At 69.4% G+C, this 115,343-nt stretch carries 94 protein-coding genes and 1 pseudogene (1 of these 95 running past the window's edge); 52 read left to right on the top strand and 43 right to left on the bottom strand.

Annotated elements, in window-relative coordinates:
• From OC550_RS00475 to OC550_RS00460, 4 genes are all read right to left on the bottom strand, one after another.
• On the bottom strand, positions 1-812 hold the 5' portion of the coding sequence (locus tag OC550_RS00475; protein ID WP_262103353.1) for a caspase family protein. 367 nt of this gene lie to the left of the window's left edge; 812 of the gene's 1,179 nt are visible here — the first part of the coding sequence; its start codon is at positions 810-812; its stop codon lies off the left edge, out of view.
• The gene (locus OC550_RS00470) at positions 791-1,837 is read right to left on the bottom strand and encodes a DUF2235 domain-containing protein (protein WP_262103352.1); all 1,047 of its coding nucleotides are present in this window, start codon (positions 1,835-1,837) and stop codon (positions 791-793) included. Before OC550_RS00470 ends, OC550_RS00475 begins: the two co-directional genes overlap by 22 nt.
• A 191-nt stretch (positions 1,838-2,028) precedes the next feature.
• Positions 2,029-3,642 (bottom strand): ATP-dependent DNA helicase RecQ, encoded by a 1,614-nt coding sequence (locus OC550_RS00465; RefSeq protein ID WP_262106210.1) that lies wholly within the window; start codon positions 3,640-3,642, stop codon positions 2,029-2,031.
• A gap of 289 nt (positions 3,643-3,931) precedes the next feature.
• On the bottom strand, positions 3,932-5,470 hold the full coding sequence (locus OC550_RS00460) for a sensor histidine kinase (RefSeq protein ID WP_262103351.1): 1,539 nt from the start codon (positions 5,468-5,470) through the stop codon (positions 3,932-3,934).
• Positions 5,471-5,962: 492 nt separating this feature from the next.
• On the opposite strand from OC550_RS00460, the gene OC550_RS00455 reads away from it, so the two are divergent.
• On the top strand, positions 5,963-6,361 hold the full coding sequence (locus OC550_RS00455) for a hypothetical protein (RefSeq protein WP_262103350.1): 399 nt from the start codon (positions 5,963-5,965) through the stop codon (positions 6,359-6,361).
• Positions 6,362-6,395: 34 nt separating this feature from the next.
• On the top strand, positions 6,396-7,454 hold the full coding sequence (locus tag OC550_RS00450) for a zinc-dependent alcohol dehydrogenase family protein (protein WP_262106209.1): 1,059 nt from the start codon (positions 6,396-6,398) through the stop codon (positions 7,452-7,454).
• On the opposite strand, the gene OC550_RS00445 is transcribed toward OC550_RS00450, so the two are convergent.
• The 4 genes from OC550_RS00445 to OC550_RS00430 all read right to left on the bottom strand — a co-directional run bounded on the left by OC550_RS00445 (position 7,441) and on the right by OC550_RS00430 (position 9,915).
• Positions 7,441-8,088 carry an SDR family oxidoreductase gene (locus OC550_RS00445; protein ID WP_262103349.1) on the bottom strand — a complete coding sequence of 216 codons (648 nt, stop codon included), beginning with the start codon at positions 8,086-8,088 and terminating at the stop codon, positions 7,441-7,443. The genes OC550_RS00450 and OC550_RS00445 overlap by 14 nt on opposite strands.
• 81 nt (positions 8,089-8,169) lie before the next feature.
• A complete protein-coding gene (locus OC550_RS00440) occupies positions 8,170-8,586 on the bottom strand; it encodes a hypothetical protein (RefSeq protein ID WP_262103348.1) in 417 nt (138 codons plus the stop codon).
• A 202-nt stretch (positions 8,587-8,788) separates the two neighbouring features.
• Entirely contained in the window at positions 8,789-9,097 is a 309-nt protein-coding gene (locus OC550_RS00435; RefSeq protein ID WP_262103347.1) for a hypothetical protein, read from the bottom strand.
• Between the two features lie 185 nt (positions 9,098-9,282).
• Complete coding sequence (locus OC550_RS00430) at positions 9,283-9,915, bottom strand: cation transporter (protein WP_262103346.1); 633 nt, start codon at positions 9,913-9,915, stop codon at positions 9,283-9,285.
• 203 nt (positions 9,916-10,118) lie between these two features.
• Between OC550_RS00430 and OC550_RS00425 the strand changes: the two genes are divergently transcribed.
• Both OC550_RS00425 and OC550_RS00420 read left to right on the top strand, forming a co-directional pair.
• Positions 10,119-10,688, top strand: a complete 570-nt coding sequence (locus OC550_RS00425) for a flavodoxin domain-containing protein (RefSeq protein WP_262103345.1) — start codon at positions 10,119-10,121, stop codon at positions 10,686-10,688.
• Positions 10,685-12,574 carry a heavy metal translocating P-type ATPase gene (locus tag OC550_RS00420; RefSeq protein ID WP_262103344.1) on the top strand — a complete coding sequence of 630 codons (1,890 nt, stop codon included), beginning with the start codon at positions 10,685-10,687 and terminating at the stop codon, positions 12,572-12,574. The genes OC550_RS00425 and OC550_RS00420 overlap by 4 nt, the downstream gene beginning before the upstream one ends.
• Before the next feature lie 57 nt (positions 12,575-12,631).
• Here OC550_RS00420 and OC550_RS00415 read toward each other — a convergent pair whose 3' ends face one another.
• A complete protein-coding gene (locus OC550_RS00415; RefSeq protein WP_262103343.1) occupies positions 12,632-13,660 on the bottom strand; it encodes a zinc-dependent alcohol dehydrogenase family protein in 1,029 nt (342 codons plus the stop codon).
• 205 nt (positions 13,661-13,865) lie between these two features.
• Here OC550_RS00415 and OC550_RS00410 point away from each other — a divergent pair, with 205 nt between their 5' ends.
• From OC550_RS00410 to OC550_RS00390, 5 genes are all read left to right on the top strand, one after another.
• Positions 13,866-14,210: a hypothetical protein gene (locus tag OC550_RS00410; protein ID WP_262103342.1), complete on the top strand. Its 345-nt coding sequence runs from the start codon at positions 13,866-13,868 to the stop codon at positions 14,208-14,210.
• Between the two features lie 181 nt (positions 14,211-14,391).
• A complete protein-coding gene (locus OC550_RS00405; RefSeq protein ID WP_262103341.1) occupies positions 14,392-14,826 on the top strand; it encodes a four-helix bundle copper-binding protein in 435 nt (144 codons plus the stop codon).
• Between the two features lie 13 nt (positions 14,827-14,839).
• Positions 14,840-17,260, top strand: coding sequence for a phosphoenolpyruvate synthase (gene ppsA / locus OC550_RS00400; protein WP_262103340.1), 2,421 nt, complete (start codon positions 14,840-14,842; stop codon positions 17,258-17,260).
• Positions 17,257-17,703 (top strand): universal stress protein, encoded by a 447-nt coding sequence (locus tag OC550_RS00395; RefSeq protein ID WP_262103339.1) that lies wholly within the window; start codon positions 17,257-17,259, stop codon positions 17,701-17,703. The genes ppsA and OC550_RS00395 overlap by 4 nt, the downstream gene beginning before the upstream one ends.
• Before the next feature lie 153 nt (positions 17,704-17,856).
• Positions 17,857-19,179 (top strand): S8 family serine peptidase, encoded by a 1,323-nt coding sequence (locus tag OC550_RS00390; RefSeq protein ID WP_262103338.1) that lies wholly within the window; start codon positions 17,857-17,859, stop codon positions 19,177-19,179.
• 177 nt (positions 19,180-19,356) lie between these two features.
• On the opposite strand, the gene OC550_RS00385 is transcribed toward OC550_RS00390, so the two are convergent.
• The gene (locus tag OC550_RS00385) at positions 19,357-20,118 is read right to left on the bottom strand and encodes a hypothetical protein (RefSeq protein WP_262103337.1); all 762 of its coding nucleotides are present in this window, start codon (positions 20,116-20,118) and stop codon (positions 19,357-19,359) included.
• Between the two features lie 363 nt (positions 20,119-20,481).
• Between OC550_RS00385 and OC550_RS00380 the strand changes: the two genes are divergently transcribed.
• The 4 genes from OC550_RS00380 to OC550_RS00365 are packed head-to-tail and all read left to right on the top strand — an operon-like array spanning position 20,482 to position 26,930.
• Complete coding sequence (locus OC550_RS00380) at positions 20,482-24,444, top strand: Pls/PosA family non-ribosomal peptide synthetase (RefSeq protein WP_262103336.1); 3,963 nt, start codon at positions 20,482-20,484, stop codon at positions 24,442-24,444.
• A gap of 49 nt (positions 24,445-24,493) precedes the next feature.
• Positions 24,494-25,447, top strand: a complete 954-nt coding sequence (gene dapA / locus OC550_RS00375) for a 4-hydroxy-tetrahydrodipicolinate synthase (protein ID WP_262103335.1) — start codon at positions 24,494-24,496, stop codon at positions 25,445-25,447.
• 44 nt (positions 25,448-25,491) lie between these two features.
• Positions 25,492-26,751 carry a DUF1624 domain-containing protein gene (locus tag OC550_RS00370; protein WP_262103334.1) on the top strand — a complete coding sequence of 420 codons (1,260 nt, stop codon included), beginning with the start codon at positions 25,492-25,494 and terminating at the stop codon, positions 26,749-26,751.
• A gap of 32 nt (positions 26,752-26,783) precedes the next feature.
• Positions 26,784-26,930 carry a hypothetical protein gene (locus OC550_RS00365; protein WP_262103333.1) on the top strand — a complete coding sequence of 49 codons (147 nt, stop codon included), beginning with the start codon at positions 26,784-26,786 and terminating at the stop codon, positions 26,928-26,930.
• Positions 26,931-26,990: 60 nt separating this feature from the next.
• Here OC550_RS00365 and OC550_RS00360 read toward each other — a convergent pair whose 3' ends face one another.
• The 3 genes from OC550_RS00360 to OC550_RS00350 are packed head-to-tail and all read right to left on the bottom strand — an operon-like array spanning position 26,991 to position 29,474.
• A complete protein-coding gene (locus OC550_RS00360) occupies positions 26,991-27,212 on the bottom strand; it encodes an SCO4848 family membrane protein (protein ID WP_262103332.1) in 222 nt (73 codons plus the stop codon).
• A 19-nt stretch (positions 27,213-27,231) separates the two neighbouring features.
• Positions 27,232-27,732 carry a DUF2505 domain-containing protein gene (locus OC550_RS00355; protein ID WP_262103331.1) on the bottom strand — a complete coding sequence of 167 codons (501 nt, stop codon included), beginning with the start codon at positions 27,730-27,732 and terminating at the stop codon, positions 27,232-27,234.
• A 47-nt stretch (positions 27,733-27,779) separates the two neighbouring features.
• A complete protein-coding gene (locus OC550_RS00350; protein ID WP_262103330.1) occupies positions 27,780-29,474 on the bottom strand; it encodes a cell wall metabolism sensor histidine kinase WalK in 1,695 nt (564 codons plus the stop codon).
• An 84-nt stretch (positions 29,475-29,558) separates the two neighbouring features.
• Between OC550_RS00350 and OC550_RS00345 the strand changes: the two genes are divergently transcribed.
• The 4 genes from OC550_RS00345 to OC550_RS00330 are packed head-to-tail and all read left to right on the top strand — an operon-like array spanning position 29,559 to position 33,366.
• Positions 29,559-30,674, top strand: coding sequence for a PP2C family protein-serine/threonine phosphatase (locus OC550_RS00345; protein ID WP_262103329.1), 1,116 nt, complete (start codon positions 29,559-29,561; stop codon positions 30,672-30,674).
• A complete protein-coding gene (locus OC550_RS00340) occupies positions 30,671-32,626 on the top strand; it encodes a glycosyltransferase (RefSeq protein WP_262103328.1) in 1,956 nt (651 codons plus the stop codon). Before OC550_RS00345 ends, OC550_RS00340 begins: the two co-directional genes overlap by 4 nt.
• Positions 32,610-32,942, top strand: a complete 333-nt coding sequence (locus tag OC550_RS00335) for an STAS domain-containing protein (RefSeq protein ID WP_262103327.1) — start codon at positions 32,610-32,612, stop codon at positions 32,940-32,942. The genes OC550_RS00340 and OC550_RS00335 overlap by 17 nt, the downstream gene beginning before the upstream one ends.
• The gene (locus tag OC550_RS00330; protein ID WP_262103326.1) at positions 32,935-33,366 is read left to right on the top strand and encodes an ATP-binding protein; all 432 of its coding nucleotides are present in this window, start codon (positions 32,935-32,937) and stop codon (positions 33,364-33,366) included. Before OC550_RS00335 ends, OC550_RS00330 begins: the two co-directional genes overlap by 8 nt.
• Positions 33,367-33,385: 19 nt before the next feature.
• Here the strand turns inward: OC550_RS00330 and OC550_RS00325 are convergent, their stop codons facing one another.
• On the bottom strand, positions 33,386-33,595 hold the full coding sequence (locus OC550_RS00325; RefSeq protein ID WP_262103325.1) for a helix-turn-helix domain-containing protein: 210 nt from the start codon (positions 33,593-33,595) through the stop codon (positions 33,386-33,388).
• Between the two features lie 83 nt (positions 33,596-33,678).
• A complete protein-coding gene (locus OC550_RS00320; RefSeq protein ID WP_262103324.1) occupies positions 33,679-35,823 on the bottom strand; it encodes a M1 family aminopeptidase in 2,145 nt (714 codons plus the stop codon).
• Between the two features lie 285 nt (positions 35,824-36,108).
• On the opposite strand from OC550_RS00320, the gene OC550_RS00315 reads away from it, so the two are divergent.
• A complete protein-coding gene (locus OC550_RS00315; protein WP_262103323.1) occupies positions 36,109-36,390 on the top strand; it encodes an SHOCT domain-containing protein in 282 nt (93 codons plus the stop codon).
• 168 nt (positions 36,391-36,558) lie between these two features.
• Here the strand turns inward: OC550_RS00315 and OC550_RS00310 are convergent, their stop codons facing one another.
• Positions 36,559-37,872 (bottom strand): UDP-glucose/GDP-mannose dehydrogenase family protein, encoded by a 1,314-nt coding sequence (locus OC550_RS00310; RefSeq protein ID WP_262103322.1) that lies wholly within the window; start codon positions 37,870-37,872, stop codon positions 36,559-36,561.
• A gap of 334 nt (positions 37,873-38,206) precedes the next feature.
• Between OC550_RS00310 and OC550_RS00305 the strand changes: the two genes are divergently transcribed.
• A complete protein-coding gene (locus OC550_RS00305; RefSeq protein ID WP_262103321.1) occupies positions 38,207-39,049 on the top strand; it encodes a hypothetical protein in 843 nt (280 codons plus the stop codon).
• Between the two features lie 267 nt (positions 39,050-39,316).
• Positions 39,317-40,855: a M28 family metallopeptidase gene (locus tag OC550_RS00300; protein ID WP_262103320.1), complete on the top strand. Its 1,539-nt coding sequence runs from the start codon at positions 39,317-39,319 to the stop codon at positions 40,853-40,855.
• A 32-nt stretch (positions 40,856-40,887) separates the two neighbouring features.
• Here OC550_RS00300 and OC550_RS00295 read toward each other — a convergent pair whose 3' ends face one another.
• Both OC550_RS00295 and OC550_RS00290 read right to left on the bottom strand, forming a co-directional pair.
• Complete coding sequence (locus OC550_RS00295) at positions 40,888-41,361, bottom strand: VanZ family protein (protein WP_262103319.1); 474 nt, start codon at positions 41,359-41,361, stop codon at positions 40,888-40,890.
• On the bottom strand, positions 41,358-43,073 hold the full coding sequence (locus tag OC550_RS00290; RefSeq protein ID WP_262103318.1) for a cell wall metabolism sensor histidine kinase WalK: 1,716 nt from the start codon (positions 43,071-43,073) through the stop codon (positions 41,358-41,360). Before OC550_RS00290 ends, OC550_RS00295 begins: the two co-directional genes overlap by 4 nt.
• A 196-nt stretch (positions 43,074-43,269) precedes the next feature.
• Here OC550_RS00290 and OC550_RS00285 point away from each other — a divergent pair, with 196 nt between their 5' ends.
• Entirely contained in the window at positions 43,270-44,124 is an 855-nt protein-coding gene (locus OC550_RS00285) for a response regulator transcription factor (protein WP_262103317.1), read from the top strand.
• A 24-nt stretch (positions 44,125-44,148) separates the two neighbouring features.
• On the opposite strand, the gene OC550_RS00280 is transcribed toward OC550_RS00285, so the two are convergent.
• Positions 44,149-44,538 carry an Hpt domain-containing protein gene (locus OC550_RS00280; protein ID WP_262103316.1) on the bottom strand — a complete coding sequence of 130 codons (390 nt, stop codon included), beginning with the start codon at positions 44,536-44,538 and terminating at the stop codon, positions 44,149-44,151.
• Positions 44,539-44,763: 225 nt separating this feature from the next.
• On the opposite strand from OC550_RS00280, the gene OC550_RS00275 reads away from it, so the two are divergent.
• From OC550_RS00275 to OC550_RS00260, 4 genes are all read left to right on the top strand, one after another.
• Complete coding sequence (locus tag OC550_RS00275) at positions 44,764-45,285, top strand: alternate-type signal peptide domain-containing protein (RefSeq protein WP_262103315.1); 522 nt, start codon at positions 44,764-44,766, stop codon at positions 45,283-45,285.
• Between the two features lie 75 nt (positions 45,286-45,360).
• Positions 45,361-45,915: a hypothetical protein gene (locus OC550_RS00270; protein WP_262103314.1), complete on the top strand. Its 555-nt coding sequence runs from the start codon at positions 45,361-45,363 to the stop codon at positions 45,913-45,915.
• Positions 45,806-46,501, top strand: a complete 696-nt coding sequence (locus tag OC550_RS00265; protein WP_306556895.1) for a signal peptidase I — start codon at positions 45,806-45,808, stop codon at positions 46,499-46,501. The genes OC550_RS00270 and OC550_RS00265 overlap by 110 nt, the downstream gene beginning before the upstream one ends.
• Complete coding sequence (locus tag OC550_RS00260) at positions 46,498-46,968, top strand: hypothetical protein (RefSeq protein ID WP_262103312.1); 471 nt, start codon at positions 46,498-46,500, stop codon at positions 46,966-46,968. The genes OC550_RS00265 and OC550_RS00260 overlap by 4 nt, the downstream gene beginning before the upstream one ends.
• A 35-nt stretch (positions 46,969-47,003) precedes the next feature.
• Here OC550_RS00260 and nhaA read toward each other — a convergent pair whose 3' ends face one another.
• From nhaA to deoC, 3 genes are all read right to left on the bottom strand, one after another.
• Entirely contained in the window at positions 47,004-48,347 is a 1,344-nt protein-coding gene (gene nhaA, locus OC550_RS00255; RefSeq protein WP_262103311.1) for a Na+/H+ antiporter NhaA, read from the bottom strand.
• Positions 48,348-48,638: 291 nt separating this feature from the next.
• Positions 48,639-48,872 carry a hypothetical protein gene (locus OC550_RS00250; RefSeq protein ID WP_262103310.1) on the bottom strand — a complete coding sequence of 78 codons (234 nt, stop codon included), beginning with the start codon at positions 48,870-48,872 and terminating at the stop codon, positions 48,639-48,641.
• 42 nt (positions 48,873-48,914) lie between these two features.
• Positions 48,915-49,586: a deoxyribose-phosphate aldolase gene (deoC, locus tag OC550_RS00245; protein WP_262103309.1), complete on the bottom strand. Its 672-nt coding sequence runs from the start codon at positions 49,584-49,586 to the stop codon at positions 48,915-48,917.
• 212 nt (positions 49,587-49,798) lie between these two features.
• On the opposite strand from deoC, the gene OC550_RS00240 reads away from it, so the two are divergent.
• The 3 genes from OC550_RS00240 to OC550_RS00230 are packed head-to-tail and all read left to right on the top strand — an operon-like array spanning position 49,799 to position 53,799.
• Positions 49,799-51,463, top strand: a complete 1,665-nt coding sequence (locus OC550_RS00240; protein WP_262103308.1) for an ATP-binding protein — start codon at positions 49,799-49,801, stop codon at positions 51,461-51,463.
• Positions 51,460-52,995 (top strand): EAL domain-containing protein, encoded by a 1,536-nt coding sequence (locus OC550_RS00235; RefSeq protein ID WP_262103307.1) that lies wholly within the window; start codon positions 51,460-51,462, stop codon positions 52,993-52,995. Before OC550_RS00240 ends, OC550_RS00235 begins: the two co-directional genes overlap by 4 nt.
• Positions 52,996-53,004: 9 nt before the next feature.
• On the top strand, positions 53,005-53,799 hold the full coding sequence (locus OC550_RS00230; RefSeq protein WP_262103306.1) for a class I SAM-dependent methyltransferase: 795 nt from the start codon (positions 53,005-53,007) through the stop codon (positions 53,797-53,799).
• Between the two features lie 36 nt (positions 53,800-53,835).
• Here OC550_RS00230 and OC550_RS00225 read toward each other — a convergent pair whose 3' ends face one another.
• Both OC550_RS00225 and OC550_RS00220 read right to left on the bottom strand, forming a co-directional pair.
• Positions 53,836-53,994: a hypothetical protein gene (locus tag OC550_RS00225; protein WP_262103305.1), complete on the bottom strand. Its 159-nt coding sequence runs from the start codon at positions 53,992-53,994 to the stop codon at positions 53,836-53,838.
• 62 nt (positions 53,995-54,056) lie between these two features.
• On the bottom strand, positions 54,057-54,887 hold the full coding sequence (locus tag OC550_RS00220; protein ID WP_262103304.1) for a hypothetical protein: 831 nt from the start codon (positions 54,885-54,887) through the stop codon (positions 54,057-54,059).
• A 347-nt stretch (positions 54,888-55,234) separates the two neighbouring features.
• Between OC550_RS00220 and OC550_RS00215 the strand changes: the two genes are divergently transcribed.
• From OC550_RS00215 to OC550_RS00205, 3 genes are all read left to right on the top strand, one after another.
• Positions 55,235-56,698 carry an aldehyde dehydrogenase family protein gene (locus tag OC550_RS00215; RefSeq protein WP_262103303.1) on the top strand — a complete coding sequence of 488 codons (1,464 nt, stop codon included), beginning with the start codon at positions 55,235-55,237 and terminating at the stop codon, positions 56,696-56,698.
• Between the two features lie 154 nt (positions 56,699-56,852).
• Entirely contained in the window at positions 56,853-57,170 is a 318-nt protein-coding gene (locus tag OC550_RS00210) for a hypothetical protein (RefSeq protein WP_262103302.1), read from the top strand.
• Between the two features lie 85 nt (positions 57,171-57,255).
• Positions 57,256-57,612, top strand: a complete 357-nt coding sequence (locus OC550_RS00205) for a hypothetical protein (RefSeq protein ID WP_262103301.1) — start codon at positions 57,256-57,258, stop codon at positions 57,610-57,612.
• A 40-nt stretch (positions 57,613-57,652) separates the two neighbouring features.
• Here the strand turns inward: OC550_RS00205 and OC550_RS00200 are convergent, their stop codons facing one another.
• The 3 genes from OC550_RS00200 to nirB are packed head-to-tail and all read right to left on the bottom strand — an operon-like array spanning position 57,653 to position 62,624.
• A complete protein-coding gene (locus OC550_RS00200; RefSeq protein ID WP_262103300.1) occupies positions 57,653-58,834 on the bottom strand; it encodes a uroporphyrinogen-III synthase in 1,182 nt (393 codons plus the stop codon).
• Positions 58,835-59,860, bottom strand: a complete 1,026-nt coding sequence (gene cobA / locus OC550_RS00195) for a uroporphyrinogen-III C-methyltransferase (protein ID WP_262103299.1) — start codon at positions 59,858-59,860, stop codon at positions 58,835-58,837.
• Position 59,861: 1 nt separating this feature from the next.
• A complete protein-coding gene (gene nirB, locus OC550_RS00190; protein ID WP_262103298.1) occupies positions 59,862-62,624 on the bottom strand; it encodes a nitrite reductase large subunit NirB in 2,763 nt (920 codons plus the stop codon).
• A gap of 357 nt (positions 62,625-62,981) precedes the next feature.
• Between nirB and nirD the strand changes: the two genes are divergently transcribed.
• Both nirD and OC550_RS00180 read left to right on the top strand, forming a co-directional pair.
• The gene (nirD, locus tag OC550_RS00185) at positions 62,982-63,377 is read left to right on the top strand and encodes a nitrite reductase small subunit NirD (protein ID WP_262103297.1); all 396 of its coding nucleotides are present in this window, start codon (positions 62,982-62,984) and stop codon (positions 63,375-63,377) included.
• Positions 63,374-64,204, top strand: coding sequence for a sirohydrochlorin chelatase (locus OC550_RS00180; protein WP_262103296.1), 831 nt, complete (start codon positions 63,374-63,376; stop codon positions 64,202-64,204). Before nirD ends, OC550_RS00180 begins: the two co-directional genes overlap by 4 nt.
• A 6-nt stretch (positions 64,205-64,210) precedes the next feature.
• Here OC550_RS00180 and OC550_RS00175 read toward each other — a convergent pair whose 3' ends face one another.
• From OC550_RS00175 to OC550_RS00160, 4 genes are all read right to left on the bottom strand, one after another.
• Positions 64,211-64,432: a hypothetical protein gene (locus tag OC550_RS00175; protein WP_262103295.1), complete on the bottom strand. Its 222-nt coding sequence runs from the start codon at positions 64,430-64,432 to the stop codon at positions 64,211-64,213.
• On the bottom strand, positions 64,429-64,722 hold the full coding sequence (locus tag OC550_RS00170; protein WP_262103294.1) for a cyclopropane-fatty-acyl-phospholipid synthase family protein: 294 nt from the start codon (positions 64,720-64,722) through the stop codon (positions 64,429-64,431). Before OC550_RS00170 ends, OC550_RS00175 begins: the two co-directional genes overlap by 4 nt.
• A gap of 22 nt (positions 64,723-64,744) precedes the next feature.
• The gene (locus OC550_RS00165; RefSeq protein WP_262106208.1) at positions 64,745-66,505 is read right to left on the bottom strand and encodes a phospho-sugar mutase; all 1,761 of its coding nucleotides are present in this window, start codon (positions 66,503-66,505) and stop codon (positions 64,745-64,747) included.
• 102 nt (positions 66,506-66,607) lie between these two features.
• Complete coding sequence (locus tag OC550_RS00160; protein WP_262103293.1) at positions 66,608-67,408, bottom strand: purine-nucleoside phosphorylase; 801 nt, start codon at positions 67,406-67,408, stop codon at positions 66,608-66,610.
• A 197-nt stretch (positions 67,409-67,605) separates the two neighbouring features.
• On the opposite strand from OC550_RS00160, the gene OC550_RS00155 reads away from it, so the two are divergent.
• Both OC550_RS00155 and OC550_RS00150 read left to right on the top strand, forming a co-directional pair.
• A complete protein-coding gene (locus tag OC550_RS00155) occupies positions 67,606-69,009 on the top strand; it encodes an NAD(P)H-quinone dehydrogenase (RefSeq protein WP_262103292.1) in 1,404 nt (467 codons plus the stop codon).
• A gap of 64 nt (positions 69,010-69,073) precedes the next feature.
• Positions 69,074-69,859 carry an SGNH/GDSL hydrolase family protein gene (locus OC550_RS00150; RefSeq protein ID WP_262103291.1) on the top strand — a complete coding sequence of 262 codons (786 nt, stop codon included), beginning with the start codon at positions 69,074-69,076 and terminating at the stop codon, positions 69,857-69,859.
• Between the two features lie 47 nt (positions 69,860-69,906).
• On the opposite strand, the gene OC550_RS00145 is transcribed toward OC550_RS00150, so the two are convergent.
• The 3 genes from OC550_RS00145 to OC550_RS00135 all read right to left on the bottom strand — a co-directional run bounded on the left by OC550_RS00145 (position 69,907) and on the right by OC550_RS00135 (position 73,626).
• The gene (locus tag OC550_RS00145; protein ID WP_262103290.1) at positions 69,907-70,575 is read right to left on the bottom strand and encodes a DUF3060 domain-containing protein; all 669 of its coding nucleotides are present in this window, start codon (positions 70,573-70,575) and stop codon (positions 69,907-69,909) included.
• Between the two features lie 169 nt (positions 70,576-70,744).
• Positions 70,745-73,270, bottom strand: coding sequence for a Tex family protein (locus OC550_RS00140; protein WP_306556894.1), 2,526 nt, complete (start codon positions 73,268-73,270; stop codon positions 70,745-70,747).
• 5 nt (positions 73,271-73,275) lie between these two features.
• Positions 73,276-73,626 carry a hypothetical protein gene (locus OC550_RS00135; RefSeq protein ID WP_262103289.1) on the bottom strand — a complete coding sequence of 117 codons (351 nt, stop codon included), beginning with the start codon at positions 73,624-73,626 and terminating at the stop codon, positions 73,276-73,278.
• Between the two features lie 201 nt (positions 73,627-73,827).
• Here OC550_RS00135 and OC550_RS00130 point away from each other — a divergent pair, with 201 nt between their 5' ends.
• Positions 73,828-75,231 carry an MFS transporter gene (locus OC550_RS00130; protein ID WP_262103288.1) on the top strand — a complete coding sequence of 468 codons (1,404 nt, stop codon included), beginning with the start codon at positions 73,828-73,830 and terminating at the stop codon, positions 75,229-75,231.
• Positions 75,232-75,342: 111 nt separating this feature from the next.
• Here OC550_RS00130 and OC550_RS00125 read toward each other — a convergent pair whose 3' ends face one another.
• The 8 genes from OC550_RS00125 to OC550_RS00090 all read right to left on the bottom strand — a co-directional run bounded on the left by OC550_RS00125 (position 75,343) and on the right by OC550_RS00090 (position 84,934).
• A complete protein-coding gene (locus tag OC550_RS00125) occupies positions 75,343-75,606 on the bottom strand; it encodes a GlsB/YeaQ/YmgE family stress response membrane protein (protein WP_005275018.1) in 264 nt (87 codons plus the stop codon).
• A gap of 320 nt (positions 75,607-75,926) precedes the next feature.
• A complete protein-coding gene (locus tag OC550_RS00120; protein WP_262103287.1) occupies positions 75,927-77,699 on the bottom strand; it encodes a biotin carboxylase N-terminal domain-containing protein in 1,773 nt (590 codons plus the stop codon).
• A gap of 109 nt (positions 77,700-77,808) precedes the next feature.
• On the bottom strand, positions 77,809-78,498 hold the full coding sequence (locus OC550_RS00115) for a nucleoside triphosphate pyrophosphatase (protein ID WP_262103286.1): 690 nt from the start codon (positions 78,496-78,498) through the stop codon (positions 77,809-77,811).
• A gap of 333 nt (positions 78,499-78,831) precedes the next feature.
• Positions 78,832-80,259: a dicarboxylate/amino acid:cation symporter gene (locus tag OC550_RS00110; RefSeq protein ID WP_262103285.1), complete on the bottom strand. Its 1,428-nt coding sequence runs from the start codon at positions 80,257-80,259 to the stop codon at positions 78,832-78,834.
• Between the two features lie 278 nt (positions 80,260-80,537).
• Complete coding sequence (locus tag OC550_RS00105) at positions 80,538-82,265, bottom strand: DUF885 domain-containing protein (protein ID WP_262103284.1); 1,728 nt, start codon at positions 82,263-82,265, stop codon at positions 80,538-80,540.
• 70 nt (positions 82,266-82,335) lie between these two features.
• Positions 82,336-82,839: a MarR family winged helix-turn-helix transcriptional regulator gene (locus tag OC550_RS00100; RefSeq protein WP_262103283.1), complete on the bottom strand. Its 504-nt coding sequence runs from the start codon at positions 82,837-82,839 to the stop codon at positions 82,336-82,338.
• A 254-nt stretch (positions 82,840-83,093) separates the two neighbouring features.
• A complete protein-coding gene (locus OC550_RS00095) occupies positions 83,094-83,342 on the bottom strand; it encodes an acyl-CoA carboxylase subunit epsilon (RefSeq protein ID WP_262103282.1) in 249 nt (82 codons plus the stop codon).
• Positions 83,339-84,934: an acyl-CoA carboxylase subunit beta gene (locus tag OC550_RS00090; protein WP_262103281.1), complete on the bottom strand. Its 1,596-nt coding sequence runs from the start codon at positions 84,932-84,934 to the stop codon at positions 83,339-83,341. Before OC550_RS00090 ends, OC550_RS00095 begins: the two co-directional genes overlap by 4 nt.
• A gap of 250 nt (positions 84,935-85,184) precedes the next feature.
• Here OC550_RS00090 and OC550_RS00085 point away from each other — a divergent pair, with 250 nt between their 5' ends.
• The 11 genes and pseudogenes from OC550_RS00085 (at position 85,185) to OC550_RS00035 (ending at position 107,877) form a co-directional block, all read left to right on the top strand.
• Positions 85,185-86,072 (top strand): biotin--[acetyl-CoA-carboxylase] ligase, encoded by an 888-nt coding sequence (locus tag OC550_RS00085; protein ID WP_262103280.1) that lies wholly within the window; start codon positions 85,185-85,187, stop codon positions 86,070-86,072.
• A gap of 36 nt (positions 86,073-86,108) precedes the next feature.
• Positions 86,109-86,690, top strand: coding sequence for a PH domain-containing protein (locus OC550_RS00080; protein WP_262103279.1), 582 nt, complete (start codon positions 86,109-86,111; stop codon positions 86,688-86,690).
• Positions 86,687-87,829, top strand: coding sequence for an adenylate/guanylate cyclase domain-containing protein (locus tag OC550_RS00075; RefSeq protein WP_262103278.1), 1,143 nt, complete (start codon positions 86,687-86,689; stop codon positions 87,827-87,829). The genes OC550_RS00080 and OC550_RS00075 overlap by 4 nt, the downstream gene beginning before the upstream one ends.
• Positions 87,830-88,016: 187 nt before the next feature.
• Positions 88,017-94,175: an Ig-like domain-containing protein gene (locus tag OC550_RS00070; RefSeq protein WP_262103277.1), complete on the top strand. Its 6,159-nt coding sequence runs from the start codon at positions 88,017-88,019 to the stop codon at positions 94,173-94,175.
• Between the two features lie 445 nt (positions 94,176-94,620).
• Complete coding sequence (locus tag OC550_RS00065) at positions 94,621-100,674, top strand: Ig-like domain-containing protein (RefSeq protein WP_262103276.1); 6,054 nt, start codon at positions 94,621-94,623, stop codon at positions 100,672-100,674.
• Between the two features lie 235 nt (positions 100,675-100,909).
• Positions 100,910-101,884, top strand: coding sequence for a MoxR family ATPase (locus OC550_RS00060; protein WP_262103275.1), 975 nt, complete (start codon positions 100,910-100,912; stop codon positions 101,882-101,884).
• Between the two features lie 20 nt (positions 101,885-101,904).
• Complete coding sequence (locus OC550_RS00055; protein WP_262103274.1) at positions 101,905-103,275, top strand: DUF58 domain-containing protein; 1,371 nt, start codon at positions 101,905-101,907, stop codon at positions 103,273-103,275.
• On the top strand, positions 103,272-105,812 hold the full coding sequence (locus OC550_RS00050; RefSeq protein WP_262103273.1) for a transglutaminase family protein: 2,541 nt from the start codon (positions 103,272-103,274) through the stop codon (positions 105,810-105,812). The genes OC550_RS00055 and OC550_RS00050 overlap by 4 nt, the downstream gene beginning before the upstream one ends.
• Positions 105,797-106,243: pseudogene (locus OC550_RS00045) on the top strand (RDD family protein); the annotation flags it as partial. The gene OC550_RS00050 and the pseudogene OC550_RS00045, both read left to right, overlap by 16 nt.
• A gap of 282 nt (positions 106,244-106,525) precedes the next feature.
• Positions 106,526-107,011: an FHA domain-containing protein gene (locus OC550_RS22275; RefSeq protein WP_306556926.1), complete on the top strand. Its 486-nt coding sequence runs from the start codon at positions 106,526-106,528 to the stop codon at positions 107,009-107,011.
• Positions 107,008-107,877, top strand: coding sequence for a PP2C family serine/threonine-protein phosphatase (locus OC550_RS00035; RefSeq protein ID WP_262103272.1), 870 nt, complete (start codon positions 107,008-107,010; stop codon positions 107,875-107,877). Before OC550_RS22275 ends, OC550_RS00035 begins: the two co-directional genes overlap by 4 nt.
• On the opposite strand, the gene OC550_RS00030 is transcribed toward OC550_RS00035, so the two are convergent.
• Positions 107,874-108,701 carry a hypothetical protein gene (locus OC550_RS00030; protein WP_262103271.1) on the bottom strand — a complete coding sequence of 276 codons (828 nt, stop codon included), beginning with the start codon at positions 108,699-108,701 and terminating at the stop codon, positions 107,874-107,876. The genes OC550_RS00035 and OC550_RS00030 overlap by 4 nt on opposite strands.
• A gap of 91 nt (positions 108,702-108,792) precedes the next feature.
• Here OC550_RS00030 and OC550_RS00025 point away from each other — a divergent pair, with 91 nt between their 5' ends.
• The 5 genes from OC550_RS00025 (at position 108,793) to OC550_RS00005 (ending at position 114,914) form a co-directional block, all read left to right on the top strand.
• Complete coding sequence (locus OC550_RS00025; protein WP_262103270.1) at positions 108,793-109,713, top strand: FHA domain-containing protein; 921 nt, start codon at positions 108,793-108,795, stop codon at positions 109,711-109,713.
• Complete coding sequence (locus OC550_RS00020; RefSeq protein ID WP_262103269.1) at positions 109,710-111,287, top strand: serine/threonine-protein kinase; 1,578 nt, start codon at positions 109,710-109,712, stop codon at positions 111,285-111,287. The genes OC550_RS00025 and OC550_RS00020 overlap by 4 nt, the downstream gene beginning before the upstream one ends.
• Positions 111,288-111,365: 78 nt before the next feature.
• On the top strand, positions 111,366-112,082 hold the full coding sequence (locus OC550_RS00015) for a hypothetical protein (RefSeq protein WP_262103268.1): 717 nt from the start codon (positions 111,366-111,368) through the stop codon (positions 112,080-112,082).
• A 65-nt stretch (positions 112,083-112,147) separates the two neighbouring features.
• Positions 112,148-114,382 carry an NAD-dependent DNA ligase LigA gene (gene ligA, locus OC550_RS00010; protein WP_262103267.1) on the top strand — a complete coding sequence of 745 codons (2,235 nt, stop codon included), beginning with the start codon at positions 112,148-112,150 and terminating at the stop codon, positions 114,380-114,382.
• 13 nt (positions 114,383-114,395) lie between these two features.
• A complete protein-coding gene (locus tag OC550_RS00005; protein ID WP_262103266.1) occupies positions 114,396-114,914 on the top strand; it encodes a DUF2087 domain-containing protein in 519 nt (172 codons plus the stop codon).
• Positions 114,915-115,343: the final 429 nt, after the last annotated feature.

Genomic DNA, 115,343 nt, shown 5'->3' with positions numbered 1-115,343 from the left:
ATCGCCGTCGACAGCGTCGTTGTGCTGACGCGCCAGTCGCCCTCGGGGTTGTCGCTGCCCGCTCCGCGCAGTGCGCGCAGCAGGGCCTGGGTGAAAAGGCTGACCTGCCCGGGGCGGCCGTAAGCCCGCTCGCCGGCGAGTGAGGCGTAGTAGGGGACCGAGAGGACGCGCGGCAACTCCGGCGGGCGGCGGACGCCCAGCAGCGGGACACGTCCGGCGAACCTCGCGTCCGTCTGGCTGATCAAAAAGTTCGACGCGGCCCGGCAGGCGTCGACGAAGAACAGTTGCTCGCTGGCCTGGCAGGTCTTCAGGCCGCGGCGCAGTTGCTCGAAGTCCAGCGCCCGGTCCAGCGGGTTGTCCTCGTCGTCGGGCGAGAAGTCCGAGGCGAGCAGGGCCATGTCATTGCCTTCGGAGATGCCGTGCCCGCAAAAGTAGAAGACGAGCCGGTTCTCCGGGGAGCTGTTGCCCCGCTTCTTCCATGCCTTGGCCGCCGCTTCGATATTGTCGGCGGTGGCCTCCGGGACGGCATGCGGGTTTCCCGTCCGCGGGTTGAGGAAGGGAACCGGTTCCTGCTCGCTCAGCAGGAGCGACAGGCTGGCCAGGGGCTTGGCGTCGAAGCGGTAGTCCGCCAGCAGCCACGTGGCCACGGCACGGGCCGACAGCGACGGCGAGGTCAGCTGTCCCATGCCCGCCGCGTTCCTTGCCGGGTCGGGGCCGCCCAGCAGGTGGGGATACCTGCCCACGCCGACCACCAGCGCGTGCGTGCCGGCACCGGCGGTCCCGGCCAGGATCAGATCCGGGGAGTCAGCCATTGGGCGTCCTCCCAGACGGCGCCGGCAGGCAGCCCGCGGCTGTAGCGGCCGTCTACGGCGATGCGGTCCCGGACGCTCGCATGCACCCGGGCGCCGGCAGGCACGCTGCGCTGCCGGAGGACCAAGGTATGCCACGGAAGCCCGGCCCGGTGGATCTTCCCGGCTGCATGGCCCTTCTCCAGGGCGCAGGTCTTGCGGTAGGAGTCAGGCCGGACCCGCACGCCCGCGGTGATGGCGCCGTCCACCATCCATTTCAGTGCCACGTCCGCGAGTCTCCACTCGTCCCGGAAGGTGCCTCCGACGTCGGAATGGACACCGGCGAACCAGACCTCGTTGAGATTCGTGCCGGCGGGGCCGGGCTCGACCAGGTACTCGCGGAAGGGGCGGCGCCGCTCGTCGAGCGAGACCGCATGCCAGATCCGGTGGGCATTTGGCAGCTGGCGCGTGTAGGGCCATTTCAGGTCGCGCCGCAGCACGCCGGCCGCCTTGACGGTGTCCCAGATGCCCAGGAACTCGACCGGCACGGCCAGCGACTTTCCGTGCCGCACGGAGAAGGCCCGGGCGAAGCGGTCGATCTGGTCCCAGTCCTCCTCGCTCCAGCGGCGCTTGTTCCGCGCATAGGCGTTAATGGCGTATTGCACCAGGTTTTCGCTGCCGGGCCGCAGAACTCCGACTCGGTACAACAGCCCGGTCAAGGCCCGGGCGGTGTAGGCGCCGCGGCTGAAACCGAACAGATAGAGCCGGTCCTCCGGATGCCAGTTCTGCAGCAGGAAGGTGTAGGCCTCGGCCAGGTTTTCGCGCATGCCGATTCCGGTGGCGAGGCCCAGTAGCTTCGCGGCGCGCCTGGGGGCCGTCGTCCAGGCTTCGTAGGAACTGAAGGTGCCCACGCCCGGGTCGTAGTAGGCGATCTGCTCGTTCCGGTCGCCAAGATCCAGCATCTCGAACAAACGGACGACGTTGCTGCTGCCGGACGCATGGACCTGGCCGCCGGTTCCGTCAAGGCAGACGACGATATTCCTTCCCAATTCCCACCACCGTCGAGTCAGGCGCCGGATCTTGCCGTCGATAATGTCGCATTGGGCTACGGCCGCGTGCGGCGTCCCCTGCCGTAGATATCCGGGCTGCCCCTGACGCCGCGGAGGAACGTTGAACCGATCTATCAGAATTGGTGTTATTGCCGCGTTACGGCTGCGTCACCAGCCTGCAGGCGCAGGCTTCACCCGCTGGTGAGCAGGCCTTCCTCCGCCTCGATGGCCTTCAGCGCGATGTCCTTGTAGCCGACCGACTCGAACAGGACGGTGATGCGGTCGGGCTGCGTGCCCATGACGATGCCGGCGCCCCACTCGCGGTGCGAGACGGGCTGCTGGATCTCGTAGCCTTCCGGCATGGCCGCCTCGTGTGCCATCGCCTCCGCACGAGAGCCGGCCTCGCAGTTGTCGCAGTTCCCGCAGTAGCCGTCCGTCTCCTCGCCGAAGTAGTTCAGCAGCCAGTCGCGGCGGCAGGTGTCCGTTTCGGCGTAGCCGCGGGCCATCTCGATCCGGGACTGGTCGATCTTGCGGCGGGACTCGGCCTCGGCCAGCGCCTTCTCCACGGCGTCCTCCGCGGAGACGCCGCCGCGGGCGCGGTAGCCCTGTCGGTTGGCGGCGATGCTGCCGCTGTGCTCGAGCAGGTTGAGCACGCGGGCCTGCCGTCGGGTGCCGAGCCCGGTCTGCCCGCTGAGCTTGGCCGGGCGCAGCGGGCCGTGCTCCTGCAGGGCGCTGAAGACGGCCTTCAGGTCCTCGGGATCAGGCGCGCCGCCGACGAAGAACTGCTGCAGGCCGAGGTCCTCGGACCGGTAGTGCAGGACGGCGCGGGCCGGTTCGCCGTCCCGCCCGGCACGGCCGATCTCCTGGTAGTAGCTGTCCAGCGAGTCGGTGATGTTTGCGTGTACCACGAACCGCACATCCGGTTTGTCGATCCCCATGCCGAAAGCGGTGGTGGCCACGACAACGTCCACCTCGTTGGCGTGGAAGCGCTCGTGGATGGCTTCGCGCTCCGACGCCTTCCGGCCGGCGTGGTAAGCATCCGTGCGCAGGCCGCGCTCGGCCAGCTCGGCGGCGTACCACTCGGTGTCCTTGCGCGTGCCGGCGTAGAGCAGCCCCGGCCCGCCCAGCTCCGCGACCTGGTCCAGCACGGCGTGCCGCTTGTCCTCGTCCCGGTGGTGGCGCACCACGGACAGGTTCAGGTTGGGCCGGTCGAAGCTGTGCACAATCAGGAACGGTTCCCGCATGCCGAGCCGGTCCTCGATCTCCGCCCGGGTGTGCGGCGACGCCGTGGCCGTCAGGGCGATGACCGGCGGATGGCCGAGCCGCTTCACCACGGCGGTCAGCGTCAGGTAATCGGGGCGGAAATCGTGGCCCCACGAGGAAATGCAGTGCGACTCGTCCACCACGAACAGCGAGACCTGCCGCGCCGCCAGCCGCTCCAGGGTCTCCTCCCGCGCCAGCTGCTCCGGCGCCAGGAAGATGAACTTGGCCGCGCCGCTCTCCACGGCTTCCCACGCGGCCCTTTCGGCCTTCGCCCCCACGTGCGAGTTGATGGCGAACGCGCGCTCCTCGCCGAGGTCCTCGTTGATCGCCTCCAGCTGGTCGAACTGCAGGGCAATGAGCGGGGAAACAACGACGGCGGTGCCGGGCAGGGCGAGTCCGGGGACCTGGTAGATCGCGGACTTTCCGTGCCCCGTCGGCATGACCGCCAGCACGTCGCGCCCGGCCGCCGCTGCTTCCATCGCCTCGAGCTGCCCCTCGCGGAGGGTCTTCAGGCCGAAGGACTCCTCAGCGATGCGGCGCAGCTCGCCGGCGCCGGGCCGGGTGGCCGCGGATTCGCCAGCGCCGGACGGGGCAGCCTCCTGCCGGTCAGGGGCTGACGGCGCCGGCTGGATCCGGGCGGCGGGACGGTCGGACTTCTGCTGCTTCGGCACGCTGGCTCCTTCGGGTCTGGGCCCATCGTAGTCCCGCGGGCCGGACACCGGTTCAGGGGACCGGATTCCGGGCGGACGTGATCTTCGGCGCAATGCCCAAGGCGAGGGCAAGTATGAGCTCGGCGATCCCGAAGGCGAAGTAGAAGCCCATCAGGCTCCGTTAGGGCGTGCCGGCGTTGCCGGACGGTTCGGATTGGGGGAGCGGCACGGTCCAGCTGAGGCGCGTGCCGCGGCCGGGAGCGCTGCGGATCTCGAAAGTCCCGTGCAGGGCCTCGGCGCGCTGTTCCAGGTTGGCCAGGCCGCTGCGCCGCGCGGGGGCCGCGAAACCGCGGCCGTCGTCCTCGACGACCAGACGGACGGTGCCCTCCTCCACGGCGACGGAGACGTCGATCGTGCCTGCCCCCGAGTGCCGCACGGCGTTACTGACTCCCTCCGTGGCCACGGCGACCAGATGGTCGGCGATGGGCTCCGGGACGGCGGCGTCGACCGGGCCTCTGATTTCCAGACGGGGCGTGGCCGTGTGCGAGTTGGTGCCGTCCTGGACCGTGCGGACCAACCTGCTGCTCAGCTCCTCTTCGGTTTCCGCCTGGAGGGAGTAGATGGTGTCCCGGAGCTCCCGTATGGCTTCGTCCAGCTCCAGCGTTATGCCCGCGATCCGCTGGTGGGCGGCTTCGTCCTCCGTGTAGCGCCTGAGGGTCTGGATGCTCAGCCCGGCGGCGAACAGACGCTGGATGACGACGTCGTGCAGGTCCCGTGCAATGCGGTCCCGGTCCGCGAAGAGCATGAGTTGCTCGCGCAGCCGCTGGCCCTGTGCCAGCTCCATGGCGAGCCCCGCATGCGTGCAGAAGACGCCGGCCATCTCCAGATCAAGCGGCCGGAAGGCGCCGGCGCCGCGTTCCCGGCAGAGGATCAACAGGCTCGGTTCCCCGCCGCGGGGCGTCAGCGGAGCGAGCAGCGCTTCTCCCAGACCGTCGGCGGAGTCCTTGCCCACCAGGTCCGCCGTCAGGCAGACCTGCGGCCGCCCCGTCGCCAGGACGTCGGCGGCCACTGTACCGGCCAGCGGGAGGGTTTTGCGCAGGACCTTGTCCGCGCGGCTTCCGGCGGCGGCTTCGCAGCGGGCGAAGCTTCGGTCCGAGGTGGGCGACATCACGGCTGCCAGAGCCGCGGCGGAGGGGAGAAGCGCCTGGTTCACAATGAGCCCGCGTACGTCCTGCGACTTCGGCGGCAGCTGCGTGCTGAGGGCGACCGAGGCACGCAGCCAGCGGCGCATGGAATCGAACTGCAGGGAGTTTGCGACGGCTACACTGCCGGCCGAGACGAGGCAGACCACCACGGCCCGGTCCTCGTCGGTGAACTCTCCGCCGCCGGCCTTGCCGGTGACATGCAGGCGGCCGTATTCATGGCCACGCACCAGCAGTTGGGCGAACAGGGTCGGCACGCTGTCTCCTAGGGCCGATGCTTCTGCTCCGCCTGGACGGGAGGCGGGAACGCCGTCGTCGTCCGTCGTCACTACCGGCTCGGGGGAAGCCTCGGTAGCCCTGATGGTGCGGCCGCCGCCACCCATGTTCTCGAGCCGCAGTTCCACGGACTCCGCCTGCGTCAGGCTGCGCGCCGATCGGACCAGCCGGCGCATCGATTCATCGATGCCGAGATCGGCGGCTATTTCCATGGCTGCCAGGAGCATGTCTTGGGTCACCATTGTGCGGCTCGTCCCGACTTGAGACTCATGCTTCCCCCAAATGCGCCCGGCCGATGCAGCGCGGCAGGCGGATTACGGCCTGGTCCGGCACCCCCATCGGGCCGAATCGTGTTGTTGCTCGGGCGTGCGGTTCCCCCCGATCGCACACATGCCACTAAAGGGCATGCGTTGGGGACATGTCAAGGATGTGTCGGACGGGCGGCGGGAAGCGCCCGCTCACGGTTCCGCGCCCTCAGGGTCCCGCGCCGCAATGTGAGCCGGGTCATGGAATGCGGGACTTTGGACCCTGCCGCCCATGCGCGGCAGACGTGATGCTGTAAGCGGCGCATTTTCGGGGGCCGGTGGGGGAAACCGGTGGCGCTTGAGACAGACCCGAAAGTCCGCAGGGACGGAAGAAGTGGTGCCCTTCCAGTCCCAGCTGCGGAGAAACCGTGGGTCGTCCGCTGCGGACGGCCCACGGTGTTGTACGGCATCCGGCGCAGGGGGCGCCGAATGAACAGAACTGAAATGGGGGTCTTCATGACCATGGTGAAGGACAAAGTCTCCGGCGGCATCGCCCGCTGGCCCGGATCCGACCGGGCAGCCTTCGAGGCCGCATCGGGCCGCAAGATCAGGGTGCTGGTCCGGCTCGACACCGATCTGGAGTCGGCACGGATCCAGGTCGGCGGAACGTTGACTTCCGAAAACCTGCGCGCGCTCTACGCGGTGGCGCGGCGAACCAACGCGTTGGCTCCGGGGATCGAGATCCTGGTGGACCTCTCCGGGGCCCGGGTGACGGGGAACGCACTGGACGATCTTAAGAGCGTGGAGCGGCAGAAGCACCTGCCGGAAGCTTCGGATCCGCTGCATCTGGCGTGCCGGCTTCGCGTCTTGGACGCGATAGCGGCCTAAGCATAGCGGCATGGCAGCCTAGGAGGGCATGGCGATGAAAGCACTCGTGTACGGCGGGCCGGGCAAGAAGGCCTGGACGGAGGTGCCGGATCCGCAGCTGCTGGAGCCGACCGACGCGATCGTCAGGATCGACACGACGACGATCTGCGGAACGGACCTGCACATCCTCAAGGGCGACGTCCCCGCCGTCGAAAACGGCCGGATCCTGGGCCACGAGGGGGTCGGCACCGTCACCGAGGTGGGCTCCGCCGTGACGGGCCTAGCCGCCGGCGACCGGGTGATCATCTCCTGCATCAAGTCGTGCGGTCAGTGTCCCAATTGCAAGACGGGACTGTATTCGCACTGCCTCGGCAGCGAGGGGGCCTCCGGGATCGGCTGGATCTTCGGGCACCTGATCAACGGCACCCAGGCCGAGTACGTGCGAGTGCCGTACGCAGCCAACTCGCTCTACAAGCTGCCCGAAGGCGTCAGCGACGAGCAGGCGGTCATGCTCTCGGACATCCTGCCCACTGGCTTCGAAATCGGCGTGCAGTACGGCCGGGTTAAGCCGGGCGATACCGTCGCCGTCATCGGGGCGGGGCCGGTCGGGCTGGCCGTGGTTGCCACCGCCGGACTGTACGGGGCGGCGGCGGTGGTCGCCGTCGACCTGGACGAAAACCGGCTGGAGCGCGCCCGCGAGTTCGGCGCCACGCATACGGTCGCCTCGTCGGCGGCAGACTGGAAGGACCAGGTGCTGGCCGTGACGGACGGCGCCGGCGTAGACGTCGCCGTGGAAGCCGTGGGCATCCCGGAGACTTTCCAGATGGCGGTGGACCTGGTCCGGCCCGGCGGCAACGTCGCCAACGTCGGCGTGCACGGCAGGCCGGTGGAACTGCACCTGGAAGACCTGTGGATCCGGAACATCAACATCAGCATGGGACTGGTGAACGCCAACACCACGCCGATGCTGCTGCGCCTGGTCGAGCAGCAGAAGATTGCGGCCGAGATGTTCGCGACCCACCACTTCACCCTCGACAACATCCTCGAGGCCTACGACACGTTCGGCCGCGCGGCCGAAACCAAGGCGCTCAAAGTGGTGATTACGCGGGAGTAAGTGCGTCCTCGATCGGCGTGCTCCCGTTGTTGAACGCGATGAACCGGCCCGCCGTCTCCGGGCGTTCCAGCACGGCGGCGGCTACGCGGGCCACGTCCTCGCGGCTGACGTCGCCCTTTTCCGCAGCTTCGCCGACCTCGATCCGTCCGGTGCCCGGTTCCAGGGTGAGTCGGCCGGGCCCGAGGATGGTCCAGTCCAGCGAGGTGCCGCGAAGGTGCTCGTCCGCTGCGGCCTTGGCCTCGGCGTAGGGGCGGAAGGGGTTGTCTTCCGGAACGTTGTCCGTGCCCGAGGTGAAGTAGGAAACCATGACGTACCGCCCGACGCCGGCCTGCGCGGCGGCGTCCATGGACCGGATGGCGGCGTCCCGGTCCACGGCGTAGGTGCGCGCCGGGTTGCCGCCGCCGGCCCCGGCGGACCAGACCACGGCGTCATGGCCGCGGAGCGCCTCGCTGAGTTCCTCGGTGGTGAGATGTTCGACGTCGGCAAGCACCGCCGACGCGCCAGTCGCCTCAACGTCCGCCCGGTCTTCCGGCTTCCGGATCAGTGAGCTGACCTCGTGGCCTTGGGCGGCGAGGATGCGGGCGAGGTGCAGGGCGACTTTTCCGTGTCCTCCGATGATGGCGATCCGTGGCATGCTTGCGGCTCCTAGGGTAGCTGGGACGGTGTCACAGCCACCCTAGGCCGGGCGGCGCCCGGAAGGCCAGCTCAGTGCGGGTCACTCGGTGAGGTCGAATTCGCCGGCCTCGATGATCTGCTCGCAGGTCTGGGTGTCGCAGGAAATCAGGACGACCCGGATGGCTGCGGTGCCCTCCTCGAAGGCCACGTAGTCGCCCGCGGCGAGGAAGGTCACGTCCAGGGAGTCCTCCCCGCCGTTGCAGTCGGCGGTGCTGGAGAAACCGTTGCCCGTGGCGACACGGTTGTCGTCGACGGTCTGGGCGGCGTCCACAAAGATGTTGATCGTCGAGCCGCTACTGCACTCGAAACTGACGGAGACTGTGGCTCCGGCGCCGTCGGCCAGGAGCGTGCCTTCATCGGGAACAGTGACGCTGGCGGCATGGGCCGCGGCGGTTCCGGCGAACGCAAGCAGGGCGGCAAAGCCCACGGCCGAACAGGTACGTGACAGGGTTTTCATGATGGGTCCCAAGAAATGAGCGGTGGAAAGAATCCGGTGCCTCGAAAGGCGTGCCGCGCCGGCCAGCCTGGAGCCCGCCGTCGCGGGTGCTCGCCACGATATGGACACCCACATCATAGACCCGGGCCTTCCCGCGCCAACACGGCCGAAAGGGCCAAATCCTGCCCCCGATCCTTGGCGCCGGACGCGGCTGCCGGCCGGGTCAGAAGCCCAGCAGGAGCCAGGTCAGCAGGCCGGCAACGACGACGGCCACCGCCCCGGCGGTCAGCCAGGTTCCGCCGCGCCGCCGCTGAGGCTGGTCCTTGGCGACGGCTTTCTGCGCTGCCTCCCCGGGGATGGGGACGACCTGGATCATGCCGGTCCGCAGTTCCTTCCGCGTCGGCATGGGGTCCCCGACGGGCGTCTCGACGATCGGTACGACCGGGATCATGCCGGTCGGCGGAACCGGGTCGGCCGCGCCGGTGCGGATGTCGCGGCGGCGCGGGTAAGGGTCGGTGTCGCCCGTGTTCATGAACTCAACTTTCGGCCGGCAGCCAGGGCCGGACCAAGCAGGGGATGGTTATCAGGATCCGGCGCGGCACGGATGGTGGCGTCAGGTCCTCGGTCATTTTAGGTCCGGATGAAGCGATTCACCTGGAGCTGCGGCCGAAGAGCAGTGAGATTCCTGCCACGCCGGCTGCCGGACCGCAATGGCGGTCAGTCGATCTCCTCGCCGGCCAGGGCCCTGGCCGCCAGGCGCTCTTCTTCGGCGGTCTCCCAGACCTCCTTGGCGGCACCCACGTTGAGGATGACGATGACCAGGCCGAGGACGATGTCCGGCCAGCCGGAGCCGAACCAGGCGGTCAGCAGCGCCATCGCGATGATGGCAACGTTGACGAGCACGTCGTTCCGGGCGGAAAGGAACGCCGCGGCGGACAGCGAACCGCCGTGGTGGCGGAACCGGGCGAGGATCAGCGAGCAGGCCAGGTTGACCACGGCGGCCCCGCCGGCGGTCAGCACCAGGGAGAGCGGATCCGGCGGCTCGGGGGAGGCCACTTTTGCAAAGGCCTGCCAGGCGGCGGCGAGGGCGGGCAGGAGGATGATCAGGGCCATCGCCTTGCCGGCCAGGGCCCGGCGGTGCAGCGTCCAGCCGAGGGCGGCGAAGATCAGCAGGTTGATGGCGGTGTCTTCAAGGAAATCGACGCTGTCCGCGAAGAGCGAGACGGAGCCGATGGCAAGGGCGACGGTGAACTCCACGAAGAAGTAAGCCAGGTTCAGCCCCGCCACCCACAGCACGGCCCGCCGCAGCCTGCGTTCGAGTTCGTGCCCCGCTGCTGCCGGTGTCTCCACGTGCGGCTGACCTCCCGCGGGCCGCGCAAACCCCGGACCCCTTGGCTGTGCTTACCCCTGCAGGATACCGGGACGCGGGACGCTGGCGCCGCCGTCGTCCCCGCCGGATGGCTGCCTGATTGGCGGCCTACGGCACTGGGCAGACGCGGTGGGCCCGGCTACGCTGATGCTGCCGGGCGGTGCGGGTGCTTGGGAGGCGCTTCATGCGGATATTGGTGGCTTTTGCCAGCAGGAACGGGTCGACGGGGGAGATCGCCGGGCGGGTGGCCGGCCGGCTGCGGGGAGCGGGCCGGAACGTCGACGTGGCGGAGATGGGGGACGGGCCGGAGGTTTCCGGGTACGACGCCGTGGTGCTGGGGAGCGCTGTGCATAACCAGGCCTGGCTGCCGGAGGCCTCGGACTTCGTCTCGCGGCACGTGTCGGCGCTGTCCGGCCTGCCCCTGTGGCTGTTCAGCGTGGGGATGCCCGATGGGTTGCCCAGGCTGCTGCGGGCGAAGGCGAAGGAACTGCAGGAGAAGCGGATCCTGGGGCTGCTCGGGGCCGATGTCCTGGAGCCGCGCGGGCACCGGCTGTTCTCCGGGGTCTACCTCGAGGGCCAGCTGAAAGGCGCGGCGCATTTCTCGTTCAGGCTGATCGGCGGGCGTTTCGGGGACTTCCGGGACTGGGCCGCGATCGAGTCCTGGGCGGACGGTATCTCGCAGGAGCTGGCGGCGCGTTCCGGCACGCTGCCCAGCCAGGACCAGGCCGGGGGGAGCGGGCGGGAGGACGTTTGACGCTGATCAGCCGATACCCGCTGGTAGCGGCCACGCTGCTCTGTGCCGCGGCCGTGGCCGGGCTGCTGCTGTTCGGCTATCCGGAAGCGGCGCAGTGGACGGCCAGCCTGTACGCGCTGCTGGTGGCTGCGCGGCTGACCTGGGACATGGTGCGCCAGCTGCTGCGCGGGCACTGGGGCATCGACCTGCTGGCCGTGACCGCGGTGGTGAGCACCGTCGTCGTCGGCGAATACGTTGCGTCGCTGATCATTGTGCTGATGCTCGCCGGCGGGCGGGCGCTCGAGGACTTCGCCCAGGGCCGGGCGCAGCGCGAGCTGAGCGCGCTGCTGGAGCGGGCGCCGATGATGGCGCACCGGGAGCGGGAGGGCGAGCCGCCGGAGGAGATCAGCGTGGACGAGGTCCGCCTTGGTGACGTACTGCTGGTGCGCCCGGCGGAGGTGCTGCCGGTCGACGGGACGCTGCTGTCCGGCTTCGGCTCCTTTGACGAGTCGGCACTGACCGGCGAGAGCCTCCCGGTGGAGCGCACGGCCGGGCAGGACGTGATGAGCGGCGCGCTCAACGGGCAGGCGGCGGTGCGGATCCGGGCCACGGCGACGGCGGAGGACTCGCAGTACAGCCGGATCGTGGCGCTGGTCCGTGAGGCGTCCGCCAGCCGTGCGCCGGTGGTCAGGCTGGCCGACCGGTACGCGGTGCCGTTCACCGCGTTCGCCTTCCTGCTGGCCGGAACGGCGTGGCTGGTCAGCGGCGACCCGGCGCGGTTTGCCGAGGTGCTGGTGGTGGCGACGCCGTGCCCGCTGCTGATCGCGGCGCCGGTGGCCTTTGTCAGCGGCATGGGGCGGGCGGCGAAGGCCGGGATCATCATCAAGAACGGCGGCACGCTGGAGAAGCTGAGCCGGGTCAAGGTTGCGGCGTTCGACAAGACGGGCACGCTGACCGGCGGCCGTCCGGTGCTGCTGGCGGTTCGGCCGGCCGGTGACGCGGGGCGGCGGCTGGGACCGGACGGGCTGCTGCGGCTGGCTGCGTCGGCCGAGCAGTACTCCTCCCATGTGCTGGCGGCGTCGGTGATGGAGGCCGCGTCGGACCGCGGGCTGGAGCTGCAGGCGGCCTCCGACGCGGAGGAGGCCGCCACCCACGGCGTCGCTGCCCAGATCGGCGGGCTCGCCGTCGTCGTGGGCAAACCGGCCTTCGTGGCCGAGCGGTCGCGCGGTCTGGAGCGGACTCCGCTGGCCAGCGGCGAGATGGCCGTGTATGTGGCGGTGGACGGGGACTTCGCCGGGACGCTGGTGATGAGCGACGCCGTGCGGCCGAACGCCGCCTCGGTGCTGGAACAGCTGCGTGCGCTCGGGGTGGCGGAGACCCTGATGCTCACCGGCGACGCCCGCGAGACGGCCGGGCACATCGCCGCCGAGGTCGGGCTGACCCGGGTGCAGGCGGAGCGCCTGCCCGCGGACAAGGTGGAGACGGTGCGGGCCCTGCGACAGCGGCCCGTCATGATGGTCGGCGACGGCGTCAATGACGCGCCCGTGCTGGCGGCGGCCGACGTGGGCGTGGCCATGGGCGCGAAGGGGTCCACCGCGGCGAGCGAGTCCGCCGACGTGGTGATCATGCTCGACGATCTTTCCAAGGTGGCGCAGGCCGTGGAGATCGGCCGCCGCAGCGTCAAGATCGCGCTGCAGAGCATCTGGATCGGAATCGCGCTGAGCATCGGGCTGATGATCCTCGCGGCACTGGGCTTCATGCCTGCGGTGGCCGGAGCGCTGTCGCAGGAACTGGTGGACCTGGCCACGATCCTCAACGCCCTGCGGGCACTGGGACCGGGGCGTACGACGACGGCGGCTGCGGTCCCGGCGGAGCGGGAACCGCGCTATTCGGGTTCCGTCCGGTAGCGCCATGGAAGCCATGCTCGGCCTGAGCACGGACCCCGCCGGGCCGCCCGGACAGGTTCACGGGGCCGAGCCGGCGGAGACCCGAAGGACCGCCGCGCCGGTGATCCGGTCGGCGGCCAGGTCCCGCAGCGCCTGTCCCGCCTGTTCCAGGGGATAGCTGACCGTGGTGGGGCGCAGCGGAATCCGGGCGGCCAGCTCCAGCAGTTCCTCGCCGTCCCGCCGGGTGTTGGCGGTGACGCTGCGCAGCTGCCGTTCCTGGAAGAGCTCGGCCGTGTAGTCCAGCGGCGGAATGGCGCTGAGGTAGATGCCCGCAACGGCCAGGGTTCCGCCGCGGTCCAGCGCACGCAGCGCCGCCGGCACCAGGTTGCCGGCCGGCGCGAAGAGGATCGCGGCGTCCAGCAGCTCGGGCGGTTCGTCCTCGGCGCCGCCCACGAAGGCGGCGCCCAGCCGGGCGGCCAGGTCCTGCGCCGTCCCGGAACGGGTCATCACGTAGACCTCGGCACCCTCGTACATCGCCACCTGCGCGGCCAGGTGGGCCGAGGCGCCGAAACCGTAGATGCCCAGCCGGCCGCCGGGACGCAGCGCGGAGCGGCGCAACGCCCGGTAGCCGATGATGCCGGCGCAGAGCAGGGGTGCGGCCTGTTCGTCGGTGAACTCGTCCGGAATGCGGTACGCGAAATCCTCCGGGACGGTCGCCCGCTCGGCATACCCGCCGTCGTCGTCCCAACCGGTAAACCGCGGCGCCAGGCACAGGTTCTCCGCGCCTCGCCGGCAGAACCGGCAGCTGCCGCAGGTGCTGCGCAGCCACGCGATGCCCACGCGCTCGCCGACCCGGAACCGCGTGCAGCCCCCGCCGGCCTCCAGCACGGTGCCGACCACCTCGTGCCCGGGCACGGCGTGCCGGCGGTGCGGCGGCAGGTCTCCCTCGGCCAGATGCAGATCCGTGCGGCAGACGCCGCAGACCCGCACCTGCACCAGCAGCTCGCCGGCACCGGGAACCGGATCGGGAAGATGGCCGAAGCGCAGCGGACCGTGGCGGACCGGGCCCGTCAGCGGGGCAGTATGGTCGATCCACCAGGCCTTCATGACCCCTCGACTCCCTGGGCGGATGGGGATTCCTCCAGTATCCCTGCGCCGGGCGGCTTTGGGCAGGGGCTTGGGCCGTGGGGAGGGGCTCCCACCGGACTAAAATCAGGTGTTTCCCATGTTTTGCCGGTGGACGACGGTAGCTCTTCGCCCACCCCGCACCATCTCTGGGACGACACGATACGGAACTACACCTGGAGAGCATTTGGAGCACGAGGGCAAGGCACTGGCCGCCGACGAAACCGACACCTACCATCACCGCAGCCCCGGCGTCGCCTCGGTCCACGTCCGGGCGATCCTCACATGGTGCGCGATTTTCCCGATGGTCGCGGTCGGAATGACCGTCATGGGGCCGTTCACCGAGGGGTGGCATCCCGTCCTGCGCGCACTCGCCCTCACGCTGGTGGTGGTCCCGATAGCGGTCTACGTGGCGGTTCCCCGACTGCTGCTCCTGCACAGCCGCCTGGGCAACGCCGCGCACCAGCGAACGGTTCGGCGCAAAGAACGCCGGTCCGCCCGCGCGGCCAGGCGCCGCACGTCCCGTCCCTAGCGGCGAAGCCAGCGGCGACGTATCCGGGCCGCAGGGACAGGGCGCGGCCACCGGCGGAATACCTGCCGAATGGCAGGTGCGGCTTCGCGCGAACAGGCGTAGCCTCGCATCCATATCGCCGCGGAAGCCGCCGGCCTTCGAAAGCTGCGTCGCGGCCCGCGCCCGACGGCAGGGAGACCCGATGAGCAGTACGCAGCACGTGCTGGCCGTGCACCCGACGGCCCCGGAAACCGCCCCCGAGCACCGCCTGGCCCGCGGAGTGTGCATCGATGCCTGCTTCGACTGCGCCCAGGCCTGCCGCTCCGGTGCGGACGCCTGGCTGGACGAACAGGGCGCGGCGAACATCCGCACCTGCCAGCGCGCGCAGGACAACTGCGCGGACATGTGCCTGGCGGCCGTCTCGATCCTGCCGCGGCTCGGATCGCCCGGGACGGACAGCGGGAAGGCCTTCATGGGGGCGCTGCTCCAGGCCTGCATGTCCGCGTGCCGGGCCTGCCAGGAACAGTGCGAACCGCATCTGGCATTCCCGCACTGCCGTCTCTGCCGGGAGGCCTGCGCCCGCTGCGAGCAGGCCTGCGCCGACCTGCTGGACTCGCTGCGCCTGACCAGGCCGTGACGGGAGCAGCACCGTGGAGCAGCAGATCCCGGCCGACAAGTCCTACATCGTGTGGTTCGAAGACACGGGGATGGCCGACGTGCCGCTGGTGGGCGGCAAGAACGCGTCGCTCGGCGAGATGGTCCGGACGCTGGCCGGTGCGGGCGTCCGCGTGCCGGAAGGTTTTGCGGTAACGGCCGAGGGCTACCGGGAGTTCGTGCGGGCCAATGGCATGGAGCCGGGCATGCGCGGCTGGCTGGAGCGCTACCGCTCCGGCGACGTGGCGCTGTCCGAGGCCGGGCACGCGGTGCGGGAGCTGTTCCTGGCGGCGCAGTTTCCGCCGCACCTGGCCGCGGCCATCCTGCAGGCGTACCGGCAGCTCTCGGAGCGTTCGGGTCTGCCAGCGGCCGCGGCGGCGGTGGCCGTGCGCAGCAGCGCGACGGCGGAGGACCTGCCGGACGCAAGCTTCGCCGGCCAGCAGGAGACGTTCCTGAACGTCGCCGGAGACCAGGTCCTGCTGGAGTCCTGCCGGCGCTGTTTCGCCTCGCTCTTCACGGACCGCGCGATCAGCTACCGGGCCATCAAAGGCTTCGACGACCTGCAGGTGGCCCTGTCCGTCGGCGTGCAGCGGATGGTCCGGTCCGACGTGGGTGCCGCCGGAGTGATGTTCACGCTCGACACGGAGACGGGCTTCCCGGACGCCGTGGTGATCAGCGCGGCGTGGGGACTGGGCGAGACGGTGGTGCAGGGCAGCATCAACCCGGACAAGTACCTGGTCTACAAGCCGCTGCTGGGCCGCGACGGCTTCGCCCCCATCATCGAGCGCACGCGCGGCGAAAAGGAACGCAAGATGGTGTACGGCCGGGGCGGCAGCGTGCGCACGCGGCTGGTCGACACCAGCGAGCGGGAACGCAAAGCCCTGGTGCTTACCGACGGCGAGGTCCTGCAGCTGGCGCGCTGGGCCGTCGCCATCGAAGACCACTACCGCACGCCGATGGACATGGAGTGGGCCAAGGACGGCACCACGGGCGAGCTGTTCCTGGTCCAGGCCCGACCCGAGACGGTCCAGACCGGGCGCAGCGGCAGCCGCTTCAGCGTCCACCGTCTGCTCGGCGAAGGGCGGCTGCTGGCGAAGGGCGCCGCCATCGGGGACTCCATCGCGGTGGGCGAGGCCTGCGTCATCCGCAGCGCCGCGGATATCGACCGCTTCCGCGACGGTGCCGTGCTGGTCACTGAGATGACGGACCCCGACTGGGTTCCGGTGATGCAGCGGGCCGCCGGCATCATCACCGAACACGGCGGCACCACCAGCCATGCGGCGATCGTGAGCCGCGAACTCGGCGTTCCCGCCGTCGTCGGCACCGGCAACGCGACCGACGCGATCGGCGACGGCGACCAGATCACGCTCTCCTGCGCCGAGGGCGACGAGGGCCACGTCTACGCCGGCGCGCTGGAGTTCGAGACCGAGGAGATCGACCTCGCCGAGCTGCCGCAGACTGCTACCGGGGTCATGGTCAACGTGGCCAGCCCGGCCGCCGCATTCAGCTGGTGGCGGCTGCCGGCGGCCGGGGTGGGGCTGGCCCGGATGGAGTTCATCATCAACGACGTCATCCGGATCCACCCGATGGCCCTGGTGCATCCGGAGCGCGTGGCGGATCCGCAGGAGGCCACGCGGATCCGCGAGCTCACCGCCGGCTTCGCGGACCCGGGGGAGTACTTCGTCCAGACGCTCGCCACCGGCCTCGGCAAGCTCAGCGCACCGTACTTCCCCCGCCCGGTGATCGTGCGGCTCAGCGACTTCAAGACCAACGAATACGCCCACCTGCTCGGCGGCAGCGCCTTCGAACCGGCCGAAGAGAACCCGATGCTCGGCTTCCGGGGTGCGTCGCGCTATTACGACGAGCGCTACCGCGAGGGCTTCGCGCTCGAATGCCGGGCGCTGAAGCGGGTGCGCGAAGAGCTCGGCTTCGGCAACGTCGTCGTCATGGTCCCCTTCTGCCGCACGCCCGCGGAGGCGGACCGCGTGCTGGAGGTGATGGCGGCGAACGGGCTGGTCCGCGGGGAGAACGGGCTGCAGGTCTACATGATGTGCGAGATCCCCTCCAACGTGGTCCTCGCCGCCGAGTTCGCCATGCGCTTCGACGGCTTCTCCATCGGATCCAACGACCTGACCCAGCTGGTGCTCGGCGTGGACCGGGATTCGGAGCTGCTCGCACCGCTGTTCGACGAGCGGGACGAGGCCGTGAAGCGGATGATCAGCCAGGTCATCGTCGCCGCGCACGCGGCCGGCATCAAGATCGGCATCTGCGGGCAGGGCCCCAGCAACCACGCGGACTTCGCCGCCTTCCTGGTGGACGAGGGCATCGACACGATCTCGCTGAATCCGGACACGTTCGTGCGGACCGTGCCCCGGATCGCCGAGGCGGAACGGCGGCGCACGGAGAGGAAGCCATGAATAACGACGACGGCGCCCGCCGCCCGCTGGTCCTGGTGGGCGTGGACGGATCCCCGCACGCGCACCACGCCCTGCGGGAAGCCCGGCGCTTCGCCGGCCTGCTCGGCTGCGACATCGAGGTGCTCACGGCCTGGCAGTACCCCCTGATGGTCGAGCCGACCGCGGCCTACCAATGGAATCCGGCGGACGACGCCCGCGAGCTGCTGCAGGCCAGCGTTCGCGACGTGTTCGGCTCCGAAGAGCCCACCGGGGTGGCGCGGACGATCCAGCAGGGACAGGCTGCGCACCTGTTGATCGAGGCCAGCCGGCATGCGGAACTGCTGGTCGTCGGCTGCCGCGGGCACGGGGGATTCGCCGGCCTGCTGCTGGGGTCGGTCAGCTCGGCGGTGGCCGCGCACGCGCACTGTTCGGTGCTGATCACGCATATCGAGCATGTGTCGTAGCGAAGCCGGAACATAACGAAATGGTTTCAAACTGCCCTAGACGGGAACTGGCGGCAGCGCCATACTAATTCCAACCGCGCGCTTGGGGGCGGGTGTGACGGACGGCAAGGCAATCGGGGGATTGGCATCTAGGTCCGTACTTGGGAGGACATCATGGGAAGAAAGCGCTCGGGGGCCGGCCGGCTCCTGGCTATGGGAGCCGCGCTGGGAATGGCGGCAGGCGGCTGGAGTTTGGCCCCGGCTTCGGCGGCGCAGCCGCTGGACGAATACATCGTGGTCCTGAAGGACAACGTGGACGCCGAAGCCGTTGCGGACGTGCACGACAACCAGTACTCGATGACCGAAACCGGCACCTACAGCCACGCCGGGCCTGCCTATTCAGCGGAGATGACCGCGGCGGAAGCCGGGGACGTGGCGGCCGACCCGAGCGTCGCCTATGTGGCGCCGAACCGGACCTTCTCGCTTGCGGAACAGACCGTCCCGCGCAGCGTGACCCGCACCGGCGCGGACGAGTCGAGCGCCAAGGCCGGTGACGGCAGCGGCACGGTGGGCGTCAACATCGCCATCATCGATACCGGCATCGACGGCAGCCATCCGGACCTGAATGTCCAGGCCGGCGTGGACTGCAGCAGCGGCAGCGCCACGGACGAGTCTCCGGTGATCGATGTCTACGGGCACGGCACCGCGGTGGCCGGCGTCGCCGCGGCCAGTGACAACGACACGGGCGTGGTCGGCATGGCGCCCGGCGCCCCGCTGTGGTCCGTCCGGGTGATGGACAGTGCAGGGGCGATCTCCGAGGCCGCCCTGCTGTGCGCCTTCGACTGGGTGACGGCGACCCGCACGGACGATGATCCGGACAACGACATCGCGGTGGCCAACGTCAGCATCGGCGGCGGCGGCACGGACGACGGCGACTGCGGCAGCAGCGGCGACCCGATGCATGCGGCGATCTGCCGCTCGGTCGAGGCCGGCGTGACCTACGCCGTCGCCGCGGGCAACAGCGGCATCGACTTCGCCACCACCGTCCCGGCTGCCTACGACGAGGTCCTCACGGCCACGGCCATCGGCGACTTCGACGGCAAGTCCGGCGGCGCCGGATCTTCGGTCTGCGACGGCGAAGACCTGGCCCGGTACGCCCAGGATGACGGCCCGGCGTCGTTCTCCAATTACGCCACCGGCTCCGGCGACCAAGGCCACACCGTGGCCGGACCCGGCGTCTGCGTCCAGTCCACCATCCCGGGCGGCTACGGGAACAACCACGGCACCAGCTTCGCCAGCCCGGCGGTCGCCGGCACCGTGGCGCTCTGCCTGAGCAGCGGCACCTGCAGCGGCGATCCCGCGTCCGTGATGGAGAGCTTCCTGAACGCCACCGCCGAGTACAACGAGTCCAACCCTGACCAGGGCTTCACCGGCGACGCCTCCAGCGGGGACGGCTCGCGCTACTTCGGTTACCTGATCCGGGGCTCCATCTTCTAGCCCGCTCCCGCGCCCACGGCGCCTGACATATAGAGGACAACGACGGCGGCGCCCGCCGCGGCAGGAACCCTCCGGAGCCTTCGGGCCCGGAGGGTTCTCCCGCGGGAGGGCTCTCCGGCACCACCGGGAACTGTTCGACTCCGGCGACTCGCTGGAGATGTACGTCCGGGCCCCTGATCACCCCCGCGCTGGTCCTGGCGCGGCGAAGACCGCATCCTCGACGCCCATGATGATCCGGTCGCCCGGAACCGCCGTCCGCAGGAAGGCCGTGACCGTGGCCAGGTCGGTGGAGATGCAGCCCCAGGATTCCTCCATCCCCGCGTGGAGGAAGATCGCGTGCGAGAGGCCGGGCCGCGGTTCCATGTCCGGCGGCCGGTTGTAGTTGATGACCGCGGCCTGCTCGTAGAGCCCGTCCTCCATGAGCTCCCAGAGGTTCTCGTCCGGCCATGCCCCTGTGCCCTCGAAGTATTGCTGGTAGTGGTCTCCCGGACGGGCGCCCCATCGCGAGGACGGGCTGAGTTCGTGGTATTCGAGCGCGGTGCCCGGGTTTTCGCGGCCGAAGGCCTCGGTGACGGTGTAGGAGCCCGATGGCGTCAGCAAAGAGTTCACCCGCACCGGTCCGGGTTTGCCGAATCCCTCGCTGCCGGTGAAGCCGACGGCCTCCCATTCTTCGGCGTAGCCGCCGGGGACCCGGACGCAGGCGGTCAGCTTCACCTCCGTTTTGCCGTAGGCCTCCCCGATGGCGAAGGTGACGTGGTCGGCGCCGCCGGCTTCGAAGGCGACCCGCCCCTCGGCCAGCAGCCGGCACGGTCCCTCGGCGGCTGGCGACGGGGCAGGGCTCGCCGCCGGGCCGGCGGAACCGGACACCGGCGCGGAGCACCCGGTGGCGGCGGCGAAGGCCAGCGCGAGGGCGGCGGCGCGGTGCTTGGCTGGTGTCATCGGCAACATCCTGCCAGCCGCGGGCGGTTTCGTGGGACGCCGACCACCGCTTTCGAGTAGTGCGATCGGCAGGACCGGTAGTTGAAACGGTCAATTGCGTAGTTGCTTAGGGCAACTCCCGTAGGCGCTACGCATCACAGCTCCGGCTTCGGCTTCGTAGGGTTCAGGTGTGGGGGAAACGGCGGGACGCACTGTCCGCCGACCTAACGTTCTCTAACCAGCTTTACGAGACCTAGCTTTACGGCGCAGCCGGCAGCCCAAGGCCGCCGGCGGTGCCGCGTTGCCCTGCCATGCCTCGGTGTCACTCGCACCATCCGGACGGCAGGGATGATCCGGACTTCTGTGGGGGAAATTTTGGAATCGTTGAAGAGTGTTGCACTGCCGCACGCCGTGGCGGCGGCCGGCCTGCTGGAGAAACCAGTCTGCCCGGATGAGGCGCCGCTCGCGGGGCCCGCGCTGTATCCCAGCCGGCCGCCGGCGGAGGAACGGACGCTGGTGGACATCATCCGGCAAACCATCGCCGGCTATCCGGAGGCTCCGGCCATCGACGACGGCGCCACCTGCCTGAGCTACCGCGACCTGGGCGCGCGCATCGACGAAATGGCACACCGATTGTGGGCCTCGGACATCGGGGCCGGGGACAGGGTCGGCATCCGGGTGCCTTCGGGATCGGTGGACCTGTACGTGGCGATCCTGGGCGTATTGGTAGCCGGCGCGGCCTACGTCCCGGTGGACGCCGACGAGCCGGACGAACGGGCGGAGACCGTCTGGGCCGAGGCACAGGTCTGCGCGGTGATCGGCGAAGGGCTGGTGGTGGCGACGATTCCCGGCGTCCAGCGGCTGGGACACAGCCCGCAGCCGCACCCCGACGACGATGCTTGGATCATCTTCACCTCGGGCTCGACCGGAAAGCCCAAGGGCGTGGCCATCCGGCACCGTTCCGCGGCGGCGTGGGCGGATGCAGAGGCGGAGATGTTCCTGCAGGATCATCCGCTCACCCGCGGCGACCGGGTACTGGCCGGGCTATCCGTCGCCTTCGACGCATCCTGCGAGGAGATGTGGCTGGCCTGGCGCAACGGGGCCTGCCTGGTGCCCGCGCCCAGGTCACTGGTGCGATCAGGCGCGGACCTCGGCCCGTGGCTGGCCGAGCGCAGCGTCACCGTGGTCTCCACCGTCCCCACATTGGCCGCGCTCTGGCCCAAGGAGGCGCTGGCGGACATCCGGCTGCTGATCTTCGGCGGCGAGGCCTGCCCCGCCGAACTGGTGGCCAGGCTCGCCGGACCGGAGCGCGAAGTCTGGAACACGTACGGGCCCACGGAGGCGACGGTGATCGCGTGCGGCGCGGCCCTCGACGGTTCCGGGCCGGTGCGGATCGGGCTCCCGCTGCGCGGCTGGGACCTGGCCGTGGTGGATCCTGAAGGCCATCCCGTCGCCTGGGGCGAGGAAGGCGAACTCATCATCGGCGGCGTGGGCCTGGGCCGCTACCTGGATCCGGCCAAGGACGCGGAGAAGTACGCGCCGATGCCCACCCTGGGCTGGGAGCGCGCCTACCGCAGCGGCGATCTGGTCCGCGCGGATCCGGAGGGCCTGCTCTTCGTCGGCCGCGCCGACGAGCAGGTCAAGCTCGGCGGCCGGCGGGTGGAGCTGGGCGAAATCGACGAGGCGCTGGCACGGCTGGACGGCGTGGCCGCGGCCGCGGCGGCGGTGCAGACCACGCCCAGCGGGAACAAGGTGCTGGCCGGCTACCTGGTCGCCGACGACGGCGCCGAACTGGACCTGGCGTCCTGCCGGAAGCGGCTCGCCGAAGTCCTGCCCGCGCAGCTGGTGCCGGCCCTCGGCGTGGTGCCGGAGCTGCCGGTGAAGACCTCGGGCAAGGTGGACCGCAAGGCGCTGCCCTGGCCGCTCGCGGCCGCGGACGGCGCGGGCCATCGGCTGACCGGGACCGAGGGCTGGCTGGCCGACAAGTGGACGGATTTGCTGGGACCGGTCCCGTTGGACGGCGACAGCGACTTCTTCGCCCTGGGCGGGGCCAGCGTGGCAGCCGCACAGCTGGTGGCCAAGCTGAGGACCCGCCACCCCGCGGTTTCCATCGCCGACCTCTATGCCCGCCCGATGCTCGGCGACCTGGCAGCGTACCTGGACGGACTCGCCACCACCACCGGGGAGCAGCGCGAGGTCCGGCCCACGCCCTGGTGGACAGGGCTGGTGCAGGCGCCGCTGATTGCCGGTCTGTACGGCGTCTCCGGACTGCGGTACGTGACCGGCATGGCGATCGTCTGCCTGCTGCTCTTCAATTTCACGGATACGCCGTGGGTGCCCAATCCTCCGCTGCTGCCGACCCTTGCGGCCTGGATGGTGCTCTTCAGCCTGCCGTCCCGGGCGATCTTCGCTGTGCTCTCGGCGCGGGTGCTGCTCTGGCGCCTCAGGCCCGGCGTGTATCCGCGGGGCGGTTCTACGCACCTGCGGCTGTGGGCCGCGGAACGCATCGCCACCTTCGGCAAGCTGGAGCCGTTGATGGGAACGCCGATGGCCGCCTGGTATGCCCGGGCCCTCGGCTGCAGGATTGGCAGGGACGTGCACCTCGACGCCTTGCCGCCGGTCACTGGTCTGGCGGAGATCGGCGACGGCGCGACCATCGAATACGAAGTGGACCTGGCGGGCCACTGGCTGGAAGGGGACCGGCTCCATGTCGGCCGGGTCCGGATCGGCAGGAACGCCCGCGTGGGCACCCGCTCCATCGTGATGAACGAGGCGCGCATCGGGGCCGGGGCGGAAGTGGAGCCGGGCAGCTGCGTGAACGGCATCGTCCCCGACGGCGAACGCTGGGCCGGCTCGCAGCTGGAGCGGGTCGGCATGGCGGGCGACGAATGGCCGGCCGAAACCGGCGCGGCGCCGCGCCGGCGGCCGATCGCCCTGCTGTACCCGCTGGGAACGCTGCTGCTGACACTGATGCCCATGGTCGCCGTCGTACCCGGTGCCCTGCTGGTGCTCGCGGTGACCCGCGGGATCACCGACCTGGCGGCGGCGCTGCTGACGCTGGCGGTGTGGAGCCCGGTGTTCCTGGCGATGACCGTGGTGCTTTACCTGGCGGTGACCGCCGGGCTGGTGCGGCTGCTGGCCCTGCTGATCGTGCCGGGCTTCCACAGCGTGCATTCGGCGGCGGCGTGGGCCGCCTGGCTCTCCAACCTGCTGCTGGCGAAGTCCCTGGTGTCCGCCTACCCGATCTACGCCAGCCTGCTCACCCCGCTGTGGTTCCGGCTGCTAGGTGCCCGGGTCGGCAAGCACGTGGAGCTCTCGACGATGGAGACCATCCCGCATCTGAGTAGCTTCGGGGACCGGTCCTTCATGGCGGACCACTCGCTGGCGACCGCGCCGCGCGCCCGCGCCGGGTGGCTGCACATCGGCACGGCCAGCGTCGGCGGGAAGTCCTTCGTGGGCAATTCCGGGATCGTCGGCGCGGACAACAAGGTGCCGGACAACTCGCTGATCGCCGTGCTCTCCTCGGCGCCGCAGGACATGCCGGCGTCCTCGAACTGGTTCGGTCGCCCGGCGGTGGAATTGCCCCGCCCGGTGGACCAGTCGGACTCGGCGCGCACCTACAACCCGCCGCGCCGCCTGCTGGTAGCGCGCGCCGCCGTCGAAAGCTGCCGTTTCCTGCCCGTGGTGATCACCGCCTGGCTGGCGCTGGCGACCGTGTGGATTCTGGCCCAGATCTACCTGCAGGCCGGGCTCCTGGCGGCCGCGCTGCTCGCCGGACCGGTGCTGCTGGCCAGCGGTTTCGCCGCCTGCCTGGTGGCGCTGACGGCGAAGTGGGTGCTGGTGGGCAGGTTCCGCCCGTCGCAGCATCCGCTCTGGACCTCCTTCATCTGGCGCAACGAGCTGGCCGATGTCTTTTCCGAGTCGCTCGCCGTGCCGGGCCTGGTCCGGATGAGCCTGGGCACGCCGATGTTCAACTTCTGGCTGAGGCTGCTGGGGGCGAAGATCGGCCGCAGGGTCTGGTGCGAGACGTGGTGGCTGCCGGAGTTCGACCTGATCAGTATCGGCGACGGCGTGAGCATCAACCGCGGAACCGTGCTGCAGACGCATCTCTTCCACGACCGCATCATGCGGATGGAGCAGGTCGATTTGGAGGATTACTCCACGCTGGGGCCGAACAGCATCGTGCTGCCGGGCAGCCGGCTCCAGGCCCACACCATCGTGGGGCCCGGCTCGCTGGTCATGCGTTCGGAATCCGTTCCGGCGGCCAGCCACTGGGCCGGCAACCCGATCCGCAGCTGGTCGCCGGGGGTCCGCCGCCAGCAGCAGCTCGCCGAAAGCACCGACTGACCGCACTGCAACCTGACCGCACCGCAACATTTTCCGGGGGGAACCGACCATGACAACCATCCACGGCCTTGAAATAGCGACGACGGCGGCCACCACGTTCGGGAACGTGCTCACCGCCATGGTCACGCCTTTCGACCAGTGCGACCGCGTGGACCTGCCCGCCGCGGAGCGGCTCGCAGCCTGGCTGACCCGCGACGGCTGGAACGACGGCATGGTCGTGAACGGCACCACGGGCGAGTCCATCGCCACCACCGACCACGAAAAGTCCAAGATGGTCGGCGCCGCCCGGCGCGCGGTCGCCGGCAGCGGCAAGCGCGTCATCGCCGGCGTGGGAGCGGGCGACACCAGGCACAGCATCCGGCTGGCCCAGGCGGCGGAGCAGTGGGGAGCGGACGGGCTGCTGCTCGTGGCGCCCTACTATTCCCGGCCGTCGCAGCGCGGGCTGCTGCGCCACTTCCTCGCCGTGGCGGACAGCACCTCCCTGCCGGTGATGCTCTACGACATCCCGCAGCGCACCGGCGTCGCCATCGAACCGGAGACGTTCGCGGCGGCGGCCAAGCACCCGGGCATCGTCGCGGTCAAGGATGCGAAGGGCGATCTGGAGAGCAGTTCCTGGGTCATGCGCGAGACCGGGCTGGAGTACTACTCGGGCGACGACGCCCTGAACCTTCCGCTGCTGGCGATCGGCGCCGTCGGCTTCGTCTCCGTGGTCGGCCATGTCGTGGGGGACAGGTTGGCGGAACTGTTCCACCTCTACTCGCAGGGCCGGGTGGACCAGGCGCTCGCGGTGCACCGGGAACTGCTGCCGGTCTACCGGGGAATGTTCCGCGCTCCGGCCGCCGCGTCGGTCAAGGCCGCGCTCGCCGCGCTGGGAATGCCGGCGGGCAGCCTGCGCGCGCCGCTGGCCGAACTAAGCGCCGAGGAACACTCCGCGCTGCTGGCCGACCTGGCCGGCCTGACCGGCGTGGCCGCCTCCGGCGCCGGCGTCTCCCAGCCCGTCTGATAGCCGACCGACCTGCCGACCGACCCGTGAAGGAACCACACACCATGAGCAGAACCACCGTCTCGGCCGGCCCGGCCAAGGCACGCATCGCCGCCCTCGATGCCGCCCGGGGGATGGCACTGATCGCCATGATGGCCATCCATGTCCTGCCGGGCTGGAACGCGGATTTCGAACCGACGACGACCTGGCAGCTGCTCTCGGGAACCTCGGCGGCGCTGTTCGCGTTCCTGGCCGGGATATCGCTCTCGCTCTCGGCGGCCAAGGCGCAGGCCGTTGGGGGCCGGGCCTTGACCGCCGCGAAGAGTGCGCTGGCCGTCCGGGCGGCGCTCATCCTGGCCCTGGGTTTCCTGATCGCCCTGCTGGATCCGCCCGCGGCCATCATCCTGGCCTATTACGGGGCGATGTTCCTGCTGGCGATTCCGCTGCTGGGCCTCAGCGCCCGCGCCCTGGGCATCGCCGCGGTGTGCTTCGCGGTGCTCGGGCCGCTCCTGATGCAGGGGCTGCGCCCGGATCTGCACGGCCTCGGCGGCTACGATCCCTCGCTGAGCATGCTCTTCGACGATCCGGGCGCGGTCGTCGGGGCGCTCCTGCTGACCGGTTCGTATCCGGCCCTGCCCTGGATGACCTACATCTGCGCGGGCATGGCCGTGGGCCAGCTGGACCTGGCCAGCCGGGACATCCAGGTCCGGCTAGTGGTCTCGGGGGCCATTGTCGGCGCGGCGACCTGGCTGTTCGCCCTGGTCATGACGGGCCCGCTCGGCGGGCGGGAACAGCTGATCGCCAACAGCCCGCGGCTGGGCGCGGAGGGAGTGGACGACATCCTCACCTGGGGCCCGACGGACGGCCTGCCGACCTCCACCGGGTGGTGGCTGACGGTGCTTTCGCCCTATTCCTCCACGCCGGTGGAACTGCTGAACACCCTGGGGATCGCCGCCGTCGTGCTTGGCGTGGTCCTCTTCGCAGGCACCGCGCTCCGTTCGCTGCTGTCCCCGCTGGCCATGGCCGGCACGATGAGCCTGACGCTGTACTCGGCCCACCTGGTCCTGCTCGCGACCGGCTTCCTCAGCGGGCGGCCGCACCTGGCGTTCGTCCTGCACGTCCTCGCCGCGGTGCTGTTCGCGGTGCTCTGGCACAACGTCACCTGCAAGCGGCAGGGTCCGCTGGAGCGGATGGTCTCCGCCGCGGCGGGATGGACCAAGGAGCGGGTGCTGGCCGGGGGGAACGGCGCCGACAGCCCAGGGAGCGCAGGAAGCACAGCGGGCACAGCGGCCACAGAGACGGATCATGACGCCGGAAGGTTTTAGTAATAGGCCCCGCATGGGCGATACTCGGAGGCGTGGGAGCAAGCGACCGGGATGCAGCCGGCAAGGCGCTGTATGAAGAGCGCATGGAACTGCTGGACGGCCTGGGGATGCCGGACGCCCCGCCGTGGGAAGACCTGGCGGAGGACGTCAAGGAACGCTGGCGGACCTATACGGACTGAGCGGTCCGGGCCGGGGCAAATGCCGCCGGCCCGGACCGTTAACTGGGGTTTGGCAGGGATTCAGCCGACCAGGCCGCGTACCCCGATGACCGCCGTGGCCAGGCCCAGGATCATCGACGTGGACGCAAGCATGAACCGGTTGGTGAAGTAGCGCGTTAGGGCGCCGTTCTCGTCCTTGGCGCGCGGGTCCTTCCACGCGGCCAGGAGGATCGGCGCCCAGGCAATCAGCGACCAGAGGCCGGCGAAGACCAGGATCCAGGCCAGCGCTGCGGGCATCGTCATGAGCTGCGTTCCTCCGGCGTCAGGCGCGGCCGGCGATCCAGGCTTCGGCCTGCGTCGCCTGGATCTTCAGCGCCTTGCCCAGCATCGGCTCGGCCGCGGAGGCAACCTTGCCGCCGAGGAACGGGATGCTGGAGGAGACCGTGCCCTCGAGATCCACGCGGGTGGTGCCGCCGACGGCCACGAGCTTCTGCACCGCGTCCACGTCCACCGGGGCTCCGGCGATCTTGACGTCGATGTTCACGGTCCGGGAGCCGTCCGCCTCGGGGGCCTGCCAGTTCTCGGTCTGCGTCACGGACAGGTACTCGCCCAGCATCTTGCGGGCGATGTCCGGCAGGCGCGTGGTCGGGATGTTGCGCACCACCTTGAGGGTGAACGCCCCGGCCGTCTCGCCGTCCTGTTCGACGGAGACCAGGCTGCCGCCGACCATCTCGCTGATGTGGCGCAGGAAGTCTTCGTTGGTGAAGGTCTCGATGACCTCGGTGACGGGGTGGGACAGGGCGGTGGAGGCAGAGAGTGCCATGGAAAAAAACTCCCGGGGAATCGGTTCGGATCGGACCAGAGTCCATCCTACTGGTTTCCGCCGGCCGTCCCTCCGGGCATCCCGCCGTCGGTCCGGCGGGGCAGCGTGAAAGTGAAGACGCTGCCTGCGCCCGGGGCGCTGGTGCACCAGATGCTGCCGCCGTGCCGTTCCACAATGTCCTTGGACAGCGGCAGGCCCAGCCCCACGCCGGGGATGGAGCTCCTCCGGGCCGTCGAGGTGCGGAAGAACTTCGTGAAGATCGAGCCGGAATCTTCCGTAGCCATCCCCATGCCCGTGTCCGCGACCTCCCCGTACACCACGCCGTCCCGCACGCCCCCGCGCACGGTGACCGTGCCGCCGTCGGGGGAGTACTTGACCGCGTTGGAGAGCAGGTTGTCCAGCACCTGCCGGATGCGTGCCGGATCGCACTCGACCATCAGCGGTTCCGGAGCATCCAGGGAAAGGACGACGCCGGAGGCTGCGGCCCGCGGTTCCGCCGCGGTGGCTGCCTGCTTCAGGAGGTCCGCGAGGTCGGCCTCGACCGGCTGCAGATCAGCGAATCCGGTGGCCGTCCCGAGCAGGTCGGTGACCAGCTTGAACAGCTGGTCGGCGTTGCGGTCGATGACGGTCAGGCCGGCGGTCACCTGGGGCGGCAGGTTCGTGTCCAGCAGGAGCAGCTCCGTATAGCCGCGGATGGAGGTCAGGGGAGTGCGCAGCTCGTGGGAAACACTGGAGAGGAAGTCGTCCTTCGCGCTGAGTGCCTCTGCCAGTTCGGTGACGTCGCTGAAGGCCAGGACCGAGCCCTCGCGCTTCCCCTCGTTGTCCTTCATGGTCCGGGCCGAGGTGGAGAGCACGCGCTGCTGGCCGGTCCGGCCGGCCCTGACGAGGTACTCGGAGAAGGTCTCGCCGCGGGCGGCACGGGCGATGGGAAGGTCCGGTTCGGCGATCGGCGTGACGCCGTCCATGCGGTAGAGGAGCAGGTCCTTCAGCGGCGCCTTGTCCACGCGTTCCGGGGTGGCGACCCGGCGCATCTGTTCCAGCGGCCGGTTCGCCAGCACGCTGCGGCCGGCCGGATCCAGGGCCAGGACCCCGACGTCCACCGTATTGACGACGGTGCGCAGCAGCCTCTCGCGGCGGCCGCTTGCCTCGAGGAGTTCGCGAAGCTCGGCGTCCTTCGCCTCCAGGATGGCCTGCTGTGCCATCATGCTGGCGGTCATGACCCGGATGGTGATCCCGATGGCCAGCATCATGAAGGGCACCAGCAGGGGCTGGGTCAGCGTGTCCACGGTGACGGGTTCCCCGGAGGCCAGGACCGGTATCCACACCATGGCCAGCGATGCCAGGGCACCGGCGATGACGGAGAATCGGGGCAACTGGCCGGAGGCGGCCAGCCAGATCACCGGAAACGCGGCCAGCAGCCCCAGCCCGATCAGGTGCGTCCCCGCCCCTTCGCGAAGGAGCCCGATCGGCACGAAGTCGAGCAGCGGGATGGCCAGGAAGGACGGATACGGCAGCTTCTCCCACGGGACCAGGAAACAGGCCAGCAGGAGCACGGCATTGCACGCCATGCTGAGCAGGAAGAGGGGGTCCTGGACCAGCGGTGCGTGCAGGACGATGCTGCCGCCCAGGAGGAACAGCATGGTGATGGACAGCGGCAGCTGGCTGAGCACCACCCGCATCCGCAGCGAGAGGGTGTCGAACCTGATGCGGTTGAGCGTCAGGTAATCGAGGACTTTATCCACAACGGCGGCTCCGGTTACCCGTGATGATGGCGGTTTCTGTGGGACAGATGTGACAAATGGGGTGATTCCCGACTTAATGAGAACATGCCTGAGCCGCAAAGCACCCGCCGCGCCGTCATTGTGGAGGACAACGAAGATATCCGCGGCCTTCTGGTCCAGATCATCGCGGGCCAGGGCTTCGAGACCGTCGAGGCGGCCACCGGCATCGAAGGGCTTGACCTCGTGCGGGCCGGCGGGGCGGACCTGATCACCCTCGACCTGAACCTGCCGGACATGGACGGCATCGAGGTCTGCCGCCGGGTGCGGGAATTCTCGGACGCCTACCTGCTCATGATCACCGCGCGGGCCGACGAACTCCACCGCCTGGAGGGTCTGGAGACCGGAGCGGACGACTACATCAGCAAGCCGTTCAGCCCGCGGGAACTCGCCGCCCGCATCACCGCCCTGTTCCGCCGCCCGCGCACCCAGCCGTCCGCCGTCGTGCCCGGCGAAGACGAACAGCGGCGCGCGGCCGAGGTGCAGCGCAGCCTGCTGCCCTCGGAGCCCCTGCTGATCGACGGGTACGAGATTGGCGGAAACTGCCGCCCGGCCCGGAGCGTGGGCGGGGACTTCTTCGACTGGTACCCCACCCCGGACGGCCTGCAGCTGACGCTCGCGGACGCGATGGGGAAGGGGATGGGCGCGGCCCTGATCGCGGCCACCGTCCGGGCCGTGCTGCGGTCTTCCGCCGGCCAGGCGGATCTGGATGCCGCCTTCCGGGCCGCCGGCCGGGAACTCGAGCGGGACCTGGAACAGTCCGGGTCCTTCGTCACCGTCTTCCACGCGCGGCTCGATGCGCGGCGCGGGCGGCTGGATTACGTGGATGCCGGCCACGGGCTCGGCCTCTATCTTGGCGACGGCAAAGTGAGCCGACTGCCGTCGGGCGGGCCGCCCGTGGGGGCGCTGCCAGGGAGCACCTGGCGCTCCAACAGCGTGGAGCTTGCCCCGGGGGAGGCGGTCCTGATCGCCAGCGACGGCCTGCTGGACGCCTTCGACTCGGTGCCGGAGGCCATCGCCGCCGTTCGCGAGGCGGCGGCGCAGGAGGCGACGGCACAGGGCGCCTGCGATGCCGTGCTGCGGCTGGCCGGGCCGGACGCCGCGGCCGACGACGTCACCGCCGTCATGGTGCGCCGGGCCGACGGCGGGTCCGCGCCGGCATGAACCGGTTCCTGGTCCGCCTCGTCGTGGTGCTCACGATCATCCTGGGCGTCAACTACGTGGCCTGGCGCTGGCTCGAATCGCTGAACTGGTCCGCCTGGTGGATCGCCGTGCCGCTGGTGCTGGCCGAGACGTACAGCCTCATCGACGTGTGCCTCTTCGGCGTCACGGTGTGGCGGCTCAAGCGGCGCCCCGAGCCGCCGGATCCGGACCCCGAGGCCACGGTTGACGTCTTCATCACCACGTACAACGAGCCGCTGGACCTGGTCATGGAAACGGCGCTGGCCGCGCAGCGCATCAGGTTCCCGCACAACACCTGGATCCTCGACGACGGCGCCCGGGACGAACTGCGGGGGCTCGCCGAGGAGCACGGGCTCGGTTACCTGACCCGCAGCACGGAGTGGGCGGACCGGCCGCGCCACGCCAAGGCCGGCAACCTGAACAACGCCCTGATGACGACGTCCGGCGAATTCCTGCTGATCCTGGATGCGGACCAGATTCCGGAACCGGAGATCCTCGACCGGACGCTCGGGTACTTCCGCAACCCCAAGGTCGCGCTGGTGCAGACACCGCAGTACTTCAGCAACGTGCCTGCCGATGATCCGCTGGGCAGCCAGGCGCCGCTCTTCTACGGGCCCATCCAGCAGGGCAAGGACGGCTGGAACGCCGCCTTCTTCTGTGGTTCCAACGCCATCCTGCGGCGCGAGGCCCTGATGCAGCTGGGCCTGGCCGGCTACGTGCGGGAGGTGGACCGCGGGGTCCGGCAGGCCCTCGCCGGCGCCCGCCGCGCCGTGCGCCAGGCCCGCCGTTCCCCGCAGGCCAGCGATCCGCTGGTCTCCGCGCTGCTGGACGAGGTAGCCGAGGCCGCGAACCAGGCGTCCCGCGAGCTGAAGGACGGCGCCTCGCTGAGCGAAATCACGTACCGCGTGCGGCGCAAGGTGGACGCGGCGGTGCAGACCCTCGTGGCCGCCGACTTCTCCGCGCTGGAGGCGGACCTCGCCGAGATCGCGGCGATGGACCTGGCCCAGGGCGAAGGGCTGGAGGTGCCGGACGAGCTGGACAGCGCCGTGGAACGAATGGCCAAGCGCGACTGGTCGCCGCTGGGCGCGCTCGAATCGGTGCAGGCGGTGCTGGACGCGGTCTCGGTGGAGCGCTCGGACGAGGCCCAGCCGATCATGCCGCTGGCCACCATCTCGGTCACCGAGGATATGGCGACGGCCATGCGCATGCACGGCATGGGCTGGGAAAGCGTCTACCACCATGAGATCCTGGCCTACGGCCTGGCGCCCGAGGACGTACAGACCATGCTGACCCAGCGGCTGCGCTGGGCCCAGGGCACCATCCAAGTGCTGCTGCGCGAGAACCCCCTGGTGCAGCGCGGCCTCAAGCCCGGCCAGCGGCTGATGTATTTCGCCACCATGTGGAGCTACCTGAGCGGGTTCGCCGCCGTCGTCTACATCGCCGCGCCGATCGTTTACCTGACGTTGGGCATCCTGCCCGTGAGTAGCCTGAGCTTCGACTTCTTCATCCGCTTCATTCCGTTCATGGTGGTCAACCAGCTGCTCTTCGCGGTGATCGGCCGCGGGGTGAGCACCTGGCGCGGGCAGCAGTACAGCCTGGCGCTCTTCCCCACCTGGATCAAGGCGTGTACGACGGCGGCACGCAACGTCTGGTTCGGCCGTCCCCTCGGGTTCGCGGTCACGCCGAAGGCGAGGCAGTCGGGCGCTCCCGGCTGGAGCCTGATCCGGCCGCAGCTCGTCGCCATGGTCCTGCTGGTCGTGGCCCTGATCGCGGGGCTGGCCCGGCTGGCCGCCGGGATGAACGAGCCGATCGGAACTTTGGTCAATGTCGCCTGGGTGGTCTTCGATCTGGTCGTGATGAGCGTCCTGATCAAGGCGGTCCGGTACAAGGGGTTTAAACCGCTGGAAAGGAACGCAGATGCAATTCACCGTTGAACGGCTGCCGGATTACGCCGAGGTCAACGGCGTCGGCAAGCTCAACATGGTCGCCGCCCCCAAGCTGCGCGAGGTTGTCGCGGACGTCGTCGCGCATGGCAGCAACCACGTTGTGGTCAACATGGCCCGCACGGAGTTCATGGACTCTTCCGGGCTCGGCGCCCTGATCGGCTGCCTGAAGCTGGCGCGGCAGGCCGGCGGGGACCTGCGGATCGCCAACGTCCAGCCGCAGGTCCAGATGGTGCTCGAGCTGACCAGCATGCACCGGGTCCTGACCCCGTACCACAGCGTTGAGGCCGCCTTTTCCAATGGCTGAGATCGTAGCGGGGTTCTCGCGCCGCGGCCCGGCCTCCGGGGAGACCCTGGAGGCCGTGCATGCCGCCCTGGACGAGCTCTGGACGGACGCGCAGTTCCTGTCCGACCTGGACCGGATGGCCTTCACCACCGCCGTCATCGAGGCCTCCACCAATGTCATCCGGCATGCGGAGCCGGACGCCGGCGCCGGGCTGCAGTTGGGCGTGGACGTGACGGTGTCGGCGGAGCGGCTGGAGGCACGCATCAGCGAGATCGGCGCCCGCCGCTCCGATCCCGCCGCGGACGACGCCGAGATGCCGGAACCCGGCGCAGAGAACGAGTCGGGGTGGGGCCTGGCGCTGATCCAGGCCCTCGTCACGACGGTCACGTTCGAGCGCGAGGGCGACAGCAACGTCTGGGTGCTGCGCCGCAACGCCTCGGGCTGACGGAGCCGGAACCCGGCCTTTAGGGGACCGGGTCGGCCTCCACCGCGGCGTGCGCCAGGTAGTCCGATACGGCGTCTTCGCTGATCCGGAATGAGCGGCTGATGTGAACGGCGGGAAGCTCGCCGGAATGCACCAGCCGGTAGACGGTCATTTTGGAAACATTCAGCCGTGCCGCGACGTCCGAGACGGTCAGGAAGTTGCTGGTTCCCGTTGCTTGCTCACGTTGCATTTTTCCTCCCCAGGAAATGTACAGCCACTTTAGGCCTCGGCCGCCGCATCGGCCCCACCAGACACGGCCGGAACCGGCGATTCTCAGGATGTCTTCAGGCTTCCCGGCTTGCCCGGGGTGAAAAGCCACTGGTCAAACAATTCATCCAGGTCCCGGCCGGAATAGACCTCGGCAAAACCCGTGAAGTCCTTGCTTTCCACCGCCTTCCCTGACTGCGTTGCGGTCCAGCTGCGCAGCAGGCCGAAGAACTCCTTGTCGCCGAGTTCCTTGCGCAGGGCCTGCAGCACCATCGCGCCGCGGGCCTGCAGCGCCGGGTCGAAGAGGTGGTCCGCCTTCGGGTCGGTCAGCCGCAGTTTCCAGAACTGCTCGCCGGCGTCGATGCCGGCGTAGAAGTCGAAGGTTTCCTGCGTCGTGCCGAGGTCCTGTTCCTCGTTCCACAGCCACTGGGCGTAGGTGGCGAAGCCATCGGCGAGCCATGCGTCCTTCCACGAGGCCAGCGACAGGTCCGCGCCGAACCACTGGTGGGCCAGTTCATGGACCATGTAGGAGTCCGCGCTGGCCGGATCGTAGAACCAGTCCTTGGCGTAGATCGGCCGGCTCTGGCTCTCCAGGGCGAAGCCCAGGCCGTCCTGGTCCGTCACCACGGCGCCCGCCGACGCGTACGGGTAGGCGCCGAACTTCTTGGAAAGGAAGGACAGGATCCTGGGCTGCCGGTCGAGGCCCTTCTGCGCCTTCGCGCCGATGGACGTCGGCGTGGACACTCCGGCCTCCCAGTTGCTGGTGTTCGCCGGGCTGCCCTCCGGTGCCTCCGCGACCTGCCAGCCCTCCAGCCGGTCCCGGTTGCGGTCGTTCTCGAAGGAAGTAGACCCCTCGCCGGTGGAGACGTCGATGTCCTCGACCAATACGCCGTCGTGCTGGCCGGTGATGTCGCTGGCGTAGGTGATGGACAGTTCGACGTCCTTGCCCTTGTAGGCCTCCAGGTCGAACTCCCACTTCTCCCAGCCGTCGCTGGCGCCGCTGGCCGCCCACCACTTGCCCGAGGTGCCCTCCGGTGTACAGCCTCCCTCGCCGTCGTCCGATTGGTAGTGCTCCAGGAACGGGTGCACCTGGTGCCAGGCCGGACAGGACTGGCCGGTGTCGTCGGTAGCGTGGCCGGTGGTGTCCTTCAGCGTGGTCCAGTCGCCGCCGCCCGCCGTCCGGGCCTCGACGAAGGCGAAGTCCCAGCCCGGCTCGGTGTCCCGGTGCATCCAGAAGGAGAACTCCGCGCCGCCGTCGGGGACGCTGATGGTGCGGGTCAGCCGCTTGTAGGACGAGTCCGCCGCGTGCGACCAGGCGAGCCCGTGGCCGTTGCGCGGGGTGACCACGTCCTTCAGCCTCGGATCCAGCGCGTTCCAGTAGTCGGTGCCCTTCTTGGAGTAGGACTCGATATCGAAATCGCCGATGTTGACCGAGGCAAGGTAGGTCGGCAGCTCCTCCTTTGCCTCCCAGGACCAGGTGGTCCGGCCGGACTTGCTGGACTTGCCCTTGAGTGCCCCGTTGGCCAGCGCCTCCCAGCCGTCGGGCACGGAGATGTTGTAGCTGAACGTCGCCTTGTCGCTCGGGTGGTTGTTGGACGGGAACCAGGTGGCCGCCCCCAGCGGATGGCCGGTGACGACGGCGCCCTCCTCGGTGTGGATGAATCCGGCCGTGCCCGGCTTGGTGATCGTCTTCGGCACACCGCTGTACTTGACGACGGCGGTGAACACCTTGCCGCGGCGGATTCCCTGCGGCGGGGTGACGGTCAGTTCCCCGCCCGGTTCATCGTCCAGGACGAACCAGGCCGCGGTGAGGCCGTTGACCTGGACGGACTCGACGCTGAGCCCGTCCAGGTCAAGATTGAAGGAACGGAGGTCCTGGGTTGCCCGCGCCGTGATCGTGGCGGTGCCGGCGAGCGTGTCCGTCGGCGGATGGTAGTCCAGGTCCAGCCGGTAATGCCGGACGTCGTAGCCCCCGTTGCCGGCGTCGGGGTAGTAGGGATCACCCAGGCCGGCGGCGCCCGGCTCGAACTCGACGGCGGCCGGATTCGGAGCCGCGAAGGCGGCCGACGAGGGCAGCAGGCACGCTCCGGCGGCCAGGCCCAGTGCCGCGGCCGCCGCCGTCCCGCGGCGTGCCCAGCCGCGGAAGCACCGGCTTCCCCCGGCGCCCGGGCCCGACGTTCCGACTGCTGCTGACCAGGACCTGAAGCTCATGCTGTTCTCCCATGAAGCGGGGCGTCAACCCTGCCTGCCCCCACTCGATCTCTCCAAATCCGGTGGTGTCTACCTTGCTCTGCCGCTCCGGACGTGTCAATGAATGCCATGGCACGGTGGTCCATGCCGTGTTCATTCTTGGTGCCGTCCGTTGGGGAAACCTTGGATCAGTGGACGTGGACAGTGCGTCTTCCGGCCCCTGTCTCCCGGTGCCGCCGAAGCGTATCCTAGGCACCAAGGGAGCCCGGCGCGGCCCCTGTTGCGGCATCAAAGGGGATGGTGGCAATGATGAACGGGAACTGGTACTTCATGGGCCTCGCCTGGATTTTCGGCCTGGTCCTGCTGGCCGTCGTCGTGCTGCTGGCTGTGCTGGTGGTCCGCGCGCTGGTCTCCTTCACGCGGAATGAACCCCTGCCGGAGCAGCCGCAGGGCAGCCCGCAATTCGGCGGGCCGCTGCCGCGGAGCAGGGCGCGGCAGATCCTGGATGAGCGGCTGGCGCACGGGCACATCACGCCGGACGACTACAACGAGCGCCTACGTGTCCTGGGCGAGACCCCCGGGCCCTGATCCTGGGGCCAGCTGATCCTTAAGGCCGGCATCGGGCGCCCGTGCCCATCGCCGGAGTCGGGCTCCGATCCTTAACCGCCTGGGTCCGCGTACGACGGCGGAACGGTCCCGGTGAGGGGCCGTTCCGCGCGTGTGGCTGCGGACGCGGGTGGCTCTGTCCGGTGCCCGCTACGGGCGGCCGATGCCTTTGTAGGTGAAGCCGGCTTCGCGCCAGGCGGCGGGGTCGAGGACGTTGCGGCCGTCGAGGATGGTCTTGGCGTCGACGAGGTTTCCGACGGCGGCGGGGTCCAGTTCGCGGTATTCCTTCCACTCGGTCAGCAGGACCAGGGCGTGGGCGCGGGCTAGGGCGGTCTTGGTGTCCGGTTCGTAGGACAGTTCGGGGAAGCGGACCTTGGCGTTGGCCAGGGCCTCCGGGTCGGTGACGGTGACGGTCGCGCCCTGCAGCTGCAGTTGGGCGGCGACGGAGAGCGCGGGGGAGTCGCGGACGTCGTCGGATTCGGGCTTGAAAGCGGCACCGAGGACGGTGATGCGCTTGCCGATGAGCGAGCCGCCGCAGAGGTCGCGGGTGAGTTCGACGACGCGGGAGCGGCGGCGCATGTTGATGGCGTCGACCTCGCGCAGGAAGGTCAGGGCCTGGTCGGCGCCGAGTTCGCCGGCGCGGGCCATGAAGGCGCGGATGTCCTTGGGCAGGCAGCCGCCGCCGAAGCCGACGCCGGCGTTGAGGAACTTCCGGCCGATGCGTTCGTCCATGCCGATGGCGTCCGCGAGGGCGGTCACGTCGGCGCCGGTGGCCTCGCAGACCTCGGCCATCGCGTTGATGAAGGAGATCTTGGTGGCGAGGAAGGAATTGGCGGCGGTCTTGACCAGTTCGGCGGTGGCATAGTCCACGACCAGGCGCGGGGTGCCGGCGGAAAGCGGGGTGGCGTAGACCTCGTCGAGGGCCTCAGTGGCGGCGTCGCCGGCCGGCCCGGCGGGAATGCCGTAGACGAAGCGGTCCGGGGTCAGGGTGTCCTTGACGGCGTGGCCCTCGCGCAGGAACTCGGGGTTCCAGGCCAGCACGGCGCCGGGGGCCTTGTCCGCGGCGAGGCCGGCGAGTCGGGCGGCGGTGCCGACCGGGACGGTGGATTTGCCGACGGCGATGTCGCCCTCGCGCAGGTAGGGGAAGAGCTCGTTGAAGGCCGAGTCGACGTAGGTCAAGTCGGCGGCGTTTTCGCCCTTGCGCTGCGGGGTGCCGACGCACACGAAGTGGACCCGGGCGCCTTCCGCATCGGCCATGCTGGTGGAGAAGGACAACCGCCCGGTTTCCTGCACCTCGGTCAGCAGCTCGGGCAGGCCCGGCTCGAAGAACGGCGCGCGGCCGGCCTGCAGGTCGCTGATCTTGCGCTCGTCCACATCGATACCGATGACCTCGTGGCCGAGCTTGGCCATCGAAGCCGCATGCACGGCACCGAGATAGCCACAGCCGATAACGGAAATACGCATACTGATCCTTCAACAATGATGAGACTGGTTCCGCGCCGGAGTCCCGACGCCGCTATTGACAGTATCCCGCAATCGTGAAGAGAAGATTAAAACCTGGCGTCGTGACGAGGCTCCGGCATGTCGACCTTGGATTTTCCTGCGGACACGAAGTCGGGACGTTATGCATCTTGACTTTTTACGCTAGGGTGCTTTCAAGTCCATGGAAGCCGTGCTGGGGAGCACGGTTGGCGGACATCAGTTGGGGGAACAGAATCTATATGTCAGCAACACAGGCAATCCGAAAACGCAGGCCTATCCGCAGCGGGGTAATTCCGGACAAACGGTAGGCGGGGCGATGGAATCATTTGTCGGCAACCTGGGGGATACCGGAATTCGGATAGTTATTGTCCTGGGTCTCGCGCTGCTGCTGCTCTTTATCGCCTTGCAGCGCAAGCCGCCGGCCGGGCTGGAGCGGGATGCCGGGCTGCTGGGCACCGTTCTCTTGACCGGATCCGCGGTGACCGCGGTCGTGGCGGGAGCCGTCGGCGGCGAGGCAGGCCGGTTGGCCCTGGTCGGGCTCTGCATCGGCGGCGTCTACGCGCTTTTCGTCAGCTTCGCCCGGCGGTGGCCGGACTCCGCCCGCAACCTGCACCTCGGCCGGTCCTTCGTGGAGTTCGTCCTCGGCGGCATCGCGTTCGTCCATGCCTCGGCCGGCTACTTCGAGCTGGCCTCGGCCGCGTCGACCTCGGTGCTGCCGGCGCCCTTCTGGACGGCCGTCTACATTGCCCTGCTGATCGCCGCCGCCCTGGCCGCCCTTCCTAACCACCTCCACCAGGGGGGCGGACAGGCAACCGTCCTCGGCATCGGACTGTGCGCCTACGGCGGACTTCAGCTGCTGCTGTTCGCGATGGACGCCGGTCGGATGGGAGTGCTGGAGCTGCCCGGCAACGACTGGGTGTGGACGTTGGCGGTGGCTGCGCTGGTCCTCATCGGCTGCGTGGCCGCCCAGAGGATCGTGACTGCGGCCGGCGCACTGCTGGTGCTCCTGTCTCCGGTGGTGCTGGAGGCCGAGGCCGGAAGTGCGTTCACGCCCGAGGCCGTGGCCCTCGCGGTGGCGCTGGCCATGTTCGGCGCAGGCTTCGCGGCCGTTTCCACCGCGGCGAACCGCACTCTTTTGCACGCCGGAGTGCTGCGCTAGATTCTTCGCAGGGGACACGATGAAAATTCATCAGCCCACGTGCTTGGCGAAACCGTCTCTGAGCCGAAGGTCAACCTTTCTATCTGAGCCGGGATTCCCGCCGTCGTCAATACCTCAGGGCAGTAGGAGACGCCGCGCAGGCAAGAACGGCCAGATCTGAAACAAAGTCTTCCAATCCCCGTCCGCGGTTACTAATCTCTGGGCCACTGGCCGGAGTTGGGGAACATCGGGGTCCGGGAGTTCGCAGATGAAGGGGAATCGCACCTGATGAAGCATCAACGCACCACTCGCACGGTGGCCGTGTCCGCCGTCGTCCTTCTGGCGCTGGGCATGGGCGGTACTGCCCAGGCAGCACCAAACAGCGCGGAGAAGCTGCAGAAAGCAGTCAAAACCGACAACGTCGTCGACCATCTGGAGGAACTGCAGGAGATTGCCGACGCCAACGGGGGAAACCGTGCCTCCGGCAGCCCGGGCTATGAAGCCGCGGCACAGTACGTCGAGGAGCAGCTGCGCAAGGCCGGTTATGACCCGGAGCGCCAGTACTTCGACTACCAGCAGTTCGTCGAGAACAGCCCATCCGAACTGCAGCAGCTATCACCCGTGGCGACCACGTACGAGCACGGCACGGACTTCCTCACCATGGAATACTCCGGCACCGGCGACGTGACCGCCGCGGTGACGGCAGTCGACGTGAACTTCACCGAGCCGGCCGCTTCGACCAGTGGATGCGAAGCCGCAGACTTCGCGGGCTTCCCGGAAGGCAACATCGCCCTCATCCAGCGCGGCACCTGCGCCTTCGGCGAGAAGGCGCAGGCGGCTGCCACAGCCGGCGCGGCCGGCGTCATCATCTTCAACCAGGGAAATGGCGAGGACCGCAGCGGCCTGCTGAACGGAACGCTCGCGGCCGTTCCGGACCCTGCCGTGCCGGTTGTCGGCGGCACCTACGCCCTGGGCCAGGAGCTGGCTGAGGATCCGGCCACCGAGGTGCGGATCGCAGTGGATGCGGAAGTCGTCGACTCGACCACGTTCAACATCCTGGCGGACACCAAGGGCAATGCGGATGAGACCGTCGTCGTCGGCGCCCACTTCGACAGCGTCGCCGAAGGCGCCGGAATCAACGACAACGGCTCCGGCACCGCGGCAACCCTCGAAACGGCCATCCAGCTGGCCAAGACCAAGGCTGCACCGGCGAACCGGGTCCGCTTCGCCTTCTGGGGCGCCGAGGAAAGCGGCCTGCTTGGCTCCGAGTACTACGTCTCGCAGCTCAGCGACGAAGAAATCGCCCAGCACGCACTCAACCTGAACTTCGATATGGTCGGATCGCCCAACGGCGCCCGGTTTGTGTATGACGGCGACGGCTCGGCGTTCGGCCAGGCCGGGCCGGAAGGATCGGCCGAGATCGAGAAGGTCTTCGCCGACTACTTTGCCTCCGAAGGTTTGGCCTCGGCCGAGACGGAGTTCAGCGGCCGCTCGGACTACGCGCCCTTCATCGCCGCGGGCATCCCGGCCGGCGGCCTGTTTACCGGGGCGGAAGGCATCAAGACCGAGGACGAGGCGGCGATCTTCGGCGGTACCGCCGGCGAGGCCTACGATCCGTGCTACCACACGGCCTGCGACGACCTGACCAACATCGACGAGAAGCTGCTGGGCCAGATGTCGGACGCGGTCGCACATGCCACGGCCACGTTTGCCGACCTGCAGCCGCACAAGGGCAACGGCGCGGGGCACGAAAAGGGCCAGGGCAAGGGCCACCACAAGGGCAACCACGAGCAGTGGGAGCATAAGGGCCACGGCGAGCAGCGGTAACTTGCACCGCTAACCCGGTACGGCGCCGTCGTTCATCTCTTCGGAGTGTCCGACGGCGCCGTTTTCCGTGTCCTGCGGTGCTCGAGGACCGCGTACAGGATCACCAGGCCGACGGCCGCGCCGTGCGTGTTGGCCAGCACGTCCTGCATCGTCCCGAAGCGGCCGGGCAGGAAACTGTCCTGGAACAGCTCGATCAGGAACGAGACGACGAACGCCCCCGGCAGGGCCAGCCACCGCAGGCCCTCGCGCAGCTGGATCCCGGCGAGCAGCCCGATCGGCACGAACATCGCGACGTTGGCGCTGGCTTCCACGAGGTTGTAGTCGATCCAGGCCGGGGCCCCGAAGGCATGGAGCCGGATGAGCATCCTCGCGAGTGTCCCCTGGGCCTGTTGGTCCACCGGGGACGGCCACAGCACGATGAACGCCACGGTGACCAGGTAGAGGGCCAGGAGGGAGGCCGCCAGGTGGCCGCGCCCGTACGGGGCGTCCGAGGGAGCGGCCGTCAACGGGCACCCGCGGGAGCAGGGCGGCGTTCCCCGGCCCGCGCCTCGTCCAGGGGCAGCGTGACGGTGAACGTGGTGCCGACGCCGAGCGTGCTCCGGCACTCAATCGAGCCGCCGTGGGCTTCCACGATGGACTTGCTGATGACGAGTCCGAGGCCGACGCCGGGAATGGCCGTCCGCCGGACCGCGGCGGTGCGGAAGAACTTCGTGAAGACCTCCCGCTGGTCCTCCTCCGAGATGCCCAGGCCGTGGTCCCGGACCTCGAGGACGGCGTGACCGCCGTCCGCCCAGGCCCGGACCTCCACGTCGCCGCCGCCGGGGGAGTACTTGATGGCGTTGGAGAGCAGGTTGTCCACGACCTGGCCGATCCGGTCCGGGTCGATGAAGGCCTGCAGCGTCTCCGGGCAGTCATCGCGGAGCACGACGCCGGCGGCCTCGGCCTTGGGGGCCGCCGAGTCGAGGCTGGAGCGGATCACCTCGGCCAGGGACGAGTGCGTGGGGGCGATGCTCATCGGCCCGGACGCGGAGGACAGCAGGTCGGAGACGAGCTGGAGCAGCCGCTCCGCATTGCGCTGCGCCACCCGGAGCGAGCCAGCCAGCCGCCCCGCCGCATCGGTCTCCTCGACTTCTTCCAGGGCCAGGTCCAGGTAGCCGATGATCGAGGTCAGCGGGGTGCGCAGTTCGTGGGAGACGCTGGCGACGAAGTCGTCCTTGGCTGCCAGCGCACGGACCAGCTCCGTCACATCGGAAAACGCGATCACGGAGCCGTCGAAGTCTCCGTCGTCGTCAGTCATGGGCCGCGCGGTGACAGCCATGGCCCGCTGCTGCTTGCCGGCACCGATCCAGATCAGCTCGTCGCTGAAGGTCTCGCCGCGGATCGCCCGGAGCACCGGCCTCTCTTCCAGGGGAATGGGGGTCGTGCCGTCGGGCTGGAAGACCAGCAGCTGGGCCTCGTTCGGGTCCGGGTTGCCACTGGGGGCTGCGAGCAGGTGGTTGTTGCGCTGGTGCCGGTTCATCAGGATGTCGTGCCCGCCCCGGTCCACGGCCACCAACCCCACGCTGACCGTGTCCATCATGGTTTCCAGCAGCCGCTGGCGGTCCCGCGTCTCGCGAAGGACCTGTTGCAGTTCCCGGTCCTTCGCCTCGAACGCCCGCTGCCTGGCCGTTTCGCTCTCGCTGGCCACCGAGATCGTCAGGCCAAAGGCCAGCATCAGGACCGGAACGATGAGCGTCGCGGCCAGGTCCGGCAGGGCGACCGGTCCGGATGAAGTGAAGGCGGGCAGCCAAACGATGGCCAGGGGCAGTACGAAGCTGATGACCCTAGCGGTCCTCGGCGCGATGCCGGACCAAGCGAGCCAGAAAACCGGGAAGAGCATCAGCAGGCCGAGCCCGGTGATGGCCTCCTGCCCGCTGTGCCGGAGCGCGCCGATGGCGATGAAATCCGCCAGCGGGATGACCCAGTAGGACCCCCGCGGCAGGTTGTCCCACGGAACGGCGAACGCCAGAACGGTCAGGACGGCAATCTGTCCGAGGCCGATGAGGAAGGATGGATGCCGGAGGATTTCGGGGAAAAAGCAGGCGACGAGCACGGTGACCAGCGCCACGGTGAGCACGAGCGGCAGCTGGCTTATGCCCACCCGGACACGAAGGCTAAGCTCGTAAAACGGCTTGCGTACGCCGATCAGCCCCAGGGTTCTTCTGACGACCGTGGACATGGCGCACGAATCCTGTTCCTGTTGACGACGGGTGCGTGCCTGCGCAGGAGGCAGGCCCCCACCGGCGACATCAGTATAGGTCGGGATTCTGACACTTAGTTGGAGCGCAGGGAAAGCGGTATGGTAAATCGTTCTGACAAGGCGCTACAATGCAGGTCAGGGCATAGGTTGGGGAACAAATGCGAAGCGGGGCAGTGTGGTTCCAACACGGGTAGCAGTCATTATCGAAGACGACGGCGACATACGCGATCTCATTCGCGCTGTCCTGTCGCAGGCCGGGTTCGAGGTGTATGCCGCCGCCAGCGGCGTCGAAGGCGTATCCGTTGTTCGCGAAAGCAACCCGACGGTGGTAACTCTCGACCTCGGACTTCCCGATATCGACGGCTTCGAAACGGCGCGCCAGATCCGCCAGTTCAGCGACGCATACATCATCATGCTGACGGCTCGGGCCGAAGAACTGGATACGCTGCTCGGACTTGAGTCCGGAGCGGACGACTACATCACCAAACCGTTCCGGCCCCGCGAGCTGCGCGCCCGGATCACCGCCATGCTCCGCCGGCCTCGGACCGGCCAAGGTCCCGCAGTACCCCAGGAGAATGATCCCTCCCCGAACCCTGGCAGCCACGCACCGGCAGCTCTGCCGGAGCCCGCTCCCGCTTCTCCGGAGACGTCAGCCAGGCAATCCGTGGACACCGCCGCACCCATGGAGGAGGAAGACAGCGCCTACTTCCACAACGGACTGGCGCTGAACCACAGGACCCGCACCACCGAGGTCGACGGAGCCGCCATCGAGCTCACCAGAACCGAATTCGACCTGCTGCATGCGCTGCTGGAAAGCGGCCGTGTGGTGCGCAGCAAGGCTGACCTGGTGCGCCGCCTGCGGTACGAGGAATATGACACCGGCTCCTTCATCAGCGACGCCGACGAGCGCGCCATCGAAGTCCACGTCGGCAACCTGCGGCGCAAACTCGGGGACGACTCCCGCTCGCCCAAGTTCCTTGAGACCGTTCGCGGAGTCGGTTACCGGCTGGCCCCCAACGCCCTCCGCTAACCGACCCCGCTGCCGGGTCCTCAACTACCTGCCGGCAGATCCGGCTGAGCCCGAATACCAGAGCTTCAGCTGGACGATGGTTGCTTCGCCGCAGGACTTGATTTCCTCGAGGAGCGCGAGCGTACGCGACGTCCGAATCTCCTCGCCCAGGCACTGGATGAGCTGCTGAAGCTTCGCAGCTAGCGCCGACAACGGCTTAGCGCCCGCCATGGCACTGGCTGTTTTCACGCTGAGCACCGCATCCATCGCAGCCTTCACATCGCATGCCAGAACGGCGTCCCGAAGCCGGGCATGCCGGGCCTCCCACATGCTGATGAAGTTACCCACGAAAGACCGGCATACACGGTCGTCATCGAACTCATCCGCCAGCTCTCGCAGGGCCTCGAAGGAAACCAATTGGTCGTCGACCCTCATGGTTCCTCCGTCCGCGTGATCCGACCTGATGCAGCAATTGTCGCCACACATGCTCAAGCTCCAGCGCAGAAACACCTCAAGATCTCCTCAAGATTCGGCGGCCCGGCAGGAGGCAAATCTTGAGGAGATCTTGCATGTTCCTTTTGTTTACCTAGCGTCCATTCTTGAGAATCGGTGGCAAGGGTGGCCTTTGTCAGCAATTAGTTTCAACAGTTGGGGCTACAAATGAACAAAATGACGAAAGGTGCCATCGCCACCGGTATTGGCGTAGCACTGCTCCTCGGCGGCGGCGGCACGCTCGCCGTCTGGAGCGACAGCGTGAAGTCCGGTGCAGGGACCATTACGGCGGGCAACCTCGATCTAGAATCAAAGTTGGACGGAATGTGGGAGTCGGATGTCACCGGGCCTGTCGGCGACATCAATGAGTACCTGGTAGTCCCGGGCGAGACTCTCACCTACACCGAGAATCTAACCGCCGTGGTAGATGGTAACGGTATTGAAGCTGAGCTTTCGATGGCCGGTGATCCTGTCAACGGATTTGGCGACAGCGTCTTAACGAAGACGACCTTCACCAAGGACGGAGTCAAGAGCGACTTAGAAACCTTATCCATAAAGGGGAAGGCAGACGTCACCGCCGTTACAGAGTTCACCTTCAAGGCAGAGACCTCAGGCCGCCAGAGCGTCATGAAGAAGTACAGCTTCGGACAGGTCACCTACAAGCTGCAGCAGACGGCGCCAACAGCGTAGCTGTTCCGGAGGTATCGACCTTCACCCCCATATTTTACGGGTGAGCGTTGCGCCCCGACTTCCTAGAGAAACATGATGCGGACCAAGACGTTATTGAAGGCTAGCGCTCTCCTCGCTGCCGCCGTCGTACTTGGTTTGCTGAGTGTGCAGGGGACGTACGCGCTGTGGAGCAGGGTGGTGCCGGTGGAGGCCGGCACCATCCAGGCGGCGGATTTCCGCGTCACGCTAGCCGAGGTAGGGACAGGCGCAGCGGTGGACATGGTTGATGCATTCGGTGCGTCGGCGTTGCTGCCGCTGCGGCCCAGCGGCCTGGTGTCGAGCACGGTGCCGGCCTATGCGGGTGTGAAGGTCTCGAACGTGACGAACGCGGGCTCGGATTTCGCGGTCCGGACCCGCGTCGGACAGGCTTCCGCCGGTGATCTTGTGGTCAAGGCCAGGGCGGTTCCTGCGGACACGACCAGCTGCGGTGCCGTCGATTTCACCGGGGCCGGCGGCACGGCCGAGGTGAGCCTCGCTAAGGATGCGTCGGCCGTCTTCTGTTTTCAGTTGGCGCTGGCTTCGACCGCGCCTCAGGCACTTTCCGGCACGCAGGCGAAGATCACCGTGCCGATTATCGTTGACCAGCTTTGAACGGATAGCTATGACTGCTGCTGGCTTTGAATCCAGTCCTGGAACCAAGCCTCGGGGGATGCGGCACGCTGTCGGCCGGGTGTTGGGGTTCGTGGCGCTGTGTATGGCTCTTTATGCCGCCGTAATCCTGATTGTCATTCCGGCTGTGACCGGTTCCCAGCCGTACACGGTGCTGACGAATTCGATGGCGCCGAAGTATCCGCCGGGAACCCTGCTCATCGTGGAGCCGGTGGAGTTCGATTCGCTCCGGCTGGGTGACGTGATCACCTACCAGCTCAAGTCCGGCGAACCGGCGGTGGTGACGCACCGGATCGTGTCCGTCGGCGTAAACCAGGATGGCGACCGTACGCTCATCACCAAGGGGGACAACAACTCGCTGGAGGACGAAGTTCCCGTCCAGGAGGTGCAGGTCCGCGGGAAGCTGCTGTATGCCGTGCCTCACGTGGGCTGGGCGGCCAACTGGATGGAGAACAACAACCGCGAGGGTGTGGCCAAGTGGCTGGCGGTCGGCCTGATCGGCTACGGAGTCGTCAGCATCGTCCGCGGGGCGCGGGAGTCCCACCGGAAGAGGAAGGCCGAGGCATGATGATGGAGCGGGCCCGGTGGCAGCAGGTGAAACAGCTTCGTGTCGCCGCCGCAGTCTTCGCCGCCACGGTGCTGATGGGCGTCGGCGCTGGAGCGGCGGCGGCCAAGTGGTCGCAGTCGGCGGCGGTCGAGGTGACGGTCGCCGTGGGGATCGTGGGTTCCGGCTGCACCGTCTCCGAGGATGGCAAGGCCTTTACCATCCGGTGGATGCAGTCGCCGGGAACGGGCTTCACGCTGGCAGCGGTCCGCCTCAACAACGGCGGCCAGGAACCGGGCAAGGACCCGATCACGGTGGTGGCACCGCAGCCCGACGCGTCAGGGCTGGCGACCCTGACCATCTCGCTGGACCAGCTGGGCCTCAACAACAGCAACTGGAAGGTTGTCCTGACCAAGACCGATTCCGCCGGAGGAACGCAGCCCCTGACCTGGACCCTGAGCGAGTCTGGACAAAAGGGAGTGTGCTCTTAGGCCTGCCCAATTGCCGGCGGTGCTCCGGGCTGAGCTCAGGCGCGGTGGCCCTCCTCGTAGACGTCGGGGATGCCGTCGTGGTTGGCGTCCAGCTGCTCCTCGGCCTCGACACGGCGGTAGTGGCGGTTGCGGGCACGCAGGACGCCAGCGGCCACGAGGGCCGAAACCAGGGAGCCGGTGAGGACGGCGACCTTGGCGTGGTCGTGGTGCTCTGTGCCGAGGACGAAGCTGAGGTCGTTGACGAGCAGCGAGACGGTGAAGCCGACGCCTGCGAGGATGGCGACGCCGAGCACGTCGACCCACTTCAGCGAGGGGTCCAGGTGCGCCTTCGTCGCCTTGGTGAGGACCCACGTGGTCAGCAGGATGCCGATGGGCTTGCCCGCGAACAGGCCAAGGATGATGCCTAAGGCGACGGAGTCCGTGACGGCCGATTGGAAGCCCTGCCATCCGCCGAGCGCCACGCCGGCGGAGAAGAAGGCGAAGACCGGCACCGCGAAGCCGGTCGACAGCGGACGGAAGCGGTGCTCGAGCAGCTCGGCGAGGCCAGGGCCCGCATCAGGGCCGCCGTCCTTCGCACTGCGCTGGACAGGGACCATGAAGCCGAGCAGGACCCCGGCAACGGTGGCATGGACGCCGGAGGAATGCATCAGGGCCCAGGTGACGACGCCCAGCGGGAGCAGGACGATCCACGCCGCGGCGTGGTGCCGGGCGAAGAACCGGGCGTACTTCTGCGTCAGGAAGGCGAAGAGTGCGAGCGGCAGCAGCATCCACAGCAGGAACGGCACATGGACTTCGGAGGTGTAGAAGAACGCGATGATGGCGATCGCGATCAGGTCGTCGACCACCGCGAGGGTCAGGATGAAGATGCGCAGGGCGCTCGGCAGATGCGAGCTGATCACGGCCAGCACGGCGACCGCGAAGGCGATGTCGGTGGCGGTGGGGATGGCCCATCCGCGCAGCGCTTCGGGGCCGGCGCTGAGGTTGACGATGACGTAGATCAGGGCCGGCACCGCCACGCCGCCGAACGCCGCCGCGATGGGGACGATGGCGCGGCTGGGTGAACGCAGGTCGCCGGCGACGAACTCGCGCTTGAGTTCCAGGCCGGTGAGGAAGAAGAAGATGGCCAGCAGGCCGTCGGAGGCCCACTTGCCGATGCTCAGGTCCAGGTGCCACGGCTCGTAGCCGATCTTGAAGTCCCGGATGGCGAAGTAGCTGTCCGCGGCGGGGGAGTTCGCCCAAACCAGGGCGGCGACGGCGGCGATCAGCAGGAGGATGCCGCCGACGGTTTCCTTGCGCAGGAGGTCGCTGATCCGCAGATACTCGGGATAGCTGCCGCGTCCGAGGACGGTCTTGGATTTGCCGGGAGCAGGCTGGGTCATGGCTCTCCTTGGGATCGGGACGTCACAAATTGCTCGACGACCAGACTTCCCGTCACACCGTGAGCCAGTTTACATGCGCATCCACCGGCAGCGGAAAGCCGACGACGGCGGGTCGGTTCCGCCGTCGTTATTGCGCCTCGTTAAGGGTGCCTTGAGCGCGCGACTTTAACGGGCTGAGCGCACAGCCGTTGCAGGTGCCACCGGGTTTTCGGCCATGGCCGAGCACCGGAGTTCTCCTGCAACCGAGGCTGTGCGCCCAGGTGTTGGGGGGCTTATCGCCCATTGGGGGATTTAGCTAGCGAGGTCTTTGTGGGAGTCCGAGCGACCCATGATCTGCTTCGGGATGAAGAAGGCCAGAGTGAACAGCGCCAGGCCGAGGGCGAAGGCCGGGATCGCTCCGATCTCCGGCTCAAGGCCGAAGGCGACGAGTGCGCCGAGGAACAGCACCATCATGAGGACGAAAGTCACGATGTTGCTGACAAGGTGGCCTTCGCCGGAGTGGGAGCGCTGCTTAGGGGTTGCCATGGGGGATTTTCTCTCCTCGAAATGCGGGTGGTGGGCCGGACGTCAGTATCCGGAAGAAGTTGTCTCGCCGTTAACAATAGCTACTGACGAGCTCGCGCCGATCCGTGTTGCGCCGGCTTCGAGCATGGACTTGGCGTCCTCGATCGAGCGCACTCCACCTGAGGCCTTGACGCCCAGTGCGGCTCCGACGGCGCCGCGCATCAGCTTGATGTCCTCGACCGTGGCCCCGCCGCCGGTGAACCCGGTCGAGGTCTTGACGAAGTCGGCGCCGGCTTCGGCCGCGACCTCGCAGACCAGCACCTTCTGCTCGTCCGTGAGGAAATGGGTTTCCAGGATGACCTTCAGCAGCGCGCCGCCGGCGTGGACCGCGTCGGCCACGGCTGCGATGTCAGTGAAGAGCGAACTGCGGTCCCCGGCGCGCGCGGCGGCGACGTTGATGACCATGTCCACTTCGTCTGCGCCGTCCAGGTTCGCGCCGCGGGCTTCGTAGACCTTTACGTCCGTCGGCGTCGCTCCAAAGGGGAAGCCGACGACGGCGCAGGTCTTGACGCCCGAGCCCTTCAGCGTGTTATGCACGAGCGCAGTCCAGACGGGGTTCGTGCAGACCGAGGCGAACTTGTACTTGACCGCCTCCTCGCAGACTTTCAGGATGTCCTCGCGCGATGCCTCCGGCTTGAGCAATGTGTGGTCAATATAGGCGGCGATCCCGGACATTGGCATCCTTTCGAATACGTGGTCTGCAGCCTCCATCTTTGCATAGAAGGACGCGGGCTTGCATTGGGCCTAGTCGTCCCGCGCGGCGCACCCGACCCGGGTCGGGCAGGATGCTGGCGCAGGGGCGGCCGCGATGGTGAAATGATTGACTGTGGGGCTCGCCCTTGCATGTGACGACGCCCGCAGCAGCGCAGGCGTCGGGAAAAGGATTCATGGAAACAGCCACGGTGCCGGCGGCCCAAGCGCCCGTCGCAGTCGCGGGGGACAGGCCTTCCGAACGGGCGGAGGCCTGTTCGGCGCTGCGTGCCGTGGGGTTCCCGGTAAGGGAGGCCGCGGACGGGGAATCGCTGGTCAAGCTGCTGGCCCCCGATGCCCCGGAGCAGCACGGCGCCGTCATTATCCTGGCCGCTTCCGAGGCGGAGGCCGACCGCTGGCTGGAGCAGTTGGCGCGGACGGGCCTGCGCGGCCGGCTACCGGTAGTCCTGGTGACGGGCGGCAGCGTACCGGCCGAGCGGATCGCCCAGTGGGACCCGTCCGAGTTCCTGCTGCGGCCCCTGCAGCCGGCGGAGCTGGTGCTGCGCGTCCGCGCCGCGCTGGCCCGCAACAGCCAGCGGGCCGAGCGCCGCGAAAAAACCGAGGCTATGCGCAGCCGTACCCGGCGCATATCGGAAGCCATCCGGGGCTCGCACGACCCGCAGGCAATGTCCCGCGACGTGATCGCCGGCCTCGGGGAAGCCTTCGGGGTCGAGCACAGCTGGATCGTGACCTTCGGGGACGAGCGGGTGCCGGAGCAGGCCCTGGGCTGGAACGCGGACGGGATCCGCGGCGCGACGCCGGCGCTGGCGGAGGACGCCGTGCGTCCGCTGGCCGCGCAGCTGTGGGAAGACGCCACCGTGCTCGCCGTGCCGGACCACCGGGACCCGGCCCTGGCGCCGTCGTGCGACCCCCTGTCGGAGTCCGCGGCGCGGGACGGACTGCGTTCGTCGCTGATCGTGCCGCTGGGCCACGGTGCGAATGCCTTCGGCCTGCTCTGGCTGGGGTCCGACGCCCCGCGGACCTGGACGCCGATGGAGGCCTCACTGGTCCAGCACGTGGCCGGCAACCTGGCGCACGGGCTGGTGCAGGGCCAGCTGATCACCGCGCAGCGGCAGGTCCTGGAGCGGCTGCGGGACCTGGACCGGGCCAAGAATGAGTTCGTCGCCACGGTGAACCATGAGCTGCGGACGCCGTTGAGTTCCATCATCGGCTACCTCGACCTGATTATCGACGACGGCGAGGGGCGCCTTCCGGAGGAAACGTCCCGCATGCTGGAGGTCGTCGCGCGCAACGCCCACCGCCTGCACCAGCTCATCGAGGACGTCCTGATGCTTTCGCGCAGCGATGCCCAGCAGATCCGGCAGTCGATCGAGAAGTTCAACCTCAATACGGTGCTCCGGTCCGTGGTGGCGACGATGGCGCCGGCCGCGGCGGCCGGAGACCTGCGGCTCCAGCTGGAGGATCCGGAGCCGGTGCAGGTCGAGGGTGACCGCGCGCAGCTGGAGCAGGTCTTCACCAACATCATTTCCAACGCGGTCAAGTTCACGCCGTCCGGCGGCAGTGTCACGGTCTCGCTGTCCAGCACGGACGGCGACGGCGGCGTGGACCGGGCCTGCGTCAGGGTAGCCGATACCGGGATCGGGATACCGGAAGACGAGGTTCCCAAGCTGTACCAACGCTTCTTCCGCGGATCCAACGCCACGGCCGCCGCCATCCAGGGGACCGGCCTTGGCCTGGCCATCGTGCAGGACCTGGTGCACCAGCACGGCGGGGAGCTTCTGGTGCAGTCCCGCCTGGGCGAGGGGACGACCATCTCCGTTGAACTTCCGGTGCACCGGTGACCGCGGCCGAGCCCAAGGATCCCCGCCTGAAGCAGCTGGTCGAGGGGGTCGTGAAGCTGGCGTCCGGTGACTTGTCGGCGCGGATCCAGCCGTCGCAGGCCCGGGACGAAATTGACGCCGTCATCACCGGCGTCAACCTGCTGGCGGAGGAACTGCACTACATCTACTCCGACCTCGAGCAGCGCGTGGCGGAACGGACCGCGGAGCTGATCGAGGCGGAGGCCGAGCTGCGGCGGATGGCGATGACCGATGCGCTCACCGGGCTGGCCAACAGGTCCCGGCTGCGGGAACGGATCATCGAGGCCATGGAAACGGTGCAGCACGGAGGCCGTCCGCCGGCGCTGATGATGCTGGACCTCGACAGCTTCAAGACCATCAACGACAACCTGGGCCACGGGGCCGGCGACGAGGTGCTGGTCGAGGTGGCCGGGAGGCTGCGGGCCTCGGTCCGTGAGACGGACACCGTGGCCAGGCTCGGCGGCGACGAATTCGCCATCCTGGTTCCCAACGCGAACGAAGACGACGTGCGCGCGATCGCCTACCGGGTGCTGCGCTCGCTGCAGAGAAGCATCACCGTGGGCTCGGCCTCCGTCTGGGCCATGGGCAGCATCGGCGTGAGCATCGGTTCCGCAGGGGACACCGCGGCGACCCTGCAGCGCGACGCCGACGTGGCCATGTATGTCGCCAAGTCCCGCGGCCGGAACAACGTGCAGCTCTTCGTCCCGTCCATGCTCGAGGCGACCCAGGAGCGTTCCCGCACGGCCGCGGAGCTGCGCACCGGACTGGAAGCCGGGCAGCTGTCGCTCCATTACCAGCCCGTTGTCGCCCTCGCGACCGGTCGGATTATCGGCCTGGAGGCCCTGGTCCGGTGGCGGCACCCGGAACGCGGCATGGTGCTGCCGGACACCTTCATCCCGCTTGCCGAGGAAACCGGGCTGATCGTGGACATCGGCAGGTGGGCCCTGGCGGAGGCGCTGCCGCAGCTGAAGGCATGGAACGCCGTCGTGCCCGGCATGCAGGACGTCAAGCTGCATGTAAACCTGTCCGCCGCGGAGCTGCTGCGGAAGGATCTGCTGGACGATGTCGCCGCAGCCTTGACGCGCTGCGGCGTCGCGCCGGGGCAGCTGGTCTTCGAGATCACCGAGACCGTCCTGATGACCCGCGAGACGGAGGAGGCCCAGGTGCTGACCAAGCTCAGCGGCCTGGGCGTGGGGCTGCAGATCGACGATTTCGGTACCGGCTACTCCTCCATCAGCTACCTGCGCTCGCTGCCGGCGGACACCGTGAAGGTGGACCAGTCGCTGATCAGCGGCATCGACTCGGACCAGGGCCAGCGCGACTTCGTGGCCGCGGTTCTGCAGCTGATCAGGTCGGCCGGCCTGCATGCCATCGTCGAGGGTATCGAGACAGCCGGGGAGGCCGCGCGGCTGCGGGAACTCGGCTGCGTCTACGGCCAGGGGTTCCACTTCAGCCGCCCGGTGCCAGCCGACGCCGTCGTGTCCCTGTTCAATGCGGACTTTCCGCCTGCCTAAGGTTGATCCATGCATAACCTCTGGGATTCCCTCGTCTTGCTGCCGACTCTGGCCAAGCTCTCCTCGCGCGTGCCGAAGAATCCGCACATGGCGTGGGAGCGGTACTGGGCCGGGATCAGCCATACCGGGCGGGGAGGCCAGGTGCTCTGGGACGCCGGGGCCGCCTCCGAACGGGAGCGCTACGAGGAGCAGATCCGCGCCCAGCTGGATCCTTCGCTGCCGGTGATCGATGTTGGCTGCGGCAACGGCACCTTCACGCGGTGGCTGGCCGGGATGTTTCCCGAGGCGATCGGCGTGGACGTGTCGGACAGCGCCGTGGCACGGGCGGGCGCCGAAAGCGGTGACCTGCCCAATGCCCGGTTCCTCGCCGTGGACGCGACGGCCGACGGCGCTGCCGGTCTGCTGCGCGAGGCGGCCGGCGGCGACGCGAACGTGTTCCTGCGCGGCGTGCTGCATGTGCTGGACCAGGCGGAGCAAGCCCGGCTGGCGGCGAATCTGCACGCCTTGGTGGGCCGGCGCGGACGCGTGTTCCTGGCGGAGACGAACTTCCAGGGCAACAGGTTCCAGTACGTGGCCCATCTCGGGGCGGACCGGCGGGGCATCCCCGGACCGCTGCGGCGCGCGATCGAGGGGCTGCCGATGCCGGGACACTTCGGCCGCCGCGAATGCCGGCGCGTCTTCGATCCGGCCGCCTGGGAGCTGCTCGCCGAAGGCCCTGCGGTCATCGAGGCGGTGCCGATGAAGTCCAGCGGTTCGACCGAACGGATCCCGGGCTATTTCGCGGCGCTGAGCGCGCTCGGCTAACCCGGCCCGGCGGGCTCAGGTTCAGGCCAGCGAGGCTCAGGCCTTGGGATGCTCGTGGGCTTCCTTCTCGCGGGCCTCTTTCTGGTGCTGCTCGAGCTTCTCCTCCGCTTCCCGGCGGCGTTCGGCAATGGCTCGGGGATCGCTCGCCGGCAGGTCCTCGTCCTCGTGGTGGCCGTGGCTGTATCCGTGCCTCATGAGGGCATCGTCGCACAATCCCGGGTGGCGGAAAAGGGGGCCTGAGCAGCCTTGTGGACGGCTCAGAGTTTGCGGCCGGCCAGCAATTTCGCCGCCGCCGTTCCCCGCGCCCCCGAGCAGTTCTTGGTGTACGTGCCGAAGATGAGCTTGCTGTTCACACCCATGCGGAAGGCCATGCAGTCCGCGGCCATTTCCACGCCGCGGGTGGTCTTGTAGATGGAATTCAGCTTCTTGTGCAGCGTCGGCTGCTGGGACGGCGAGTAGAGGCTGAACTGCCGCACGTGCGCGCATTCGTGCAGGGCCGCATACTTCAGCAACTGGCCCGCCGGGCGGCGTGCCACGTTCATCCGGAGCGATGTGCTGTAGGTGTAGCTGCGGGTGCGGCTTTCCGTCAGGATGATGACGTTCGGGCAGTACTTCTTGACCGTGTTGTACACCGTCCTCTTGTAGCCGGTGTAGTGCCGCGGGTTCTGATGCCGCAGGGTGGCCGTGGCGGAAACCCACTGCTTCTCCAGCTTCGTGGCGCTGACGACCAGGCGGTACTTTTTGACCACGCTGGCCGTGGTCTTGGTGGTCCGGACGGTCACCGCCGTGGAATTGACCAGGCCGGCCTGCTTGCGCCAGCTGAGCTTCCGCAGCGTGACCCACTTGCCTCCGCGGCTCTCCTGCAGCACCCCGGTCCGGTTGGACTTGATGTTCTTCAGGTAGTAGCTCTGGCCGAAGCTCTTGTTCGAGGCGACGTAGCCGCCCGCATTGTTGAAGAGGGCCTTGGCGTTGGTGCTGCCGGCGGCGACGACGGTAGTGGTGGTGGCTGCCGTGGCCGGCTGGGCCGCCGGCAGGAGGGTGCCGAGCGCCAGGGCGCAGGTGAGCAGGGCGGCTGGAATTTTCCTCACGTCGAGTGTCCTCTCGAGGAACGGGCACGGACCAGAGCCCCACACCAGCCATGCCCGCGAAACTATGGATGGACTTCAATCGTCGCCGCAGGGGGGAAATGGGGCAACGCCGAAAACGAGGGAGTGGCGGGACCGGATTCTGAGGGGCCGGACGGCGAATTTTGGGGGTCCCGACGGCGGAACCCGGCAGCCCGGCGGGAGGCAGTCCTCGCCGCGCGGTGCAAGCGCGGTGCCGGCGAACGACGGCGGTGCCCTCCCTATCTTTCGGTGCTGGTCAGTGGTAGCAAGGGAGTGTCAAGACGGGCCCTCCGCCCGAGGCGGGGGCCGCCGGACCTAGGGAGGCTTCAGTGGCAATCACACGTGACCTGATCATCGGCGGCAAGCATGTCCCGGCCGCCTCCGGCAAGACCACCGAGGACATCAATCCCTATACCGGCGAGGCCTTCGCGTCCGTGGCCGCGGCCGGGGCGGAGGATATGACAAAGGCGGTGGATGCGGCGGCAGCCGCCTTCGACGACTGGGTGGCCATGGCCCCGAGCGCCCGAAGGAAGATCTTCCTGAAGGCCGCGGACCTGCTGGAGGAACGGGCGGAACAGGGCGCCGAACTGATGGCCGGCGAGGTGGGCGGGGTCAAGCCGTGGTCGCTGTTCAATACCGGGCTGGCCGCCAACATGCTGCGCGAGGCGGCCGCCGCCACGACGGCCACCCGCGGCGACGTGCTGGCTTCCGACATGCCCGGCGCCTACTCGCTCTCCGTCCGCCAGCCGTTCGGAGTGGTGGGGGCCATGTCGCCCTGGAACGCGCCGTTTATCCTGGGCATCCGGGCCATCGCCATTCCGCTGGCCGTCGGCAACACGGCGGTGCTCAAGCCGAGCGAGGACGCGCCGCTGGCCTGCGGGCTCTACCTTGCGGATGCGCTGCTGGACGCCGGCCTGCCGCCGGGCGTGCTCAACGTGGTGACGAACGCGTCCGAGGATGCCGCCGACGTCGTTAGCGCCATGATCAGTGACGAACGCGTCCGGATCGTGAACTTCACCGGGTCCACCTCGGTGGGCCGGAAGATCGGCGTTATGGCGGCCGAAAACCTCAAGCCCGCCGTGCTGGAGCTCGGCGGCAAGAACAGCCTAGTGGTGCTCAAGGACGCGGACCTGGATTACGCGGTGAACGCCGCCGTATTCGGCTCGTTCATGAACGCCGGGCAGATCTGCATGTCGGTGGACCGCGTGGTGGTGGACCAGAGCCTGGCCGAGGAGTTCACTGAAAAGTTCGCGCGGAGGGTCTCCGCGCTGCCGACCGGGGACCCGGCCGATCCGGCCACGGTGATCGGCCCGGCGGTGAACGCGAAGTCCGCGCACCGGCAGTACGAACTGATCGACGATGCGGTGCGGAAGGGCGCGACGGCGGTGGCCGGCGGGCACAAGCTGGACCATTCGATCGTACCGGCCACGGTGCTGACCGGAACCACGCCCGAGATGAGGATCTTCCACGAAGAGATCTTCGGCTCGGCGACCACCGTGCTCCCGGCGCGGGATCCGGAGCACGCGGTGGAGCTGGCCAACGACACGAAGTACGGCCTGACCGCCGGCGTGATCAGCGAGAACATCCACGAAGGACTCAAGGTGGCCCAGCGGCTACGGACCGGGATCGTGCACGTGAACGACCAGCCGGTGGCCGACGAGCCCATGGCCCCGTTCGGCGGAATCCAGAACTCCGGCTATGGAAAATTCGGCGGCCAGGCCGGCATCGATTCCTTCACCGAGCAGCGGTGGGTGACGATCCAGCAGTACGGCCACGCCCAGTACCCGATCTGACGAAATGCCGCCCCCGGAGGTAGCGTGACCTACTTCACCCGAGTGTGCGCCCGGACACGCCGAAGGGGGCTGTTGGCCGCCGGGATGAAACGTTACGATGTGGCTGTTGCCATCCGAAGACGGTGGCGCGCTTCCTCCCCGGAAAGGCCAATCAATGCCGCACGAGCCCTCGACGCTGCGCCGTTTCGAACCCGTACCCGTTGCCGTGGACGCCTCCGCCATTGCCGGGCAGCAGTCAGCGGTGCTGGAGGCCGAGATCCGGGCCCTGCTCAGCGAGCTCGAGGGCAAGATCACCCGCTTTACCTGGCTCAATTCCTCCGCCGGCGTCAGCGCGCGCCAGCGGGAAGAGAACCTGCACTCGCTGACCTTCATGCAGGTGGCGCTGGAAGACGTCGGAGCCACCGTGCTCGGCATCTCCGCAGCGGCGCCGGCGGGCGAAGAGCCAGCGCTGGACCTGCCCACCTGCAGCTAGGTTCTGTCCGGAACCGGCCGTCCACCTGCGGCCGGTCTTCCGCTGCGGCGTTCCCTCCGGTTCCCGCCGGGAGTATCTTGAGGGGATGGTCCTGCCCGCCGCCGATGCGGCCAAGCCCCGCTGGCCCGGCTGGCTGGCGCTCGGACTCTGCGCGGCGGCCGTTGCCCTGATCTTCGTCGGCTTCCCACTGCTCCTGCAGGGGCTGTGTGCGCTGGACAACGCCTGCACGGCGGCCGAAGCACGGGCGTCCGCCGCCGGGGCGGCGCTGGCCCAGATCGGCCTGCTCGGGGTGCTGCCGGGCATGGTGCTCGGAGCCGTCGCCGTCTTTACCGGACGCGGCCGGGGCGCCGGCGTCTGCTCCCTGCTGCTGCCGCTCACCCTGCTGGCCCTGTTCTGGCTGTATGCCGCCGCGGTGCCGGCCGGCGACGGAATCGTCGCCTGAGCTCCTGCCGCCCGGGCACGCGGCCGATCCCGCCCAGCCGTTACACGTTGAGCCGGTAGCCGCGCTTGATCACGGTGGCGACGAGCGACGCGTCCGGCAAAGCCTGGCGGAGCCGGCTCACGGCCATGTCCAGCGCGTGTTCGCCGGGGGCGTCCGGCAGGCACTGCTGAAGTGACTCGCGCGGCAGCACCGCGCCGCCGGCCGTGGCGAGGGCACGAAAGATGGCCATGGGGGTGGGGGAGAGGTCCGTGCGCCGGCCGCCGAGGATGACGGAGCGGCCGCGGATCTGGACTTCGCCGAGGGCCGTGCCAATGCGCTGGATCCGGTTTTCGGACAGGTGCTCGACGACCAGCCGGATGAGGGCACCCATCCGATAGCGCTCGGGCATCAAGGGACGGATTCCCGCATCCTCCAGCGGGCGCGCGGTGACCGGCCCGACGGCGGCGGCAACGACGTCGTCCCTGAACGCCTCCACGAGGGCGTCATACCGGCCCATCTCATGCGCGGTGCTGAGCAGCGCGTCGACGGCCGGCGCGCTGGTGAAGGTGACCACGTCCAGCTGCCGGGCGACGGCCGCCTCGATGAGTCGGCCGACCTTCTCTTCCGATCCGGCCGGCTTGACCCAGCGGTAGGGGGTGACGGTCAGGACCCGCGCCCCGGCGTCCCGGAGCCTGGCCAGCTGGGTCGTGTCGGTGTAGCCGTGCAGCTGCACCGCGACGGTGGAGCCGGCCACGCCCTCGCCCAGGAGCAGGTCCACCAGGCTGGAGGTCCGTTCGTCGTGGCTGATGCCGGCGTCGTTGAGGCCGGCCGCCCGGACGGCACCGCGGGCCTTCGGACCCCGCACGAAGATCCGGGACGCCTCGAGGGTTTCCATCAGCTCCTCACCGAGGCCATGGACGTCCGCGGCCTCGGTCCAGCGGCGCATGCCGTAGGCGGTGGTGATCATGGTGGCGTCCGGCCGGGCATGCAGGATGGCCGCGGTGTCCTGCAGCAGCGCCCGGTCCTCGGCCACCGGGGCGATCCTCAGCGCCGGGGCATGCAGGACCTGGGCGCCTCGGCGTTCCAGGGCGGAGATCAGGTCGTCGGAGCGCCGGTCCGAGGTGACGCCGATGCGGAAGCCGGCGAGGGCCTCCGCGTTCGGCGCTTCGACCAGGGCGCGGACCTCTTCCAGCGATTCGGGCGTGCCGTGGCCGGGCGGGCGGCCCGTGGTGGTCTCGGTCATTCAGGCTCCCACCGTTTCGGCCAGGCGGGCGAGCTGCCCGGCGCCGTTTTCGGAGCAGGTCGCCAGTTTGACCACTTCGCCGATCACGAGGATGGCGGGGGACTTGACCCGGGCCGCGCCGGCGGCGGTGACGATCCCGGTAAGCGTGGACACCGTGGTGCGCTGCGAGTCGCTGAAGCCACGCTCCACCACGGCCACCGGCATGTCGGCGCGCATTCCCGCGCGGCGCAGGCCCGCGGTGAGCTGCGGCAGCGTGCCGACGCCCATCAGCACCACGACGGTGCCGCCGAGGCCAGCGAGGTGCTCGTGCTCGGCATCGGTCAGCGGCTGGTGCCCGGAGACCACGGTGAACATGTGGCTAACCCCGCGGTGCGTGACCGGAATGCCCGCCGCGGCCGGGACCGAGATCGCGCTGGTCACGCCGGATATCACGCTGACCGGGACGCCGGCTTCGGCGCAGCTCGCGGCCTCCTCCCCGCCGCGGCCGAACACGAACGGATCGCCGCCCTTCAGCCGCACCACGTTGTTTCCCGCCTTGGCCGACTCGATCATCAGCCGTTCGATCTCCCGCTGGGTCACCTTGTGGTGGCCGGGCTGCTTGCCCACGTCGACCAGTTCCGCCCCGGGGGCGAGTCGGGGCAGGTTGCCGTGCGGCGCCAGCCGGTCGAAGAAGACGACGTCGGCGTCCCGGAGCGCCTGCTGGGCGCCCACCGTGAGCAGGTCTTCGGTCCCGGGCCCGCCGCCGATCAAGGTTACGCGCCCGCCTGGGAGCGCCGGAGCCTCGCGCACCAGCAGCACCCCGCGCTCACCGCAGGCATCGGCCAAATCCGGCCACCCGCCGTCGTCCGCGGAGACCACCGCGGCCAGCACGGCGCCGTCGAGCAGTTCCGGGGTGAAGCGTTCCGGACGGGACACCGGGCGGACGACGGCCCCGGCGGCGGTGAAGCGGCGGACCGCGCGGCGCGCCTCGTCATGGGCGCCGGCGACGAGGACGTGCCGGCCGGTCAGGTCTGCGGTGAGCTGCATGTCAGGCTCCTTCGGAGGCGGACGATCGGACGGGAATGGTGGCGCCGAGCAGGACGGGTCCCTCGCCGGCGGCCGCGGCGGCCTTCTCCGCCTCCGTGGCGGGGCGGATCATGCCGCGCTCGGCGACATTGGCGATCGAGTCGTCCCGCTGGTCCGGGGCGTTGACGAAGGATCGGAAGCGGCGCAGCCGGTCCGGGTCCTTGAGCGTGGCCGCCCACTCGTCCTCGTAGTTCTCGATGTGGCGGGCCATCGCGGCCTCGAGGTCGGCTGCGATGCCGAGGGAGTCTTCGACGACGACGTCCCGCACGTGGCCGATGCCGCCGTCCAGGTCCTCCATCCAACGGGCGGTGCGCTGCAGCCGGTCGGCGGTGCGAATGTAGTACATCAGGTAGCGGTCCACGTAGCGGACCAGCGTCTCGTCATCCAGGTCCTTGGCGAGCAGCTGGGCGTGCGCCGGGTTGGCGCCGCCGTTGCCGCCGACGTAGAGGTTCCAGCCGTCCGCGGTGGCAATCACGCCGACGTCCTTGCCCCTGGCCTCCGCGCACTCTCGGGCGCAGCCGGAGACGCCCATCTTGAACTTGTGCGGCGCCCGCAGGCCCCGGTAGCGCAGCTCCATGCTGATGGCCATCGCCACGGAATCCTGCACCCCATAGCGGCACCAGGTGGAGCCGACGCAGCTCTTCACGTTGCGCAGCGCCTTGCCGTAGGCCTGTCCGGATTCGAAGCCGGCCTCCACCAGTTCCTTCCAGATCTCCGGCAGCTGCTCCAGCCGGGCACCGAACATGTCGATCCGCAGCGCGCCGGTGATCTTGGTATACAGGCCGTACTTCTGCGCGACCCGGGCGATCACGGCCAGCTTCTCCGGGGTGATCTCGCCGCCCGGGATACGCGGGACCACGGAGTAGGTGCCGTTCTTCTGCATGTTGGCCAGGGCGCGGTCGTTGGTGTCCTGCAGCGTTCCACGGCCGCCGTCCAGCGGGTACTCGGCGTGCTGCGAGGACAGGATGGAGCCCAGTGCCGGCTTGCAGATGTCGCAGCCGAGCGGCGGGACCGCTTCCACCGTGCTGTCGCCGTGCTCCAGCTCCACCGGAATGCCGAAGCGGGCGAAGACCTCGCCGGCGCTGCGGAGCCCGGTGGCACGAACCGCTTCGAACAGCTCGGCGCGCGAGAGGGCGAAGTGCTCGCAGAGCGCCTTGGAGACGGCGATGCCGTTGTTGGCCAGCTCGGTTTCCAGCAGCTTCTTGAGCATCGGGACGCAGGAGCCGCACTGGGTGCCGGCGCGGGTGCACGCCTTGAGTCCCCCGAGCTCCTGGATCGGATCCTGGCCGTCGCAGCTGCCGCAGCCGTTGACCGCGTCGCGGATGGAGCCGGCGGCGACGTTGTTGCAGGAGCACAGGATCGCGTCGTCCGGCAGTTCCGTGTCCGGAGCCTCCGCGCCGCCCGCCGCCGTCAGGTATGCCCCGGGTTCGGCCGGGAGCTCCCGGCCGAGCAGCGGGCGCAGGCTCTGGTACGGGGCGGCGTCGCCGACGAAGATGCCGCCCAGCAGCGTCTTCGCGTCGTTGCTGGTGACCACCTTCTGGTAGACGCCGCGGGCCGGGTCGGCGTACACGATCTCCAGGGCGCCGGGGGTCTTGGCGAAGCCGTCGCCGAAGCTGGCCACGTCCACGCCGGAAAGCTTGAGCTTGGTGGCGGTATCGAAGCCGGGGAACGCCGCCGTGCCGCCATGCAGCCGGTCCGCGACGATCTCCGCCATGGTGTTCGCGGGGGCGACCAGTCCCACGCAGAGGCCGCCGAAGTTGGCCACCTCGCCGACCGCCCAGACGTTCTCTACATCGGTGGCACAGGACTCGTCGATGACAATCCCGCCGCGGGCGCCCATCCGGAAGACCGGGACGAAGTCCTCGTCGCCCAGCTCCTCCGGCGCCTTCCCGGCCGCCGCCGCGGCCTCCTCCTTGGCCCGGCCGTTGAGCGTACGGGCCAGCTCGTCGCGCGGCCGGACGCCGATCGACACGACCACCATGTCCGCCTCGATGATCCGCCCGTCCGCCATTTCGACGCCGGTGACCCTTGCCGCGCCGTCCGGCCCTTCCTCGGTGAGCACCGCCGCCGGATAGACGCCGCCGTGGACCTCCAGCCCCTTCTCCGCGATGAGCCGGCCCATGGCCTGGCCCGCACCCTCGTCCAGCTGCGTGCCCATCAGCCAGGGGCCGCCGTCGATTACCACCGGGTTGGCCCCGAGCGACTGCAGCCCCGCGGCGGCCTCCAGGCCGAGCAGCCCGCCGCCGATCGTCACGGCGTTGACCGGCCGGCCGAGCCGTTCGCCCAGTTCGGCGACCTGCCGGTTGATCTCCCACACGTCCTCCAGGGTCCGGTAGACGTGGGTGTGCTCGTTGCCCGGAATCGGCAGCCGGGCGGCGTTCGAGCCCGTCGCCAGCACCAGTTCGTCGTAGCCGAACCGCCCGCCGTCGGCCGTGATGACCTCCCTGGCGGCCAGGTCCAGGTCGACCGCACGCGCACCGGTAACCAGGGTGACGGCGTCGTTGTTCCACAGCTCCCGGTCGCCGAGGGTGAGGTCCACTCCGGTCTCGGTGAGGGCCCTGCTCAGGGCCACCCGGTCGTAGGGCAGGTGCGTTTCCTCGGTCAGCACCGTGATGGCCAGGCCGGCGGTGCCGCGTGCGCACATCGCCTCGGTGAAGCGGTGCGCTGCGGGCCCGCCGCCGACCACGACAATCCGGCGTGCGGCTGGGGAACTGTTCTGGTTCATGGCCTACCTCGGGTTCAAATTGGCTTCCGCCGGCAAGGACCGACGCTGCATGGCTTCCACGCTAGGCGGACGCCGTTGCACGGCAATTTCCCTTCTGTTTCCCGCAGTTGACGTTTCCTCCGGGTTTTCGGGGGAGCGAGGTGAGGATTTGGAAACCTGCCGGAAACAACGACGGCGGGCCGCGGGTTTTCGGGCCCTGCGGCCTTTGCCGCCGGGCCCGCCGAAGCATCACAGCGCGGTTCTCCGGCCGGTGAGGAGCGTTTTACGCGGCCGAAACCGGGCGGGAGCAAAGCCCGAAACATCGGCTCCGTAGCGTGGGGGCCATCCTTATCCGACCGACACCGAACGGGGTTCACGATGACCGTACTGACCGCTGAGGAGACCCGACTGGACGGCCTGACGCTGCGCTGGCACGCCGTCTGCCCTGTGGACGAACTGGAGGTCGCCTGGGGTGAGGCGGCGCTGGTCGAGGGGGAGCAGGTGGCGCTCTTCAAGGTCTCGGCCACCGAGGTGTATGCGGCGGCGCAGCGGGATCCGGCCACCGGCTCCTGCGTGATGGCCCGCGGCATCCTCGGCAGCAAGGGCTGGCGCCGCACCATCGCCTCGCCGCTGCACAAGCAGGTCTACGACCTGGCCACCGGCGAGTGCTACAGCGACCCGGAGCTTACCCTGCCGGTGTTCCCGGTGCGGATCGAGGACGGCGTGGTTTCCATCGGCCTGCCCGTAGTGTCTGCCGTGGAGGCCGCCGTATGAGTCCCGCCGAAACGCTGCTGATTCCGCGCCGGCCGGTGCGCAGCCGCTTGCCGGAACCCGAGCTGGATACGACGCCGGAGAACTTCGCCTGCGAACCCTGGGGCGGCATGGTCGCTGCGGAGACGGCGACCGCACTGGTTGCTGCCTCGCACGGCACCGCCTCACCCGCCGGGCAGGCGGCGATCCGCGGACTGGTCGAGGCCGTCGCGCGGCACCGGCCTGACCTGGCCGTCCGGGAAGCCTTCGTCGACGTCCAAAAGCCTGACGTGCCGACCGTCCTCGCCGGTCTGAGGGAGGAGACCCGTGTGGTTCCGCTGCTGCTCTCCGCGGGCTACCACGTCCACGTGGATCTGGCCGAAGCGGCGGCATCATCGGACCAGGTCTCGGTGACCCGCGCGCTCGGGCCGGACCAGCGGCTGGTGAAGGTGCTGGCGAAGCGGCTGCAGCAGGCCGGGCTGCGCCGCGGAGACCGCGTGGTCCTGGCCTGCGCCGGGTCCACCGATGCCCGCGCGGTATCCGACTGCGAGACCACCGCCCGCCTGCTGTCCGCGTTCCTTGGCATGGACGTGGCGGCCGGCTACATCTCGGCCGCCGAACCCGAGTTGAAAGCCGCCGTAGCCGCCGAACAGGCGCGCATCGCCCGGCGCCGACTGGCCGGACGGCATGCCCGCGTGGTCGTCGCCAGCTACCTGCTGGCACCGGGCTACTTCGCTTCGCTGGCGGCGGGCTGCGGAGCGGACCTCGTCTCCCTGCCGCTGCTGGTGCCGAACGAGGAACCTCCCAAGGACCTCGTCGACCTCATGCTGGACCGCTTCGCCCGCGGCTGAGGCTGGTCAGAAGCGGACAGTGACCGCGCCGAGTCGGGGACCCGGACCGTGCAGGATTTCGGGCTCGAGGCCGTGCGCGCGCAGGGAGGCGGCCGCGCCATTAAGCTGGCGGTCCGGGCGGCCCGGCGTTTCGTAGACCAGCAGCAGCAGGCCATCGGGTCGAAGGACGCGGCGGAGGACCTGCAGTTCGGCGTGGGCAGGGCCGGTCCAGAAGGTGTTGATGTTCACCGCAAGGGCCTTGCCAAACGACGACGCCGGTGCCTCCAGCGAGGGGAGGGGAGGGGCGCAGTCCTGAGGTCGGCTGTGCCTGCCGCTAGTTCTGCACCAAGCCGGGCAGAGGCGCGGGCAACAGCCGTGGCGGAGCGGTCGATGCCCGTGATGTGCCCGCCGTCCAGGGCCCGGCAGGCCAGCTCCATCGCCGCGCCGGAGCCACAGCCGATCTCCAGGACCTCGTCATCGGGCTGCAGGTCGAGCAGCTCAAGCGCCCAGCCGATCCTGGCCGGTACTGCCGCTGGCATAGGTGCCCGTTGGCCCTTGGGATCAGAGGCCGAGCGCGTCGTTGATGTCCTCGAGCACGCGGTCCAGCCGCTCCCGCGCTTCGGCGTACCCGGCGGCCAGTTCGTCCGCGCCGTCGACCGGCTGGATGACCTCGAGGTAGCACTTGAGCTTCGGCTCGGTGCCGCTGGGCCGGATGATCACGCGGGAGCCGTCGCGGGTCAGGTACTGCAGGCCTTCGGTCGGCGGCAGTTCGGCGCTGCCCAGCGCCAGGTCGAGGCTGGACTCCACGGGGGAGCCGCCGAACGAGGCCGGCGGGTTCTCGCGCAGCCGGTGCATCATGGCGTCGAGCAGGTCGAGGCTGCCGACGCGGACGGACAGCTGGTCGGTGGCATGGATCCCGTGCGCCAGCTGAAGCTCATCCAGCTCGTCCTGCAGCGTCCGGCCCTTGGCCAGCGAATCCGCGGCGAGCTCGGCGATCAGCAGCGCCGCGGAGATGCCGTCCTTGTCCTTGACCAGGTCCGGCGCCACGCAGTAACCGAGGGCCTCTTCGTACCCGTAGCTCAGGCCGGGAACACGGGAGATCCACTTGAACCCAGTCAGCGTCTGCCGGTGGGCGATGCTGTGCCATTCGGCGATCTTGCCCAGCAGCCGAGAGGACACGATCGAGTTGGCGAAGACCGCCGGGCCAGCCACCGGGGCAGGCGAGGCGCCCTCCTTGGTCCTCGCGCCGCCGTCCTTCGCGGCATCCCGCGAGGCCTGGGCGGCGAACCGCGCGGCCAGGTGCGCGCCGAGGAGCGCGCCGACCTCGTCGCCGCGGAGCATTTCCCACTTGCCGCTGGCCGGCCGCCTGACCGCGACCGCGGCCCGGTCGGCGTCCGGATCATTGGCGAGCACGATGTCCGCGCCGATCCGCTCGGCCAGTTCCTGCGCCAGGTCGAGGGCGCCGGCCTCCTCCGGATTGGGGAAGGCGACCGTGGGGAAATCCGGGTCCGGCTGCGCCTGCGGCTCCACCAGGGTGACGTCCGCGAAGCCGGCACGCTGCAGCACCGACAGTGCGGTCCGTCCGCCGACACCGTGCAGCGGCGTGAGCACGATCTTCAGGCGCCGCGATGGAAACAGCCGCGGATCCGCCAGCGCCGTCACGGCGTCCACGTACGCATCCTCGATGGAGCCGGATTCGCCGCTGGACGGCAGCACGGTCCAGCCGCCCTCGGCCAGGGCGATACCCTCGATTCCGTCGAAGGCGGCGATCTCCGCCGCGATCTGCGTGTCCGACGGCGCCACGATCTGCGCCCCGCGGCCCGCGACGTCCGTGGCGCGGCCGCCCAGGTAGACCTTGTAGCCGTTGTCCTGCGGCGGGTTGTGGCTGGCGGTGACCATCACCCCGCCGTCACAGTCCAGCGCCCGCACAGCGTAGGCGAGCACCGGCGTCGGCAGCGCCGAGGGCAGCAGGAAGGTCTCAATGCCGGCGGCGGTGAAAATGGCCGCGGTTTCGCTGGCGAAGACATCCGAGTTGCGGCGGGCGTCATAACCAACGACGGCGCGCGGCCGGCTGGTGGTGCCGACCTTCGCCACGAGGAACCTGGCCAGGCCGGCCGCTGTGCGGCGCACGACCACTCGGTTCATCCGGTTGGGTCCGGGTCCCAGCGCCGCGCGCAGGCCGGCGGTGCCGAACTGCAGCGGGCCGCTGAAGCTGTCCGCCAGCTCCTGCCGGGCGCTGGCCGCGGCCTGCCCCTCGGTCCTGGCCGAGGCGAGCAGGTCCTGCAGTTCGCGCACGGTCTGCGGGTCCGGGTCCTGGGCCATCCACTCCTCGGCGGAGGCGAACAGCGAAGCGGGGTTGGCGGTGTCAGTCAATTCCGGTACCTGTCTGGTCGGCGGCCGCTGCGGCCGCGGGGCGGCTGGGCGTCAGAGCTTGGCGATGATGTCTGCCAGCAGGCGGGAGATCCGGGGGCCGGCGGCTCGGCCGGCCTCGATGACTTCCTGGTGGCTGAGCGGTGCCGCGCTGATGCCGGCCGCCAGGTTGGTGACCAGCGAGATGCCGAACACCTCCAGGCCGGCGTGCCGGGCGGCGATTGCCTCCAGCGCCGTGGACATGCCGACCAGGTCCGCGCCGATCCGCTTGGCGTACTGCACCTCGGCCGGCGTCTCGTAGTGCGGGCCGGTGAACTGCGCGTAGACGCCCTCGTCCAGGTCCGGATCGACTTCCCTGGCCAGGGCGCGGATCCGGGAGGAATACAGATCCGTCAGGTCGACGAAGGTGGCGCCCTCCAGCGGGGAGGTGGCCGTGAGGTTGATGTGGTCGCTGATCAGGACCGGCGTGCCCGGCTTCCAGTCCGGGTTGAGGCCGCCGCAGCCGTTGGTCAGCACCAGCGTTTTGGCGCCTGCCGCAGCCGCCGTGCGGACGCCGTGCACCACGGCCCGCACGCCGCGGCCCTCGTAGTAGTGCGTGCGCGCTCCCAGCACCAGCGCGCGCTTGCCGTCAGCAGTGAGCACGGAGCGGACGGTGCCGACGTGCCCCTCGACCGCCGGTGCGGAGAAGCCGGGGATGGCGGAGGCCTCCAGAGTGTGCGTGGTTTCGCCGATCAGTTCGGCCGCCCCGCCCCACCCGGACCCGAGCACCAGGGCCACCTCGTGGTTCCGCACGCCGGTCTGTTCGGCGATGTAGGCCGCTGCCTCCGCGGCCAGTTCAAAGGGATCTGTAGTCACACAGCTAACCTACCCGCTGCCCTGCCGCCGCTCCAGAGCGCACGCCGCGCGCCGTCGTCGTACGCTTCACACTTGCCCGCCGCGCGCTGCTCCCGGCGGAGATATGCGACGGGGACAGGGACGGCACCGAGCAGGTGCGGCGCCCGGACCCCGCCGTTCGGGTTGAGCAGGTCCGGGGCGTAGGACAGAATGGCCTTGTGTCGACCCAAATTGATTTCAGTGCCCCGCGTCTTGCCATCCTCGGCGGCGGCCCCGGCGGTTACGAAGCCGCCATGGTGGCCGCGTCCCTCGGGGCCAAGGTGACCGTCATCGAACGCAAAGGCCTCGGCGGCTCCGCCGTGCTGACCGACGTCGTTCCCTCCAAGACCCTGATCGCGACGGCGGACGCCATGCGCCGGGTGGCCGGCGCGCACGACCTCGGCGTGCGTTTCGACGAGCACGCGCACGCGGCCTACGCGGACCTGAAGACCGTCAACGCCCGGCTGCTCAAGCTGGCCGAGAGCCAGTCCTCGGACATCCACCGCGGGCTCGAGCGGATGGGCGTGAAGGTCATCATCGGGGAAGGCCGGCTGACCGATCCGAACTCCATCGCCGTGACCACCGAATCCGGCACGCAGACGGTGGACGCCGACGCGATCCTGCTGGCGACCGGCGCCACGCCCCGCGAACTGCCGACGGCGAAGCCGGACGGCGAGCGGATCTTCAACTGGACCCAGATCTACAACCTGACCGAAGTGCCCGAGCACCTGATCGTGATCGGTTCCGGCGTGACCGGGGCGGAGTTCGCCTCGGCCTACCGGCTGCTGGGCACCCGGGTCACGCTGGTGTCTTCGCGCGACCGCGTGCTCCCGGGCGAGGACGCGGACGCCGCCGGTGTCCTGGAGGATGTGTTCTCCCGCAACGGCCTGGAGGTCCTCTCCAAGTCCCGCGCCTCCGCGGTGGACCGGACCGAGGACGGCGTGCGGGTCACGCTTGCGGACGGGCGCACGGTGGACGGCTCGCACTGCCTGGTCGCCGTAGGATCCGTCCCGAACACGGCCGGCATCGGCCTGGAGGAAGCCGGCGTGGCACTGGCCGAAAGCGGCCACATCAAGGTCGACGGCGTATCCCGCACCACCGCGCCGAACATCTATGCGGCGGGAGACTGCACCGGTGTGCTCGCGCTGGCCTCGGTGGCCGCCATGCAGGGCCGCATCGCGGTGGCGCATCTGATCGGCGACGTGGTGAAGCCGCTGAAGCTCAAGCAGGTGGCCTCCAACATCTTCACCAGCCCGGAGATCGCCACCGTCGGCGTCACCGAAGAGGACGTGGCCGCCGGCAAGTACCAGGGCGATGTCATCAAGCTCTCGCTCAGCACGAACCCGCGGGCGAAGATGATGAACGTGACGGAAGGCTTCGTAAAGATCATCGCGCGCCGGGGGTCCGGCACGGTGATCGGCGGCGTCGTGGTGGCCCCGCGGGCGTCCGAGCTGATCTTCCCGATCGCCTTGGCCGTGTCGCAAAAGATGCACGTCGACGACGTTGCCAGCACCTTCACCGTGTACCCGTCGCTCACGGGCTCAATCTCGGAGGCCGCGCGGCGGCTGCACGTGCATCTCTAGGCGTACCGCCCGTAGGGTAGAGCCGGTAGAGCTACCTGGTCCGATACCGCAGGGGGACGAGCAAGTGCCGCGGGAGCGCTTTTATCAGAAGAAGGCCTGGCAAAACATCGGGGTCGCCGTGCTGGCGCTGCTGACGCTGGGCGCGATTGTGTATGCCTTCGTGCCGAAGCCGCCGCCGGTGGTGCCGGGCTCGGCGCCCGCGCCGTCCGTCCGGGCGACCCAGGATGCGCAGCAGGTTTCGGGGAAGCCGAAGGCGGTCTCCACGGCTTCGGCCACGGAGACGGCCGCCGCGAAGGAGGACAAGGAGCCGCCGGTCGCCGTCTTCCTGGGCGACTCTTACACCGAAGGCATCGGTGCGTCCGTGCCGGAGCGGCGCTGGAGCACCCTCGTGGCCGGGGAACTCGGCTGGGAAGAGGCCAACCGTGGCGTTTCAGGCACCGGCTACCACACCAGCGCCGGTGACGCGGAGTACCAGGGCCGGGTGGGCCAGGTGCTCGAAGACGAACCGCAGATCGTCGTGGTGTCCGGCGGGCAGAACGATTTCGGCACCTACGCCGTCGATCCGGGCGGGACGGTGCAGGCGATCGCCGGGCTGTACGAGGCGCTGCGGGAGGAACTGCCGCAGGCGGAAATCGTTGCGGTCGGGCCGTCGACACCCGCCAGCGTGGACCAGACCGTGCTGGCGATCGACGCGGCGGTCAGGGACGCGGCCGCCGCAGCCGACGCGACCTACGTGAGCCTGCTGGAACCGGACGTGCTGACCCCGGACATGGTGGTGGCGGACCAGACCCACGTGGATGACCGCGGGCACCGGGCCATTGCCGACCGCGTCATCGCTGCGCTCGAATAACCCCGGATAGCGGCGCGGGCGGGGCCGTTGCCGCCCCTGCCGGGGCCTCAGGCGGCCGCGATGTTGTTGTCCTCACCGGTGTCCTCCACATCCGGGGCGCCCGATTCGAAGGTGATGATATTGGCGCCGCCTGCCGCGTCGACCTCGCCGACCGTTCCGAGCGTGACCGAGTTGGCGTCGCCCTCCACCTTCAGCTCGGCGGCCTCCGTGGCATCGACCGTGTTGCCGTTGCCCGAAATGTCGAGCTCGTCGAGGACCTCCGCTTTGACCGTGACGTTGGCACCCGTGACCTCGATGTCCTGGCAGTGGCCGGTCACCACGAGGATGACATGGCTGGCCTCGATATCGATGCTGCCGCCATCGTCGCAGTGCAGCCGGACGTCCTGGCCCTCCAGCACGATGTTCCGTTCCATGCCGCGGGTCACTACGGGGCCCGGGACGGCCCTGCCTGCCGGTGCCGCCTCCACTCGCTCCGGGGCGGCCGGTTGGGGAGGTGCTGCGCCGGTGACTTCAAGACGCGTGGCGGCAGGTGGAGCGGCCGCAATAGCGGGCGAATCGGTCGTTGTTGCGGGTGCCGCAGCCGCATCGGCGTCACCGCGCACCGCCGTGCCGAGGTCGCTGGTTGCGCCCTGCGGTGCGGGATCGCCGGCACAGCCCGACGCCAGCAGGACCAGGGCCGCGCCGCCCAGCACTCCGCGCAGGATCAGATGCTTCAACCCGAGCCCCTTCCGCCGCCGCCGGTTCCGGCGGACCTGCCAAGGCCGCCAACGTAGCCCCGGAAGGATGGAAAATAGCTGGGATCCAGAATGCCTGAGGGCGGCACTCAACAGCCCGCCGGAGGGGCCCTGGCCGCGGATCTGCAACCGCGGCCCGAGTCCTGAGCTCCTACTTGCCCAGGCCTGCCCGGCGGAGCGCCTCGGCCATCGCGGTGTTGCTGTTGTTGCTGTTGCTGTTGCTGCCGCCCGCCTGCGGCCGCTGCTGGCGTCCGCCGTTGCCGCGACGTCCCTGCTGCGTCTCGCCGCCGCGGTTCCGGCCCCGGTCCCCGCCGCGGTTCCGGCCCGCGTCATCTTCGCGGTTCCGGGCCGATTCTGCCCCGGGCCGGGCGCCGTTGCGCTGGCCCTGCCGCGCGCCGCCCTCGGTGGGTGCTTCGTCGTCGAGGCGCAGGCTGAGCGAGATGCGCTTGCGGTCCGGATCCGCTTCCAGCACCTTGACCTTGACCACCTGGCCGGACTTGACCACCTCGTGCGGGTCGGACACGAACTTGTTGGACATGGCGGAGATATGCACCAGGCCGTCCTGGTGGACTCCGACGTCCACGAAGGCGCCGAAGGCGGCCACGTTCGTCACGGTGCCTTCCAGGATCATCCCGGGCTTCAGGTCGGAGATCTTTTCGACGCCTTCGGAGAAGCTCGCGGTAGTGAAGACGGGCCGCGGGTCGCGCCCGGGCTTCTCCAGTTCTGCCATGATGTCCCTGACCGTGGGCAGGCCGAACTTCTCGTCGACGAACGCCTGAGGATCCAGGGTGGCCAGCGAGCCCAGGCCGCGGGGCACGTCGGCCGCTGCGGCGCCGGCGGCAGCCAGCACCTTGCGGGCGACGCCGTAGGCCTCCGGGTGGACGCTGGAGGAATCCAGCGGTTCGGCGCCGCCGGTGATCCGCAGGAAGCCGGCACACTGCTCGAAGGCCTTGGCACCCAGCCGCGGTACCTTCTTCAGGTCGGAGCGCTTGGCGAACGGCCCGTTCTCGTCGCGGTACGCCACGATGTTCCCGCTGAGCAGCGGACCCACGCCTGCTACCCGGGCCAGCAGCGCCGGCGACGCGGTGTTCACGTCCACGCCGACGGCGTTCACGCAGTCCTCGACGACGGCGTCCAGCGACCGCTCCAGCTTGTTCGCCGTGACGTCGTGCTGGTACTGGCCCACGCCGATGGACTTCGGGTCGATCTTGACCAGTTCGGCCAGCGGGTCCTGCAGCCGCCTGGCGATCGACACCGCTCCGCGTAGCGAGACATCCAGCTCCGGCAGCTCGGCCGATGCCAGCGCGGAGGCGGAGTACACCGAGGCCCCGGCCTCGGACACCACGAGCTTCTGCAGTTTCTGCTTGGGCGCCATGAGCTTGATCAGCTCGTTGGCCAGCTTGTCCGTCTCGCGCGACGCCGTGCCATTGCCGATCGCCACGAGGTCCACCTGGTGCTGTTCGCACAGCCGGGCCAGCGTCGCCAGCGCGTCGTTCCACTTCTTTGCGGGGGCGTGGGGGTAGATGGTGCTGGTGGCCACCACCTTTCCCGTGCCATTGACGACGGCGACCTTCACGCCCGTGCGCAGGCCCGGGTCGAGGCCAAGGGTAGCCCGGTTGCCGGCCGGCGCGGCCAGCAGCACGTCGCGCAGGTTGGCCGCGAAGATCCGGACGGCCTCGTCCTCGGCGTCGGTGAAGAGCCGGACGCGCAGATCGATGGCCAGCTTCACGAGGATGCGGCGCCAGCCCAGCTGGGCGGTCTGCATCAGCCACTTGTCCGCCGGCCGGCCGCGGTCGGCGACGCCGAGGGCCCGTGCGACGCTGCCCTCGAACCGGGCGCGGGCCGCCGCGTACTCCTCCTGGTCGGAGGCATCCGCTTCGGCGATGTTCAGTTCCAGCACGCCCTCCTTTTCGCCGCGCAGCAGCGCCAGCACGCGGTGCGACGGCAGCTGGGAGGGCAGCTGGGCGAAATCGAAGTAGTCCGCGAACTTCTGCCCCTCGGCTTCCATGCCCTCACGGACCTGAGCGCGGACACGGCCCTGTGTCCAGACCCGCTCGCGCAGTTCGCTGACCAGATCGGCGTCCTGGCTGACGCGTTCGACCAGGATGGCGCGCGCCCCGGCCAGCGCCTCGGCCGGCTCGTTGACGGCATGCTCGGGATTCAGGTAGCCGCCGGCAGCGGCCTCGGGTTCGAGTCCAGGGTCGGCCAGCAGCGCGTCGGCCAGCGGTTCGAGGCCGGCCTCGCGCGCGATCTGGGCCTTGGTCCGCCGCTTGGACTTGAAGGGCAGGTAAATGTCTTCGAGCCGGGCCTTTGTGTCGGCGGCGTTGATGCTGGCTTCCAGCTCGGCGGTCAGCTTCCCCTGCTGCGCGATGCTCTCGAGCACGCTCTGCCGGCGGTCCTCAAGCTCGCGCAGGTAACGCAGGCGCTCTTCAAGGTCGCGCAGCTGGGCGTCGTCCAGCGTCCCCGTGACCTCTTTACGGTAGCGGGAGATGAACGGAACGGTGGAACCGCCGTCGAGCAGTTCCACGGCCGCCTTCACCTGCCACGGCTTGACGCCGAGTTCGTCCGCGATCTGTGCGTAGATGCGCGCGGCCAGGCGGGCCGGATCGGGGGCGGGCGATGCGGAAGCGGCGGCGGGATTTGCGTCGGGTGCGGCAGGGCGGGGCAAGTCAGTCACTGAACCTATTGTGCCGCATCCGGCGGCTCCGCCGGAGGCGCGGCGGGCCGCCGGGAAGGGTCACCGGGGTCGGGGTAATAGAAGCCGTAATCGTCGTACGGGTCCCGCCAGGCGGACTCGTCCCGGCTGATCCGCCGGACTGCCGACGCCGGTACCCACCGGGTCCGCGTCGAGCCACCGGCATCCACCCACTTGAGCTGGACGTCGGTCCGGGTCCACGAGATGGCCTTGGCGTCCACCGATTCGCCGCCGACGGTTGCCCGGACGTAGGGTTCCTGCCCGTAGCGGGCACGACCTACCCCGGTCCGCTGCCCCGGCCACCCGCCGTCGTCCTCCGCCGCTTCTCCTGCCGCCACATCCTCAACTCTAGGCACCGTCCCCGGGCCGCGGGCTCAGCAGTTGCCTGCGCGCACGGCCAGGCCGCGGGAGGGCAGGCTAGGCGGACCCTGGAGGCACACGCCACCGCCGTCCGTATTTCGAGACAGGAATCCGGATGCTGGACAGACGGGAGTAGCATTGTGGGCGATATTCATACTTTCCATCGAAAGCAACCCTTAATGTCCACTCCAGCACCCGCTGCACCGAACGTAACCTCCGCCCCCGCTAATTCGCGCGGCCGGGTCATCGTTGCGAGCCTCATCGGCACCTCCGTCGAGTTCTACGACTTCTACGTCTACGCCACGGCGGCGGTCCTCGTGTTCCCCGCCCTGTTCTTCCCGAACTCGGAGGGCATCTATGCGCTCCTGAGCTCCTTCGCCGTCTTCGGCGTGGCCTTCGTTGCCCGCCCGCTGGGATCCATCCTCTTCGGCCACTTCGGTGACCGGCACGGCCGCAAGGGGACGCTGGTTGCCTCCCTGCTGACGATGGGTATTGCCACCTTCCTGATCGGCTGCCTGCCCACGGCGCAGGTGCCCGGCTGGGCTTTTTGGGCTCCGGCCCTGCTGGTCCTGATGCGTTTTGCCCAGGGACTCGCGCTCGGCGGGGAGTGGAGCGGCGCCGCGCTGCTGGCCACCGAGAACGCGCCCGCCAACAAGCGCGCCATCTACGGAACCTTCCCGCAGCTCGGGGCCCCGATCGGCTTCATCATCGCCAACAGCCTGTTCCTGCTGCTGAGCATCAACCTGACGAATGAGCAGTTCATGGCGTGGGGCTGGCGCATTCCGTTCCTGGCGAGCGCCATCATGGTCATCATCGGCCTGTGGGTCCGGTTGAAGCTGGTGGAAACGCCGGCGTTCCAGAAGGTCATGGACAAGGGCGAGGTCACCAAGCTTCCGCTCGGCCGCGTCTTCAAGGTCAGCTGGCGCCAGCTCATCCTGGGCACCTTCATCATGCTGGCCACCTACGTGCTCTTCTACCTGATGACCACCTTCACGCTGTCCTACGGCACGGCCGCACGGACTCCGGACGAAGCCGCCGCCAAGGCCGAGGCCGCGGGCAAGGCCTTCGACCCGTCCACCTTCACAGAAGGCCTGGGCTATGCCCGCAACGACTTCCTGCTGATGCTGATCGTCGGCGTGGTGTTCTTCGGCATCTTCACCCTGGTGGCCGGTCCGCTCGCCGAAAAGTTCGGCCGCAGGAAGACCCTGATCGCGGTGACGCTGGGCATCTTCGTCTTCGGCTTCCTGTGGGTGCCGCTGTTCAACGCGGGGTTCGCCGGCACCATGTTCCATCTGATCCTCGGCTTCACCCTGATGGGCCTGACCTTCGGACCGATGGGCGCAATCCTGCCGGAACTGTTCCCGACGAACGTCCGGTACACCGGCTCGGCCATCGCCTACAACTTCTCCTCGATCCTGGGCGCGGCGCTGGCACCGTTCGTTGCCGTGGCACTCTGGCAGGCCGCCGGCGGCAGCACCGTGCTGGTGGGCCTCTACCTCAGCGGCGCCGCTGTGCTCACGCTGGTGTCCCTGCTCCTGAGCAAGGAGACCAAGGACATGGACTACGAGGGCGTCAGCAGCTGATTCCTGCATAGCCTGAGCGCGCTGGAACAGCTCAAGGCCCGCAGTTCCGGAAGGGAACTGCGGGCCTTGAGCGGTTAAGGCGCGGCTTGAGCCGCGGCTGTCGGTGCGGGGTTAGGTTGCCCGGCGCTTCGTGATGAAGCCCCAGATCACCAGGACGATCAGCGAGCCGATGATGGCCCAGAGCCAGGTGGTGAGGCTGAAGAACTCGTTCATCTCGGCGCCTGCAACTGCGCCTCCGATCCAGCCGCCCAGCAGTGCTCCGATGACACCCAGTACCAGTGTGGCGATCCAGCCGCCGCCCTGGTCGCCGGGCAGGATCAGCTTCGCAATGGCTCCGGCGATCAGCCCGAGGATAAGAAAAGCAAGAAATCCCATGACGCATATCTCCTTACGGTGATCAATGGCCACCGGCGGGTGCCGGCTATTTCCCTTACCAAGACCCACGGTACAACAAAGCATGCTTATTGTATGGATTTCGCCGGTTGCAGTTTCTGCTCAAGGCGAACAGCGGGCGCGATTACCTTGTGCCGAGCGTTAAGGGGCCGGCATCCGGCCTCCGACCGGGGGAATGTCGCCGCGATATGCAAACGCGGTATGCAAACGAGGCCCGCTGCCCGGCGGGGCGGCAGGCCTCGAAGGCTCGCGCGTGTCGCCCGGCGGGGCGGCAGGTCCGGCAGAGCGGCGGGCGGAAAGGCTCAGTCGGTGATCGCGGCTAGGACGGCGCCGGCGGAGACCGTGTCGCCGGGCTTGGCACTCAAACCGGAAATGGTGCCGGCCTTGTGCGCGGTCAGCGGCTGCTCCATCTTCATCGCCTCCAGAACGACGACGAGATCGCCTTCCGCGACGGTGTCGCCGTCGCTGACGGCGACTTTGACGATGGTGCCCTGCATGGGCGATGACAGGTCATCGCCGCTGGCTGCTCCGGCGGCCGACGCCGAGCGGCCCCGGGCGCGCCTGGGCTTGCCGTTGGCCCGGACCGGCGAGGAAGCGGCGAGGCCTGCCGGCAGCACGACCTCCAGCCGCTTGCCGCCGACCTCGACCGTGACGCGCTGGCGGTCGGCCTCATCTTCCTGCCCCGCCGGCAAGCCGGCAAACGCGGGGATGTCGTTGACGAACTCGGTTTCGATCCAGCGTGTGTGCACGCTGAACGGCTCTTCCGGATCCGCGGGCGCGAAGTCCGGGTCTGCCACCACGGCGCGGTGGAACGGCAGCACGGTGGGCATGCCCGCGACCTCCATTTCCGCCAGCGCCCGCCGGGCCCGCTCCAGGGCCTGGGTCCGGTTCGCGCCCGTGACGATGAGCTTGGCCAGCATGGAGTCGAAGTTGCCGCCGACGACCTCGCCGGCCTCGATCCCGGAGTCCACGCGCACGCCGGGGCCGGTAGGAAGCTTCAGCGTTTCCACGGTGCCGGGTGCCGGCATGAAGTTGCGGCCGGGGTCCTCGCCGTTGATGCGGAACTCGAAGGAGTGGCCGCGGATTTCCGGATCTTCGTAGCCGAGCTCCTCGCCGCGCGCCACCCGGAACTGCTCGCGGACCAGGTCCAGTCCGGCGACTTCCTCGCTGACCGTGTGCTCGACCTGCAGGCGGGTGTTGACCTCAAGGAAGGAGATGGTGCCGTCCTGGCCGACCAGGAACTCGCAGGTGCCGGCGCCCTGGTAGTGGGCCTCGAGCAGGATGGCCCTGGACGCCTCGTACAGGTTGTATTCCTGGTCCGGGCTAAGGAACGGTGCCGGCGCCTCTTCGACCAGTTTCTGGTTGCGCCGTTGCAGCGAGCAGTCGCGGGTGGATACGACGACGACGTTTCCGTGGGCGTCCGCCAGGCACTGGGTTTCGACGTGGCGCGGGGCGTCGAGGAAGCGCTCCACGAAGCATTCGCCACGGCCGAACGCCGCGGTGGCTTCGCGGACGGCGGACTCGTAGGCCTCGGGGATCTCTTCGCGGTCGCGGACCACCTTAATGCCGCGCCCGCCGCCGCCGTAGGCCGCCTTGATGGCCAGCGGGAGGCCGTAGGCGTCGGCGAATTCCAGCACCTCGGCGACGTCCTTGACCGGATCGGTCGTGCCGGCGACCAGCGGCGCGCCGACCTTCTCGGCGATGTGCCGGGCCCGCACCTTGTCGCCGAGTTTGGCGATCGCTTCGGGGGAGGGGCCGATCCAGACCAGCCCGGCGGCGATGACCCGGCGCGCGAATTCGGCGTTCTCGGAGAGGAAACCGTAGCCGGGGTGCACGGCGTCGGCGCCGGAGGACCGGGCGGCGTCGAGCAGCTTCTCCATCACCAGGTAGGACTCGGCTGCGGTTTCGCCGCCGAGCGCATAGGCCTCGTCCGCGAGCCTGACATGCAGCGCATCCCGGTCCGGCTCGGCGTAGACGGCCACCGAGGCAATTCCTTCATCCCGTGCTGCCCGGATCACCCGGACGGCGATTTCACCGCGGTTGGCGATCAGTACCTTGGTGATGCGCTGGGTCATTCATAGCTCCTTCTATCCTTGAGGAGCCTAGCCTGCGTTAGCGGGTATCGCCCAATATCCTCGCGGATTCTGCGCGTTGGGGCCGCATTCTTTGTAGGAGTCCTACAAATCAGCCCGCCGGCCGCGGCAGCCACAGGTCCGTGATGGCGACCTCCGCGTCCGACAGCAGCCGGCGCAGGGTGGAGACGGACAGGCCGACGACGGCATGCGGGTCCCCGTCCACCTTCTCGATGAATGCCCCGCCGAGCGAATCTATGGTGAAGGAGCCGGCCACCTGGAGCGGTTCCCCGGTGGCGATGTAGGCATCGATCTCCGCTTCGCTGAGCTGTGCGAAGTAGACCCCCGCCGAGGCGATGGCACCCACGGTGGCGCCGGTGCCGCCGTCGTTGGTTTCCTCGCCGTCCTCCGCGTCGTCTCCTCCCGCGTCAGCGGGAATGTCGCGGCAGTCGATCAGCCAGTGGCCGGTGTGCAGGACGCCGTGCCGGCCGCTCATCCGCCGCCAGCGCTGGCGGGCCACGTCGGCCTCGTAGGGTTTGCCGTACGGCTCGCCGTCCAGTTCGAAGACCGAGTCGCAGCCCAGCACCAGGGCTCCCTCGGCGTCCGGGAGCGAGGCGACGGCCTCGGCCTTGGCCCGGGCCAGCAGCAGGGCGGTGTCAGCCGGATCCGTCACGCCGTAGCGGGCCGTCACGGCATCTTCGTCCACGTCGGAGACCAGGACGGAGTGGGCGATGCCGGCGTCGGTCAGCAGTTTCGTTCGGGCGGGAGAGGCGGAGGCGAGGATGAGGTGCAGTTCAGTCACGGACCAAGCCTAACGGGCGGACGCCGGCCGTTCGGGGGCAACCGCTCTCGGAGCCTGGGGCAGGGCTCCCGGTTCCGAACGCAGATCGGGCTGAGCTCACCGGGGAAACCGCCGCCGCAATATTTAGTTGATCTATCAACAATCGAGTAGGCTGGGGGTATCAGCACCCGCCCCGCCGTTCAGGGGCGGGTGCAGCCAGGCCGCGGTCCGGTTCGACGTTGGGGGTCGTGCCGTACCGCTTAAACGCAGGCCCGGCCGGATGCGTCCGGCCGGGCCTGCGTGCTCATTGCGGTCCCGTTCGAGGCGGCGGTGTGCCCGGTGCCGGGAGCGGCGTCAGGCCGTGGCGGCCGGTTCCGGGCGCCGCTCGGTTGCCTCCGCTCCAGCGGAAGTCCCGGTCTCCGCACCCTCGGTGTCGTCGCTGAACGGATCGCCGGTGCGGCGGGCGTTGTACAGCGCCTCGTCCAGGATGCCCTGGCGCTTGGCCACGATGGTCGGGACCAGGGTCTGCCCGGCGACGTTGACGGCCGTGCGGCCCATGTCCACGATCGGATCGACGGCCAGCAGCAGGCCGACGCCTTCCAGCGGCAGGCCCAGCGTGGAGAGGGTCAGCGTGAGCATCACGGTGGCGCCCGTGGTGCCCGCCGTGGCGGCGGAGCCGAGGACGGAGACGACGGCGATCAGCACATAGTGCATGAACCCGAGTTCCACGCCGAAGAACTGCGCCACGAAGATGGCGGCGATGGCGGGGTAGATCGAGGCGCAGCCGTCCATCTTGGTGGTGGAGCCCAGCGGCACCGCGAAGGAGGCGTAGGCCCGCGGCACGCCGAGGTTGCGCTCGGTCACGCGCTGGGTCAGCGGCAGGGCGCCCATCGAGGAACGGGAGACAAAGGCCAGCTGGATGGCGGGCCAGGCGCCGGAGAACCACTGCTTTACGGACAAGCCGTGGGCGCGGACCAGCACCGGGTAGACCACGAAGAGCACCAGCGCCAGGCCGACGTAGATGGACAGCGTGAACAGGCCCAGCGAACCCATCGTGTCCCAGCCGTAGGTCGCCACGGCCTTGCCGATCAGGCCCACCGTACCGATGGGGGCGAGCCGGATGATCCACCAGAGCACCTTCTGGATCACGGCCAGCGCGGAGGCGTTCAGCTGCAGGAAGGGCTCGGCGGCCTTGCCGACCTTCAGTGCGGCGATGCCGACCGCAATCGAGATGACCAGGATCTGCAGCACGTTGAAGCCGAGGCTGGTGGTCACGTCACCGGCCTCGCCGGCCTTGGTAGTGGCCTCAAGGCCGAGGAAGTTGGCCGGGAACAGCCCGGTGAGGAACGCCCACCAGTCGCCCGTGCGGCCGGTGTACTCGCCGGGCACGTCACCGGCGGCGCTGGCGCCGGGCTGCATGATGGTACCCAGCCCCATGCCGATGATGACCGCGATGAAGGCGGTGATGGCGAACCACAGCAGGGTATTCCAGGCGAGCCTCGCGGCGTTGGAGACCGCGCGCAGGTTGGCGATCGAGCTGACCACCGCGGTGAAGATCAGCGGGACGACGGCCGCCTTCAGCAGGGAGATGTAGCTGGAACCGATGGTGGTCAGGGTCTCGGTGAGCCAGTTCGGCTCGCCCGGCGCCGGCTCGCCCAGGTTCTTGGCGGCGAGGCCCAGGGCCAGGCCGGCGATGAGGGCGGCGATAATCTGGGGGCCGAACGATGTGGCCCAGCGGGGCAGCCTGCGCCCGCTCTTCTCAGTGCTGGTTGCGGTAGTCACCCGAAGACTGTAGGAGGCGGAAACTTAGCAGGCCAAAAGCATTGTTGCGCACTGTTACGCCGCGGACGACGGCGATGCCCGGCTCCTGCGCCTATGCCCGGTATCCGCGCGGGGTGCAGGAAGTTATTCCCGACCCGGCTGTGACCAATCCCGCAGCCGGGGCGGATCGCGATGGCTGAGTCCTGGGCTGGCAGTCGGGGTGCGGCCGCCCGTTCATCTGTTGGCCTGAAATGGCTGGATAGGCGGTCCATCCCAGCCACTTCAGGCCAATCGTTTGGTCAGGCCCGGGCCGCGGCGTCCTCGCCGAGCAGGGCGCGGCGCAGCGTGTCGAGGCCGACGGAGCCGATGTTCAGCGCCTGCGTATGGAACGACTTGATATCGAAGGAGGCGCCCTCGCGGCGGCGCCGCTCATCCCGGAGCTGCTCCCACAGGCGCTGCCCCAGTTTGTAGGAGGGCGCCTGGCCCGGCCAGCCGAGGTAGCGGGTGAACTCGAAGTTCAGCTGGCCCTCGCTGATGGCAATGTTTTTCTTCAGGAACTCGTAGCCCTTCTCCGGGGTCCAGGTTCCCGAGCCCCAGCGTTCCGGAACCTCGAGTTCGAGGTGGACGCCGATGTCGAAGACCACGCGGGCTGCGCGCATCCGCTGGCCGTCCAGCATGCCCATCCGGTCGCCCGGGTCGGCGAGGTAGCCCAGCTCGTCCATGAGCCGCTCGGCGTAGAGCGCCCAGCCTTCGCCGTGTCCGGAGACCCAGCAGATGTTGCGCCGCCAGTTGTTGAGCAGCTCCCGGCGGTAGGTCGCCGTCGCAATCTGCAGGTGATGGCCGGGGACGCCCTCGTGGTAGACGGTGGTGGTTTCCTTCCACGTGCTGAAGGTGTCTTCGCCCTCCGGCACGGACCACCACATCCGGCCGGGCCGGGCGAAGTCGTCCGAGGGGCCGGTGTAGTAGATGCCGCCCTCGTGCGTCGGGGCGATCATGCACTCGAGCCGCCGCATCGGCTCGGGAATCTCGAAGTGGGTGCCTGCCAGGTCGGCGACGGCCTTGTCGGACAGCCGCTGCATCCAGGCCTGGAGCGCCCCGGTCCCGTGCAGCTGGCGGGACTCGTCGGCATCCAGCAGGGCCATGGCTTCCTCGATGGAGGCGCCGGGCTTGATCTGCGCTGCGACCGCTTCCTGCTCCGCGATGATCCGGTCAAGCTCCTCGATGCCCCAGCGGTAGGTCTCTTCCAGGTCGACGGCGGAGCCGAGGAAGCGCCGGGACATCAGGGCGTAGTGTTCGCGCCCCACGGCGTCCTTCTCGGGGGCTTCCGGGAGCAGTTCGTCTTCGAGCACGGCGGCGAGCTTGCGGTAAGCGTTGCGGGCGGCCCCGGCAGCCTCGGCGAGCCGCTCGCGCAGTTCCTGCGGAAGGTCGCCGTCGTTAGTGGAAGCCGCTGCGGCGGTGGCCTGGAAGAATCCGTCCTCGGCCGCATAGGCGTTGGCCTGCTCGATCACGGTCTTCAGCTGGCGGCGGGGCGCGATCCGGCCGCGCTTCCTGGCTTCACGCAGCGAGCTGGCGTAGCCGGCCAGGGCATCGGGAACGTGGGCCATGCGGCCGGCGATGTGGTTCCAGTCCTCGATGGTGGCCTGCGGCATCAGGTCGAAGATGGCGCGGATGTCCTGCACGGGGGAGGCGAGGTTGTTGACCTCGGCGAGATCGAGGCCGGCCTCGTGGATCTCCAGGTCCAGCCCCAGGCGTTCGCGCATTGCGTCGAGGGTGATGCGGTCGGTGTCGTCCGTGGGTTCGAGGTCTTCGAGCCGCCGCAGCGCCTCGCGGGCACATTCCGCCATGGCCTCGACGCCGGCGGGGGAGTAGTCCGGGTATTCCGTCTCATGCCCAGGGATGCCGAGCGACGTTGCCAGCGAGGGGTTCAGCTCCAGCAGGGTTTCCGTGTAGGCGTCGGCGACAGCGTCGATGGCCGACGGGACACGGGTGGGGATGTCCGTGGTGGGTTCTGTTGTCTGGTGAGTCACAGGCCGAGCCTACCGGCATTCGGCGGCCGCCCCGAAAGCGCGACCCCCTCAGGGCCGCGCCGGGCTTGAATCATGCGCCGCGGCGTTGGGCCGCGGCGGGCCTGCCCGAATCGATGGCCTCGCCCCAGTCTTCGCCGATCAGGCTGGTGCCGATCGCGGCGAGCTGGCCGACCTGTTCCGGGCTCAGCCGGTCGAAGACTGCGGCTCGCACGGCCCGGACATGGCCGACGGAGGCGGCTTGGACCTTGGCCAGCCCGGCGTCGGTGAGCCGCGCCAGTACGGCCCTGCCGTCCTGGGGGTCGACGCTGCGCCCCAGGAAACCGGCGCGCTCCAGTCCGCCGGCGACACGGGAGATCCGCGACTGCGAGGTGCTGGTGGCGGCGGCCAGTTCGCTCATCCGCATGGTGCGGCTGGGTTGCTCGCCCAGCATGGCCAGGACCATGTAGCTGGCGAACGTCAGGCCCTCGTCCCGCTGCAACTGGGAGTCGAACGCCGAGGGCAGCCGGAACAGCAGGGCGGCCAGGGGAACCCAGGCGCGCTGTTCTTCGGGGCTGAGCCACTGCGGATCGGACATACGAGCCACTCTAGCGAGTGCACTTGACCGCGATGGTGGTTCGGCTTACTTTATTTGCAGCTGCAAATATTCCGGGGCTGCCGGGGGCTCTCCGTCCTCCGCGGCCGGAGTCCGGCAACGCAGCGCTGGGACTCCGTTCCGCCGGCCTTGGGGAGGGCCGTTCCGGGCGTCGCGGATGACCCTTCGAGGAGGCCGGCAGCACGTTGGGGGCTGCCGGCTTTCCGCGTTAAGGGACGGTCGGGCGGGCCCGGGCCCTAGCGGAAGGTGTGCCGCCAGGCGCCGGGGCCGTGCGCGACGACGGGGCGCAGCAGTTCGCGCCGCCGCGGGCTGCGCCGGCGCGGCTGCTCCGCCGCAGCGGGAGGCTCCGGGGATGGCTGCAGGGCCAGCACGACGGCGGTCAGCGCGGCGAGTTCCTCGGGGGTCGGATTCCCCTTGGCGACGGTGAACAGCGGGGCCGCCTCGTCAGCGGTCCGGGTTTCGGCCTGAGCCTGGGTCCTGGTCATAGCGGGATGTTTCCGTGCTTCTTGTGCGGCATCGTGGCCCGCTTGTCGCGCAGCGCGCGCAGGCCGCGGACAATCTGGACCCGGGTGTCGGAGGGGGCGATGACGGCGTCGAGGTAGCCCAGTTCGGCCGCCTGGTACGGGTTGAGCAGCTCATCCTCGTACTGCGTGATGATCTCCTGCCGGCGCGCTTCGACGTCGCCGCCCTCGGCCTGGACGGCGGCGAGGTCACGGCGGTACAGGATGTTCACCGCGCCCTGCGCGCCCATCACGCCGATCTGGGCGGTGGGCCAGGCGAGGTTGAGGTCGGCGCCGAGCTTCTTCGAGCCCATCACAATGTACGCCCCGCCGTACGCCTTGCGCGTGATCACGGTGAGCTTCGGGACCGTGGCCTCGGCGTAGGCATAGAGCAGCTTGGCGCCGCGCCGGATGATGCCGTTGAACTCCTGGTCCTTGCCGGGCAGGAAGCCGGGGACATCCACCAGCGTCAGGATGGGGATGTTGAACGCATCGCAGTGCCGGACGAACCGCGCGGCCTTTTCCGAGGCGGCGATGTCCAGTGTCCCGGCAAATTGCATCGGCTGGTTGGCCACGATGCCGACCGTGTGACCCTCGACCCGGCTGTAGCCGATGATGACGTTCGGCGCATAGAGGGCCTGGAGTTCCAGGAACTGGCCGTCGTCGACGATGTGCTCGATCACGCTGCGCATGTCGTAGGGCTGGTTGGCCGAATCGGGAATGAGCGTGTCCAGCTCGAGGTCCGCTTCTGTGGGCTCGAGTTCCTCGTTGAACGCGCCGGCCGGGGCCTCGGTGAGGTTGTTGGAGGGCAGGACGTCCAGCAGTTCGCGGACGAATTCGATGGCGTCGGCTTCATCCACCCCGAGGTAGGCGGCCGTGCCCGTCGTCGAGTTGTGCTGGCGCGCGCCACCGAGGGTTTCCATGTCCACTTCCTCGCCGGTCACGGTCTTGATGACGTCCGGGCCGGTGATGAACATGTGCGAGGTCTTGTCCACCATGACCACGAAGTCGGTCAGGGCGGGGGAGTAGGCGGCGCCGCCGGCGCACGGGCCCATGATCAGCGAGATCTGCGGGACCACGCCGGAAGCCGCCACGTTGTTGCGGAAGATGTCGGCGAACATCGCGAGCGAGGCCACGCCCTCCTGGATGCGGGCGCCGCCGCCGTCGTTGATCCCGATGACCGGGCAGCCGTTGCGCAGCGCGAACTCCTGGACCTTGACGATCTTCTCGCCGTTGACCTGGCTGAGCGACCCGCCGTAGACCGAGAAGTCCTGGCTGTAGACGGCCACCAGCCGCCCGTCCACGGTGCCGTAGCCGGAGACGACGCCGTCGCCGAGCGGCTTCTTCTTCTCCATGCCGAACGCCGTGGACCGGTGGGTTGCCAGCGCATCGAACTCGACGAATGAGCCCTCGTCGACCAGCAGGTCGATGCGCTCGCGCGCGGTGTGCTTGCCCCTGGCGTGCTGCTTGTCCACCGCGTCCTGACCGGACGGCATCATCGCCTCCGCCTGGCGCCGGCGGAACTCCGCAATCTTGCCGGCGGTAGTAGAGCGGTCAAGATCGGTGTCGAGGCTCATGGGATCTCCGGATTCTGGGGCGGGTTCTGCATTGCCGGCGCAGCCGGGCGGTGGAGGACCTGCCCTTAAGTAGGTTTCGCACAAAAAGCAGGGCGCCGGCGGCGTCATTCCACCAAGTCTAGTAAGGAGGGCGGCGCCACCGGCTGTAGCTATCCTACAATTTCGGCTGCCGACATTTTCCTCAAGCCGTCTCGGATTCTCCCGCGTCGCCCCGGTGGAGAATGCCCCCGCTCTGCGTAGGATGGATGACATGAGCCAGAGCTATTCCGATGTTGACCGCCCGGCGCTGGATTATGAGGGTCTCACCGATGCGCTCTGTGCCCCGCTGGGCCCCTACCGCCGCCTGGAACTGGTGGAGTCCACGGGCTCGACCAACAGCGATATTGGGCAGAAGGCCGCCGCAGACAAGGTGGGCTGGTCGGACCTGAGCGTCCTGGCGGCCGAGGAGCAGACCGCCGGCAAGGGCCGCCTGGACCGCGAGTGGACGGCCCCGCCCCGCTCGTCGGTGATCGTCAGCGTGCTGCTGCGCCCGTTCAACCATGCCGGCAACCCGGTGCCGACCCAGAGCTATGCCTGGTTCTCGCTGCTGGCGGCGATGTCGCTGGCCGAGGCGCTGGGCGAGTACGCCAAGCTGGACGCGGCCGTGAAATGGCCCAATGACGTGATGATCGGCGGCAAAAAGATCTCCGGCATCCTCGCCCAGATCGTGAGCTACGGGGATGCCTCGCCGCCCGCCGTCGTTATTGGCACCGGACTTAACGTGACCATGGGCGCCGAGGACCTGCCCGTGCCCACCGCCACGTCGGTGGCGCTGGAGAAGGGTGCGACGACGGACCGCAACATCCTGCTCATGTCCTACCTGCGGATCTTCGCACAGCGGTACCGCCAGTTCTGCGACGTGAACGGGGATCCCAAGGCGCAGTGGAGCGACGGAACCAGCCTTCTCAGCCGGCTGCAGCGGGTGATGTCGACGCTGGGGCAGCAGGTGCGCGCACAGTTGCCGCAGGGGCGGGAGATCGTCGGCGAGGCCTTCGGCCTGGACAGCTTCGGCGCCCTGAAGGTGCGGGAAGCGGACGGTACCGAACACGTGGTGGCAGCGGGCGACGTCGTCCACCTGCGGCCGCTCGAAGGGTCCTGATTTGCCCCCAATGACCTGCCGGTTCCGGGGGCCGCGGTGCGGCTGAAGCTGGATCCCGGCGAGCGCGTCATCGTGCTGGCCCGCACGCAGGCGCGCCGCCTGTTCTGGCCGTTCGTGCTGTTCCTGGCGGTGCTCGGCGCCGCGGGGTTCGGGCTCGGCTGGCTCAGCCGCGCGGGCCTGCCGGAGTGGATCACGCCTTGGCTGCCGGTGCTGCGTGCCGCGGTGCTGGTGTCGGCGGTGCTGCTGGTGCTGCGGGCGTGCGTCGTGCCGCTGCTGCGCTGGTTGTCCACCCGCTACCTGCTGACCAACCGGCGGCTGATTGTCCGGCGCGGCTGGGGGCGGCGGAGCGAGCAGCAGATGCTGCTGGCGGCCGTCTACTCGGTGCGCATCGAGCAGGACCTGCTCCAGCGGGTCCTGCGCAGCGGGCGGCTGGAGGCGGACCTGGGCTACGGGCGGTTCTGGCGGCTGCCGGACGTGCCGGAGGTGGCGCGCTTCCGGGCGCTGGTGGTCCGGGCGATCGAAGACCTGCCGCGCACGGAATTTCCTGACCGGTTCGATGGAGTAGACATGGAAAGATTGCAGCAGTCCGAGTACGGCGAGGAAGGAAATGCGGGATGACCAGTAGCGAGCACCACGAGCCGGAGCCGCTGACCCTGTCCATGCCGCGCATCGTGCCCCAGGCGGAGGTCGAGGCGGCCCAGGACGCGGTCCGTGAGGACCCGAACCCGGCCAAGGTGGACCGCGAGGCCATCCGAGCCCTGGAACGTCGGCTGATCGGTTCGGAACGGACCATGCGCCGCCGCGAGGTGGCCGCCGGCGCCGGCGTGTCGCTGCTCTCCGCGCGCAAGCTGTGGCGTGCGCTGGGCTTTCCGAACCTCGGCGACGAGGACGTGGCCTTCACACAGGCGGACATGGAGGCGCTGACCACCATCATCGACCTGGTCCGGGAAGAGCGGCTGACCGAGGAGGCGGCCATCTCCATCACCCGGTCCATCGGCCAGATGACGGACCGGATGGTCGTCTGGCAGGTCGAGGCGCTGGTGGAGGAAATGGTGCACCAGCTCGGCATTACCGACGCGGAGGCCCGCAAGCGGCTGGTCACCGAGCTGCCGGACCTGATCGAGCCGCTGGAGAAGGTGCTGCTGTATTCCTGGCGGCGGCAGCTGAACGCCGGCGTGGCGCGGCTGACCGTGCGCGCCGAGGCGGGGCTGGGTGCGGCCGGAGAGCACGACGACGATTCCTTGCCGTTGCTGCGCGCGGTCGGCTTCGCGGACCTCGTCTCCTACACCAGCCTGTCGCGCCAGATGAACGAGAAGACGCTGGCCCAGCTGGTGCAGCGCTTCGAGAACCGCTGCGCCGAGATCATCTCCGTCGGCGGCGGCCGGCTGGTCAAGACCGTCGGCGACGAAGTCCTCTACCTCGCCTCGACCCCGCACGCCGGCGCGGAAATCTCGCTGGCGCTGGCCAAGGCGATGGCGGACGACGACCTGCTGCCGTCGGCCCGGGTGGGCATGGTGTGGGGCGGCATCGTCTCCCGCCTCGGCGACATCTACGGCCCCACGGTCAACCTGGCCTCGCGGCTGACCTCGCTCGCCGAGCCGGGCACCGTGCTGGTGGATTCCACCACAGCCGCCACGCTGGCCGGGGACGATCGCTTTGTCCTGATGCCGCAGAAGGTGCGCACCATCCGCGGGTTCGGCGAAATCCATCCGGTGACCGTGGCGCACGGCCGGGGCACCGGCCTCGTAGTGGACTGACCCCGGCGCCCCTCCCGAACCGGGGCGGCGCGGCCCGCCGGGGGCGTCGGCCATGGGCAGTTGTCCCCACGCGGGCCGGTTTACCGGCGCGGGTGAAACGTGAAATAGTCGTAGGCGGATCACTCACCACCATTGCGCGCGGGCCCCGCCGGGCTGCCGTGCGCCACGGCAGCACACAGGGAAATACATGGCTTGGGGCAGCGGATTGTTTGGGCAGGGCCGGCGGAAGCGGGCACTGGCTTCGACGACGACGTTTTCCGTGGCCAGCGCCCTGGTGGTGGGCGGGGCCCTGTTCTATGAGGGCTTCCCGACCGCGGACGTAGATTTGAACGACGGCGGCGTCTGGGTCACGAACAACGGCGCCGGCCTGGTGGGCCACCTCAACTACCAGTCGAAGACGCTCGACGGCGGCTTCGTGGCGAACAGCGCCGGCTTCGACGTGCTCCAGGACGAGTCCACCGTCTTCATGGAAAACCTGGACCAGGCCATGCTCTCCCCGGTGGACGTGGCCGAGATGTCCAGGGACGCCGAGCAGCAGCTTCCCGGCAGCGCCGACGTTGCGTTCGGCGAAGAACAGATCGCGATCACGGACAGGGTCAAGGGCCAGGTCTTCATCAGCGCCGCTGCCGACCTGGGATCCTTCAGCGAAGAGACCGCGGAACCAGTGCTGGCCGGTGCCAAGGGCGCGGTGGCCGCGGTGGCGCCGGACGACACGGTCGTCGTCGCCAACCCGGAGTCCAAGGAGGTCTACACCTACCGCGTCAACGCCGAGGGCGTGCCGGAGCAGGTTGGCAAGGACGGCGCGGAGAACCTCGACAAGGCCGGAGACCTGCAGATCGCCGCAGTGGGCGACAAGGCCGTGGTGCTGGATGCCGAGTCCGGCACGCTGTTCCTGCCCGGCGGCAAGACGGTCGGGCTCGGCGAGGTGCGCGGGGCGAAGCTGCAGCAGTCCGGCGCCGCCAGCGGATTCGCGGTGATCGCCACGGAGACGGAGCTGATCACGCAGCCGCTGGACGGTTCGGACGCGACCCGGACCAGCCTGGAGGCGCCCGGCGTGCCGGCTGCGCCGGTCCAGCTGAACGGCTGCCTGCACGCCGCGTGGGCCGGCTCTGCACACTACATCCGCGACTGCGAGCTCCCGTCGGATGACCTGGCGCAGGAGATCAAGGGGATCGGCTCCAACGCCGAGCTGGTGTTCCGGGTGAACCGCGACGTCGTCGTCCTCAATGACGTGAACGCCGGCAACGTCTGGCTGGTGCTGGAGAACATGCAGCTGGTGGACAACTGGAGCGACCTGATTCCGCCGGAGCAGGAGAGCGAAGAAGAGGACGAGGACTCGGCGGACGAGAATCCGATCAACACGCTGCCGGACCGCACCAAGGAGAACCGGCCGCCGGTGGCGCAGGACGACCAGTTCGGCGTGCGCGCGGGACGGACCACGACGCTGGCGATCCTGGACAACGACTCCGACCCCGACGGCGACGTGCTCACCGCCTCGCTGGCTGGAGACCAGCCCTCGGTCGGCGAGGTGCAGAGCATCTACGACAAGACCGGCCTGCAGATCGTGGTGGACGCCGGCGCGTCGCCCGGCCGGCACAGCTTCGAGTACGAGGTCAACGACGGCCGCGGCGGCAAGGACACCGCAACGGTGTCCATCACCGTGCGTGCCGACGGCAGCAACGAGCCGCCGCAGGCCAAGCGCAAGACCACGATCCTGCTGGAGCAGGGCAAGGAAATCAGCCAGAACGTCCTGACCGACTGGCGGGATCCGGACGGCGATGACCTGTTCCTGGTCGGCGCGGAGAACACGGCGGACGGGGACCTGGTGCGGACCAGGCCGGACGGGCTTCTGACCTTCCAGGACGTGGGCAAGACCTCCGGCAAGAAGAAGGTGGCCATCCAGGTCTCGGACGGCACTGACACGGTCGACGGCGAAATCACCGTGGACGTTCGCCCGCCCGGGGCGCTGGCACCGGTCGCGAACGCGGACCACTTTTTCACCACCGCCGGGCAGCAAATCCAGGTCACACCGCTGAAGAACGACCTCGATCCCAACGGCGGCCGGCTGCGCCTGGCGAAGGCGGACGCGGTCGGCAAGGCCGAGGTCGTCCCGGACTACGACGCCGGGACCATCAAGTTCAGTTCCGATACCCCCGGCACCTACTACCTCACCTACGTGGTGACCAACGGCCCGGCCAGCTCGACCGGACTGGCGAGGGTCGACGTCGGTGCTTCCGCCAGCGAGGGCGCGCCGGTGGCGGTGCGTGACGTGGCCATGCTGCCGCAGAACGGGCAGGTGCTGGTGGACGTGCTGGCCAACGACGCCGACCCGGCAGGCGGTGTGCTCGTGGTCCAGGGCGTGGAGACTGGCTCAGGCGACGCCGTCAGCGTGGAGGTGCTCAACCACAGCATCATGCGGATCACCGACGTCAAGGGGCTGAACCAGCAGATCAGCATCAAGTACACGGTGTCCAACGGCTTCGCGTCGGCGACCGGCGAGGTCAGCATCGTGTCCGTCAGGGGACCGGACAAGCTGCTGCCGCCGCAGGCCGAGAACGACACGGCGACGGTGCGGGCCGGGGATGTGGTGACCGTGGATGTGCTGGGCAACGACACCCACCCCAACGGCGACGACATCACCCTGCTGCCGGAACTGGCCGAGACCGTGGACAAGGCGGACGGCGGGATCTTCACGGCCGAGAATGCGGTGCGCTTCATCGCGGGACCGACGGCGAAGACCGTGTATGCGGTGTACGAGGTGGTGGATTCCGCGGGCCAGAAGGATTCGGCCGAGATCCGGATCAACATCCTGCCGCGCGATGACGAGTCGAACTCGCAGCCGGCACCGAAAAACCTGGAAGCGCGGGTGATCGCCGGATCGACGGTGCGGATCCCCGTGCCGCTGGACGGGATCGACCCGGACGGCGATTCGGTCTTCCTGCACGGGATCGGACGGGCGCCGGAACAGGGCGCCGCGGTCGCCGGGCCCAACTACATCGACTTCACGGCATCGGCCCAGGGCGCCGGCACGGACTCGTTCACCTACGTGGTGAAGGACCGGCTGGGTGCCGAGAACACGGGCACGGTCCTGGTCGGGATCGCACCTAAGGCGGAGAACAACCAGAATCCGGTGGCGCTGGATGACGGCATCGTCATCCAGCCGGGCCGCTCCGTCGCCATCGACGTCCTGAAGAACGATTCGGATCCCGACGGGGACATGCTGAGGCTGGACGGCAACCGCGTGGTGGGCGAGCCGGAGTCGCTGGAGGCGGCCGCGGACAAGGGCCGGATCCGGTTCACCACGCCCGACGAGGACGGCACCGTCAACGTACGCTACACCGTGGGCGACGGCCGGGGCGGCTCGGCGGTGGGAACGGTGACCGCCGAGGTGCGCAGGGATGCGCCGCTGCTGGCACCCGTGGCCCGGGACGACCGGGTGGAGCCAGCGGAGACGAAGGGCCGGACCGCCGTCGACGTGCCGGTGCTGGAAAACGACGAGGATCCGGACGGCGTGGCCGAGGAGATGAAGGTCCTGGTCAACGGGGACTATCCGACGGCGTCCGTTACCTCGGGCGGGCAGCTGCGCGTAGAGCTGACGGAGAGCGCGCAGCTGATTCCCTACACGGTGCGGGACGTGGACGGGCTGCAGGCCACGGCCGTGGCGTGGGTTCCGGCGCTGGGCGAGCAGTACCCGACGCTGTCGGACACCACGCCGGTGGACGTCGTGGCGGGCGAGGAAGTCACCATCGACCTGCGCGACCGGGTCGAGGTGCGGGACGGCCGCACGCCGCGGATTACCGAGGTGGAGAAGGTCCGGGCCATCGGCACCGCCGACCGCGAGTGGGTGGCGGGCGATTCGACGCTGCGCTATGCCGCCGCCGAGGACTACGCCGGGCGCGGCTCCATCACCTTCGAGGTGACGGATGGCTCCGGGCCGGACGATCCGGAAGGCCTGAAGTCGACGCTGACCGTCATGACGAACGTGATCCCCGGGCCGGAGAAGAACGTCGCGCCCGAGTTCACCACCGGCGCGGTCGAGGTGGCCAAGGGCGAGGACGCGGTGTCGTACGACCTGCGGCCGCTGGCGACGGACGCCAACCCGGAGGATGTCGAGAAGCTCGAGTTCGCGCTGGAGGGCGGGGCGCCCGAAGGCTTCGACGTCAGACTGGACGGCAGCGTGCTGCGGGTGTCGGCCGGCGCCGAGGTGGAGACCGGAGCCTCCGGTGCGGTCAACGTCTCCGTCACGGACGGGCGGTCGGACAAGGTGATGAGCCGGGTGGCCGTCTCGGCCCTGGCGTCCACCCGGCCGCTGCCGGTGGCGAACGACGACGAGGTTCCGGACGCGGTGCAGGGCGAGCCGGTCACGGTGCCGGTGCTGGCGAACGACGTGAACCCGTTCCCGGAGACCCCGCTGGAGATCATGAGCGCGACGGCAGGCGCGGGAGGGACCGCGCGCGTGGACGGGGACGCCGTCGTCGTTACCCCCGGTGCGGACTTCTCCGGCACGATGACCGTGGAATACACGGTGCAGGACAAGACGCAGGAAGGCTCCCGGCAGGCGACCGGCACCGTGTCGCTGGTGGTGAAGGGGCGGCCCGAGGCGCCGACCACGCCGCTGGTGGATTCGGTCCGCGACGAGACCGTGGTGCTCTCCTGGGGCGCGCCGCCGGACAACGGCGAGCCGATCACCGCCTACCGCGTCACCGGGACCGGCGGCTTCAGCCAGGAATGCCGCAGCACCACCTGCACGCTGACCGGTCTGGTCAACGACCGCGAATACACCTTCAGCGTCGTCGCCGTGAACGGAGTTGGGGAGTCCGACCCGTCCGCCGAATCCGCCGTCGCGCGGCCGGACGTCCGACCGGAGACGCCGGGGGCCCCGCAGCTGAAGTTCGGTGACAAGGCGCTGGACGTCTCGTGGGAGCCGCCGGTGAACAACGGGTCCGCCATCGAGTCGTACACCCTGGAGATTTCGCCGGCGCCGCCTAGCGGGCAGCTGCAGAAGTCCGGGCTGACCGGCACCTCCTACAAGTGGGAGGGGCTGGAGAACGGGCAGGCCTACACGGTGCGGGTCCAGGCCCACAACAAGGCACCCGAGCCCAGCGAATTCAGCGCCTACTCGGCCGCCGAGGTCCCGGCCGGTCCGCCGGCCGCGGCCGGCGCGCCGACCACCGAGCGGGTGGAGTCCGTCGGGAACCAGAGCCAGCTGAAGGTCAGCTGGTCCGCCCCGGACAACAACGGCGGCGAGATCAATGACTACACCGTGCGGGAGTACCAGGGCGGAAGCCTCAAGCGCACCCTCCCGCCCGTCACCGGGACGTCGCAGACCATCACGGCGCCGAACTCGGAGACCGACTACACCTACACCGTCACGGCCCGGAACAAGGCCGGCGACGGGGAGGCCAGTCCGCAGTCCAACGCGCGGCGTGCCGTCGGCGCACCGGAAGCCCCGACGTCGGTCTCGCTGAAGGAAGCGAACACCGGCGGCGCCGGACGGTCCGTGACGGTCAGCTTCGACCAGCTCACGGCGGCCCAACGCAATGGCGCCCGCGCCGGCGAGGTCAGCTACCGGGCCACGTTCAGCGACGGCCGCTCGATGGCGATCAACAGCGGCCAGACCGTCTCCGGCTTCGCCAACGGCACCAACCTCACCGCGCAGGTCACGGCCGTGGCCAACAGCGACGGGGCGTCCTACAACAGCGCCCCCAGCGCGCGCTCCAACGCGGCCAACCCGTACGGCGCGCCCGGGACGCCCAGTGCCTCGGGACAGGGCCAGAGCGGCGAGACCACCAACCCGCAGGTCACCCTGAGGTGGGGACCGCCCAACACCGCAACTCATGACGTAGCGAAACTGCAGATCAACATCGATGGCAAGGGCTGGGAAAACGTGGCCATCGGTTCCGGCAGTCGTACCCTCAATGTCGCTCACGACTCGTCCCACAGCATCAAGGTGAGGGCAGCCAACACCCGGGGGACGTTCGGAGCCGAAGCGTCGGCATCGGCTCGCGCCGGCAGTAAGCCCCAGCCCAAGCCGAAGACGCAGTGGGATTTGAGCGTCGGCGGCAGCGGCACCACTCTGGAGACACGGACCTGCATGGAATTCCGGAACAGTCTCGGCCAGAACTACGACGGTCCAGGCGATTGCGACGGCAACCACTGGAGCTACCCGGGCGACTCGATCACTTCGACCTGCTATATCGTCTCGGGCAGTAACCGCTGGTACTACCAGCAGTCGGGAAGCCGCGGCATCAATAACGGGCTGCTTATCCGCGGCGACCATGTCCGGGAGTCCGGGACAAGCCGGCACCTGAACGGTGGGCAGCCAGCCGGCATGCCCCGGTGTTAGCATTCCTGACTGCCCAGTCGCAGCGGGCGCCTGGCGGGCCCAATAGCCTGCCCAAGCCCGCTGCCGGCGGCTTGAATTCTCCGTCCGCGGGGTTCCTGCCGGCGCTGATGGGCGCGGCCGGCGGGTCTTGTCCTGATGCTCGGTCTTTTCCTGGCGGCGCCGCTGACGACGCGACGGAAACGGTGCAGTTTTCAATCGGCAGAGTTGGCATCTCCGCAGGTCAGGGCCTCAGGGCCGTTCCAAGAACTGCCCGTTTTCCGCCAAAACTGCACGTTTTCCGTCGCTGTGGCCCCGGCCACGCCGCTGAAGGCCAGTTAAGCCTCGCATGGGTAGAACTCCCCGTCGCATCGATTCACCATGGGGTCTACACTGAACCGGGGGCGGCGACGGGGCGCCACACAACACAGTCTCTCTCAAAGGTCTCGCACGAGTGAAGTCTCACCTGATGGATAAGCCGCGCGCGCTCGGCCGCAAAGCCGCGCCCGCCGCAGCGTTCTCGGTTGCGCTGGCCGTGGTCGCCGCGGGCATCCTGCTCCACCCGGGGACCGATACCGCCGACGTGGACCTGAACGACGGCGGGGTGTGGGTCACCAACAAGGCGCAGGGGCTCGTGGGGCACCTGAACTACCAGTCCCAGCTGCTCGACGGCGGTTTCCAGCCCGCCAGCACCGGGTTCGATGTGCAGCAGGACGAGGCCACCGTGCTCCTGCAGAACCTGGACCAGAATGCAGTGAGCCGGGTCAGCGTCGCCGAGATGGTCCACGGCGCCGAAAACCAGCTGCCCGGGTCGGCCCGGCTGTCGCTCGGCACGGCCGTGGCTGCGGTGAGCGATCCTGCCGCGGGGCAGGTCTGGGCGGTCGACGCCGGTTCCCTCGAGTCGTTCTCCCCGGAGGGCGCGGAGCCACTGGCCGAGGAACAGCCAGGTGCGGTCGCCGTCGTTAGCGATAAAGACACCGTCTACGTGGCGACGCCCGACACCGGCATGCTCACCGGGTACCGTGCGGACGGCGGCGCCTTCGAGGAGGTCTCGGCGCAGGAGCTCCCGGGCATGAAGGGAGCCGCGGACCTGCAGCTGACCACGGTCGGCGACGAGCCCGTGGTCCTGGTCCCGGACAGCGGCACCGTCTACCTGCCCGGCGGCAAATCCGTCGAGCTGGACGGCGCCGGCGACGCGAAGCTGCAGCGGCCCGGCGACGCCGGCGACCGGGTAGCCATCGCGACCCCGGACGGACTCCTCAGCCAGCCCCTGGACGGCGGCGAGGCACGGCTGGCCCGGGTCCCGAATCCGGCCCCGCCCATCGCGCCCGTGCAGGTCGACGGCTGCCTCCACGCCGCCTGGCCCGGCAACGGAACGTACCTGCGCGACTGCGCGGACGATGCCTTCGACCTCTCGCAGCCCATCCCGTCCCTCGGCGCGGATTCCGAGCTGGTGTTCCGGACCAACCGGGACGTCGTCGTCCTCAATGACATCAACGCCGGCAACGTCTGGCTGGTCAACAAGAACCTGCAGCTGGTCAACAACTGGGCGGACCTGATCCCGCCCAAGGGCGAGGACGAGAACGACACGACCGAGTCGGCGGACATCACCGCGGCGACCCGGCTGCCGGAGCGCCTGGAGGAGAACCAGCCGCCTACGGCCACGGACGACGAGTTCGGCGTGCGGGCCGGCCGGACCACCGTGCTGCCGGTGCTGTTCAACGACTCGGACCCGGACGGGGACCTGCTCACGGTCAAGGTCAGCGGCGATCAGCCCTCCACGGGCACCGTCCAGCGGATCTACGAGAACACCGGCCTGCAGGCCGTGGTGCCCGCGTCCGCCGCCGGCAGCTCGACGTTCAGCTACGAGGTCGACGACGGCCGCGGCGGCACGGACGCGGCGCGGGTCCGGCTGCGCGTGGTGCCCGCGGGGTCCAACCAGGCGCCGGAGCAGAAGCGCGAGACCATCCTGGCCATCGAGTCGGGGCGGAGCCTGAGCCAGAACGTGCTGACGGACTGGCTGGACCCGGACGGCGACGACCTGCTGCTGGTCGGTGCGGTCGCGGAGGACCCGGGGGACATCGTGCGCACCCGCGCGGACGGGCTGCTGACCTACCAGGACGTGGGGGTGTCCGACGGCGAGAAGAAGGTCACCATCACGGTGTCCGACGGCCGGACCACCGCCACCGGAGAGGTGACCGTGCAGGTCAAGCCGCGCGGCGAGCTGCCGCCGATCACCAACCCGGACCACATCCGGGTGGCCGCCGGCGAGGACGCGACGATCTTCCCGCTGCGCAACGACGTGGATCCCACCGGCGGTTCGCTGCGGCTGGCGAACGCGGGCGAGGTGCCCAACGCCGAGGTCCAGGGGAATTACGACGTCGGCACGGTCACCTTCAATTCGAAGACTCCCGGAACGTACTACCTCGAGTATCTGGCGACGACCGGGCCCACCAGCGCGCCCGGGCTGATCCGGGTGGACGTGGTCGGCGCGGACCAGGACGCCGGGCTTCCCACGGCGGTGCGGGACACGGTGCTGCTGCCGGCGCGCGGCGAGGCGCTGGTGGACGTCCTGGCCAACGATTCGGATCCGGCCGGGGGAGTCCTGGTGGTGCAGTCGGTCTCCGCCCCGCGCGACGCCGCCGTAAAGGTGGCGGTGCTGAACCACTCGATCCTCCGGGTCGAGGACGCCCGCGGGCTGAACGCGCCGCTGACCATCACCTACACGGTTTCGAACGGCTCGGGCAGTGCCACGGGCGAGGTCGGGATCTATCCGGTCCCGGCGCCGGAGAAGCTGCTCCCGCCCCGGGCCAACAACGACGAGGCGGTGGTCCGCGCCGGCGACGTGGTCACGATTCCGGTCCTGGACAACGATGAGCATCCCAACGGCGCGGCGCTCACCCTGGACGCCGAGCTCGCCGAAAGCCCCGACCCGGCCGACGGAACAGTGGCCATCTCCGGCAACCAGCTGCGTTTCAAGGCCGGACCGGACGCTACCTCCGGCAAGACGGTGCCCCTGGTCTACCGGATCAGCGGCCCGGACGGGCAGACGGCCAGCGCCCAGGTGCGGATCCGGGTGAACCCGCTGGACAGCGGCAACTCGGCTCCCGTTCCGGAGGACCTCACGGCCCGGGTCCTGGCGGGCAAGACCGTCCGCATTCCCGTCCCGCTCGAGGGGATCGATCCGGACGGTGACTCCGTGGGCCTGGCCGGCCTGGACCGAGCGCCCTCCCTCGGCACCGCCGTGATCAAGGCGGACGCCATCGAATACAGCGCCGGGGCGGCGTCATCCGGCACCGACACCATTACCTACATGGTCCAGGACCGGATCGGCGCTCGCGCCACCGGCACGGTCTCGATCGGCATCGCGCCGACCTCGGACGCGAACCAGCCGCCCTACGCCGTCGACGACGAGGCCGCGGTCCGCCCGGGCCGGAGCCTCTCGATCGACGTGCTGAAGAACGACTCGGACCCGGACGGGGACCGGCTCGCGTTCGCCGACGGCGGCCTCACCACGGAGGCCGAGCTGGATCTCGGCATCCGCGAGGGACGCCTCAGGATCCAGGCCCCGGAAACGGAAGGCACCGCCGTCGTCCGCTACACCATCACGGACGGCCGCGGCGGAAGCGCGACCGGCACGGTGACCGTGACGGTGGACGCCGACGCGCCGCTGCTGGCGCCGGTGGCGCGGGACGACAGGGTCGCGGTAGCCGAGACCACGGGCCGCGACGAGGTCAGCGTGCCGATCCTGAACAACGACGAGGACCCGGACGGCGACCTGGCCGCGCTGGCCATCAGCGTCGACGACCCGGCGGGCGGGGCGCGGGTGTCCGATGACCGGACGCTGGCCGTCCCGGTCCGCGCGGACACGCAGATCATTCCCTACACGCTCGAGGACATGGACGGGCTCTCATCCACGGCCTTCGTGGTGGTGCCCGGCAACGGCGACCAGCGGCCCGCGCTGTCGAACCAGACGCCGCTCGAGGTGCGCTCCGGCGAGCCGCTGGCGCTGGACCTGCGCGAGCTGGTCACGGTGCGCGACGGCCGGACGCCCCGGCTGACCCAGGACAACCAGGTCGCGGCCGTCGCCGGCATGGCACGGATCAACGGGGCCGACGGCGTCACCTTCACCTCCAACGACGGCTATGCCGGCCCGGCCTCGGTGTCCTTCGAGGTCACCGACGGCAGCGGTCCGGACGATCCGGACGGACTCAAGGCCGTGCTGACCGTGCCCGTCACCGTCCTGCCCGGACCCGAGCAGAACTCCCCGCCGGCCCTGAGCGCCAACTCGCTGCAGGTCGCCCAGGGCGGCGAGCCGGTCACCCTCGACCTCGCCGGGGCCGCCAGCGATCCCGATCCAAAGGACACGCTGGAGTTCGTCCTCGACGGCGGCGTGGACGGCGTGGACGTCTCCCTCGACGGCAGTGTGCTGACCGCCCGCGCCGACGAGGACACGGCGAAGGGCACCGAGGGAACGGTGACCGTCAGCGTGTCGGACGGCAACCACGACCCGGTGTCCGCCGCGGTGACCATCAGCGTGGTCGCGACTGACCGGCAGCCGGCCGTCGCCGTGGACGACGCAGTGCCGAACGCGCACCAGGGCGAGACTGTGACGGTGCCGGTGCTGGAGAATGACTCCAATCCGTTCCCCGAGACGCCGCTGAAGATCCTCAGCGCCCGTCCGCTGGACAGCGGGCAGGGGACCGCGGCGGTCAGCGGCGAGTCGCTGCAGATCACGCCGGCCAAGGACTTCGTCGGCACGATGGTGGTGGTCTACCGGATCCAGGACGCCACGGGGGACCCGGACCGCGAGGCCGAGGGCCAGGTCACGCTCACGGTGAAGGGCAAGCCGGACGCGCCGACGACGCCCCGCATGGTCAGCGAGGGCAACCGCACGGCGGTCCTGACCTGGGACGTGCCGGCGGACAACGGCGAACCGGTCACCTCCTACACCGTCAGCGGCGGCGGCTTCAGCCAGGAATGCGCCGCCAACACCTGCACGCTGGATAACCTGACGAACAACCAGGAGTACAACTTCACCGTCACGGCGACCAACGCCGTCGGGACCTCGGAGCCGTCGCCGGCTTCGGGCACCGTGCGCCCGGACGTCAAGCCCGAGACCCCGGCTGCTCCGCAACTGGAGTTCGGCGACGGCTCGCTGACGGTGACCTGGCAGACCCCGGCTTCGGAGGGCTCCCCGGTGGAGTCCTTCAACCTGGAGATCTCCCCGGCGCCGCCGGCCGGAGAGCTGCAGAAGTCCAAGGTCACCGGGAACTCGCTGGTCTGGAACGGCCTGGCCAACGGCACCGCCTACAAGGTGCGCGTCCAGGCCAACAACCGGGCGACCACGCCGTCGGACTTCAGCGGCTACTCTGCGCCTGAGATTCCGGCCGGGCCGCCCGGCGCGCCGTCCACGCCGACGGCGACGCGGACCACCAGCCAGGTCAACGAGGGATCCATCGACGTCGCCTGGTCCGCCCCCGCCAATACCAACGGCGCCGCGGTGGAGTCCTACGACCTGCGGATTTTCGAGAACGGCGCCTTGGCCGGTTCCCGCGACGGTCTCTCCGCCGGGACCACCGGAATCTCGCTCACGGGGCTGAAGACCTCTAGCAGCTACACCTTCGACGTCCTGGCCCGGAACAAGGCCGGTGCCGGCGACCTCAGCAGCCGCTCCGCCGCCGTCGTACCCTATGGCGTCCCGCACCAGGTGGCATCCGTGAGGGCGGCGGCGACCGGGAACAACGAACAGGTCCGCCTCGACTTCAGCCCGCCCAACAACAACGGCAGCTCCATCACCGGCTACGAGTATGCGCTCGACGGCGGGGGCTGGCTGCCGCTGTCCGGCCCGGGGGCTACGGCGGCCTCGCCGACCAACGGGCAGAACCACACCTGGCGGGTGCGGGCGCTGAATGCCGGCGGACCCGGTGCGGCCAGCGCCGCGTCCATCGCCACCAGCGCCTACGGGCCGATCACGGACGCGTCCAACATCGGCGCCTCCGTCAACGGGCCGAAGGTGACCTTCACCTGGAACACCAATTGGCAGCAGTACGGCAACGGCCGCGAGATCACGGGATCCTCGGTCACCGTGAACGGCCAGGCCGTCAATGCCGGCAGCGGCAGCTGGACCAGCGGCGAGGAACCGGGGAAGACCCACACGATCGTGGTGACGGTGACCCGGGCGGACGGCAGCAAGAGCTTCAGCCGCTCGCAGTCCACCTCCCCGGCGTCCGTCACGGGCCTCTACCGGGGCCAGAAGGTCAACGTCCGCGGCGAGGACAACTGGTACCGGGTGAAGGTCGGCTACCGGAACTTCCCGCTCGGCTCCGTGGTCATGACGTGCCGAGGCACGGAAGAGAACCTCGATCCGAACAACGGGCGCACCACACTGCAGATCACCAGCTACAGCGGCATCACCGGCGAAACCAACTGCATCGCCAACATGTCGCCGCCCTACACGGACGACCTGCTCGTCACCATCGAGGGCTACGGCACCTTCCACATGCACGGGTGGAGCGGGTGATCGGCGCACACAGGCGGCGGGACCGCCCGCCCGGAGTGGTTCCACGGGCTGACGGCGGAGGGCCGGCCGATGGGGAGTTCTCCCCTTCGCACCCGCCGCCGGGAGTCCGTAGAATGATCCCCGGCGGCCGCCGGCCCGGTGAGTTAATCGTTTGCTCCCGGGGCCGTCCGCGGCGTACTCCCGGATCCCGCATTACTTGAGAAGCCAACATCAGCGAGAGAGAGACAGCACCACGATGACGATGACTGCAGAGCAGGCCGAATGGTTCGCCGGGACCTTTGAGAAACTCGTCGGCAACGTCGGCCAGGCGGTGCTGGGCAAGTCGCACGTGGTAAAGCTGATCCTGACCGCCATGCTGGCCGAGGGGCACGTCCTGCTCGAGGACGCCCCGGGCACCGGCAAGACCATGCTGGCCCGCTCGCTGGCGGCCACGGTGCAGGGCAGCAACTCCCGCATCCAGTTCACGCCGGACCTGCTGCCCTCGGACGTCACCGGCATCACGATCTACGACCAGAAGACCCAGAACTTCGAGTTCCACAAGGGCCCGATCTTCGCCAACGTCGTGCTGGCGGACGAGATCAACCGTGCGTCGCCGAAGACCCAATCGGCGCTGCTCGAGGTCATGGAGGAATCCCGCGTCACGGTGGACGGCGTGACCTACCAGGCCGGCCGGCCGTTCATGGTGATCGCCACCCAGAACCCGATCGAGCAGGCCGGCACCTACCGGCTGCCCGAGGCGCAGCTGGACCGCTTCCTCGTCAAGACTTCCATCGGCTACCCGGACCTCGCGTCCACGGTGGAGCTGCTCGGTGGCGTCACCACGCGGGACCGTTCGGCCGCGCTGTCGCCGATCATCACCACCCAGGCCGTCACGGATATGGCGGACCTGGCCGCGAGCAACCACGTGGACACGGCCGTGCTGGAGTACGTGTCGCACCTGTGCGAGGCGACGCGCTCCGTCGACGAGACCCGCCTGGGCGTCAGCGTCCGCGGCGCCCTGGCCATGGTCCGTGCGGCAAAGGTCTGGGCCGCCTCAGAGGGGCGGAACTACGTGCTGCCGGACGATATCAAGGAGCTGGCGCCGGTGGTCTGGACGCACCGCCTGGTCATGGACCCCGAGGCGGAGTTCGCCGGGGCCACGCCGGAAGCCGTGGTCAGCCGCGTGCTGGCTGACGTCGCCGCGCCGCAGCAGCGCGCCGCGGCCGTTTAATCCCGGCGGCAGAGGCGAGCATGTCGACAACCAAAACCGCTGAGGGCCGGCTGGCGGTGGCGCGGCGCACACTGACGCGCGTCCTCCCTCGTGCCCTCCCTCGTGCCCTCCCTCGTGCCTTCCCTTTGGGAAGCAGGCTGCATCCGCGGTCCGTCCTGGCGGAGGCCGCCGGGCTGGGCCGCGAGTACGTGGCGCCGTGGTGGAAGAAGGCGGGGGCGCTGCTCGACCGGTACGTGCGGCCGGTCCTCGCCATCGTCTCGCCGCTGGGCTGGATGGTGCTGGGCACGTGCGTGCTGTTGCTTGGCCTGGGCGCGGCCTTCGGCTGGGCGGAAGCCCGGACCGCGGGCTTCATGGCCGCCCTGCTGCTGCTGATCGCGGTCGGTTTCGTGCTCGGCCGGTCCTCCTACGGGGTGGAACTGGACCTCGCCCGCACCCGCGTCGCGGTGGGGGACCACGCCGTCGGAAGTATTGCCGTCACCAACACCGCCGCCAAGCCCCTGCTGCCCGCCGCGCTGGAACTGCCGGTGGGCGCCGGGACCGCGGTGTTCCAGCTGCCGCGCATGCAGCCGGGCCAGGTTCACGAGGACCTGTTCACCATCCCGACGCAGCGCCGCGCGGTGATCGTCGTGGGGCCGGTGCGCTCGGTGCGTGCCGACCCGCTGGGCCTGCTGCGCCGGCAGATGATGTGGACCGAGCCGACGGACCTCTACGTCCACCCGAGGACCACCGCGCTCGTGGGCACCGCTTCCGGCTTCATCCGTGACCTGGAAGGCCTGCCCACCAAGGATCTCTCCAGCGCCGATGTGTCCTTCCACGCCCTGCGCGACTACGTGCCCGGCGATGACCGGCGGCACATCCATTGGAAGACCACGGCCCGCACCGGCCAGCTCATGGTCCGCCAGTTCGAGGAGACCCGCCGCGCCCACCTCGCCATCGCCGTCTCTACAAATACCGAGGAATACGCTTCGGAAGCCGAATTCGAGCTGGCCGTGTCCGCCGCTGCTTCCATCGGCCTCCAGGCCATCCGCGAGCAGCGGAACCTGAGCGTGATGACCCAGCAGGGACCGCTGCGCAGCGAAACCGGCCGGAACCTGCTGGACGAAATGACCAGGATCGAGGGCCGGCCGCAGCGGACGACCGCCGTGGAGCTGGCCCGGTCGACGGCCGACGCGGTGCCCAACGCCTCCGTGTTCTTCCTGGTCACCGGGGCGCACACCACGCCGACCCAGCTGCGCCGCGCCGCGTCCACCATCCCGCCGGGGATCCGCGCCTTCGCGATCCGCTGTTCCTTCGGCGCCGAGGCCTCGCGGGCCACGATCGGCGACCTGACCGTGCTCTCGCTCGGCAACCTGGAAGACCTTGGCATTGTTTTGAGGAAGGCTGCCGCATGAGCACCACGGACAGCCCGGACAACGAACCGACCCGCGCGCGCCGCCGCGCAAAGCCGACGTCGGCCACGGCCGACCGGTTTCCCGGCCGCGGGCTATGGGCCGGCGCCCCGGGACTCGCGGTTCCCCGTTCGTGGCGCACCATCGGCATCGACGCTGCGGTCCTGGCCCTGCTGCTGACCCTCGGCGTCCTCGGCTTCCATAACGTCTTCGGCGGGGATCCCCGCTACCTGGTGGCCGGCATCGGCGGTGTCCTGCTGGGCCTCGCGCTGGCGCTGGGCTGCGCCTGGTACCGGCTGGGCCTGCTGGCCACGGCGACGGCGGGCCTGGTCGCCTACCTCGTCCTGGGCAGCACCTTCGCGGCGCCGACCGAGGCGATCGCCGGGTTCCTTCCGTCGCTCGAATCGCTGCGCACCGTGCTGACGGGCTTCATCTTCGCCTGGAAGGACATCCTGACCGTGGCCGCGCCCGTCGGCGTGAGCGGCGGGATGCTCGTGGTGCCCTTCCTCGGTTCGCTGACCGCCGCGCTGCTGGCAGGAACGTTGGCCTGGCGCATCAAGGGCCTCTACTGGGCGACGCTGCCCGTGACCGCTTTGTTCATTTTGGGCATCGCGTTCGGCACGAACGCCCCGACGCTGCCGCTCCTGCGCGGCGTGCTGCTGGTTGCCGCGGCGGTCGCCTGGCTGGCCTGGCGGCACCACACTGCCCGCACCGGCGGCCTGGCCGGGGGAGCGGGACTCAACGCGGCCGAACCCGCCGCCCGCCGCGCCGCCACCATGCGCCGTGCCGGCCTGGCCGCCGGCGTGCTGGCCGTGGCGACGGCGGCGACCGCCCTGGCGTCCCCGGCACTCACCGCGACCGAAGAGCGCAAGGTGCTGCGCGACGTCGTCGTTCCTCCCGTTGACCTCTACGACTATCCGTCGCCGCTGATGAACTTCCGCCAGTACGTGAAGGATAAGTCGGAAGACACCCTCTTCACCGTGCGCGGGCTGCCGGCCGGAGAGCGGGTGCGGCTGGCCGCGCTGGATACCTACGACGGCGTGGTCTACAACGTGAACCCCGAGAGCGGCGGGAACTACGCGCCGGTGGGGGACGCGAGCTCCCTGGGCACGTTAACCGGTGACCGGGAATCGGTCGAACTGGACTTCAGCGTCGGCGACTACACCGGTGTATGGCTGCCGGCGGGCGGCCAGCTCAACGGCGTGGCGATGGACGGGCCGCGCGCCAAGGAAGTCGGCGGGTCGCTCTACTACAACGAGGACTCAGAGACGGCACTCGCCACGTCCTACCTTCGCCCCGAGGACACCTACTCGGTCAACGTGACCTTCCCGGAGCAGCCGGAAGACGGCCGGCTGGCCCAGGACGGCTTCGCGCGGCTGTCCCTGCCGGAACCGGACCAGGCCCCGCCCGTCATCGCGACCAAGGCGAACGAACTGGTGGGCGACGCGACCGAGCCGATCGAGCAGGTCCGGCAGCTGGAGCGGGCGCTGCACGAGAACGGCTTCTTCTCCAATGGCAAGGAAGACGAGGCCCGCAGCCTCTCCGGCCATGGCGCCGGCCGCATCACCGCGCTGCTGGACGCCGAACAGATGATCGGCGACGACGAGCAGTACGCCGTCGCGATGGCGCTGATGGCCCGCCAGCTGGGCATGCCGGCCCGGGTGGTCATGGGCTTCTACCCGGATCCGACGAAGGAACGCACCGCCGCCGACCCGGTGGAGATCAAGGGCAAGGACGTCCACGCCTGGGTGGAAGTGGCCTTCGAAAACGCCGGCTGGGTGGCCTTCGATCCGACCCCGGACAAGGACAACGAACCGACGCCGCCGCAGCAGCAGCCGAAGTCCACGCCCAAGCCGCAGGTGCTGCAGCCGCCGCCCCCGCCGCAGGAGCCGGCCGAGCTTCCGCCGGACTCGGCGCCGGAACCGCAGGACGCCGAGCAGGACGACAAGGGCTTCTGGGAGCAGTGGGGCTGGCTGTTCGCCGCCGTCGGCGTGGCCCTGATTCCGGTCATCATCCTGATGATCCCACTGCTGCTGATCGCCTGGCTCAAATTGCGCCGGCGCAAGCGGCGCGCGTCGGAAGGCCTGCCGAGCACGCGCGTCAGCGGCGGCTGGAGCGAGGTCGTCTCCCTGGCGATGGACATGGGCGCCACGGCCACTCCGCGCGCCACCCGCCGGGAACACGCCGCCGAGCTGGCCGAGGCCTTCCCGTCCGCCTCCGGCACCACCACGCTGCTGGCGCGCCGGGCCGACGCCGCGGTCTTCGGCCGCGGCGAACCCACCGAAGTCCAGGTCCGGCAGTACTGGGAGAGCGTGGACAAGTCGCTGGAGGAGATGTCGGCCGGCGCAGGCTTCTGGAAGCGGCAGCGGGCCAAGTACTCGCTGCGGTCCCTGCTGGCCGATGTCCGGTCCCGCATGGCAAAACGGCGCGCCGCAGCACCCGGTATGTTGCGCGCGGGCGGCGGGAAACCGCCCCGTAAAGTAGAGTCACCGGGCAGGGAACAAGACGAGGGAGTGGACGGTACGTGGCGGCAAGACTGAACCTCGTCAGCGCGTCGGCTGGCAAGCGATTCGGCGCATGGCTGATCGACAGGATTCCTCCGGCCATTGTGGCGGGCATCGCCTACGGCATTAGCCTCCCGTCGGTGGTCTCGGCGGCCTCGACCGGCAGCGAAACCGCGACGGCGGCAGCGCTGGGCGGCTTCTTCCTCGCCGCCGGCATCGCCGCCGTGCTGGTGCTTGGGTACACGATCTGGAAGTGGCTCTGGGAAGCCCGCTCGGGCAAGACCCCCGGCAACGTCCTGCTCGGACTGCGCACCGCCAGCGAGGACGGCGAGGCCCCGGGCCGGGCCGCGATTTTCATCCGCGGGCTCATCCTTGCCGTCAGCAACGTGGTGCCGGTCGCCGGCCCGATCGTCGTGGTCATTTCCAACATCTGGGACCCCAACCACAAGCGCCAGGGCTGGCACGACAAGGTGGCCAAGACCCTGGTGCTGGACGTCAACGCCGGCCGGGATCCGCTGACCACCGGCGGACTCTACGGCGCCGCCGCCCCCGATGGCCAGCCAGCCGAGCCGGCCGCCGAGCCGGCCGCCGAGCCGGTTTTCGCCGGCCAGCAGTGGCCCGCCTTCGATGCCGGGGCGGCCGAGGCCGGCTCCCGGGGCATCATTTCCGGCATCCCCGGCTTCGGCGCGCCTGCGGCTTCAGCCCCGCCCGCGGCGTTTGGACAAAGCACGACGGCGGGCGGCACCTCGGTGGCATCCGCACCGCAGGAGGTACCGGCGTCGTCCGTTTCCCGCCCTGCCGGACCCGCGGCACAGGCCGAGGACGAACTGGCCTTCACCCGGCTCCGCAGCGACCCTGCCACGGAAGCGCCCGCCCCGGCGGAACCGGCCCTGGCACAGCAGCCGCGGGGCATAGCCATCCGCTTCGACGACGGACGCGAAGTCACGGTCGAGGGCACCGTGCTGATCGGCAGGAACCCCGCCGCGGCCGAGGGCGAGGACGTCGAGCACTTGATCGATTTCGCCGACATGGGACGCTCCGTCTCCAAGACGCACCTGCAGCTGCGCGTCGACGGCGCGACCGTGTGGGTCGCGGACCGCAACTCGACCAACGGCACGGCCGTCACGGGCGCGGACGGGTTCCGCAACCAGCTCACCCCGGGCAGCCCCGTCGCCGCCCGGATCGGCGACACAGTGCACTTCGGGGACCGCAGCTTCACCATTGGGCAGGCATGACCGGCGACCAGGAGCGGCCGGGCGACCAGGATCGGCACCACGACTCCATCCGGCTGACTGTCGGGGCCGGTACCGACCGCGGGCTGCGCCGTGAACTGAACGAGGACTCCTTCGTCGCGGCGGCCCCGCTCTTTGCGGTGGCGGACGGCATGGGCGGCCACGAGGCCGGCGAGGTGGCCAGCCGCATCTGCGTGGAGACGCTGGCCGAGTATGCCCGCGAACGTCCGCTGGGCGCCGCGCAGATGCAGCAGCTGCTGGCGGACGCCGACCGCCGGATCCGGATCGCCGCGGCCTCCCGCGCCGGCACCACGGTCACGGGAGCAGCGCTCGTTGAGGAACGCGGGATCGCCTACTGGCTGGTGTTCAACGTCGGCGACTCGCGGACCTACCGGCTCAGCCAAGGCAAGCTGGAACAGATCAGCATCGACCACTCCGAGGTCCAGGAGCTACTGGAGTCCGGCCGGATCACGGCGCAGGAGGCGCTCGTGCATCCGCGCCGCCATGTGGTGACCCGGGCGCTGGGAACCGGGGACGACGCCGAGCCGGACTTCTGGATGCTGCCGGTCGAATCGGGGGACCGGCTGCTGATCTGCTCCGATGGCCTCACCTCCGAGGTCAGCGACGCGCACATCTACACCATCCTGAATTCGACCGAGCGGCCCCAGGACGCGGTGCAGGGCCTGATCCAAGCCGCACTCCGCTCGGGCGGGCGGGACAACATCACCGTGCTGGTGGTCGACGCCGCCCTGACCTGCGAGGCCGATCAGGAGGCCACGGCCCCGCGGCACGAGGAGGAAGACACGAACACGCTGCCCCGGCCCGTCGCCGGCCAACCCGGCGCAGCACCGACCGAGGGGGAGCCCTAATGCCAGCGATTTCCTACCGCCCCGGCCCGTGGCTGGGGCTGGTCCGCGGCGGCACGATCGTGCTGCTGGACAGCGGGACAAGGGAAGACGTCGTGCATGATCTCTGGGCGGTCCTCGCAGGCCGCCCGACCCTGCAGTCCGTGCTCGGGGCCGTCGTCAGCGGCTACGGCACGGACCTGGCGGCCCTGCCCGAGTTCGCCATCATCTCCTTCGACGGCAAGATGCACACCATCCTGCGCGGCGACGTCGTGGTCAACACCGACGGCAGCGACGGAGCCGCCGAGCTCTCCGGCCAGGGCGTGACCACCTGGACCGAGCGGCTGCTGCCCGAGCAGGACGCCTTCGACGTCGTGATCAACGCCGGCAAGGAAGGCGCCTGCCGCTGGCTGCCCCTGGCCGAAGGCGTGGTCCAGCTCGGCGGCATCAGGGTGGGGAACGACGACGGCGGAACCGCCTTGAGCGGTGCGCCCAACGAGGAAGGGGCGGACCCCGTGCCCGCCCCTCGGACGGAAGCCGCTGCGTCCCAAGAGCCCGTCCCGGCCCCGCAGCTGCAGGACCAGCAGGCCCCTAGCGGACAAGTTCCGCCGCCGCCCGCGTCCGAGCCTGTCGTCGAAGAACCCCCCGTTGAAGAGCCGGACGCCCTCGACGCACCGGCTTCCGACGACACCCTCCTGACGCCCGGCGATGCCGAGGAGATTGGTGCCGAGAACCACGGCGCCGAGAACCACGGCGCCGCGGACGTCGACGCGGCGGAGCCCGAGCCTGCTGACCCCAACGCTGCTGACCCCGACGGGGAGGGTGACATCGAGGAGACCGTCGTCCATACGAAAGCCCAGCGCGCCAACCTGCCGGCGAACCCGACCGCCGGTCACGCCGCACCCTCGGCGCAGACTCCGCCGGCCGCCGTCGTGACCGGTGCCCCGCCGGCCCGCCCGCGCAGGCCCCGGCCCCGCGAGGCAGACGGCGAGCCTGATCGACTCGGTCCCGTGGCTGACCCCGTCGGCCTCCGCCCGCGCCCGCGCCGCCGAATCCCAGGCCGCCGAGGCCGCCGGACGAATCCAGCCAACCTCTGTGCAGCCCGCCGTTCCGGCCTCGCCCGCGCAGCCCGCCGAGGCCGCCGGACGAATCCAGCCAACCTCTGTGCAGCCCGCCGTTCCGGCCTCGCCCGCGCAGCCCGCCGAGGCCGCCGGACGAATCCAGCCAACCTCTGTGCAGCCCGCCATTCCGGCCTCGCCCGCGCAGCCCGCTGCTCCTGCTTCATCCCGATCCGCGCTCGAGGGCGACCACGACGGCCAGACGCTGATGCGGAGCGACCTGAAGAGCCTGCCCGGCGGAGGTGGAGCCGCGGGTACGCCGGGCGAGCCCCCGGCGACGACCGGCCCCATGGTGCTGGCCCGGGTCTGTCCGCAGGGCCATGCGAACCCGCCGACGCGTTCCGCTTGTTCGCGCTGTGCCGCGCCCCTGGCCAGCGACGCGAGCGAGGTGAAGCGCCCCAGCCTGGGGAAGATGCGGCTGTCCTCGGGCGAGGTCATCGAGCTCGACCGGCCGGTGATTGTCGGCCGGCAGCCGGCCGCCTCCCGCGTGCAGGGCAACGTCATGCCCCAGTTGGTGCAGGTCCGCAGCGTCAGCGGCGACATTTCGCGTTCGCACCTGGAGGTGCGGCTCGAGGGCTGGCATGTGATCCTGGGCGACCTGAAAGCGACCAACGGCACCATGCTGATCCGTGAGGGGCAGCCGCCGCGCCGACTGGGCCAGGGCGAATCCATGATCCTGTTCGACGGCGACGTCGCGGACCTGGGCGACGGCGTCTCGCTGCGCTTCGAGGACCTTCTGTGAGTTCGAAGCGTCCCCCTGCGCCGCCGCCTGCCATCGATGGCTACCGCTACGTCAGCCTGCTCGGTTCCGGCGGCTTCTCCGACGTCTACCTCTACCAACAGGACCGACCGACGCGGAAGGTCGCCGTCAAGGTGCTGGTCGCGGACCTGAAGACGGAGGGCGCGCGCCGCCGCTTCGAGTCCGAGGCCAACCTCATGGCGCAGCTTTCCACGCATCCGTTCATCGTCACGATCTACGAGGCGGACATCACCGCGGACGGCCACTCCTACCTGGCGATGGAGTACTGCTCGCGGCCTAGCCTGGACGTCCGGTACCGTCGCGGGCCGCTCGGCGTCGACGAAGTCCTCTCGCTCGGAATCCAGGTCGCGTCCGCTGTCGAGACAGCGCACCGGGCCGGCATCGTGCACCGGGACATCAAGCCTGCGAACATTTTGGTCACCGACTACAACCGGCCGGCGCTGACGGACTTCGGGATCTCCGGCACCACGGACAGCATGGACGACGACGCCGGCATGTCGATCCCGTGGTCCCCGCCGGAGGTGTTCCACAGCTCGAATGCGGATGGCATCAAGGTCGACATCTGGGCGCTCGGCGCGACCCTCTACACGCTGCTCGCCGGGAGGTCGCCCTTCGTGCGGCCGGGTGGGGACAATTCCCAGCGCGAGCTGATGAACCGCATTGCCACCGCCCCGCTGCCTCCGCTGCGCCGGGCCGACGTGCCGGAGTCGCTGGAGCAGGCGCTGGCCACCGCGATGGCGAAGTCGCCGGCGTCGCGATTCCGCTCCGCCCATGCCTTCGCGCTGGCGCTGCAGCGGATCCAGGCGGAGCTCAACCTGTCCGTCACGCCGTTCGAAGTCCTCGAAGAGGCGCATCCCGGCGACGACCTGCCCGCCGACGAGGGCGGGGACGCCACCCGGGTGCGCCAGATCGTGGCGATCGATCCGGACGGCACCACCCGCTCGCCCACGCTGGGCAGGCCGGTCTTTCCGGACAGGAACACCACTCGTACGGTGCCGGCCGCCGGAGCCGGCACCACTGCCGCGCTGCCCGCGGCGGAGACTGCGCTTGGGGCCGACGACGCCACGGTGCTGCGGCCCGGAACCCGCACCCCGGAGGAGTCGGCGGACCCGCGGACCGGAGACCCCGCCGTCGTACGCGGAAAGAAGCGGCCGCTGCTGGTGGCCGGTGCCATAGGCGCGGCCATGCTGGTGGCCGCCGGAACGGTCGCCATCGTCAACCTGCCGGCTCCCGAGGAGGAGGCGGCTCCGCCGCCGGTGAGCCAGCCGCCGGCCAACGCCATCGACGGCCTGGCCGGCAACATCGTGCCGCCGGAGGACTTGAGCGGAAAGATCGACGGCGCCAAGGCCACCTTCAGTTGGACCAATCCGGACGAACGGGACGGGGACATGTTCATCTGGACGCCGGTGACGGCGCTGGGCAAGGGCGAGCCGGAACGCACGCGCGGAGACAGAATCACGGTGCCGGTCGCAGGGAACGACCGCACGTGCATCGAGGTCGTGGTCCTGCGGGCCAACGGAAAGTCGTCCGACCCGGTCCGCGGCTGCGCCGACTGACGGGCAACAGTTTATGCGGCGGGCCCGCCGCACGGCCGTCTCAGCGGCCGGACGATGAAACGGAAGGAAGTCACGAAGATGGGGGACACTGCCGGAGCCGAACTCAGCATTGAGTTCTGCGGCGAATGGTTCGAGGCCAAGGATGAGGGGGTCTTCAGCATCGGCCGCGAGGGCGATCTGGAGATCGACGAGAATCCGTACCTGCACCGGAAATTCCTTGAGCTGGCGCGGTACGACGGCATCTGGTGGATGACGAACGTCGGAACGATGATCTCGGCGACGATCGCGGACAGCAGCGGCGGGATGCAGGCCTGGCTGGCCCCGGGGGCACGGATTCCCATGGTTTTCAGCCACACCAACGTGGTGTTCACGGCCGGGCCGACGACCTACGAACTTTCCGTCCACGTCAAGACGCCGGCGTTCCGGCAGCAGGCGCGCGAGCAGGATTCGGTGGGGGACACCACCATCGGCCCAGTGGTCTTCACGGACTCGCAGAAGGCGCTCATCGTGGCGCTGGCCGAGCCGATGCTGCGGCGCGATGGAACCGGGCTGAGCTCCATCCCGTCGTCGACCCAGGCAGCCGCGCGGCTGGGCTGGCCGATGACCAAGTTCAACCGGAAGCTGGACAATGTCTGCGACAAGCTGGACCGGGTCGGTGTCGCCGGCCTGCGAGGGGGCGGCGGCAAGCTGGCCACCAACCGGCGTGCCCGGCTGGTGGAACACGCGGTCTCCTCGCATCTGGTCACCCCGGCGGACCTGCCCCTGCTGGACTCGCAGCGCGACCCGGAGGACTGACCGCTCGGGTCCTGCTCCTGTGCGCCTATCCATCACTGTTGAGGTTCGTAAGGCAAGATAGTTCCGTGAGCAAAGTACAACCGGAGATAGAGACAATTGATCAACTCCCGAGTAGGGGACTCCGGGAGAAGTACGCTCAGCTCGTTGAGGACGTTCGCCGATACAACATCGCATACCACGAAAAGAACATCTCCCTTATCTCTGACGCAGAATACGACGAACTCTTCCTGAAGTTGCAGGAGATTGAGGCGCTGCACCCTGAGATAGTCGCCAATGACTCTCCGACGCAGATGGTCGGCGGCGAGGTGTCCGCGGCGTTCGCCCCGGTGGAGCACCTGCAGCGGATGTACTCGCTGGAGGACGTCTTCTCCCTCGAGGAGCTGCAGGTCTGGATCGGCCGCGCGACGGCGTCCGTGGAGAAGCAGGGCCGCGTCGACGAGCTGACGTGGCTCAGCGAGGTCAAGATCGACGGCCTGGCGGTGAACCTGCTGTACCGTAACGGCGAGCTGATCCGCGCCGCCACCCGGGGCGACGGCCACACCGGCGAAGACATCACGCACAATGCGCTGACCATCAAGGACATTCCGCGCACGCTGAAGGGCTCGGGCCACCCGGCGGAGGTGGAGATCCGCGGCGAGGTGTTCATCCCCTCGAAGGCGTTCCTCGAACTCAACGAGCAGATGGTGGAGGCCGGCAAGGCGCCGTTCGCGAACCCGCGCAACGCGGCCGCCGGCTCGCTGCGGCAGAAGGATCCTGCGCTGACGGCCCAGCGGCCGCTGAGCATGTTCGTGCACGGCATCGGCGCGCGGGAAGGCTTGGCGGCGTCCAGCCAGTCCGAGACCTACGCCCTGCTGCAGGAATGGGGCCTGCCGACCAGCCCGTACTTCAAGGTGCTGGACAGCTATGACGACGTGCTGAAATTCATCGAGCACTTCGGCGACCACCGGCACGACCTGCTCCACGAGATCGACGGCATCGTCATCAAGGTGGACGACTTCGCCCTGCAGCGGGCCCTCGGCCACACCTCACGCGTGCCCCGCTGGGCCGTTGCCTACAAGTACCCGCCGGAGGAGGTCCACACCAAGCTGCTGGACATCCAGGTCAACGTGGGACGCACCGGCCGGGTGACGCCCTACGGCGTGATGGAGCCGGTCAAGGTGGCGGGCTCCACGGTGGAGATGGCGACCCTGCACAACCAGGACGTCGTGAAGGCCAAGGGCGTGCTGATCGGAGACACCGTCGTGCTCCGCAAGGCCGGCGACGTGATCCCGGAGATCGTCGGGCCCGTGGTGGCCCTGCGCGACGGCTCCGAACGGGAGTTCGTCATGCCGACCGAGTGCCCCTCCTGCGGGACACCGCTGAAGCCGGCAAAGGAGGGCGACGTCGACATCCGCTGCCCGAACGCCAAGTCCTGCCCGTCGCAGCTCCGCGAGCGGGTCTTCCACGTGGCCGGACGCGGTGCCTTCGACATCGAGGCCCTCGGCTGGGAAGCCGCCATCGCGCTGACCTCGGGGCCCGGCCTGGACCCTGCGACCATCGGCGGCCGCCCGGCGCCCGAAGGCCCGGGCGTCCTGACCAACGAGGCGCGCATCTTCGAGCTCGCGGAGGACTACGAGGACCCGGCACTGCGCGAGGCGCTGGCCGACGTCAAAGTCTGGCGGGAAAAGCGGTCCAAGGGCGTCGGCACCGGCGAGTGGGAGCTCATCCCGTACTTCTGGACCAAGCCGACGGCGAAGACCCCATCGAAACCCTCGGCCACCACGCAGAAGCTGTTCAAGGAAGTCCAGAAGGCCCGGACCCAGCCGCTGTGGCGGGTCCTCGTGGCGCTCTCCATCCGGCACGTCGGCCCCACCGCTTCCCGCGCCCTCGCCACCGCCTTCGGTTCCATGGACGCCATCCGGGCGGCCAGCGAGGAGCAGCTCGCGGACGTTGACGGCGTCGGCCCGATCATCGCCGCCGCCCTCACCGAGTGGTTCGCCGTGGAGTGGCACCGCGAGATCGTGGACACCTGGGCCAAGAACGGGGTCCGGATGGCCGACGACGTGGATGAAAGCAAACCGCGGACGCTGGAGGGCCTGACCGTAGTGGTCACCGGCTCGCTGGAGAACTTCAGCCGCGACGAGGCAAAGGAAGCCATCATCACCCGCGGCGGCAAGGCCTCGGGATCGGTGTCCAAGAAGACCGACTACGTCGTGGCCGGCGAGAGCGCCGGCTCCAAGCTGGACAAGGCCGAGCAATTGGGCCTGCGCATCCTGGACGAAGAAGGCTTCGTCCGGCTGCTGGAGACAGGGGAAGCCTGAACGGAGGCCAGTAATGCCTGCAAGTACGACGCCGGAACCGGGCGAGGCGGGGCATGCCGCCTCGCCCGCGGGCTGGCAGCAGTTGTTGTCGGCACTCGCCAGCCACCGCCTGCGCGAGCTGTACGCGGCGGTGGTCCTCGGCCAGCAGCCGGAGCTGACGCCGAAAGAACGCAGCCGGCTGGTCGGCTCCGGCCTCGTCCACGAGGAAGACGGACGGCTCGTCGTGGACGGAGACGTCTTCAAAGCCGCATTGGCCAACGCACGGCGGCCCGAACCCGCCGGCCCGGAGCGGTTCCTCGTCGACGGCCGGATCGACTGGCTGCCCCGCCGCGCCTCCGACCGGCTCAAGGTTCTGCATTACGTTCGCGACCGGGTGATCGGCCCCGGCCAGACGCTGACTGAGAAGGAAGTGAACAACCGCCTCGCCGACTTCACCGACGACATCCCGATGCTGCGCCGGGCCCTCGTCGATTACCACTGCCTGGCACGCGAAGCCGACGGCAGCGCCTACCGCCGTGCCCAGCCGGAGTAGGTACCGGCGGCGTCCAGCCGGGGAAGGTACCGGCATTGTCAGCCCGGTGGATGCCAGCGATGTCCAGCCGGAGTGGGTGCCTCCGTGTCCAGCCGGAGTGGGTGCCGGCGTTGTCCAATCGGGGGAGGTTCTTCAGCTAAGGACCAACTGAGCGAGCGGAGTTAGTCATTCGTGACCGGCTCCCACTTCACACGCTGCCAGATGCCGCCTAATTTCCGTATGCGCCTCTCCGTAGTGACCCCCTGACGGCGCGCGCCGTCAGGGGGTCACTCCACGCCTCTTGGCTTAGGGGCTGTCCGTCTCCCAGCTCGGGGGTCTGTCCGCGGGGTCCGCTCCGGGTATGCGCACACCCGTACCGCCAGCAGGATTCATCGACGATTCAGGGGGCACTGCGGTTCAGAAGGGTGGTGGGGTGGTGTCGTTGAAGGG

It is taken from the genome of Arthrobacter sp. Marseille-P9274, assembly GCF_946892675.1.
GTDB lineage: Bacteria > Actinomycetota > Actinomycetes > Actinomycetales > Micrococcaceae > Crystallibacter.
The sequence above is the reverse complement of the archived record's forward strand: the minus strand, read 5'-3'. Positions and strand labels throughout refer to the sequence as shown.

Bases quoted from the DNA above. Each gene is read 5' to 3' on its own strand.
- OC550_RS00100 (WP_262103283.1), bottom strand. From the start codon at position 82,839: ATGTCCGATCCGCAGTGGCTCAGCCCCGAAGAACAGCGCGCCTGGGTT.
- dapA (WP_262103335.1), top strand. From the start codon at position 24,494: ATGACAACCATCCACGGCCTTGAAATAGCGACGACGGCGGCCACCACG.
- OC550_RS00125 (WP_005275018.1), bottom strand. From the start codon at position 75,606: ATGGGATTTCTTGCTTTTCTTATCCTCGGGCTGATCGCCGGAGCCATT.
- OC550_RS00395 (WP_262103339.1), top strand. From the start codon at position 17,257: ATGAATAACGACGACGGCGCCCGCCGCCCGCTGGTCCTGGTGGGCGTG.
- deoC (WP_262103309.1), bottom strand. From the start codon at position 49,586: ATGTCCGGGATCGCCGCCTATATTGACCACACATTGCTCAAGCCGGAG.
- OC550_RS00210 (WP_262103302.1), top strand. From the start codon at position 56,853: ATGCCGCACGAGCCCTCGACGCTGCGCCGTTTCGAACCCGTACCCGTT.
- OC550_RS00090 (WP_262103281.1), bottom strand. From the start codon at position 84,934: ATGAGCCTCGACACCGATCTTGACCGCTCTACTACCGCCGGCAAGATT.
- OC550_RS00405 (WP_262103341.1), top strand. From the start codon at position 14,392: ATGAGCAGTACGCAGCACGTGCTGGCCGTGCACCCGACGGCCCCGGAA.
- OC550_RS00360 (WP_262103332.1), bottom strand. From the start codon at position 27,212: ATGACGATGCCCGCAGCGCTGGCCTGGATCCTGGTCTTCGCCGGCCTC.
- OC550_RS00315 (WP_262103323.1), top strand. From the start codon at position 36,109: ATGATGAACGGGAACTGGTACTTCATGGGCCTCGCCTGGATTTTCGGC.
- OC550_RS00435 (WP_262103347.1), bottom strand. From the start codon at position 9,097: ATGAACACGGGCGACACCGACCCTTACCCGCGCCGCCGCGACATCCGC.
- OC550_RS00200 (WP_262103300.1), bottom strand. From the start codon at position 58,834: ATGACCGAGACCACCACGGGCCGCCCGCCCGGCCACGGCACGCCCGAA.
- OC550_RS00095 (WP_262103282.1), bottom strand. From the start codon at position 83,342: ATGACCAGGACCCAGGCTCAGGCCGAAACCCGGACCGCTGACGAGGCG.
- OC550_RS00260 (WP_262103312.1), top strand. From the start codon at position 46,498: ATGATGATGGAGCGGGCCCGGTGGCAGCAGGTGAAACAGCTTCGTGTC.
- OC550_RS00075 (WP_262103278.1), top strand. From the start codon at position 86,687: ATGACCAGTAGCGAGCACCACGAGCCGGAGCCGCTGACCCTGTCCATG.
- OC550_RS00355 (WP_262103331.1), bottom strand. From the start codon at position 27,732: ATGGCACTCTCTGCCTCCACCGCCCTGTCCCACCCCGTCACCGAGGTC.
- OC550_RS00180 (WP_262103296.1), top strand. From the start codon at position 63,374: ATGAGTCCCGCCGAAACGCTGCTGATTCCGCGCCGGCCGGTGCGCAGC.
- OC550_RS00085 (WP_262103280.1), top strand. From the start codon at position 85,185: ATGAGCCAGAGCTATTCCGATGTTGACCGCCCGGCGCTGGATTATGAG.
- OC550_RS00460 (WP_262103351.1), bottom strand. From the start codon at position 5,470: ATGGTGACCCAAGACATGCTCCTGGCAGCCATGGAAATAGCCGCCGAT.
- OC550_RS00370 (WP_262103334.1), top strand. From the start codon at position 25,492: ATGAGCAGAACCACCGTCTCGGCCGGCCCGGCCAAGGCACGCATCGCC.
- OC550_RS00170 (WP_262103294.1), bottom strand. From the start codon at position 64,722: ATGCCAGCGGCAGTACCGGCCAGGATCGGCTGGGCGCTTGAGCTGCTC.
- OC550_RS00165 (WP_262106208.1), bottom strand. From the start codon at position 66,505: ATGGCCCAGGACCCGGACCCGCAGACCGTGCGCGAACTGCAGGACCTG.
- OC550_RS00300 (WP_262103320.1), top strand. From the start codon at position 39,317: ATGAAGCATCAACGCACCACTCGCACGGTGGCCGTGTCCGCCGTCGTC.
- OC550_RS00265 (WP_306556895.1), top strand. From the start codon at position 45,806: ATGCGTCGGCCGTCTTCTGTTTTCAGTTGGCGCTGGCTTCGACCGCGC.
- OC550_RS00065 (WP_262103276.1), top strand. From the start codon at position 94,621: ATGGATAAGCCGCGCGCGCTCGGCCGCAAAGCCGCGCCCGCCGCAGCG.
- OC550_RS00340 (WP_262103328.1), top strand. From the start codon at position 30,671: ATGAACCGGTTCCTGGTCCGCCTCGTCGTGGTGCTCACGATCATCCTG.
- OC550_RS00335 (WP_262103327.1), top strand. From the start codon at position 32,610: ATGCAATTCACCGTTGAACGGCTGCCGGATTACGCCGAGGTCAACGGC.
- OC550_RS00050 (WP_262103273.1), top strand. From the start codon at position 103,272: ATGAGCACCACGGACAGCCCGGACAACGAACCGACCCGCGCGCGCCGC.
- OC550_RS00345 (WP_262103329.1), top strand. From the start codon at position 29,559: ATGCCTGAGCCGCAAAGCACCCGCCGCGCCGTCATTGTGGAGGACAAC.
- OC550_RS00330 (WP_262103326.1), top strand. From the start codon at position 32,935: ATGGCTGAGATCGTAGCGGGGTTCTCGCGCCGCGGCCCGGCCTCCGGG.
- cobA (WP_262103299.1), bottom strand. From the start codon at position 59,860: ATGCAGCTCACCGCAGACCTGACCGGCCGGCACGTCCTCGTCGCCGGC.
- OC550_RS00240 (WP_262103308.1), top strand. From the start codon at position 49,799: ATGGAAACAGCCACGGTGCCGGCGGCCCAAGCGCCCGTCGCAGTCGCG.
- OC550_RS00055 (WP_262103274.1), top strand. From the start codon at position 101,905: ATGTCGACAACCAAAACCGCTGAGGGCCGGCTGGCGGTGGCGCGGCGC.
- OC550_RS00325 (WP_262103325.1), bottom strand. From the start codon at position 33,595: ATGCAACGTGAGCAAGCAACGGGAACCAGCAACTTCCTGACCGTCTCG.
- OC550_RS00005 (WP_262103266.1), top strand. From the start codon at position 114,396: ATGCCTGCAAGTACGACGCCGGAACCGGGCGAGGCGGGGCATGCCGCC.
- OC550_RS00070 (WP_262103277.1), top strand. From the start codon at position 88,017: ATGGCTTGGGGCAGCGGATTGTTTGGGCAGGGCCGGCGGAAGCGGGCA.
- OC550_RS00060 (WP_262103275.1), top strand. From the start codon at position 100,910: ATGACGATGACTGCAGAGCAGGCCGAATGGTTCGCCGGGACCTTTGAG.
- OC550_RS00385 (WP_262103337.1), bottom strand. From the start codon at position 20,118: ATGACACCAGCCAAGCACCGCGCCGCCGCCCTCGCGCTGGCCTTCGCC.
- OC550_RS00390 (WP_262103338.1), top strand. From the start codon at position 17,857: ATGGGAAGAAAGCGCTCGGGGGCCGGCCGGCTCCTGGCTATGGGAGCC.
- OC550_RS00120 (WP_262103287.1), bottom strand. From the start codon at position 77,699: ATGACCCAGCGCATCACCAAGGTACTGATCGCCAACCGCGGTGAAATC.
- OC550_RS00450 (WP_262106209.1), top strand. From the start codon at position 6,396: ATGAAAGCACTCGTGTACGGCGGGCCGGGCAAGAAGGCCTGGACGGAG.
- OC550_RS00280 (WP_262103316.1), bottom strand. From the start codon at position 44,538: ATGAGGGTCGACGACCAATTGGTTTCCTTCGAGGCCCTGCGAGAGCTG.
- OC550_RS00425 (WP_262103345.1), top strand. From the start codon at position 10,119: ATGCGGATATTGGTGGCTTTTGCCAGCAGGAACGGGTCGACGGGGGAG.
- OC550_RS00225 (WP_262103305.1), bottom strand. From the start codon at position 53,994: ATGAGGCACGGATACAGCCACGGCCACCACGAGGACGAGGACCTGCCG.
- nirB (WP_262103298.1), bottom strand. From the start codon at position 62,624: ATGAACCAGAACAGTTCCCCAGCCGCACGCCGGATTGTCGTGGTCGGC.
- OC550_RS00035 (WP_262103272.1), top strand. From the start codon at position 107,008: ATGACCGGCGACCAGGAGCGGCCGGGCGACCAGGATCGGCACCACGAC.
- OC550_RS00030 (WP_262103271.1), bottom strand. From the start codon at position 108,701: ATGGACGACGGTCTCCTCGATGTCACCCTCCCCGTCGGGGTCAGCAGC.
- OC550_RS00275 (WP_262103315.1), top strand. From the start codon at position 44,764: ATGAACAAAATGACGAAAGGTGCCATCGCCACCGGTATTGGCGTAGCA.
- OC550_RS00320 (WP_262103324.1), bottom strand. From the start codon at position 35,823: ATGAGCTTCAGGTCCTGGTCAGCAGCAGTCGGAACGTCGGGCCCGGGC.
- OC550_RS00205 (WP_262103301.1), top strand. From the start codon at position 57,256: ATGGTCCTGCCCGCCGCCGATGCGGCCAAGCCCCGCTGGCCCGGCTGG.
- OC550_RS00310 (WP_262103322.1), bottom strand. From the start codon at position 37,872: ATGCGTATTTCCGTTATCGGCTGTGGCTATCTCGGTGCCGTGCATGCG.
- OC550_RS00015 (WP_262103268.1), top strand. From the start codon at position 111,366: ATGGGGGACACTGCCGGAGCCGAACTCAGCATTGAGTTCTGCGGCGAA.
- OC550_RS00305 (WP_262103321.1), top strand. From the start codon at position 38,207: ATGGAATCATTTGTCGGCAACCTGGGGGATACCGGAATTCGGATAGTT.
- OC550_RS00440 (WP_262103348.1), bottom strand. From the start codon at position 8,586: ATGAAAACCCTGTCACGTACCTGTTCGGCCGTGGGCTTTGCCGCCCTG.
- OC550_RS00130 (WP_262103288.1), top strand. From the start codon at position 73,828: ATGTCCACTCCAGCACCCGCTGCACCGAACGTAACCTCCGCCCCCGCT.
- OC550_RS00230 (WP_262103306.1), top strand. From the start codon at position 53,005: ATGCATAACCTCTGGGATTCCCTCGTCTTGCTGCCGACTCTGGCCAAG.
- OC550_RS00415 (WP_262103343.1), bottom strand. From the start codon at position 13,660: ATGAAGGCCTGGTGGATCGACCATACTGCCCCGCTGACGGGCCCGGTC.
- OC550_RS00270 (WP_262103314.1), top strand. From the start codon at position 45,361: ATGCGGACCAAGACGTTATTGAAGGCTAGCGCTCTCCTCGCTGCCGCC.
- OC550_RS00455 (WP_262103350.1), top strand. From the start codon at position 5,963: ATGAACAGAACTGAAATGGGGGTCTTCATGACCATGGTGAAGGACAAA.
- nirD (WP_262103297.1), top strand. From the start codon at position 62,982: ATGACCGTACTGACCGCTGAGGAGACCCGACTGGACGGCCTGACGCTG.
- nhaA (WP_262103311.1), bottom strand. From the start codon at position 48,347: ATGACCCAGCCTGCTCCCGGCAAATCCAAGACCGTCCTCGGACGCGGC.
- OC550_RS00250 (WP_262103310.1), bottom strand. From the start codon at position 48,872: ATGGCAACCCCTAAGCAGCGCTCCCACTCCGGCGAAGGCCACCTTGTC.
- OC550_RS00290 (WP_262103318.1), bottom strand. From the start codon at position 43,073: ATGTCCACGGTCGTCAGAAGAACCCTGGGGCTGATCGGCGTACGCAAG.
- OC550_RS00445 (WP_262103349.1), bottom strand. From the start codon at position 8,088: ATGCCACGGATCGCCATCATCGGAGGACACGGAAAAGTCGCCCTGCAC.